This window comes from Aquimarina ulvae (assembly GCF_053613295.3).
This window is the reverse complement of record NZ_JBSIBP030000007.1, coordinates 115344-230686: the sequence shown is the minus strand read 5'-3', so window position 1 is coordinate 230686 and position 115343 is coordinate 115344. Positions and strand designations below refer to the sequence as shown.

The window sequence follows — 115343 nt, the reverse complement described above, 5'->3', positions numbered from 1 at the left end:
TGTAGATGAAATATCATTTATAACCACTTGGGAAACCACTAGTGCTAATGAATCTATTTTTATACCAACCGCATCAGAACAAGTATATAATTATAATGTTAATTGGGGAGATAACTCTGCCAGTACAGGACAAACCGGAAATGCTACACACACCTATGCACAACCAGGAGTCTATACCGTGAGTATTACTGGTGATTTTCCTAGCATCTATTTCAATGCTTCTTCAATAAGCGACAGTGCAACTATTGCAAATGCTAAAAAAATACAAAGTATTGAAAATTGGGGAAAACAATTCTGGACTTCGATGCGTAGAGCATTCTTTGGGTGTGAAAACTTAGTGGGTAATGCTAAAGATGTCCCTGACCTCTCTCAAGTTAGGGATATGAGTTTGATGTTTACCGCAGCTGCATCCTTCAATCAGCCTATAGGAGATTGGGATGTTTCTAATGTTACTAATATTGGGGGTATGTTTGCAAGAGCAACATCATTCAATCAACCTTTAGAAGATTGGGATGTTTCTAAAGTTACTGATATGAGTTTTATGTTTAGCGGAGCCCAAGCCTTTAATCAGGATATTGGTAGTTGGGATGTATCTAATGTTACGGATATGAACAATATGTTCAATTCCACACCTTTTAATCAAGATATTGGTAGCTGGAATGTTTCTAATGTAACGAATATGTTATCTATGTTTCTGGGTGCTAATTCTTTTAATCAAAATATTTCTAATTGGGATGTTGGTAATGTAACCAATATGCGACTCATGTTTAGTGGAGCACAATCATTTAATCAGCCTATAGGAGATTGGGATGTTTCTAGTGTTACAGATATGAGTGTTATGTTTCAAATGGGTTCTAGTTCTGCTTTCAATCAAGATATTGGTAATTGGGATGTAAGTAATGTTACTACTATGGAAAGAATGTTCCAAGGAGCGAGATCTTTTAATCAAGACCTTCCTAGCTGGGATGTTTCTAATGTAATAGATATGAGCTCAATGTTTAATAATGCTATATCTTTCAATGGAGATATTTCTAGCTGGGATGTGTCTAAAGTAACTAATATGCTTCTGACTTTTGGTGCAGCACAATCATTTAATCAAGATATAAGTGGCTGGAACGTCGCTAGTGTAACCAATATGGCTGGAATGCTCCAAGATACTACTTCTTTTAATCAAGATCTTTCTAGCTGGGAAACTGATAATGTAACTATATGTGAAAATTTTAATCTTCGTTCGGCTATAGTTCAAAGTAACCTTCCGACAAAAGGGTGCTTTTCAGGAAGATAAATACACAACTTAATTCCTAAACAACGTATATAATTAATATAAAACAGGATAGTAATCTTAGACTACTATCCTGTTTTTATGTTATTGACTGGATAAACATGAATTAGGTATAATTATATGAAAAAGAAGCGATAATTAGCTACGCAAATTAGACAATAAGGTTTGTGGTACGAATATAAATCCACTCCTTACGAATCTATATTGACCCCTTGAGAAGAGTCTGTATGACTATATATTTGAACTAAAATGGGAACCTATTTTATATGTTAGAAGTGAATAGTGCGTGATTAAATATTTACAAATGAATTCTAACGTACTGATCTAGAAAACATAGGTGTTTAAAAGTTAGCCTTATAATCAACATTAAATAATCAAAAAAAAATTCTGAGTCTCAAAGCTCTGAAAAATTATAAATAATCCATAACGTTAATGATGTTATACATCCAAAATTGATAAGAATGATACACTTTAAAACTTGCATAATAGGAATCGTAATTTTATTACAATCGAATGTTCTAACACGCCAAACATTTCTAATGAAAGAGGATGTAAAAACACAACAATTCGGTAGTGTAATATATTATAAAGATATCCATAACAATCTACTGGACGGTCATTATCAAATGGCAGATATTTTAGGTAAATACGCTGATTTACATTTCAAACAAGGCAAAAAACATGGAAAGAGCGTAAACTATGATAGTAAAGATCGAATTCTTAAAGAAGCTACGTACGAAGATGGAAAACCTGTAGGATTATACACCACATATTTTAACAATGGACAAATAAGTAAACAAGGAGAATTTATCGATGGAAAAACAGAAGGAAAATGGAAAAATTTTAATATTAAAGGGGAATTAATATCGGTTGAGTATTATAAAAACGGTAAAGCAGAAGGTACTTGGTGGAGAATAGTACGTCATCCATCTCAGCTAAAATCGGTAGTGACAGAAAATTATAAGAACGGTCAATTGTTTGGGAAAGCTGAAGAAAAAACAGAAGACGGTAAGTTGTTATGGGAAAGAGAATATCTCGATGTAATTAGCTACACCCATAAAAGTTATCATTCGACTGGAGAAGTTCATGAGATAAAACATAAAAAAAATGGGCGATTGGATGGTGAGCAATTAATCTATAATCAAAACGGTGTTTTGTTAGAAAACATAATTTTTAAAGAAGGTAAATTGCTTCAGGATAACAGCTATTATGAAAATGGAAATAAAAAGTATCTTAAAAATTACAACTACGGTAAAAAAGAGGGATTATTTCAAAATTATAATAAAATAGGACATAAAATTGAAGAAGGAACCTATAAAAATGATTTCAAAAATGGTGTCTGGAAAAAGTTTGATTCTAAAGACGGGCATTTGTTATCTGAGACTACGTTTCTTAATGGTATAAAGAATGGCGTTGTAAAATGGTATAATAACGCTAATACGACTTCAGTAATCGGTCAATACAAAAATGGAGAACGAGATGGTCTCTGGAAATACTACAACTTATCAAAGAAATTATCTAAAGAAATTCAATACGATTTAGGAAGAGAAGTTTTTGTAACAGAGAAAAATTAATGCTGATTATTGTTTACTTGTGCTGTATGGGATGAAATTACGATTATTAGAATTTTGTATATAGACTGGGTTGTATTTAATCTTTTTCACATTCCATATAAACAGTTATATGTCTATGTTTTTATGTTATTTTTAATATTGTAGCAACTTCTAATGCTGTATCAATATCATTGGCTAGCTCCTCTACAATCTTAATATCATCCAATTTACCTGAGGGAAATGTAAAAAGACCGTGAGGGTTTTGAACAGCTAAGTACATTTCTTTGTCTTGAAAAGATAATAGTATCGGTCTCTCGAATTTTTGCTTTAACAATAAAATACGTTCCATAAGTGCCATTGATAATATATATCTTGCTTCTACTTGATCTGTGCTATATATTAAAAATGAATCTGTGAATCTGGGATCTTCCAGTTGTATGCGTTGTTCTTCTTTGAAATTTTTTTCTAAAAAACGGTCAAATTTTGTACTATTGGATTTAGGCAATACGACCGTATGACCGCGTAGTGATTTTTTGAATTGTAACCAGCAAAACATACCTCTAAAGGTATATTGGGTGTTATCTGATGTTTTGCTTGTAAACATATTTTTAAATACATATTGATAGAGCATCAAAAGCGAGTTTAAAAAAGGTATTTGAATTAAAAGATTGGATAGTTTACGTCCCGAATTGTCTTCAATCAAACCAATATCTGTAACATTAACAGTAATTGTATCTGTCTTTTTTCTGATCATACCATAGTTATAAACAGGTGTATCAGTTTGTACTCCAACAAACAGCTTGCTCTTTACAATTTGGTTGATGGGTGCTGTTATATTTTGAATAAAATCTACTGTAGGAAATAATTGCTTGACCATTCGTGTAACGGTATTATTTTCCTTGATTTTTAGTGTTTGAAATGATTTCCAAGATATATAAATCACAGGATAGTATATTGCCATTATCCCAAAAATGATATATAATTTATTGTATGGATTGCTACCAAATGCTGAATTAGCATTAAGAAAAGGTATTTCCAAACTAGGAAAATAAGCAGCTATCCAATTAGGAAAAAAAAGAACAAAGTAAAGTGGTATAATACCCCACATAATTCTTTGAAGCAAGAGAGCACGCTTTCTTTTTTTGTAGACCGTATCTAGAGCTGTACGGGTAGTTTTATAGATTTGTTCAATACGGTTTTGTGATAACATATAGTATATTCTTTGTTCAAAATTGATTTAAGATTTTGATAAATAAGTAAGAACCTTATACCAATACATTACTAAATTAATATTGTACTGAGTAGTAAATCCGTTCTTATCTTAGGTGGTGAAATAACATTGTTTTCTAGCTAATTTCATCTGTAGCTTTTTTAAGGAGTACTATATTAGTAGCTCATAATAAAAGATCGAACGTTTATGGTTAACATCAATTCATTGCTTAAGTAAAAGGTGTAAAATTCTACTAATTCTGATTATTTAATAATTGGTTGATGTTCACTTCTTTTTGTTCTTCTTTAGGAATTTCTAGGAGCATTGCTGTTTTGTCTTTTCTCATGGACGCGACTAGGTTGGCCGGAAACATTTGTATCTTATCGTTATATGCGGTAACCCCTGCATTATATGCCCTTCGCGATGCTGATATTTGATCCTCGATGTCTGCAAGCTCAATTTGTATGTTCATAAATTGTCTATCAGCCTTTAAATCAGGATAATTTTCTACATTAAAATTGAGACCACTCATTACTTTGGTGAGTTCGTTTGAAGCTTCAATTTTTTCTTCAGGAGCTTTAGCGTTTTTAACAGCCGCACGCAGTTCAGTTACTTTGAGCAGAATTTCTTTTTCATGGGACAAATACTTATTGAGCATCGCAACAAGGTTAGGTATCAAATCAAAACGCTTCTTAAGATAAATTTCAATACTTCCATAAGCTTGATTCATTTGATTTCTTCTACCAATGATCTGATTATTGATAATAATGACGATAATGATAAGTAGTACTAATACTACAATACTAATTACAATGTTGATGTTCATTTTTTTATTTTAATTGAGTGTATTTATTATACGGTTTCTATAAAGTGATATTCTTCTATTACGAACCCTGATTGGTTTAGCTTTTCCCCTATAATCATGCCGTTTCGCACAATAAACCTGATGTTTTCTAAAATCGTATTTTGTGTCCTTTCCACATTTCTAAAACTGATTACCCAATGCTTATTTTTTATCCAGCTCCATTGAAATCCATCTATTAATTCTGAAGTAGTTGCACCACAACTATCAACTCTGTCCTCAATAACAATCACATGCCCAGGATAAAACTGAAGAATTATATAAATATCTTGTCCGGCACAGACTGCATCACCAGAAAATTCTTCACATATAGAACCAATTTTTGCTATAAAAGTTTTATTTATTATTTCTGGTTGTGCTATTGCAGATACACAGATATTAAAAAGAAGGATTATCGTTGTCAATTTCATTAATACTTATGTATAAAGAACAGGTTGTTATTTGATTGTTTATTATCAGGCTTTTAAAATATTATCATATATTCACTACAATTTTTTCCTCCTCCTTTTATTAGTCAAAACATTAAAGTTATACTCTTTCAAAATTTTCCCTTCAGCATTTAGTTTTCTACCTTTAAGTTCGTCATCGATAACAAAGAGTGCCATGTTTTTGATATTATTATGTTTCACCTTTTCTATATCTTCTAAAAGAATAGTCCAATGTTTATCTGTTACCCAACGCCAAGAAAAATCACCAATATGTTGAGCTATCAAGACTTCTCCGCAACTGTCTTCTTCTTTTGTAGTTACGGTTACTTCTTTTTCTTTGAATTGTAAAACAAGATAGGTCTGTGAACCAGCGCAACTGGACTTATATGGAGTTTCTACACACATCCAACTTATCTTAGTAGCGAATGTTTTATCTACTATTTCTGGTTGTGCATTTACATAAGTGCTTATGCTTAAAAAAAGTAGTAAAAATATTGTTTTCAACATATACAGACATTTCATATTTCAATATTACGCATATTGTAAAAAACATATTATAGTGAACCTATATTCGCAAGGAGTGAATAAATATGTGTTCAATTATGATACATTTTTTGAGAATCAATTCATTACTTATTGATAGAAGGCTAATACCGATTTTGTTTAACCTACTTTATGCATTTAGAACTTAGGGATGAAGGCGTAAAGCAAATTTATAGATAGTGAGTGCTATACTTTATTGCCAACAATTGAAAACGATGTTTATGATGTTTTTACGAGATATTTTATTTGCTATATTCTTATCAGTCTAAGTATTCGTTTCCATTACGATCTACCCAGCCTTTTTTACCATCTGGATATGTAAATCGAGCATAATATTCATCATAATCGCTCAAATATTTATATTTAGGAGTTAATCCTATGTTAGGATAACAGGTTAGTAAACCCTTTTTATGTAAAAGAAAATGGGTTCCATTTGTTGTAATATCATCATATTCTAATGGAATTATAAGTTTTTTATCTTCCATATCCCAAACGCCAAACTTATTTGATTTTTTTACAATAATATAACTGGGTTTTAAAGGAGCATAGAACCTACTATAATACCAGTAATCTTCTGCACTCATCTCTATAGTGCTATTATTTACAAACCTTACTTTTTTAAACCCTCTTGGTAGTTTTATGGGAGTGACAGTAATGTCTGATAAAAGATAGTGGCTTATTTTCCAGATGTATTCCTTTTCATCATAAATCTTTTTTAGGAATAATAACTCTTCATAGCCTTTCTCTTTAATAATTTGTTCTAGATGTGACTTAGAAAGTGCTTTTTTATCTTGATCTCGCTCATAAATATCGTCTTGTAAGAGATAAAGCTGATACTGTAAATCTACTGAACCATCAGTATCTTCCCAGATATTCTCGAAAGTTGGCATTTTATATCTTTCTAAACTGAATGATTCATACGTTGTTTTTAGAATTTTGTTCTTATGATTATAGTAGGTTATAATTCTGTTTGCGTTACTATCGTTACCCCACCTTGATCTCTGGTTAACAGGTTTATTGTATGTGTTGCCCAAAGTATCTATAAAATACATCTTGTTTTTTGAGTCGATAAGTTGATGGTAATTAGTCGAATATTGATAAAATGATTTTAAACTATCAACAAGTAGTTTTCCTTTTAAATTATAGATTGATGTTTTTCCTGAGTTAGAAACGGTTGCGATTTTTCCGTAAATTTTAAGGGAATCACAAATATGATCAATGATTATCTCATCCTTGAGCTTTAAGCCTATCTTCGAGTTTTTTATATCAAATCTAATATCATCGTTGCTGAAATTTAATTCTTCAACTTTATCATCATCAACTACAAAAGTTTCACTAGTATCTACGTTTTTAGAAATACGGTAATCATAAGCACTCGTGGTACCCCAGCGTACTTTATACTTTTGATGCTGTTTTTTTACTACTAAACCTTCGTAATAACTACTGCGTTCTCCTCTTTCACTAAAAAGAATAATTAAGGGAATACCTCGATATGTCATAAACTTGTATACACCCAGCGTATTGTCTCCCTTTGGACTCATTATCAAATAGTACTTTTCGTTTATAAAATAAATGTAGTCTTCCTCCCAGTATTCACGTGTGTTATTTTCATCTGGTTCTAAATCTTCTCCTATGATTTTTCCTATAAGTTCACTAGAGGTAAAATGTGGATCTATATTTTTAAAGTAATCACTACTATCGTTAATTTCTTCTTTTATTTCCTGATAAATAGAATCTTGACCCCTTAAAAGAAGAGATAAGCTAAACAATATAATAAAAGATACTATCGGTTTTTTCATTTTACTTATTTACGATCGCTTGTCTAGGGCGGCACTGGTTTATGTTGATCTGTTTTGATGACAGTTCACGATTAAAGATTATACGTATTCATAGGTGCTACTATTTAAGACTCAAAGCTACCCAAGGACTTTTTTCTTTGCTCAACAGATCTTCAGCGATACTCATTATCCCCTCGTTGTCAGAATCTATTCCTCCCCACATACCTCTACCAATGATGTAGCTTTTAGAAAAAGCACTCCAATTATCAAAGTTTTGAATCACTAGTTTATAAGCTTTGTCTGTATATTGCCAAACTTCGTTTTCCGAAATGTAACCGGCATCTAGACAAAGTCTGCTTAAAAATACTAACCGACCACAATCCCAACCTATATTATTATATTTCATTAATTCTTTATGATTGGTAACAACATTGTTGTCTACTAATTCTTTCCAGGTTTGCTGTAAGTGGATAAGTTGTTGATAGGCTTTTTGTACATCTTCTTCGTTGTCGCCCATATCATTGAGAATTATATTTTTCTGTTCATCCGTATCGTTTACCTCAAAGGCTTTCAAAACCGTATTAAAGTAATATCTGAATCCTTTTTCAGATAAATAATCGAGTTTATCCAGTGCTTGATTAGTATCGTTGATTCCCCACCATTGAGAAAGAATTTTTAGTGTTTTTGAACTTTCTAAGCCAGTGGTTATCGTGTTAACATATGCTCCTTGTTGTTGACTATAAATGGCACTTATTGCAATTTTTTTATATTGTTCTTCTGAAACATTGCTACGACTGTTAAGATGAATTTCACATGTAAACATTTTTACTGCGCTTCTTGCTTTTTTAAGAAATGGTATGATTTTCCAGAAAATGTAGAAAATAACCATTGTACCAAAGGCAAAATACATAAAATAGTTTTGAATAAATTTTTCCATTCTGTTTCAGTTTTTGATAGTTTCAACCTGATTATATAAACAGGTTTTCAATATTCAATAGTAGGTACATTGTAAACATTATACTACAGTCAATTTATATATGTAGTTTATTAATCAATATTCGTTAGTTTTCGTGGTTTTTTTGCTTTATAAGGACTTCTTGCTCTTTTCAACTCGTTCTTTTGTAGTAACTACAGTGAATCATAATGGTTTTTTACTTCTTTTAATATGGCATATATGGTCTTATCGTTCTTCTCTAGCATTCTTCTTTTCCAAAATGTTACATTCCAATATTTTCCGTGTGCATTTTGTGTTTCTGCTTTAAAATAGATGTCTTTAAAGTAGGTGTCTGCATCGGGTTGTTGATTTATATCTTCATATGCAGAAATAAAATCACTAACAGTATTATTAAATATTTGTTGATAAACATTCTTAGAAATACGCTCATAGAAATACGTTTTATACTCATTGAATGTTTGTTGTAATTTTTCTGGATCTCTATACCTGTTTAAAAAACTAAGTACTAGTTTAGATCTTAAACTGGCATTATTAGAGAATAAATATTTAGGAAATGCATAATCAGTACCTAGAAATCTATAATCTATTGCGGTAGCAATAACAGCCTCGATGAAATTAGATTCACCAAAGTCACTAATGATGGCATCTATTATATAGTCCTCACAATTATCCTGAAACTTATTCTTATCCAAATATTGTTTTACACATTTGTTTACTCTTATAAAATCAGGTTGATTTAAATCCAGTTCGTTGTAGTGACTTGAGTTTTGATAACTATAATGTTCCTCTTCTTCAAGAATTTCAATATAATTTTTAATAGAGGTTATCTGATTTTTTAAGCCTTGTTCTTGACCTGTTTTATGTTTTTTAGTACTGATTTCCCTATTAAAATCTGCATCTAGATCTAAACATATTACCTCATAATAAGTTGCATAAGCTACCAAGGTTATGCCTATCGAGAGTACAATAATTATAATTTTATTCATACTATTCACTATAATGTTCTTGTATTTCCTTTAAAACCTTGTATACGGTTTCATCATTATTTTCTCCAAACCTCCTGTCCCAAAAACCAAAAGGCCAAGAGATATAGTACGTTTCAGGAAATTTCTTTGAATGAAAATTAATAAACGTCGAATCCTGTTCATCGTATTTGGCATAAAAGGCTCTATAACCTAACTCTTTTGTGATTTTATCGTGTATGTCAATTAAATCGTCTACCACCGGTTTACAAAGTTCATCGTATTTTGATTTTGAAAAAAATGTATATATAAACGCCTTATTTTTAGTCCAAAAATTCTCTATGTTGTTCTTTGATCTAATTGTTGATTTTATCTTTCTTTGAATGTATGCCGTATTGCCTTCTTCTTCAATATATTTATAATGCGCTGGTGACATTTCTGTGCCATTGGTACTATAATTGCTTTTTTCGTAGGTAACGGGGATGATTGCAGTCGCTTGATAATGCGGTGAATTGTAATAATCTTTCTCCTCAATGTACCCGAATACGATATTAAATACCTTGTTCCAATATTGCTGACTGTATTCTTCGTTTTCAAATTGTGTTATGACCGTTTCTTTTAAAATATTCTGCATTGAAAAATCATCTTCATCAAAACTTTTTGCAGAGCTTAATAATGATGTTTCATAGCCCATGATGCCATTTCTGTTTTCTTTCCACTCGCTTAAAAGGGTAAGATCCTCAATAGAGAATCTAAGTTCTTCTAATTCATTTTTTAAACTATTAATGTAGGGTTCACTACCTTCTGTTTTAAACATGTTTTGAGGTGCTAAATATTCGTCATTTCTGCTTTCCAGACGTCTATATTTATCATATTGATATTTAAAAAACATTGCTGAAGCAATAACAAAAAGTACAGTCGAGAGAAGCATTGCTATAGAAAAAAATGTATGTTTTAAATATCCTTTTTTTTGAATGATCAGAATAAGAACAATAACAAAGCAATAGGTAGTCGATACTTTTATAACCATTTCTGTAAATGGAGATTCCCAAAATAACTGGTCTAATGTATTCATTCTAAAGTTGCTTTGTAACTTTTAGATTAAACAATGGAGTAAATAGATCTATAGGATTTTCGTTAATTACACGTATCAGATACTCTCCTTTTTTTAAGGTTTTACTATAGGATGTACATAATTTATGGTCTTTATTAATGTACTCATCAATAGTATAAAACTGATCATTTCGAAAAACGGAGAACTCTGGTTCATATCCTTCTATTTCCGGCTTTATTTCAATAAACAACTTCATCTTTTCTTCTAGAGTTATTAAAAAGAATATCGCTCCTCCAGAATACCCATATTCTTGTGTGGATTGAATAGCAAGCCCTTTGGAACCCACTTCATTTTTTTCAAATTTTGGTTCAAAGAAATGAATCATTCTTAAACTACCATTTTCCTGCTTTTTTTGATAACTATAAAAACCGCCACAAAATTGAAAGCGTATCAATGGGGATTTTTCTTTAAGATTTATATAATACCTCAAACTCATAGGGAAAGTGGTATTAAACCACTCTCCATTATGAGTTTGGTCAGTATAATCAGTATGGTCCAAGTAAATTTCTTTTCTCGTTATTTTAGCTGGATAAATTCCAGCAATAACATTCCAACGATCTTGGTCTTTACGCAACTCATCTCTAATTTGATTTTTGGAATAGCCTTGATATGTAAAAAAACTAGTGACAAAAGATCCATTTTTCCTGAAAACCAAATTCTCAATCCCCATACTCTTCTCAAAACCAAAATGTACAAAACTTCCCTTTTCCAATTTGTACAAAGGTTTAAAATCACCAAATTTATTAGAACAGCCTACACACTCTGTTGTATAAAAGTTTTCTAAAAAAGGTGCTGACTTTTTCCAAGTTTCTAATGTTGTAATTGTATTCGTTTTTAAAAAATCTTCAACAACATTATTACTTTTGGAGTTATTTATTATTTTTTTATTTTGATAGCTAATGCTATTCAAAGTTTTGAAAATCTCAGATTCTTTATTTGGTACTTTTAATGACTTACAAGATAAAAAAGTAACAATAAACATGAACAATAGCGTAGCTCTCTTCATTATGATATTATTTATAGAAAGTTAAAAAACGCCAGTCTGCTTGCCCCCATAATTTCCAATAGTTGGGTTGGTTTTTTAAAAATACTAAACTGACTAGAGCAATATGAAGGTCGTTGTTACTTACGAAATTAGAATCCAGACTTTTTACAGTGGGTCTGGATTCTTGGATTCTAATTCTATACTCTTCTTTACTTAATAATCTTTGATCATACCAGACAGTAGCGTCGAGATATTTATGCAATAATGTAATTTTAAGTTCTAAAACCATTTCTGATTTAAGAGGTTATAACTAAGTTTTAAGATTTATTTCTTTTAAGTAGAGATCCAATACCAACATCGATAGTCTGTTCTTCTATTGCGAAATTATCTTTTACGATATTTTTAACCTCTTCGTAAATTGGATCATCGCCACCATAAATAAGCCTTATTATAAATTGACCTATAAGACCAACCTCTTTGTATAAAAATCGTAACCAACCCGCTAACTCTGCAGAACTAAAACGGATACTCGTATATTGACCATTTTCGCTAGTTGGATCTTTTACTTTCTCTACAACCACGACGAACCTGTGATATGGATTCTTAATTACAGTGATTGCATCTTCTGCTTGACCATTCATCATTTGACCTGCAATAGTGCTAGCTTTTCTTGAAGATTTATAAGTGTATTTATCTTTTAATTTGTCTTGTATTAATTTTTCTACATCTTCTATTGATGGATTCTCAATTGCTTTATATACTGTTACTTTCATGTTTTATATAGTTTTAGTTATTCTGGGTTACTTATCAAATACGTCTAGACCTGCTGTGGCAACTAAATTGCCATCTTCGTTTGTTTTAAATTGAAACTGATACAAATAATTGTTATCGATTTTTTTTCCATAGAAGGTACGTTTCCTGGTTTTTTTGTCAGTATTAAGGGTAATGTAATGTGTTATTTTACCAGAGGTTTGATCTACTGACATTTCATAACGGTGTATGCGGTAGTTAGAAAACTCATCTGTTTCTTTTTCTATCAAAGCAACCGCTTGGTTGAAATAGGTGGATGACTCATCCATGTTAAAAGCACTTACTGCTTTTGTTTTTGGCTTATCTTTTAAGTCTTGTTTAGATTCTGGTTTATATAGTTGACCCGTTACATAGTCGTAAAACCATATCTGTTCTTTGTTGTTTTCTGGAAAAAAAATATAGAACTGCCCTACAATCTCTAAACTATTAGACCTATCATGAAAACTTAACCTTATTATTTGTTTATCCTTATCAAAAGTGTTTTCCAGTTTATTTTTAATGGCTTCTAGACCTTCGGGAGTTGTTAGTATTGGTGCATTACTATTGCCAGAACAATTTGTAAAAAGTGCTAGCAAAAACAGATAGCAGATGATAGTATAGTAGTTGTCTCTCATTTAGTTTCTAATTTTAAGGTTTTATCAGGGTTCATCGTAAATTTATACTGACCATAATTGGTTGTTCTCATTCGCCCACTACTTGTACTATTGATAAAGTAATTCAAATCAAAATCGGCGTATATATTTCCTTTTTTATCTGTTCTAAACACCCAATAGTCCAAATGATACTCTTGATCCTCTTTAAAAAGCTCAAGCGTCTTTAATATTTCCAGTGCCTCTTGATATTTTGTAGCAATTAGAGATACTGGAGCTTCTTTCATTTTAAAGGCTTTTTTATATTTGTATGAAAACTCGTGTTGTTTCGATGGGTCGCTAAATGTTTTACTCGAAATATCGAATGTGTCATTGAAATAGCTCCCTTTTAATTGATAGTCATAACGAATGTTTCTTATTTCGCTTGTTAACTCGTCTGCTGAAAAGGCAAGGCTGTAAATATCAGCATCTGTATCTAAGTTTTCTGCTATGATTGCTTCTAACTTTTTTACCCCATCTTCGTTAGTAAGAGTTAGCGAATCAAAAAAATTACAAGAGACACAAAACAGTGCGATGCATAAAAAGAATAAAATGTTTTTCATTCGTGTTTGATTTAAATAATTAAAAAAAATGTTAATAATCCATATCTATAAAAGACCCGTCCAAAGAGTAGCTGAAAGTAAATGAAGTACCTCCATTTTCTGGTTCTAGCTTTATGATATATTTTGCTTTTTCAAGAGCTCCGTTTTTCGGAAGTTTTATAAAAGCTAACTCCATATGCGGATTTTTCATATTCTTTTCTTCGATTAGCCTTTTTTTGGATGTTTCTATGAGTTCACCCAGCTTTTTAAGATTTATGTCATCGCTAAGCTGAAACATATAATCTGCTGCTTGTGTGCCCTGAGGTACCTCTAAAGTAATTTCGGTATTTTGTCTCCAGGAAGTATCGGAGCTGTATACAAATTGCCCCATCTTTAAAGATGCCGGGTTTTCAGTTACTGTAAGACTTATCATAATCCCATCATCCTTAGTATGTGAAATGTTCAAATCAGTATAGTAAGCATCATTACCAAATTTATCTTTAAGATCTTGTTCTATGGCCGAAAAGCCATCTATAGTTGTGGGATGACTGCTGGTTTCCCTTCCGCAAGAGGTTAGCCATAAAATTGTTAAGATGATTAATACTACATTTTTAATAGGTTTCATTATTTAAAACTTTTAACTATCTCATTTTAGAGATAATATTTATCCATTTCTGTTTTTTTAAAGGAGTAACAATGTCTTCGAACTATCACAAATTTTGTGTTACAGCAATCCAACCAATTATATCCCCAAAGGATTTACCTTAGCTGGAAGTTTGACTACTTTGCTTGGAAAAACTTTATATTATCTGTGTTTTTTCATGCTTTCGAGTGTAAAGGTAGACAGCTACTTAAAAATGTGAGATAGAGAACCTATTTCCGTACCTTATGAATATATAAGCGTATGGATTTAAAGAATATGCGTTAGGATATTTATTAGAAATGACATTGGTAAAATTATTAACGAAATAAAAACGTCCTTCCTCAATCCTTTCTTTAATGGTATGAAGGCAAAAATTCTCCCTTTTAAAAGGGAGATATGGAGGGATGGTGTAATATAAAACTCACTACAAAAAGCTAAAAGCCTTTGCACTGAAGATATAAACGGATATTGTATTATAAAACTTAATTATCTTTGGATTAAATGATTTTAGACTCCAGTTTTGTTCAAACTCTTTTTTATTAAACTTATTTGTTTTTTTAGGATATTCTAGGCCTCTTTTATGGCTAACATTCCCAGACTACAGTTCTATTTTATTTCTATAGATTCAGTACTCTTTTTCTAATATACACTTTGTATTCTAAGACAATTGATTTTATAAAATATCTTTTTTATATGGAATAGTCAAGGTTACAATTGTTCCTTGTTCATTATAAACTGTTCTATCCTCAATCTTCATATCGCCATTGCTCTTAAAATATTTTGATAATATCTTCAACCGTTCTGCAGTTATTGTTGTCGCCAACGATTTCTTAAAACCATTTCCAATATTTTTTTTAGCATTAATCCCTACGCCATTATCGGTTATAGTACAAATTAATGATTTATTGATAAACTTAATACAAATGTCGATTTTTCGATTATCAACTTTATCCTCAAAACCATGTTCTATTGAATTTTCTACAAAAGGCTGAATTAACATTGGTGGAATCTTACATTGTGATGCATCAATAGCACTGTCGACTATAACAGTATACTGAAATGCTAGACTCGCTTGTAAATTTTGAAGCTCTAAGTATTTGTTTACCCCAATCAACTCTTGTTCTAATGTCACCAACATGTCTCTAGAGTTTTCTAATGTAATACGTAACAACTTAGAAAATTTTGACAGATAAGATATCGATTTTTTATTCTCTTTATTCAATATCATACCTTGTAATACAGATAGGGCATTAAATATAAAATGCGGTGTCATCTGTGAGCGCAATAATTTTTGTTCAATAATATTATTTTTGGTTTTGGACTTAATATCTTTTAATTTTTGATAAAAGATGATAGCACCCAATACAATAGAAATAAGTAATACTCCGATAATAGCTAATAAGTAATTTTTTTGAGATTTTTCTAAATTTTGTGAAGTAGTGAGTACTGTTTTAGTAAGCTTTAGTTCTCTCATACTTGCCGAGTCTAAAACCTGCTTGTATTTATATTCATATTCAAGCGAGGTAATCTTTTCAATATTTTCTTTGTTAAAAAGACTATCATTTAAGAGTTTTAATATTTCATGGTTTACCAACGCTTTTTCATATTTCTTGGTAACTCTATAGATATTGTATAGTAATTCCGCAGCTTTTTTTTGTACTTCTAATAGTTCTGATGCTTCTGCAATATGTTTGCCCTTATTAGCATAAGAAATTGCTTTTTGATATTGTTTTTCTTGTAAAAAAGTTTCTGAAATTCCCAGGAGACTAGCAGACAAAACGTATTTATTGTCTATTTTTCGACTAATATCTTCAGCTTCTTCAAAATCTTTACGAGCATTTAAAGGCTTCTTCAATCGTAAATTAATTTTACCTATACTTTCAAGACACAGTGAGATACTTCTTAAATCGTTGGTTTCCCTACTTGTTTCTAAAGCATTTTGAAAATACCCCAATGCCTTGTTGTATTTTCTTTTACGTAAATAAATATCTCCAATATTATTATTGTTGCTCGCTACCAGTTTTTTACTCCCTATTTGTTTAGCAAAACTTAAGGATTTTTTATGGTATTCAAGAGCTTTACCGTCTTTTTTTAAAAATCTATAGACCTGCCCCAGACTATTGAATAAATTAGCCATGGACAAAGTGTCTGCCATTTTTTCCTCGTATACTAAAGATTTTTTAAGATTTTTAATCGCAAGTGGATAATTTCCCTGAGTCATATACACAGTGCCCAAATTATGATGTACATAAGAAATTCCATCCTCATCTTTTGTAACTTTGCTTTGTATTAAAGCTTCTTTGTAATTTGAAATAGCACTATCGTATCTACCTAATTCAGAGTACACATTTGCAGAATTTATTAAGCAAGTAATAAGGTTTCTTTTGTCGTCCAATTTTTTATAAATCTCAGTAGCTTTCTTATAATTATCTAATGCGTCATAATATTGGGCCAAATCATAATTAGTAATACCAAATGAAACGTAAATATCTGCCATTCCACTTTTATCTTGTATGGACTTATACTGTTCTAAGGCCTTTTCAAAAAAGTCTAAACTTTTTTTGTAATTTGACTTCCTGTTTTCCAGTATTCCTCTTATAAAAAAAACTTTCGCTTTTCCTTTCGCAAAATTCAAAGTGTTACTTAAACTCTCAGCTTCATCTAGGTAGTATCTGGTTTTTTCCACATCACGCTGAAAATTAGAGTACGCCAACTTATACAATAAAACAACCTTGGTAGTATCGTTTGCGTTATGTTGTTCTAACGCTGTTTTTAGGCTATCAATTTTAGGATTTTGTGAAAATAATGTTGTAGTAAACAGTACAAAAAATAGTAGTATTTTAATGGATAATGCCATAATATTATTATGTAATTTATCTAGGCAATGTAATAAGATAATCTTGGATAATATAAGTATAGACAAATGAATAATTTGTCATTAATATTACTTGTGTTTCACATATTTTCAATTAATTGAATTAGTGCGTGAAAGTAGAATAACTATTTTTGAAATTATAAGTAAGGTAGATGAAGTAAAATGGTCTTATTAGTTTAAAAACTAAGCAGGGTTTTAAAGATGGGTTTTTGGTAGATATTGATAGTTTTTTCAAATTTCAATTCTGTTAATTGCTTGATGTCAATTAGTTATCGAAACGCGCAAAAATTAAGATGATTTGTGTGAAGAAAAAGAGCGTGGAGACGCTCTTTTTTGTTTACTATATACATTCATAATTCTTTTTCAAGATTAAAATAATACTCCCCAATATTCCCAGACCTTATTAGTATATAAAACAAGAAAGGCAATAGAAACTACAAATTTTATAAAAGTACCTGCAAGAAAGCCGAGAAAAGATCCAAAAGCAGCCTTTAAAGCTTTGGAAGAATCATTATGATCTTTAATCAATTCTCCAATAAATGCTCCTGTAAAAGGACCAATAATAATCCCAAAAGGACCTAAAAATAATAGCCCCACTATTAATCCAATAGAACTGCCTATCATCCCATATTTAGTGCCTCCAAATCGTTTGGTACCCCACGCAGGGACTATATAATCTAATACCCATACCAATATAGAAATACCCAATGTAACCCCCAGAAAAGTACGGTTTTGCGGAGTAATACTCGTAAAATGAAGTATTAACAAACCAATCCAAGATGTAAAGGGACCCGGCAATATTGGAAGAAAACTTCCAATAACCCCAACAAGACATAAGATAAAACCAATAATTACTAACACTATATCCATAGTAACCAATTAGACTGTAAAGAGTATCTTTTGTTACGTAATCATCAACTATTATTAAAATTAGTTAAAATTCATATAACGTAAAATAAGCAAAGCCGTTATACATTTGTGACTACAAGTAAAACTTTAAAACCAACTAATCTACCTCAAAATTATGAGACCTTTCTTGATAGTCCTTCCTTTTCTATTCTTTGGATCTAATTTTTATGCACAATATCAACCTACTACACTCAAATGTAAAAACAAAGCCATAGAACGTGTTCGAAAACATTGTGTTTGCAAGGATATCGAACAGTTTGCTAAAGAAAACTATAACATAGTATCAGTTTCTTCATATGCGCAATCTGGCTTAAACCGCATTTATACCAGATTCAATATTTCTAAGGAGGGTCGAATCGAGAATCTACAGGTTAAGGGGTTCTCTCCAGAATTAGAAAAAGAAGCCATTAGAACATTGATGTCATTTCCAAATATTATTCCAGCTACTAACAGATCTGTACCAACCAAAGATTTTTATAACGTACTAATTCAGTTCGAGGTTAAAAATACTATTACGAATCTTTAAGAAATAATTAAACTTGTGCAAGGTATTTAGGTCATTCCCTGAATTGTTGTTATGACTATTTAGAATCTTCTAATAAGTACTTATTCGTTAAAACTTGATTTTTTTAACTAAAAACTTAGTTAAATTAAAAAAAAACATATATTTGCTATTCAACTAATATTTTAGTTGAATAAATATAATTATTAAAAAAATAATATTTGGGGTTGTCGATCGTAGTCTGTTTTACTCGTTTTAAGAACTAATAACACCCAGACTCTATTTTGTCTTAACAACTTTAATAATTTGTAAAATAAAAATATGTTTCATTACCTACTTCAAATCTTGATATTTCAGTTTCTTTTTCTACTGATTTATGACATCTTACATAAAAAGGATACATTTTTTAATTGGAATCGATTATATCTGCTAATAGTTCCATTTTTATCATTGATACTACCTTTCATAGAAATCGATCTTTTAAGTTCAAGTTCTGCAGAAATCTACGTATCGAATATCGAACGAACTATTATAACCTCTACACAGAACACAATCTTTAATGTGAATAAAATCGAGACCGCTTCGAGGACATCTTCGCAGCCTATCAATTGGTGGATAGCACTGTATCTTTTTGGAATAGTGATTGCCTCAATAAATCTTACTCTCAAGCTCCATAAACTCCATATCTTAAAAAACATTTCGAACATTACCAGAGCATTTGATAAAAGAATTATCATACTTCCTAATAGCGCCCACGCATTTTCATTTTGGAACACTATTTTTATAGGAGATTCCTTAACTGAAGAGCAAAAGAAAAACATTATTTCACACGAACTTGTTCATGTAGATCATAAACACACTATTGATCAATTAAGCATCGAGGTATTAAAAATGTTACTATGGTGGAATCCATTGATCTATATTTATCAAGCCAGAATTACTTTACTACATGAATACATTGCCGACTCGGTTACCATACACAAAGTCAATCAAAAAAGCTATATAGAACAGTTATTAAATGATGCTTTTCAAACAGAAAAAATAACGTTTATCAATCAATTTTTTAATCAATCATTAATCAAAAAACGAATACTTATGTTACAAAAGTCCCAATCAAAATCCATTGCCAAATTTAAATATCTACTGCTAATTCCGGTAATTACAGGTATCCTCACCTACACTTCGTGTAAAGATCCTGATACTAATGAAACCCTTACTATACAAGAGGATGAAAACAGTAATAAAAATGGAATTTTAGTAAGTAATCAACCAGCTTGCCTAAATCAAAACGCTAAATATAATCAAGAATTGGATAATTATTTAAAAATCACAAATGGTAAAAATTCTGATATTATTGCTAATCTAGTTGCTATCGAAACTAATGAGGTTATTCGCGCGGCCATTGTATATAAATCTCAAACATATTTTATAAGAAACATACCAGAAGGTATATATCGTATCGATGTTATTTATGGAGATCAATACACCGAAAAAGAAACTGACGGTTCTTGTAGCGGGTTCTTTGAAAAAGAGTCTCTAAGAGAAGTAGGAGAAGATATTTTAGACTTTAAAACTATAAATAGTGAGAAAGGCAAAGACGTACCATCTTATAGCTGGCAGGTAGACTTATTGCCAAAAAATGATAGTAATAATGAAACTTTTGATACAGCATCTCTAAAGTCCAATAATATTTCTACGGAAGAAGCTGAACCCCTTTGCGCAAACCGAGGAGATACTAAATACGATTACAAAATTGATAATTATTTGAAATTTACCAACGGAGAAAATGCTGATCTGATCGTTGATATAGTTTCTAATCAGACTTCTGAAGTGGTAAGAACAGTCTATTTACCCAAAAACACAGCATATTTTACACGAAATATCCCAGTTGGGATTTACCATTTAAAAATTGTTTACGGAGAAGGTTATGAGGAAAACTCAAAAGATGGAAAATGCGAGCTATCCTTCAGAAACAAATTAAAGGAAGAAAAAGGAGAAGATATTTTAGACTTTACCGTAATTAAAACACCAGAAGGCATTAATATACCCTCCTATTCCATTACGCTGGATATGCTGGAAGAGCATAAAGATTAATAGAGAAAAATAATTAAAACTAAGCGATATGCTACAATACATAGTGCAAACCGTATTATTTCAGCTAATATTCTTATTGGCGTATGATCTGTTTCATAAAAAAGATACTTTTTTTACCGTTAATAGAGTGTATCTTTTGGTTACCTCTTTTTTGTCGTTGACGCTACCATTTATACAAGTCGAGAGTATTCAGAAAACAATTCCCGATGATTATGTAATTGATTTGCCTACTGTTTTTATTGGTGGGAGCACCGCTCATAATCATATAATTAAAGCAGTAGAATCAGCTTCAACTCAAACCCCGGATATAAATTGGTGGGTAGTGATCTATACCATCGGTGTTTGTATTGCAGTAAGTATGTTTATAAAAAAAATACTTATTATCCGCTCTCTTAACAAAAATTCTATCAAAGATAAGATCAATAAATACCGGGTAAGGACACTAGTCAATAGTAAAGACGCCTTTACGTTCTGGAATACCATTTATATAGGTAACCGACTGTCTGAAAAAGAAAAGGAACAAATCTTAATTCATGAGATTGTACACCTAAAACAAAAACATACAGTAGACCTCATATGGTTTGAATTTATTAAAATTCTTTTCTGGTTTAACCCAATGATTTATATATATCACTCCAGAATCATTGCTCTACACGAATATATCTCTGATGCATCGGCCATTAAACTTCTGGGTAAACAACAATATTATGAGCAACTGCTCAACACCAATTTTGAAACTACAAACGTAAAATTTACCAATAATTTCTTCAATCATAAATTACTTAAAAAAAGAATTTTCATGCTTCAAAAAACGAAATCAAAAGCAAAGGCTAGGCTAAAATATTTAGCAATTGTACCATTACTGGCGGTGATGGTAACATTTACAGCCTTTTCTCAAAAAGCAATTTCTTTGGCTACTATTTCTAGCGAAAAAATAACTAATGAAATTAAGGAATTGACCAATTCAGTATCAACTGAAGAAACAGATAAAAAGATCAGCGAGAGAAAAGAACGTATAAATCATATTGCGTTGGATCAAAACAAAAGCCAACCAGAGATTTCTGAAACTGTAAACGAAAAACCCGACAATAAAGACACACAAAAACCTTTACAAACTATCAAAAGAGATTCTTTATCAAAGGTGGATCGCAAAATTGTAGATCAACTGCTTGACATCAAAAACGATATTATCAAAAATGGGAAAAGTTTTGCCAGTCGCGCCGTATTATACTCTGAAGATCCTGGATCAAAAGGAAATGGCGGATTCTATTTTGTTCAAAAAGACACCCCTTTTCATGAAAATTTTAAGAAAGTCGCTTTTAGCTTAGGAGAAGGAGAAATTTCCGAACCTTTTAGAACACCCTTTGGATGGCATATTCTTACTGTAGAAAAAATAAAAGCAGATGGAGTTGATACACGACATATCTTAATTATCAGAGAACAAAATATTCCTTTTGCTGCTGTTGAAAAAGTTCCTATGACTCAGGAATGTAAGGACCTTACAAATCAGGCATCAATAAAAAAATGTGTCTCACAAGAAATTAGCCAATTCGTAAATAGAAACTTTAATATTGAAATTGCAGAAAAAATGGGATTAACAGGAATAAATAGGATTTATGTAAGATTTAAAATCGATTCTGCCGGATATGTAACTGACATAAAATCTCGTGGGCCAGCTCCAGAATTAGAATTAGAAGCCAATAGGGTAATAAAATTACTTCCTAAAATGATTCCTGGAGAAGCTTCAGGAGAAAAAGTGAATGTTTTATACTCACTACCAATTGTTTTTAAAATAGCTCCTGAAACTAAAACAGGTCTGGAGAAGAAAAAAGCAAAGCTTACTGAAAAGTCAGTCTTGACCGAGTCTTTGTCTTTTATTGGCGGACATGATGTGAAAAATGGATATTATTTGATAACTAATATTTTCAAACGAAAAAATTATTTTGATAAAGGAATAGCAAAACTGAAAAAGCAAGGACTAGACCCTAAGTCTTTCAGGAATCCTAAAGATGAATATATTTATGTATATCTAGACAGGTATGAAACTTTAGAAGAAGCTAAAGCAATGCTTTTTTCTGATCTCGATGGTCGATACAAAGGAGATATGTATATCCTTAAAATCCAATAACATACAAAACGCTAAGACAAAATATAATCAAACAAATGAAACAACTTACCAAAGCAGAAGAAGAAGTAATGCAACTTTTATGGAAGTTAAACGAAGGAAACGTGGCTGCAATCATAGATAAAATGCCACAACCTAAACCTGCATACAATACCATCTCTACGATTATTAGAATTCTAGAAAATAAAGAATTTGTTTCTCATCGTAAAGAAGGTAAGGGATATATATATTTTCCACTCGTTAAAAAAGAAGAGTATAGCAATCAATCCTTAAATAAGTTGATGAATAATTACTTCAACGGATCTTTTAGAAATATGGTGTCTTTCTTTGTAAAGAAAAATGATATGAATATCGAAGATTTGGAAACGATACTGAAAGAAATCAATAAAGAAGATCATGATAATTCGTAAGCAACTAATTTCAGTTTTTCTAACAATTATCTTCGCTTTTTTAGAAGCTAGAGGTCAAACTCCTGATCTAAAAATTGCCGATAGTCTTTATATCCTAGAAAATTACTCTGAGGCTATTAAATTTTATCAAAAAACATATCCAAAGAACCAATATATTCTTTCACAAATCGCGAAAGCTCACAAAGCAAAAGGTACATATCTGGATGCTTTACATTATTATAAAAATGCTATTGATAAGGATACTACTGTAACCTCTATAAAGCTAGAATATGCTAAGTTATTAATGACTACAAATAAATTCACACAGGCCGATAGTGTCTATTCGGATTTAGTAGTAAAATATGCGAAAAATCCTAATTTTCAGTATCGCCTAGGATTAGCCAAAGAAAAACTGAAAGATTCTACTGCAATATCTTATTTTGAAGAAGCTTTCAGACTTGATAGTACCCATCAAAAAAGCTGTTTTAAAGTATCGATGCATTATCTTAGAAAAAGAAAATACAACAAAGTGTCTGATATTGCGAACAAGGGTCTCCTATCTTATTCTGAGAACCCTGAATTAATTAATGTTTTAGCTCAAAATTATCTTCTCAGAAAATACTATGCAGAAGCTATACCGTATTTCGAAAAACTAATTTCATTAAACTACAGAAATGAATTTATACACGCTTCTTTAGCCTGGTGCTATCAAAATAATTTTGATTATGCAAAAGCAATTGAGCAATATCAGGAAGCTCTACAATATAACGATAAAGTGCCGCTAAGGTATACTCGTTTAGCTGACACCTATGTTCGTATGGGTAAATATCAAGAAGCCCTGGAAAACTACAAATTAGCTCTAGAACTAAAAGATCTTCCCATTGATGTAGATATACTAAACATCGCTATGACCTACAGGCATCAGAAGAAATGGCAAAAAGCCATAGAACAAGCTACATTGGCATTAAAGGAAAATCCTGAGTCTGTCAGGGCACAATACCAATTAGCTGCCTTTGCAGATGCTTACTATAAAGATCCACAAACTAAATTGGGGTATTACAAGTTGTTTATAGAGAAATTTGGAAATGAATCTAATGATGCAAAGAATTATTTCAATTTTATTGTCAAAAAGAGAATCACCCAGCTCGAAGAAGAGATTGAAACTAATAAAAAAACCGCTGAGAAGAAATAATGTCTTTAGATGTATCAAAACTGTACTTTTCCAACTAGTATTATATCAACCTTCTAAATAAAAAACTTTAATTTTATACACTTAAAAATACATCACGTACTTTTAAAACTATTAAAATTAATTGATGATTAAAAAGAGTTGCTATATATACCTGCTAATTTTTACGTTTTTTTCTTGTGACAGTTTTATAGTCAAAAAAGAGAATCAAGAAAAGGTTTTAGAAGAAAAGTGGAATGAAATTGACAAAAATCAAGTTGATGAACCTCCACTATTTGAAGCCTGTGAACACATGTCCGAAGAAGAACAGAAAAGTTGTTTTCAAGAAACTATCAATAAACATATTAGCAAACATCTAGCGGATCATACAATTACTGTAAAAGAAGCAATAAATGACACTGTGTGGGTGCCCATCTTAATAACTAAAAACAGTGAGATCATACTAGAAGATTTCTCTGTGCCAGAAATGATACAGTCTCAAATTCCTGATTTTAGAGTACTAATACAAGAAAGTATTCAAAGCCTTCCACGGGTTGACGCAGCACACACCAGAGGAACTCCTACGTCCGCTAGGTACAAATTACCGGTAGTTATAAAAATTGATTAGTGCCATTGCTTCGTTTGAATTATGTAGCTTTGTAAAAATTCACAATTTTTTGGAAAATGAAAAAATAATATTGGGTATCGATCCCGGAACCACTATTATGGGGTTTGGATTGATTAAAGTAGTAAAGAAAAAGATGTTTTTTTTACAACTTAACGAATTGCAACTCAGCAAATATGACGATCATTATTTAAAATTAAAACTAATTTTTGAACGAACCGTTGAACTTATAGACACTTATCATCCTGACGAAATAGCTATTGAAGCCCCTTTTTTTGGCAAAAATGTACAATCTATGTTAAAACTGGGTCGTGCGCAAGGAGTAGCTATGGCCGCAGGATTGAGCAGAGAAGTGCCTATCACCGAATATTCTCCAAAAAAAATAAAAATGGCCATTACTGGTAATGGTAACGCCAGCAAAGAACAAGTAGCCAAAATGTTACAAAGCCTTTTACAACTTAAAACCTTACCTAAAAATCTAGATTCTACAGACGGATTGGCTGCCGCAGTTTGCCATTTTTACAATATGGGTCGATCGGATATTGTTGGTAAAAGCTATACCGGTTGGGCTGCTTTTGTAAAACAAAATGGAAAAAGAGTAAAAAAGTAATTACTAATTTCGACAAAGAAATTAGAATCGTAAAGTACAAATCTAAAATTTTATATTATCAGCGGCATCTACATACATATTCCATTTTGCAAACAAACCTGTCACTACTGCGACTTTCATTTCTCTACTTCTACCAAGAAGAAAGATCAGATGGTTTTTGCATTATGCAACGAAATCAAACTACGACGACCGGAAATTGATAATCATCAGGTTATTGAAACAATATACTTTGGTGGAGGAACCCCGAGTATCCTATCTGTTTCTGCATTAAAATTTATTATAGATACGATTTATGAAAACTATCTGGTTTCTGATCAGGTTGAAATCACCATCGAAGCCAATCCAGACGATCTAAACGAGGAGTATGTAAAGTCCTTAGCATCTACAGAAGTAAATCGCTTAAGTATTGGCATTCAGTCTTTTTTTGATGAAGACCTGAAACTAATGAACCGGGCTCATAATGCAAAAGAAGCTAGTGATTGTTTATCAATGGTCAGTCAGTATTTTGATAATTTTTCAATTGATTTGATCTATGGTATTCCAGGAATGTCTTCAGAACGCTGGAAAGAAAATCTAAAATTTGCGCTGGAGACTAAAGTTCCACACATTTCAAGTTATGCATTAACTGTAGAACCAAATACTGCATTGTCATCTTTTATTGAAAAAGGGGTGATTGCTCCTGTGGAAGATGAATTAGCTGAAGAACATTTCAATATCCTTGTAACTGCTATGGAACAAGAAGGTTTTGAATATTATGAGTTTTCTAATTTCGGAAAGCCAGGATATTTTAGCAAAAATAACACAGCCTATTGGCAAGGCAAACACTATCTGGGTATTGGTCCTTCTGCACATTCTTATAACGGAGCACAACGGAGTTGGAACGTCAATAATAATAGTAAATACATCAAAGCACTGCAAGAAAATAAACTCCCAAGAGAAATCGAATCGTTGACTTTAACAGATCAATATAATGAATATGTAATGACAGGATTGAGGACTATTTGGGGAATTTCATTACAAAAAATAGAAGATAATTTTGGCCTTACTTATAAAGAATACTTATTAAAGCAAGCCCAGAAACATCTCGATGAACACCTGTTATTTTTAGAAAAGGATACATTAGTAGTTACCAAAAAAGGAAAGTTTTTAAGCGATGGTATTGCAAGTGATCTTTTCTTGTTAAATTTAGGGTAACTAGTTCTTTTGACATACAGCTAGCTTAAAAAAATGATATGATTGCCACAATACACTATAAAAAGCACCCTTTCAAAATCAATTTATTAGAACCTTTGGATATATCCATACCATTGACAGCAAACGAAGAAAATGTGAATGCGTGGTATATTTCTCCTCCTAAAATAGAACCTGTTAAAGATGGCGATTGGACGGGTAAAGTTTCTGAAGGTGCTTCTACCAATTTTAATAACATTTACTTTAATCCACATGGACACGGAACACATACAGAATGTGTTGGACATATAACTAAAGAATTTTACAGCATAAATCACGTATTAAAACAGTTCTTTTTTACAGCAGCACTTATTTCAGTAACTCCAAAAAAACAAGGAGCAGATTTAGTTATAACAAAAAAAAAAATAGAAGAAGCGATACAACACAATCCCGAGGCCCTTATTGTTAGGACTCTTCCTAATAACAAAGAAAAGCTCAATAAACAATATTCTCATACCAATTGGCCATATCTATCAGAAAAAGCTGCGATTTTTATTAGAAAACAAGGAATCAAACACCTTTTGATTGATGTCCCATCAGTAGATAAGGAAAAGGATGATGGTAAATTACTAGCGCACAAAGCTTTTTGGAACCACCCAAAAGACACAAGGTTTGAAGCCACCATTACCGAAATGATCTTTGTAAAAAATAATATACAGGATGGGGATTACATATTGAATCTTCAAATTGCACCTTTTGAAAACGATGCGTCCCCCAGTAAACCAGTTTTGTACAAAATACTAAAACCATCATGAAAACTACCTTGCAATTAGAAGAATTCGCTATGTTTGGGTTGGGCATTTATTTGTTTAGTCTACTATCTTTTCCGTGGTGGTTATTTCTGGCTTTGTTTTTGGTGCCAGATATAGGGGTGTTAGGGTACCTTGCCAATCGTAAAATTGGTGCATTTACGTATAACTTATTTCATCATAAAGGTTTGGCCATTTTGATATACTTGTTTGGAGTATATCTATCAAATGAGCTTATACTGCTGCCCGCAATTATCTTATTTTCGCATGCTGCCTTTGATAGGGCTTTGGGGTATGGGCTAAAATTCGAAAAAGGGTTTAAATTTACACACCTCGGCGAGATAGGTAAAAAGAATTAATATGGAATTATTATTTGTTGGATTAATAGCTGGATCAATTATTGCATATCTAATCTTTAGCAGGTTTAATATTGCAAGGAGAAGAGCTGCAACCAGAACACAATCTACCGTTTTAATGGAAAAGATTAAAAGGGTTTGCAAACTTGTTACCGTAGAAGGTGACTTTGCTGAAATTTATCACTATGAAAGCGTTAGAGATAAGTTTCTAAAAGCTTTGATAGGTAAGAAAAAGGCGTTGATTCTTATCGATGCCAAAGCTCATGTTGGGTTTGATTTATCAAAAGTTAAACTAGAAAGTGATACTAAAAATAAACGTATTATTATTTCAAAATTTCCTGAACCAAAATTACTAACTATAGAAACTGACTTTAAGTTTTATGACATGAAAGAAGGATGGCTTAATCCTTTTACCTCTACAGATATCACTGATATCAGTAAAGAAGCTAAACAATTTATCAAAGATAAAATACCACAAAGTAGTCTTATAGACTCTGCAAAGCAAGAGGCGTTAACTGCCATTTCTCTTATGGAGACACTCGCAGAATCCATTGGCTGGACATTAGATTACTCTGCACTAGAACTAAACCATGATAATGACCAAAAGCGTCTCAACCAAAAACAATGAGTATTACTATCCCCACAGACAAAGCAAAATTAGATATTGACTTTATTTATCAATTCCTAACCAATACGTACTGGGCAAAAGGAAGAACTAAAAAAGAAGTAATAAAAAGTATCAAACATTGTATTAATTTTGGCGTTTATGTAAAGGATCAGCAAATCGGTTTTGCCAGAGTGCTTACAGATTATACCGTGTTTGATTATCTAATGGATGTCTTTATTATAGAAAAATACAGAGGAAAAAGATATTCCAAAAAATTAATCAAAACAATTTTAGAACACCCAGAATTGAAAGGAGTTCAGTGATGAATGTTAGGGACTGATGATGCTCACGGATTATACAAGCAGTTTGGTTTCGAAACCTTACCTGATCCGTCAAAGATAATAGGTAAGATGAATACATAATGATGTAGTATATGAATATCGAAGCTTTCAGGGATTATTGCCTGTCGAAAAAAGGAGTAACTGAAGAATTTCCGTTTGATGAAACCACCTTGGTTTTTAAAGTTATGGGTAAAATGTTTGCGTTAACAGGACTGAATAGGTTACCCTTTAGTGTAAACCTAAAATGTGATCCAGAAAAATCTATAGAGCTTAGAGAATTTCATCCAGAAATTGAGCCCGGATATCATATGAGTAAAAAACATTGGAATACTGTTAACTTTTCTGATAGTTTAACTACTGATATGTTACACGAATTGATTGATCATTCTTATAACTTGGTCGTAAATGGCTTAACCAAAAAAGCAAAACAAGAACTAGAAAATTTGTAACTAAAAAAATAGAAGGGAAAAAGATTCATATTTTTGAATTCTCCTTTCCAAAACACTTATGAACAACTCGCTAAAATTCTATACATCACAAATAGAAATATATCATCTATCCTTAAAAGCTGCAAAAAAACAACTAACCATCTCCAGTATGATTCGCTTTTTTGTTTTTTTAGCCATTGTTGCAGGGGTTTATTTTGGGTATCCGAATACACAAATTATTATTGGAAGCATCGTAATTGGTATCACAATCTTTATTTTTATGGTACAACGCCACAGTAATTTATCATACACGAAAAATAAGCTTCAGAAGTTAATTGATCTCAATCAGTTAGAACTTGATGTTTTTGAAGGAGATTACAGCAAACTATCTACAGGAAAAAAATATATAGACCCTTCTCACCCATTTAGTCATGATATTGATTTGTTTGGAGATAGATCCTTCTTTCAATACATCAATCGTACTGCAACCAACGCAGGAAAAAACAAATTAGCGGCTTTATTAAAAAGTAATGATATTATAGATATAGCACGCAAACAGGATGCAATCAAAAATCTATCTAAACTATTCAAGTGGCGACAGGAATTTAGTGCAATCGCATCTTTGGTCAAGGTATCAGTTTCGGTTCCGGTTATCCGCAAATGGTTACAATATTATACTCCTTTTGTGCCTAAAATAATGCGAATACTCCCTGCTATTGTTTCAGCAATTTCTCTGATTATGCTGACGTTATTATTTTTGGAAATTATTACGTTCCAAGTCTTTTTACTTTGGTTTTTTATCGGCTTGGGAATTACGGGATCTCAACTTAAAAAAATCAACATCTTATATAATGAAGCGAATAAAGTAAAGGATACTTTCGAACAATATTACAAGCTAGTAGAAAAAATTGAAAATAGCAGTTTTGAAGCTACTTTACTTCAAGAAAAACAACAAGAGGTGGTAAATGACAGCGAAAAAGCCTCTGTCATCTTAAAACAGTTTGCAAATATCCTCAACGCTTTTGATCAACGTAATAATATGATATTTGGCATTTTTGCAAATGGTTTGATCCTTTGGGATCTTATTCAATGCTATCGTATCGAAAAATGGATTGCCAATCATCAAAATAAAGTAGATCAATGGTTCGACGTTATTGCTTTTTTTGATTCTTTTAATTCATTAGGTAATTTTGCATTTAACAACCCTGATTATGTATATGCTGAGTTAACATCGTCTGGTGTTATTATAAAAGCAAGTGATTTAGGACATCCTATGCTCCATCCAGAAAAGCGAGTGGACAACGACATTACCATTGACAAAGAAGAGTTTTTTATTATTACAGGAGCCAATATGGCCGGTAAAAGTACATTTCTGAGAACTGTTGCATTGCAGATCGTGATGTCTAATATAGGACTACCTATCTGTGCAAGATCCTGCTCCTATAGACCAATTAAACTCATCACCAGTATGAGAACATCAGACTCACTAAGTGATGATGCTTCCTACTTCTTTTCAGAATTAACGCAGCTTAAAAAAATCGTTGATGCCCTTCAAAACGATGAGTACTTTATCATTCTTGACGAAATTCTAAAAGGAACAAATAGTAAAGATAAAGCAGCAGGATCTCGCAAGTTTGTTGAGAAATTGGTCAAGGCTAATGCCACAGGAATTATCGCTACTCATGATCTGAGTCTCTGTGAAATCGCCTCAGAATTAACTGAGGTGAAAAATAGATTTTTTGATGCACAGATTATAGATGATGAATTGTATTTTGATTATAAATTTAAAGATGGAGTTTGCCAAAATATGAATGCATCCTTCCTGTTAAACAAAATGGGAATCGTGTAATCTCTTTTTGTAATTAGAAGGAGTGCTTCCTTTTATTTCCTTAAATTTTCGATTAAAATTTGATAGGTTCTTAAATCCACTATTATACGATGCTTCGGATATAGTCATATCTGTTTCTTTAGATAATAATCTGCAAACATTTTCTATTCTAACCTCAATTAAAAATTGGAAAAACGTTTTGTTGGTACGTTGTTTGAAATAACGACAAAAAGCATTTGGTGTCATATTAGCTAAGTCTGCAACTTCTTTCAGCGAAAAATCTCGATTAAATTCATTCATCACAGCCTGAAATACAATTGCCATGCGTTTTCCTTCATTATCTGTATACGCCCTTTTAGAAATAAAGGAAGATATTGTTTCTATTTTAGCCGTTTTCAATAGTTTTAATATTTTGAGAAAAACAGTAAACCGATCTAATCTTTCCTTCTTCCTAACAATTTTAAGGAATAGCTTTTTCAATTTTTCCTTTTTTGAAAGCACTTTAATTCCGTACACCGAACTTTTAAAAAAACTTGAAAAACCCTCAAATTCAGGAAGTTCAAAAAAAACAGTACCAAATGATTCTTTTGTAAAAAAGAGAGAAATCATATAAGATGCTGTATCTGAAGCTGTACTTTGTAATACATGAGGAACATTACTTCCGAAAACCAAAATGTCATTTGGCTTATAATCAGTAATAGTATCACCTACAATTAAACTACCTTCTCCAGATATAATAATGGATATCTGTATTTCTTCATGCTGATGGAATTTATCATATAAGACAATTTCCTTATCTTCTTGAACGATTAGCGTATCCGTTGAAGATTTTGGTATTTTAAAGGGTAAAACTTTCATTCATAGCATTATATACTTCAATATTAATCATATTCTTAAAAAGAAGCACAGTAAGAGGTAATATAATATTATAATGTGGTAATTTATAAATATCCTTACATTTAAATTGACAATATATTTGAATCAAAGATTAAAAGAATGATTATAAATTGGAAAGGCGTGATGCCAGCCGTTACTACAAAATTTACAGATGGGGACATTTTAGACCTAAAAATGTTTGCCACCAATATTGAAGCACAGCTATACGCAGGAGTCCATGGTATTATATTAGGAGGCACTTTGGGAGAGGCCAGTACCTTAAATAATGAAGAAAAGAGTGTGCTTGTTAAAACTACTGTAAACTTGGTACAAGATAAAATTCCGGTCATTATCAATATTGCAGAACAAAGCACTAAAGGGGCGATTAAAGCTGTACATAAAGCGCAGGAAGATGGTGCTCACGGGTTAATGATGCTTCCACCTATGCGTTATAAAGCTGGAGATAGGGAAACAGTTACGTATTTTGAAGAAGTAGCAAAAAATACGGATTTACCTATAATGATTTATAACAACCCTGTTGATTATAAAATCGAAGTTACGTTGGATATGTTTGAAGAACTATGCAAACTGGATAATATTCAGGCAGTAAAAGAATCCACTCGGGATATCTCTAACGTTACCCGAATAAAAAATCGATTTGGGGATCGGTTAAAAATATTCTGTGGAGTAGATACGCTGGCATTAGAAAGTTTACTAATGGGAGCCGATGGATGGGTGGCGGGATTAGTATGTGCTTTTCCAGAAGAAACTGTTGCCATTTACGAATTGCACAAAGCAGGAAGAATTAAAGAAGCGATAGCTATCTATCGTTGGTTTCTGCCATTGCTGGAGTTGGACATCAACCCTAAATTAGTACAAAACATCAAGCTCGCAGAAGTCGCTACAGGAATAGGTACTGAAAATGTACGTGCTCCCAGGCTTCCATTGATAGGAGAAGAACGTAAAAAAGTCTTGAGAATTATTGAGGATGGACTAAAAACAAGACCTACACTACCTAATTACAAATCATTGGTTTATTAAATTATTTATACAACAACTCATTAATCAGTCATTATGATCACCACCGGCAAAAACTATATTGGAAATCAACTATCCTCAGAAGGAACCAATACTTATAAAACTTTTAATCCAAAACTAAATATTGAAAATAATACTAATTTTTATGAAGCTAACTCACAAGAAATAGAAAAGGCCATATTACTTGCTTCTGAAGCATTTTTATCGTTCAAAAAATTTTCTGGTGCTAAAAAAGCTGAGTTTCTTAACGCCATTGCAGACGAAATTTTGGGGTTAGATGAAATCCTTATCGAAATGTATACATCCGAAACGGGACTGCCAGAAGGTAGAGCAAAAGGAGAGCGTGGCAGAACGATTGGACAGTTAAGAATGTTTGCAGAATTGGTTGGAGAAGGCTCTTGGGTAGAAGCAACAATTGATACCGCTGAGTTAGAGAGAGCACCTATTCCTAAACAGGATATTCGCAAAATGATGGTTCCTTTAGGTCCGGTTGTGGTCTTTGGAGCTAGTAATTTTCCTCTAGCCTTCTCAACAGCTGGTGGTGATACAGCAGCTGCTTTAGCTGCCGGATGCCCTGTCATTGTAAAATCACACCCTATGCATTCGGGAACAGGAGAACTCATTGCATCTGCGATCATCAAAGCTGCAAAAAATACGGGGATGCCTAACGGTGTCTTCTCTAATCTTAACAGTTCGGGAATAGATGTCGGTGTACAATTAGTAAAACATCCAAAAGTAAAAGCAGTAGGATTTACCGGTAGTATAAAAGGTGGCAGAGCACTTTTTGATTTGGCATCCCAACGACCAGAACCTATTCCTGTCTTCGCAGAAATGGGAAGTGTTAATCCGGTAATACTTCTTCCAAAAGCAACAGCATCTAAGGGAAAAGATCTCGCTAAAACATATGCGCAATCTATCACGCTCGGCACTGGTCAATTTTGCACAAACCCAGGTCTTATTTTAGGAATCAAAGGTGATGCACTTGATAATTTTATTAACATTCTTTCTGATGAAATTACCAAAATTGAACCGTCTTGTATGTTACACCCTAATATCATTGGCAATTACGAAAAAAATAAAACCAATGCATTGCAGCAAAATGGATTAACAGTAACTGCCGATTATCAAGATGACGTAGCCATAAATCACGCCAGACAAACAATAACTAAAGTTGAAGGAAAAACTTTTTTGCAAAACACAATTTTGCATCAAGAGGTATTTGGGCCTTTTTCTATGGTGGTACAATGTGAAGATACTAATGAATTAGAAACCATTATTAATACCCTTGAAGGGCAACTAACAGGAACTATATTAGCAGAAAATGATGAAATTGCCAATCATACTTCGATAGTAGACGCCTTGCAAAATCGTGTTGGGAGGATGATCTATAACGGTGCGCCTACCGGTGTAGAAGTTTGCCCTGCGATGCTTCACGGAGGTCCTTATCCAGCCTCTACAGATAGTAGATTTACAGCAGTGGGTATTCATTCGATCAAGCGTTGGGTTCGACCATTCAGCTATCAAAGCTGGCCAAATGCATTGTTGCCAAATGCGCTTAAAAATGAAAATCCTTTGGGTATTTCCAGACTAATTAATGGAAATCAAACAACAGATAAGGCGTGACTCCTTTGTCTGTAATAGACAATACTATATATATCAAAAAAATCCAACGAATGAAACTGTTCAGAATTTTAGGAACCCTAACACTACTTTTGTTTTTGAGTTGTTCAAAAAATAAAAAAATCTCTTTTCCTGAACAGCTTCATACAGTTATTTCTGAAATACAAGAAAGAGAAAGATACGACCAAGAAAAGTTTCCTTTAGGATTATTTACGAAGGAATATTATCAAATTGAAGCTGATTTTGCCAGAAAAAAGATTGAAGAACTCCTTAAAATTGAAGAATCGCAACTTAATGAAACTGATCAAATATCGCTAGAATTACTTCTCTTCACCTTGCAGGATACGATTGATTTTTATGAATTCGAAAGGTTTCTTAATCCTCTTTTGTCTGATTCAGGTTTTCATAATAACCTTACGTACATAGCAAAACCACTAACCAATTATAAGCAGACAAAAGAATATCTCAAGAAACTTAATGCCATACCATTATTTGTTGATCAACACTTAGAAAACTTACGGGCAGGTTTACAAAAAGGCGTATCCCAACCTAAAATTATTTTTAAGGGATATGAATCCACATATGATATGCACATCATAGATTCAATTGAGCATAGTCATTTTTATATTCCTTTCAAAAATTTACCTAACACACTAACACAATTCCAAAAAGATTCTGTACTTATTGCTGCCAAACAAATTATAAAAAACAAGGTCGTCCCTGAATTTAGACGCATTAAAGTTTTTTTTGAGCAAGAGTATCTTCCAAAAACACGAACATCCATAGGTGTCTCGCAAACTCCTAATGGTAAGGAATACTATCAAAATCGAATAAATTTTTACACTACAAGCACCGCGTATACCGCCGATGACATCCATAAAATAGGTATTAAAGAAGTCTCCAGAATAAAAGCACAAATGGAGGCTATTATAAAAGACCTTAATTTCAAAGGAAGTTTTTCTGATTTCTTAGCCTTTTTGCGCACCGATGAACAATTTTATGCCAAAAGTCCTGAGCAATTGTTAATGATTGCCAGAGATATGGCAAAACGAGCAGACGAACAACTACCAAGGTTTTTCAAAACATTACCTCGAAAACCTTATGGGGTAGCCCCTGTTCCTGATGCGATTGCTCCAAAATATACTGGTGGCAGGTATGTAGGTACAGAAGCAAATAGCACAGAACCCGGTTATTATTGGGTAAACACATATGACCTAAAAAGCAGAACACTCTATACACTCCCTTCACTTACAGTACACGAAGCCGTTCCTGGTCACCATCTACAAGGCAGTTTAAATAATGAATTAGGAGACAGTATACCACAATTTAGAAAAAATTTATATCTCTCTGCCTATGGAGAAGGCTGGGGATTGTATTCCGAATTTCTTGCAAACGAAATGGGTATGTACACTACTCCTTACGAACATTTTGGAAAACTCACCTATGAAATGTGGCGGGCGTGCCGACTCGTAGTAGATACAGGAATCCATGCCAAAGGGTGGACACGAGAACAAGTTATACGTTTTATGACCTCCAATACAGCATTGTCATTACACGAGATAAATACAGAAACAGACAGATATATCTCTTGGCCTGGACAAGCTTTATCATACAAGATGGGAGAATTAAAGATTAGAGAACTCCGTAATAAAGCTCAAAAAGAATTGGGAAGTACGTTTGACATCCGAGAATTTCATGAAATTGTTTTGGGACAAGGAACCCTAACACTTTCAATATTAGAAAACAGGATCAATACCTACATTGAAAACACAAAAAATGTCCTACAATAGTTTCACTTGCATTGATGCTCATACCTGTGGAAATCCTGTAAGGGTTGTAACCACAGGACATCCAAACCTTAAAGGTAGTTCTATGAGTGAAAAAAGACAACACTTCTTAAAAGAATATGATTGGATACGAACAGGATTGATGTTTGAACCACGTGGTCATGATATGATGAGTGGTAGTTTTTTATTTCCTCCTCATCATCCAGAAAATGATATTGCTATCCTTTTTATTGAAACATCAGGTTGTTTACCAATGTGTGGTCATGGAACTATTGGAACCATAACAATAGCTATTGAAGAAGGCTTGATACAACCAAAAATACCCGGAAAAATACGAATGGAAGCTCCTGCAGGCTTAGTAGAAATAGACTATCAACAATCAGGAAAAAAAGTAGACTGGGTAAAACTGAAGAATGTTAAGTCCTTTTTGGCTAGTGAAGACCTAACTATAAGTTGTCCCGAACTTGGTGAAATTAGTTTTGATGTGGCTTACGGCGGTAATTATTATGCAATCATAGATCCTCAGAAAAACTTTAGTGGAATACAAGATTTCACCGCTTCTAAATTGATCCAATATTCACAGATCATACGCGATCGAATCAATAAAAAATATCCCGATTATTTTATCCACCCTGAAAATGAAACGATCAGAGATGTAAGCCATATTCTTTGGACGGGAGATCCTATCGATTTAAATTCTTCAGGAAGAAATGCAGTTTTTTATGGTAACAAAGCTATAGATCGTTCTCCTTGCGGCACCGGGACCTCAGCACGAATGGCACAATTATATGCTAAAGGAAAATTAAAAAAAGGTAAAGAATTTATCCATGAAAGTTTTATTGGTTCTAAATTTATAGGAAGAATAGAAGAAGAAACTGAGTTGGCTAATCAAAAAGCTATCATTCCCAGTATACAAGGATGGGCAAAAATATATGGATATAGCACAATCATTATAGATGATCAGGATGACCCTTATGCACACGGATTTCAGGTGATTTAGATAATGAAAGATTTAATGAAAATAAATATATTATACTAAGCTTGTCGAAGTACTTACAATTATGAGTAAGAATATAATAATCATAGGAGGAGGAATCATTGGGCTTTGCTCCGCATATTATTTGCATAAGGAAGGCCATAAAATAACGGTCATAGATCAATCGTCTATGGATTTTGGAGCTTCTTATGTAAACGCAGGATACCTAACACCTAGTCATATTATTCCATTGGCAGCACCAGGAGTTATGAAAAAAGGACTCAAATGGATGTTTGACCCTGGTAGCCCTTTTTTTATAAAACCACGCTTAAAATCAGATTTCTTACAATGGGTTTGGGCTTTTAAAAAATCGTGCTCTTCAGAAAATGTAGCTCGTAGTATTTCCTCCATCAAAGATATAAATCTATTAAGTAGAGAGTTATTTAACGAAATCAAACAAGAAGAAAATTTCAAGTTTCAATTAGAGCGAAAAGGACTATTGATGATTTGTCAAACAGAAAAAATGCTGGAGGAAGAAATCCGGGTTGCTGAAATTGCCAAAAATGAAGGGTTACCAGTTAGAGAACTTTCTTTAAAAGAACTACAAAAATTAGAACCTGATGTTCAGATTCAGGCAAAAGGTGCCATACATTATGAATGTGATGGTCATACCACACCACATATGTTCATGGAAGAAATGAAAATGTATCTCGAATCTTCAAGTGTTGTATTCATAAAGAATGAAAAAATTAAGGATATAAACATTGACAATGGGAGGATAGTTTCGGTATCCAGTGATACTAAAACATATATTGCAAACGAATTCGTATTAGCAGCAGGTTCCTGGTCTAATTTATTAAGTAAAAAACTAGGAATCAATATGTTACTGGAGGCTGGAAAAGGATACCGAATCAATTCTGAAAGAAATTTAGATATTACAATGCCCGCTATATTAGCAGAAGCAAAAGTAGCTATTACACCAATGCACGGATTTACCCGTTTTGCAGGGACTATGGAAATTGCAGGAATTGACCATAACATTAATAAAGTCCGAGTGGAAGCTATTGCTAATGCTGCTCATAAATACTATCCAGATATTGTTCTTACTGATGACGAAAAGAATAATGCTGCCTGTGGTTTACGACCTGTCTCCCCGGATGGCATGGCTTATATTGGCAAATCCAGCAAATGCAAAAACCTAACCATCGCTACTGGACACGCAATGATGGGTTGGAGTATGGGACCAGCGACAGGAAAATTAGTTTCTGAAATTATTTCAGATAAAAAACCATCGTTAAATTTAGAGGTATATCATCCAGATCGAAGATTTTAAAAAACTTTTTTAGTTAGACCTGATAGGTTTCCAAACCTGTCAGGTCTTTTTTTTATACATTATAAAACCCCAGTTTGTCGCTTATAAAAAGCTTCTTGTTGTTTCTGCATTAATTCTCTTGCAATTTTCTTTTTGTACTGATACAGTTCGTCTTCCTCTGCCATATCTCCATAAACTCTATCGTTAATAGTATGATCTGTTGCTAATAGAATTTTACGTTGATCTGCTTTCTGTGCTGTCCAGGTTTTTACTTCACCTTCTACGTCTTCGATTTTAAAATCATATTCTCCTTTTGGTGAAAGTAGCTTCGCAAAAATCGGAGAAGTTTCAATAGCTAAAAACAATAAAAAGATAAAAAAAGAAGGCAACCATGGTAATTCGTTTAGCGCATTTACCCGAGCCATTAATCCATCAAAGTTATCTATGATTGGTTGAGAGGCTTCCACCTGCTTATCATACGCTGATACCAATTCATTTTTTTGTAATTCTAAATTGGTAATTTTTTCTTCATTCGTTTTCTTAAGATCAACCAGTTCTATCAGCATTGCATCGTGTTTTTTTCTTTTCTCTTTATAAACAGGTCCTTTGCCCACTAGTTCTGTTCCTTTTCGACCTTCTGCTTCTGCAATATATGTTTCGTACAACTCATTCACTTCTCTTTCTTTGGTGCTAATTTCTTGTTTTAGTCCTACTATTTTGCCATCAATCCCCGCTATCATGGGGGTATACTGTGTAGCTATTTGTTCTTGATTGGCTAAGGTCAGATCATTTTTCTGTTCCAAAAGAACCTGATCTATTTCTTTTTCAAAAATCTTTAATTCTAAAGGTTTTGAAATAACAACTGCGATGATGACTGCCAAAATAATCCTAGGAGAAGCCTGTAAAAGTTCGTCCAGAAAATTATCTTTTTTCTTAATGGTGGAAACTATGAATCTATCTAGATTAAAAATTAGCAACCCCCATACTAATCCAAAGAAAACTGAGGTAAAATAGTTATCAAAAACAGTGTATAGTGCATAACTAGCTGATAGAAAAGCCATTAAAGAAGTAAAAAAAACAGTTGCACCAATGCCTACATACTTATTTTGTTCTCCGTGAGAACTACCTGCCAATATATTGGCATCTGCACCAGAGCACATAATAAAAATTTTTTTTAACATAATCTAAGGGTGTTTTTTGATTGATAATAGACTTATAACGCTGATTTCTAACTAAATGTTGCGCAAAAAACCCCACCGAAGTGAGGTTTTTTTATAAATCTTATGACTTGTAAAGAGAAATTTAAAACTAGTCCTTGATGATCACTTTGGATTTACCATTTTTAGTTGACGCATCTATGGAAAGGGTATTATTAGAATCTTCAACTAACTTAAGTGCTTCCCTAGCAGAAATTTGTTTCTCATTATAATAAAAATCAGCATCTTTTTGAGCCATATGCTCTATTATCTTTTCTGGTTTATGATCTTCAGCCATCTGCCTTACTCTATATTCGGCTTTTCTCGCATTCATTTCTGCTTTTCTAGCTTCCATTTCGGCTTTACGAGCCTCTTTTTCCGCTTTACGGTGCTGCATTTCAGCAGCTCTCATAGCTTTTCTAGACTGCAATTCGGATTTGATTGCTTCTTTCCTTGCTAACTCTTCTGCACTACGCATTTCTTTTTCGGCATTACGAGCTTTTATTTCAGCTGATTTCATTGCTTTTTCAGCTCGAATTCTAGCTTCCTGAGATGCTTCTAGTGCTATAACTCTTCCCTTTTCTGCGGCTTCTCTACTTATCCTTGCATTCTCGCGAGCAATTTCTCTATTTCTATGATCACCTCTAACTCGATTAGCGGTTTCCATTGCAATTACACGGGCTTTTTCAGCCACTTCTCTACGTTCTTCAGAACTTAGCATGGCATTGCCTGCAGTAATTTCCTGCTCCATTCTGGCTTCTTCTCTTTCAATTTCGGCCCGTTCTCTTTCTAGTTCATTGTAAACACGTTCTTTTAGATATGACTTTTCTTCTTCGGTCCAGTCTTCTTTCTCAGATAACAAAGTGTAACCATCTTTTGTCTTTATCTTTTTCGATTTTTTAGACTTCTCATTCTTGGATTTTTTCTCTTTAGGAGCAGGTGGTGGAGGTGGTGGAATATCACTTTTTTGACCTTTTTTCACCTTTGGAGCTTTAGATGGTGGCGGAGGTGGTGGAATATCATTTTTCTCCCCTTTATGTACCTTTTGCGATTCTGGAACTGGCGGTGGAGGTGGAATATCAGGAAATTCCTCAGCTCCTTTACGTTGATCAGAAGTCATGTTCTTATAAATATTTATCATACGATAAATCTCACTCTGTCGGACCCTAATTGGTTTATTGCCTTTGATTTTAGCACCTAAATCTTTTGCCCAAGTATTATATTCCTCAATCATTTCCTTAGTAACTCCGTCTTGTAAGGTATTCGGACTTTCATTTAAGGAATTGCTTTCTTCTTTATCTTTTAAAACTGTCACCGAAGGCTTTTGCCGAATGGTAGGGTTCTCTTCCTGGTTGGTTATTTCATCTAACGGAATTACTACTTCCTTAGCTACTATTTCATTATTAAAAAATAAAATACACAACAATACAATCGGGAGCAACCCCGTTAGTTTAAGCACGGTTCTTTTTTTAGAAAATTCTTTTGTCATCATCTGTAATCGTTTTTTGGTTAATGAATAATTAATAGGACTCGATAACACAGCTTGATTAGAGCTATCGGGATAATTAACGAGTAATTTAAAGTAGTTTTGTATTGAAAATTGCTGTTTCAATACATTGTGGTCCGCAAGAAACTCATGGTTTAGTTTTATAGATCTTTTCATTAAGATAAATAGAGGATTAAACCAAAAGATTACTTGTAAAACCTCTACAAACAGTATATCTAATGTATGTTTTTGGACTACGTGTGTTTTTTCATGAAGTAAAACTTCTTTAGGGATATTGTTATCCTGAAATTCTTTTCTAGGAACGAAAATATAACTCAGGAACGTATGTGGAACTATGGAGTTACATAACAACACATTAATATGTGAAGGCTCTTTGAGTCGTTCATTGTTTCTAATCTTTTTAGAAATATTTGTAATGTTCCGGATAAATCGAAAACCGAATACTAACATACCAATTGCGTATATACTCCACAAAACAATAGGTAAATATGCTACTGGTTCTTTGGCAATTACTGCTTCAGGTTCTATCAAAATGGGAGTTGTTGTTTCTGAAATGACTTTTGGCCCAGCAATAACCTCCACCTGATACGTAAGTGTAATGAGCGGTATAATAAATGCAAATACCAAACTGAAAAGTAGATAAAACCTCTTTATAAAATGCACGTTCTCCTTTTCTAAAAACAACTTATAAAATGCCCATAGCAGCATCAGACAGAGTGATGATTTTATTATATAGGTTATCATTTTTGTTTCTTTAAAAGTTCCTGATCTACGATCTTTTTAAGTTCTTCTAATTCTAAAGTAGACAAATTGGTTTCTGAAGTAAAAAACGATGCAAACTGTGATGCAGAATCATTAAAAAAATTTTTAATCAGTCCGTTTACGTGCTTTGAAAAATAATCTGTCTTTTTTACCAAAGGATAATACTCTCTCGATTTCCCATACAACGTATAATCTATAAATCCTTTATCCGTCATTCTTTTTAGTAATGTAGCTACTGTAGTAGTTGCTGGCTTGGGCTCAGGAAAGGCATCTAGTAAATCTTTCATGAAAGCTTTCTCTAGTTTCCAGAGGTATTTCATCAATTGTTCTTCGGCCTTGGATAATTGCATTACTCTACGTTTTTAGAATTAACTCTACAAATGTAGAATAAAAATTAACAATAACAAATTAATTTTCGAAAAAGTCATTAAAAAATGCCTTCCTTGTAGTAGGGGAGGCATTCTTTTGTCTTTAATCTAGAGCTGTAGAAGCTACTATAAAAAAGTTATTCTTTTAATTGAATCGTATCGATATAATCGGCCAACTCTTTAATATCGCTATAGTCTTTAAATTTGAGTCTATTCTTTTTTATAAATTCTTTAAGCTTATCTCTTTTATAATTGGGAAAATAGTCCAAAATATTTTTTTTATTAATATTTGCTACTTTCACTTGATTTGACATCCCCACCACGTAATAGGCTTCATCCCTAATCTTTCCTTGACGATCTTGCTCAAGAGAGGTTTTAGCTTTTTGAGGCATCACTAACCTTTTTCCGTATTTTACAAAGAATTTTTTATCATTTACAGCAGCTATTTCCTGAAGGTATCCTGTAACATTTCTTCCTTCATCGTTAGTATAATTCTGATAAGAGAAAGTCTTATTCCCTAACACAACTCGTAACTCAAATGCTTTTTTAAGAAAATCCTTTTTTTTTGCTGCTTTCGCATCCTTCATCTCAAATATATCGTTGAGGACATCATACCGTAAAAACAACATATTCTCTTTTCCTGTAATCCCATCCCGAACTACTCCTTTTTGAAACTCTTCCTCTAAATAAGGTGATCCTCTAAAATCTGATAATTCAATTTTTTCTCCATCTGGCTTTACGTAGGGTATTTGGGATTGTAAACTCTGATGTAAAAAGCTTACAAAAACAATAAAACATAAAATAATCTGATTGGTTTTTAAAAACATTTGGAATGGTATTTAGTTCTTCATATTCAAATCAAAATTTATACCAAACTATCTACAATTATTTGTTTTTACTCAACTCTGTAAAATACTTATAGAACAGAGGAATGGTCTCTATTCCTTTCAAATAATTCCAAACTCCAAAGTGCTCATTTGGCGAGTGGATTGCATCACTATCCAGCCCAAACCCCATAAGAATTGTTTTGCTCTTTAGTTCTTTTTCGAACAAAGAAACAATAGGAATACTTCCTCCACTTCGTTGTGGAACCGGTGTTTTACCAAAAGTATCCTGATAAGCCTTGCTCGCCGCTTGATAGCCTGTACTATCGATTGGCGTAACATATCCTTGTCCGCCGTGGTGTGGTGTTACTTTTACCGTTACCGCTTTTGGAGCAATCCCTTCAAAATGTTTCTTGAACAACGCAGTGATTTCTTTCCAATCTTGATTCGGCACTAAGCGCATAGAAATTTTTGCATACGCCTTACTTGCGATCACGGTTTTTGCCCCTTCTCCGGTGTAACCGCCCCAAATGCCATTGACATCCAATGTAGGACGTATAGAATTACGTTCATTGGTTGTATATCCTTCTTCTCCGTATACTGCATTAATATCCAGTGATTTCTTATACGCTTCCAATGAAAATGGAGCTTTTGCCATTTCTGCACGCTCTTCTTTAGAAAGTTCTTCTACTTTATCATAAAAACCAGGGATCATGATATGATTATTCTCATCGTGTAATGAGGCAATCATTTTGGTTAGAATGTTGATCGGGTTGGCTACTGCGCCTCCATATAGTCCACTATGTAAATCTCGATTAGGTCCTGTTACCTCGACCTCTACATAACTTAATCCTCTAAGTCCAGTAGTAATAGACGGAACATCTCTGGCGATCATTCCTGTGTCACTAATGAGGATCACATCATTTGATAATTTATCTTGGTTTTTTTCTACAAACCAACTTAGGCTATTACTCCCTACTTCTTCTTCTCCTTCGATCATAAACTTCACATTACATGGAAGTTGATCTGTTTTTGTCATCAACTCCATCGCTTTCACGTGCATATACATTTGCCCTTTATCATCACAAGCACCCCTGGCAAAAATTGCACCATCCGGGTGCAACTCTGTTTTTTTGATCACCGGTTCGAATGGTGGACTATCCCACAGATCAATTGGATCTGGTGGTTGTACATCATAATGACCATACACCAAAACTGTAGGGAGGTTCGGGTTTATGATCTTTTCTCCATATACGATGGGATATCCGGGAGTTTGGCATATTTCTACAACATCACAACCTGCATTTTCCAGACTTTTCTTTATTTCATCCGCTGTTTTAATCACATCTTTTTCATAGGCAGAGTCTGCACTGATAGATGGTATTTTAAGAAGATGAAGGAGCTCATTTATAAAACGATCTTTATGTTCCTGAACGTAAGATTTAGTATTTTGCATTGGATTGAGTTAATTTTGCCTAAAAGTAGTAAAAATGAAGTAATTTAATCCATAAACAAATAAGCTTAACATCTTATGGAAAATGCATTTCTAAAACTTCCTTTTATACTCTCTGAAAAGCGTCTTTTAGAAGATTTAGAAGTTTGTAAGTCCTATTCATTTACGTTACACTATAATGCTTCGAACTATACAGGCGAATGGAAATCTATTGCTCTTAGGTCACTTGATGGAGATCCTAATCAGATTTTTGCTCTCGCTTCAGGTTCAGAGGAGTTCCAAAACACTTCGTTATTAGACTCTTGCCGGTGCTTTAAAGAAATTATTGATTCTTTTCGATGTGAAAAAGAATCCATACGTCTCCTGAATCTTTCTCCAAACAGTAAAATAAAAGAGCATACAGATCATCATCTGGGATATGAAGATGGAACCTTCAGAATACATATTCCTTTGATGACAAATCCCGATGTGTGTTTTTATATCAATAGTACAAATGTCGAGATGCAGGTTGGGGAATGCTGGTATGGAAATTTTAACTTGCCACATACAGTAGAAAATAATGGCACTGAAGACCGTATTCATTTGGTTATGGATTGTATTCGTAACGAATGGTCCGATCAATTATTTAACAATGCTGGTTACAATTTTAAATTTGAACAACAGCCTATTACGTATGATCAAACCACTACACTTAGAATGATTGAGGAATTAGAACGAATGGATACAAAAGTTTCGAAAGAACTACTTCATACATTAAGATCAAAAACGTGAAACAGGAAAACCTTCTAAAAGAAGTTGTATTAGATAAAATCTTTCGGTTTGTAGCGTCCTTGTCAATTTCTATTGAGTTTTCTGAAAATAATTACGGAAACTTTTTTACCTGAGATAAAATTTAAAAAAGGGACGTTATTGGTTGATCAAAAAAGCCTAAACATCCGGGAGATATTCTACACGAAGCGGGATATATTAAAGTTTCTTTATCAGAAGAGCGAATGTTTTTAAATAATAAAGTTCTAGAAAAAATACATTAAAAGAGGGAGAAGAATTAGTAGCAATTCTGATTATGGGCCTTCTACCTGTGATTGTTTTTCATAAATATGAATAGAAAGAAGAAAATGACTGGATTCTAAAAAACTACAAAGATCAAAAATATATAGGATTACCTTTACTACAATGGACGGACTTATCTATACAGCTGCGGAAGTGTCAAGTTTTCCTAAAATAAAATAATGGCTTCGAACGTAAAATGCTTTTTTTGTAAAAAAATAATCTAAGTTCTTTGAGTTTTATACAGATTATGTATATTTGCACTCGCTTTTACAAATAGTCCTAAGTTTTGTAAAAGTTTTATGCGGGCGTGGTGGAATTGGTAGACACGCTAGACTTAGGATCTAGTGCCGCGAGGTGTGGGAGTTCGAGTCTCCCCGCCCGCACAGCAAAGGAAAGCCCAACTTGGAAGAGTTGGGTTTTTTGTTTGGGGTAACGCAAATATTTTTTGGATCAAGATTAATTGTTGTGTTTATGTAAATATTCTGGTTAATATAAATAAGAAGAATTCTACATTTTTAACCCTTTTAAAATCGCCAAAAAGGTGACCCAATCATGAATCACCTTTCTAGGTCGCTTATATGAGAATTTTATTTGTCTAACGCCAGCACAGGCTCTTCGATGTTTGTTTTAACTTCAAATTGATTGCTGGTATTTTTTTCTCCACCAGCTTTTAAAGCTTTTTCACCAGCAAAGAACATTTTATGATCATCTCCTAAGTCTGAACCTGCCATGCGTTGGTGTTTTACACAAGACACACCTTTTCGAATTTCCTGACGCTGAACAGAATCTACATATGCCAACATTCCCATATCTCCAAAATATCCTTCTACTAAATCATTCATATGTAAGGCGGTTGTATGATAAGTCGGTAAGGTGATCAGGTGGTGGAATACTCCAGCATCACGAGATGCTTCTGCCTGAAACATTCGAATCATTTCGTCTGCACGGTTTGACAATAAAGTACCATCATATTTAGCATCCATAAGTTCAGCACGGTCATAGCTCGAAGTGTCTTCACCTAATTCTACCATAAGATCAAATGCTTGTTGTCTGAAATTGACCGTCCAGTTAAAAGAAGGCGAATTGTTATACACTAATTTGGCATTTGGCACTTTTTCTTTAACCCGGTTTACCATATAGGCAATTTGCTTCACATTTGGAGTTGGTGTTTCGATCCACAATAAATCTGCACCATTTTCTAAACTGGTAGTACAATCCAATACCACACGATCTATATTGGAACCTTCTTTAAATTTATATAAACCATTTGGCAATCTTACCGGACGAACTAGTTTCCCATCGCGTTTGAATAATACGTCATTTTCATTAACCTCCTCTACTAGAACTTCTTCTGCTTCGACAAAGTCCATATATTGTGATGCCAAGTCTCCTTCTTCCATAGATACCGGTAGTTTTTGTGTCAAGCCGGCACCTTCAGAATCTGTGCGGGCAACAATGATACCTTCTTCTACACCCAATTCTAAGAACGCATAACGAAGTGCATTTAATTTAGCAATAAAGTCTTCGTGCGGAACGGTTACTTTGCCATCTTGGTGACCGCATTGCTTGGCGTCAGATACTTGATTTTCGATTTGAAGCGCACAAGCACCAGCTTCAATCATTTTTTTTGCTAAAAGGTACGTAGCTTCTTCATTACCAAAACCTGCATCAATATCAGCAATGATAGGTACTACGTGAGTTTCGAAATTATCAATCTCAGCCTGAACATCTTCTCCTGCATCCAAACGACGAAAAAGATCATTCAATTCTACTGCATCTGCCTGACGTAAGAAAGTGTATATTTCTTCAATTAATTTAGGTACTGAAGTTTTTTCGTGCATAGACTGATCGGGTAAAGGCCCTAACTCTGAGCGTAACGCTGCTACCATCCAACCAGAAAGGTATAAATATGTTTTGTCAGTGGTACCTTTGTGTTTTTTTACAGCTATCATTTTTTGTTGCGCAACAAAGCCGTGCCAGCAACCTAATGATTGTGTGTAATTCACACTATTAGCATCATACGCAGCCATATCTTTACGCATAATCGAAGCGGTATATCTAGCGATATCTAATCCAGTTTTAAATCTATTTTGTACAGCAATACGTGCTGCATTTTCAGGGTTAATAGTGGCCCAAGTATTTCCATGTTTTGCCTTTAGTTTGCGAACGATTTCCAGAGCCGAATTATAAGTAGTCATAATATAATATTTAAGATTTTATTTTAAGTTTAATGCCTTTGTTTTAAACAGTAGTTTTTTCAGAGCATTGTAATTACAGGTGTTGTAATCAATCGTATTATTAACAGCCCAATTTGTAACCAGAGTTTTAGTTTTTACTTGAGATTTCATCTTTTAGATTTTTCAATGTTTATTAATAATTCGAACTCCAATTTCTACTTTAAGTGTCTACCAGATTCTACTTTTGCAATATGTTTTACCAAGAGGTGTAGTACAATAATTACAAGACAATATTATAAAAAAGTTTTTGATAAAAAAAGCGAACGTTCGCTAAATTTAATAAAATTGTATAAAATGTAAGTTCGCAAAAGATGTTATTTTCATAAAGTAATTAGGGTAGGAGATCGAAAATTATGCTGATTTTTATCTGAAAATCAATGAATTGAGTTATTGTTGACGAGTGTTTTTTTTATTTTTCTACATCTTTTTTGATTTGATAATGGACAGCATAATTCATTGTAAAAAAAATAAGTTTGATCTGTTTTTATAGAAAATAGATGTGTTTTAGATTACATCATTCTATTAAGTAGATGAAATGTAATAAGAACTAAGAAGATATTTTTAGTTCAGATTTCTAAAAAACTTAGGCTTCTTTTTTGATGCTCCTAATCTTTTATATTTAGGTTTTTGTGTAAAATTTTCTAAAAATGCATCAAGGTGTACTGTTCTGGAAAAGTTAATGCGGTTAACCCGTGTAAGCGAAATCAAGTGATTCTGCCTTTTTTAACCATAATGATGGATAAAATTGAAGTGTTGAGTTTTTTGTATTTGAAATGAATTGAAAACCTTAGGTATTCATAGGTTTTTGGAGTTCTCTAACTATTTATATCATTTTTGTTGATAGGGTAGAAAATTCGCCCATTGCCAAGGAGTGTATTTGTCTGCGATTGCATACTCTAATAATTCCTTATAAACACTTTCACCATTATCAGAATTGCTCATTATTAGAATACCTTTACCAGATTCTGGAAAAAGAATTGAATAGTGCTGGAAACCATCCCCGTGGCCAGCTTTAGACACTGCCTTACCGTAAGGTGTTTCTAGATAAATCCATCCCAAACCACAGCTTAATTTAATATCATCATATTTGTTTGTTTTTGTTTTGGAACCAGGTCCAAAGTGGTTCATTGACTGAATTGTTATCTGAGGACTAAAAATCTCCTTGTACGAAGCTTTGCGTAAGAGTTTTTGGTTAAGTATGGCAGTTAAAAACTTTGTGTAATCTGATGCAGTGGTTTCTAGTGTACTGCCCGCTCTGGGTTCGTTGTCAGTATCTTTTTTATATAGTTGTCCATCTTTTTTGTGTCCAAAAGCAACGTCTTTTTCAAACCTGATTTTCCATTGATATGAAGAATTTGTCATTTTCAATGGCTTAAAAATAATATCTTGAGCAAGCTCTTCTAAACCTTTACCTGTTAGTTTTTCTAGAACGACTTGTAAGTATACAAAACCTTCACCGCTATAATGATACGCCGTGCCTGGTTCAAAATTCACCTTTAATTTTCTGTCTGATTCGAAAAATCGCCAATTTGCAAACCCCGTAGTATGTGCCAGGCACATACGTGCAGTTATTTTATGATAAAGACTATCAGTTTTTAGATCAGAATAGTTATCATGCCAACGGGTCAAAGGTTTATATTCATATATTTTTTTTGGAAGATATGATTCTAAAGGGGTGTCTAAATCAATAATGTTATCCTCAGCTAGCTTCATTACCAATATACTAAACACCGCTTTACTCAACGACGCTCCATAAATATTCGTAGAATCGGTTAGTTTACGTTTTTTTGAGAAATCCTTGTAGCCAAAAGTATTTTGATATACAGGGTATTTGTGATTGAAGATCGTAACAGCAAGTCCTTGTACCGGAGCATCTGTCATTAGCTGATGGATCTTGTCGGTTATAGAATCTTTGGCAATTACTGTTCCATCGATACGAGTAATTGTATTGGTCTTCTGGGCTGTACAGCTTTGTATCGCCATACATAAAAGTAGTAATAAGATAGCATTAACTGTAGTTTTTTTCTTGCTTTTTAAAAATGGTATGGACAATGGATAATAACATTTGTGGTCTTTTACTGCATAAATAATGTTAATGATTACAATTAAAACGCAAATAGGGATTACTGAAATGAAAATTAAAAATCCCCATTTTTGTATAGTCAATAATGCGATAAAAGAAAATGCATACAGTAACAATACACTAATATGAAAATTAATAATCTTAGCGCCGTGTCTATCATACAGAGCGTTATCTTCTCGTTTGTGAATCCACAAAAAAAGCGGAAAAAGCACGTTACAAAAGGGGATTATGAAACCTAATAAAGGAGTAGCATGTAAAAGTAATAACCATTTTTTTTGAATCGATTCTTCTTTTGGATTTTCTAAAACTAATAAATCATTGACCTCAATGCCTAATCCATCAGCAAGTAGTTTTACCGTTTGTAAATGTGGATTCACAGCACCTTTCTCAATACGCTTTATAGTTCTGACAGTTACATGAGTACTTTGGGACAATTGTTCTTGTGTGAAACCCTTTAGTTTTCGTTGATACACTAAATTTTTACCTACTGAATTTGATTCCATAACATTTTGTTTAATTACATTACAAATTTATAGCTATTCAGTCGTATTTAAGGTGACATTTAGGTGTCACCTGGATGTCATTTTCTATTTTTTCAATAATCTTAGAACAAAATCCATCTCATTATCCTTTTTTTCGATCCATTTATCTAAGGTTGGATAGATATTAAAATCCGGAATAGTACCTCTTCCAAAATTCTTGTTCAAATCCACTGCATTCGTATATTTTTGTAATGGTATGGTAATAGACATATTCCCTTCTATTGGAGTTTCAGGTATCATTCCGCTAGTATTTCCCTGAAATCCACCACCTGTTTCCTGTCCTATAACTTTAGCGATGTTATTTGCAGAAAGGATTGCCACAAAATCACTACAGGATGACATGCATAAACCATTAGTAAGTATATATACTTCTCCTTTATAGTTGTTTTTAAGGGGATTTTGAACCTCGTAGTAATCAAATTCATTAGTTTGCTTGGCTTTTTTCCAATGGTATGAGTCCCCCACTTTTATAGGTTTTTTGTAAAATAAGCGGTATACACCAGTTATTTGCTCTGCAGTTTTCTCCGTTACTTCTATTTTTTCCCAATATCTAAAGGGTTTGTTAAAAAAATGACGTGCCAAAAAAACAGCATTGCCATCGGTTCCTCCAGAGTTATATCTTACATCTATCACCAATTTCTTGATCCCCTGATTTTTAAGATCCTTGAAAACATTTTTAATATATTTTCTAAAATTCTGTCCATTTTGTTTTATCATGGTTTTAGCAAAGGAGCGAATTTTTAGAAATGCTATATCCTCTTCAATTTGAAATTGTAATTGCTTTTTATTGAAGCCTAGCTGAGATTGAAATGAGGGGAAAGCTTGCTTACCAACTCCATCAAGCTGATAAGTTTTAATTTCATCATTGATCTTAACGTGAAGTTTATAAGAAGTCTCACATTCAATAATACTTTGATACCAAAATGAAAACCGGTGATTGAGCAGAAGTATTTTCAATGTTTTGTTATAACCATCCGATGGGACAGCATTTAATAAGGTCTCTAATATTTCAGAAATTGATTTTCCGTTGATAGAGATAAGTTCACTTCTAATAGGTAACTCGTCATTTTCTGAGAGATTTTCTGTGATAAAAACTTTCTTAGTTTCATCAATGAATATATTTATAGGAAGTAGTTTGTACGTTTTATCTAAATAATTAGTATAGTTTTCGGACAAATTTATCGAGGTATGTAGACAACCAATCTTCGCAAATAAAGGTTTTAACTTTCTGTAATACTCCAAAGATGTTAATGAATCTGTTATGGTTTGGGTAGTATTTTTTATAATCCTATCAAAAACCCGTTTACTTGTATATCTATAAAAACCAGGATGGGCTTTTACTACTCCTGTCATAAGTTCTTTTGTCCAAACTTTTAAGCTGTCTGCAGAATATTTCTCAACAGGATCGAGTACTTGATCTTGAGCAGTACCATTAAAAACAGACCCTAGTTGTAAGATTAGGATTGAATACAATACTATATGATTCATACTTATATATTTGTAATTGATGTGAGATTATAAATAAATCACTAGATGGCTTATGGTGTGTTCAATACCATCTGTCTGACAAATAAAGATTCATCCCTGTCTGTTTTTGAACGCGTACCAACGGATCTCTTAATTCATAAGGCCTAACGTGTATCGTTTTTCTAAGCATATTTGTTTTTGTCAATGTTGATTTTGAAGGAGCATCCAAGACTCCATAAGTCGGTTTTGATCTATCATACTTGACGGTAAGATACCAATCATCGATTGTGGCAAATTCATATGGAGAAATTTGACCATTTTTTAGAGCATTCTCTAATTCAGGCTTTAGATGGATATAAAGAACATCTTTTTTATTGTAGGAAGTTGAAATGGAATTGTGGTGGCTTATGATTGTTGACGTCCAGTAATTATTTCCTATAAATCTTTCGCCTGGGTATCCATATGCCGAAATAATATCGGATAGTTCAGCCATTTGTTTCTCGCTATGAGGAGCAAATTTTTTCTCAGCATACCTTTTATGTGCTTTTGAGTTAAATCTGAATAATGCTTTGAACGCTTTCCATTGATCTTTTGAATACATTTTTTTTACACGATTCCGTATGTATTGATGTAGTGTGGATTCATATTTGTTTCGAAGACTATCGTAGTTTTTTTCAATCAACTTGAAATCATTTTCTTTTTGAAACGATTTCAAGTATGTATTCTTTTTTATAGATTTCATTTTCCATCCAGTAAGTATTCCTCGTTTTAAATACTCAAAACCTTTTAGTTTATTATCTAAATAAAACGCCAACTGTGAAGCAACCTGATACTCTCTTATAAATATAAATTGGTAGTGGTTGAAAAGCTTTTCATAAATTTGGAGTGCATCTTTATATTGTTCGGATGCTATAAGAGTTTCTGCTTCAATTACTTGTTTGTGATATATTGTATAATCTTGTTTGGTGTTTTTTAACGGTGTAATACTCGGTGCTTTTGGGGTAAATTGATTACTAATTTCAGAGGAGTCCTGAGGTTTTTTTACTGGATTGAATTTTTTATTCTGGGCATTAATATGAATTACAATGAATATATTTGTCAATATCAGGATTATCAGATTGTTGCTTTTCATAGAAATCAACGTTGCCATTTTGGCTAACTATTAAAAAGAGGATTCTTAGTATTATTTCTATAAAGACGTGGTTATTTATAAAATAGTTGCACTAAATCAGATTATTTAATCTTTTGAAATCGAACGTTTTGAATTCTGCCAGATGTCAAAAATAACTCCGAGATCAGCTTGTTTTCATTTGTTTTGAAAATGATTTTATAATTATAATCATTGATAATCATTTCTTTGGGTGATATCAGGATCGCATTCATTTTTCTTTTCCCACTTGCAACCTCATAGTTTACACCAGAAATATATTTAATAGAAAGTTTTACTTCTGTTTCTTTATTTAAAAAAGTTCCAAGTACCGATGCAAAGTCAACAGTACTGAAATCATTATTTTTTCTAGTAAGTGTAAAAGGCTTGGTTTGCGTATAGTAGGCAGTGACCTGCATTTCATCATTTTGGTTTTTTGTAAATTCTTGCTTGAAAGGAGCGTCATTCCATTGCTGAAAAATGTTATCCGCTTCTCTGATTAATTTGGTGTCGTTTCTTCCAGAACGCAGCAAATACAGATCTCCTTCTTTTTCTACAAATTGCCATATCGTATTATCTAATTGATAAACACCAATAATATCTTTTATTGTTATATATGCCCCTATTCTTTCAGGGATCAATTGAATGTCTTCTGAATTAGATTTTATATCTATTAGAATATCAGCACTGCGCAACGTCTGAGACATTGGATCGGTTTTGCCACTATTGGTTAAGGTTACTATCGTTACATTTTGTTCTATAAATCTGGTAGTGATCGCTTTCCAGGCACCTGTGGAGCCTTTGTGGTATTTGTAAGGGAGATCTTTATATTTTGCAAACGCTAAACCATAACCATATTTTTTATTGGAAGTGCCAGGAAGTAAGGATTGACTTTTTTCTAATAAAGCCTTCGAAAATCGTTTGTTTTGTTTGGTTTGAAGAATTTGTTCCCAGGTTAATTGATCTTGTAGTGTGGAGAAAATGTTACCGTCTCCATAAATATTCCAGATCCAATCATATCCAAACCAGGTGTCAAAGTTGAAATATGGCTTGGCAACGGGTTCTTTGATTGATTTGTAATTAGAGATGAATGAAGTGTTGGGCATTTGTAAATCTTTAAACATTTGATCGGTATACGTTATAAAAGAAGTTTTAGCAACTTTAGTAATAATCTCAGCTAATAATATGTAGTTAGAATTGCTATAAGAATAACTCGATCCAGGTTCAAAATTTAATGCTGTTTGTTTATGCAACAACGATATAGCATCTTCCATATTGTAAGTGTGTTTCCACCAGGTAATACCTTGTAAAGACCATAAATCATAAACATCCCTGATACCACTTGTATGGTTTAATAGATGAGCGATCTTGATTTTTGATTTTATTTTTGGAAATAATTTAGGGAAAAATATTCTGATGTCATTATCAAGACTTAATTTATCATCTTCAATTAAACTCAACACAGCTAAAGCAGTAAATTGTTTTCCATTAGAAGCAATATTGAATCGGGACTTTTCATCAATCATTATGCTGTCGTTTAGATCAGCATATCCTACATATTTTTCATAAAGTATCTTACCCTCTTTTACAACACCTACGGCAACTCCAGGAGCACCTTTGGGTACATCCCTGGTCGTAATAGAGTCAAGTTTTGTTTGTTGAAAGGTTGTCAATTGTTGGGTGTTTTGACAAAATGTTATATATGGAAACAGTAGTAGAGAAAAATAGTAAAACGATGATTTCATGACGTTAATTTTAAACAAAAATGCCTAATAGATGCTCGATAAGCGCTTCAAATCAAGATGTGAGACCTTGTTTTAAGGCAATTTCAAGAGAAACTCTTTCGGAGTGTATGAAGTGTGCTTCTTAAATGCTCTATTAAATGTAGCTTTAGAATTAAATCCACATTCGAGAGCGATGCCTAATAGTGTTTTGGTATTTTGCTCTCCTGATTTCATCTTTTCAATAACCGCTTCTATTCGATAATGATTTACGAAATCATTAAAATTCATTTGAAATCCCTGATTGATAAGGTTGGAAATTGCTTTTGGATGCGTATCCATTTCTAAAGCTACATCCGATAAGGTGAGTGTTGGGTTCTGATACAACTTGTTTAAAAGTATACGTTTTTCAAGCCTGGCTTTTATACCTTCAAGATTTTCCTTGGGAGGTTGTACGCGCGTTTGTTTTTTAGATGATTGTAGCGATGTTTCAGGCTTTGCCTTTTGTATCGGAACAGAAGATTTTACTGTATTCGAGTAACCGCTTAGCGCAATAAAATAAAAAAGGATAGCAAAACATACATAGTACCAAAACTTACTGCCAAATTCGCCCCATTCTGGATTCAAGACAAAATATAAAATCCTAAGTATGAGCAGTGCTAGAAAAGCAAGGAAAAAATGTTGAATCCATCTGAAAAGAACTGAATTTGCAAAACTGACCGTTTCGAACGCAGTTTTTTTGTATTTGGTGTAATAGCATAAACTAACAATCAAATAAAATACCATAGAAATCCATCCTGCAACTTGATACCACAAATCGAAGTCTTTATCTCTTCCATCTGCATAAAAGTAATACTCAGATAGCACTAATTTATCGGTGATAAAAATAATTAGGCTGTATAGTAAGTATAGAAATGCGGGTACAAAATGAATCCATTGATTTCTAGAAAACCTGAAAGATTGATTTAAAAGGCTTTGTGTATAAATATACAATACAGGTCCTATCAAGAATAGTTGTTGGAAAGGAATAAAAAAAAGAATCTCCCGATAGGTTTTTTGAGAATACCAATTGGCATAACCTAACATAAAGGGAGCGATATAAAGACAGCCTAAAAAAATAAACAGGCTTAACCAAGTGCTAGAAATACTGCTGTTTTTGATCCCTTTTTGTAAAAGTAATAATGAAAATACGATCCCTTGACAAAAGAAAATAAGCAATATGGAACTTTTGGGACCGAAATTAAATAGCATATGGAAGCCTAATTTTCTTTTAAAGTTTTTTAAATTTTTACATGAAATAGTAAAGGTATTAAAATTGAATAGTATTTGAATGTTATTGTAAAGTTGTCTTAGAACAAGTTTATAATATTTTGTTTTATAAAATAAAACGTAGAATTATTTTATTGAGATCCACCTTATTGTGAAATTTTAAGGCCTTTCAATGTAGAATAATCATACATTATTTAGGTGTTCTCTCTAACAAATAGTTGCTTCTTAGATTACTTTTAGGGTTATTGTCCTAAAGAACCCAAAACTTAATTCATAAAGAATCAACCAACGCTATTTCTTCTAGGGTAAGGAAACAATTTGCTAATACCGTTTTGAAAGGATCAAAAAAATAGCGCAAGTGTTTTTCAAGAATTTACCAGAATTAGAAGATATTTCTTATGGTTTTTATAAGCTGGTCGTGTAATTCCAACCTATGTAGAGTCAATTTACAAATTCAGTTGCTCATTCTTTGACATTGATGTACTAGAACGCTCGTATATACTTTTACTAAATGACATGCATAATTAGGTTGCAATTTTGTTATATTTAGCAGATGGATAATGGAATTGATATGGACGCTGGTGAAGATTTATTTTCAATACCCGAAGAAAAGAAATCGAGTAATCTTGTTAAACAAGCCAAATGTTTAACAGATGAGGAGTTGGTTGATAAAATAAAAGAATTGGATAACCCACTCTTTTTTGGAGTATTGTATGAAAGATACTATAAAAAAGTTTATTATAAATGCTTTAGTTTTGTAAAGAATGAAGATGAGGCAGAGGACCTCACTCAAGAAGTTTTTATAAAATTACATCATAAAATTAGTGGATTTCAGGGGCGTGCAAAATTTTCTACCTGGTTGTATGTTTTTACTTATAACTTTTGTGTCAATTATGTTTGCCGGGACAAAGAAAAAAACGTGTCGAGTCTTGCCAAGAGGATAGAAAATAATGAATATAAAATATCATCCGAGGAATCTGATTTGGATGAGAATTTTTTCGAAATCAAGATGTCCCAATTAGAAAAAGCTTTAGAGATGATAAGTCCAGAAGATAAGGCGATACTCATGCTAAAATATCACGATAACGTATCTGTAAAAGAATTACAAGTGTTATTTGGTATCAACGAAAGTGCCTTAAAAATGCGATTAAAAAGAGCTAGAATAAAGGCTGTCGAAGCGCATAATAAAATTTACTAAAGAAGCCATTTAGGTTATAGTAAAGTTATTTTATATTAAATTCCTGTAATATTAACAAAGGTAATGGACTATTAAAACTTATCTTATTTACCACATCTTCCTCTACCAACTTTTGGAAAAAATTGTGCTTGTGATGAATCAGAGCTATCAGATCACTTTCTGTATGTTTCGCAAAATCTTTTAATGCATTTGTCTCAGATGTTTCGACATCAATTTTACAGAAGATATAATCTAAGCCATCGAATAGTTTTTTAAGTGTTTCTTTATTCTCCTTTTGAGGAGCCGTTAAATACTCTTCCTGCATGATTCTTGCAATATTTATTTTGGCATTATTGGTTACTACAATATCGATCAAAGGAGTTAATTCCTCTCTTACAAAAGCTCGTTTGAAATTCGTAGAAAACGATACTAGCGAAGGTGATTTTGGAATAAAACTTTTTGGTACCACAATTATGGGGCAGTTTTCAATACCATTAATGACGTTGACTGCATTACTACCCAGAAACACTTCTTTACTGCCTTTTGCTCCTTTAGTTCCCATAACGATGTAATCAATTTTATTAGAAATAATAGCAGCGTTCATAGCCTTAACCAATGTGCCAATTTTAGAAATACCTTCAAAATAGTGGAGATCATTGTTGTTTTCTTTCTCAGCAATATGCACAAACTCTTTCAATCCCTGTTCTTCTTCACCAGACATTTCGTCAAGTATAGAAGTATGTTGCTCTGAGCTTAATAGATTTGAAGAACTACTAAGGTAAACGTGCAATAAATAAAACGTAGTGGTTTGACTAAAAAATAATGATTTAGCATAGTTTAATGCATTGTATGCGTCATCTGAAAAATCTATAGGGATTAAAATATGTTTCATTGCAGTCGTGTTTTGACTTTTATTAAATGTACAAAATTAAATACCATAAACACATAAATTAGATGTAAGATGTTGCATGTTGTGACGCCAAATGAATATGTAAATAACTCGTATGTAGTGATTTAAAAAAATTCAAAAAAAAATTCAAAAAAAGTTTTTAATACTACTTTTTTATTACATTTGATTTTATAAATGGGTCATTTAATTAAGACGCATTGCCTACAAAAATGAAAACTTATTTCAGATTCGGGTCTAGGAGGATTAGGAAGTCTGCTCCAAAAACTGCCTCAGGGATGGGGAACCGAATTCTCAGGCTGACTTCTAGAATTCATACAACATTTTTGCTCTTAGAGCCCAAAATGTTTATTCCTGCCACTATTTTTATTTTTCTTATCTGATTTTTTAGAATTATTTCCCTACAAATAGGCTTAAAAAACATTCTAAAATATTTATTTTTAAACAATGAAAACCAAATATATTGATCTGATCGATCAAACTTTTTATTTCCCGCAGGAAGAGTTTACTTTACAGCATAACGAACTGCATTTCCACGGTGTCGACTTAATGGCCTTGATAGCAAAGTATGGAGCTCCATTAAAATTCACGTATCTCCCAAAAATATCTGAGAATATTAATAGGGCGAAAGCGTGGTTTGATACTGCTATGAAAGCAACTAATTATGCAGGTAATTATCATTATTGTTATTGTACCAAAAGTTCTCATTTTAATCACGTATTGAATGAAGCTTTAAAAAATGATATACATATAGAGACCTCGTCGGCTTTTGATATAGATATTGTCGAAAATCTAAAAGCTCAGGGCAAAATTAGTAATGAAACGTATGTAATTAGTAATGGGTTTAAACGTGATAGGTATGTTAAAAATATTGCTCGATTAATTAACAATGGGCATCATAACTGCATCCCTATTATTGATAATTATGAAGAACTCAATTTATTATGTGACGAGATCGAGAAAGATTTTCAGGTAGGTATCAGGATCGCTTCAGAAGAAGAACCTAAGTTCGAATTCTACACCTCACGCTTAGGAATAGGATATAAAAATATCGTACCATTTTATAATGATCAAATAAAAGGAAATGCAAAGGTAAAACTTAAAATGCTTCATTTCTTTATCAATACAGGAATCAGAGATACTGCGTATTATTGGAATGAATTATTAAAATGCCTAAAAGTATATATCAATCTCAAAAAGATTTGCCCTAGTTTAGATAGTTTGAATATAGGAGGAGGTTTCCCTATTAAAAATTCTTTGGCATTTGACTACGATTATCAATATATGATTAGTGAAATTGTAAATCAAATTCAAAAAGCTTGTGAAGAAGCAAGAGTAGATGTCCCAAATATCTTTACCGAGTTTGGAAGTTTTACAGTAGGTGAAAGTGGTGGAGCTATCTATGAGGTGCTATATCAAAAGCAACAAAATGATCGCGAAAAATGGAATATGATCAATTCATCTTTCATAACCACTATGCCTGATACTTGGGCAATAAATAAACGTTTTGTAATGTTGGCAGTGAATCGATGGGATCAGGAATACGAACGCGTATTACTTGGCGGACTTACTTGCGATAGTGATGATTATTACAATTCAGAGCAGCATATGAATGCAATATACCTTCCTAAATATAAAAAAGAAAAGCCATTATATATTGGGTTTTTTAATACAGGTGCGTATCAGGAAACGATCGGTGGTTTTGGAGGGTTACAGCACTGCCTAATTCCTCAGCCTAAACACATTTTAATTGATCGTGATGAATATAATAACATAACCACTAAGGTTTTTGCACCACAACAGACATCGGAGCAGCTATTGTCAATTCTTGGATATCAAAATGATATACCCAAGAATCAATCTGAGTCGTTTGATAAAGAAACACTTTTACAATGAAAATAATCCATTTAATTTAAGTATCACATCAAAAATGAAAACTAACAAAACATATGCTGGTATTGACGAACAATACGCTAGCTATGAGAAATCCAAAGTAGTATTGATCCCCGTTCCTTATGATAAAACAAGTACTTGGGGAAAAGGAGCCGATAAAGGTCCAGAAGCGTTTCTACAAGCTTCTGAAAACATGGAGCTTTATGATATAGAAACTAATACAGAGGTTTATAAACAAGGTGTTTACCTCACGGATGAGGTGACCGAGAACAGTTCACCCGGTTCAATGGTGTCGGCTGTTCATCAGTTGGTAAAAACCAATATCAAACGTAATAAATTTGTTACGATGGTTGGAGGCGAACACTCTGTTTCTATTGGAGCCATACGGGCATTTAATGAGTGTTATGATGATTTAACGGTTTTGCAGATCGATGCGCACGCCGACTTGAGAAAAGAATATAACGGTTCACCATATAATCATGCGTGCGCTTTATACGAAGCGAACGAAAATACCAATTTGGTTCAGGTAGGCATACGAAGCATGGATGTTTCTGAAAAGTCTGTCATGAATGAAGATAATGTGTTCTTTGCACACGATATGGCGACCGATGATTATTGGATGGATAAAGTGATCGATATACTGGGAGACAAGGTTTATATCACTTTCGATCTGGACGCGCTGGATCCTTCTATTTTACCTAGTACAGGAACACCAGAACCAGGAGGATTGTTTTGGTATGAGACATTGGAGTTTCTGAAAAAAGTGTTTGAAGAAAAAAATGTGGTAGGATTTGATATTGTAGAATTATGTCCAAACCAAATTGACAAATCCTCTGATTTTCTTGTAGCTAAACTTTATTATAAAATGATCAGCTATAAGTTTTTAGAGAAAAATGAAAACGAAGAGAATGATAACCTTTACGCATTCCAAAAAGAACATAGTATTAATAAATTAAAATACGATCAGGATGAAGACTAAAGGAGCCATCTCTCAATTTATAGAAAAGTATTATCTTCATTTTAATGCAGCTACTGTGGTAGATGCTGCTAAATCCTACGAAGAACAAATTAATGCTGGTTCAAAAATGTTGGTGTCGCTGGCAGGAGCAATGAGTACGGCAGAATTAGGAAAGATATTTGCAGAAATGATTCGTAAAGATAAAGTTCATATCGTATCCTGTACAGGAGCAAATCTTGAAGAGGATATTATGAACCTGGTAGCTCACAGTCATTACCAAAGAGTTCCTGATTATAGGGATCTTACGCCACAGCAAGAATGGGAGTTGTTAGAAAAAGGTTTAAATCGGGTTACAGATACGTGTATACCTGAAGACGAAGCTTTTAGAAGACTGCAACAACATATTTTTAAAATCTGGAAAGATGCTGAAGAAAACGGCGAACGTTATTTTCCACATGAATTTATGTATAAAATGTTGTTATCTGGAGTATTAGAGCAGTATTACGAAATTGATATTAAAGATAGCTGGATGTATGCTGCTGCCGAAGCAAATTTACCAATGGTTGTTCCTGGATGGGAAGATAGTACGATGGGTAATATTTTTGCAAGTTATGTTATGAAAGGAGAATTGAAAGCCAGTACCATGAAATCAGGTATTGAGTATATGACATTTTTAGCAGATTGGTACACGGATAATTCTGAAAATGGAATAGGGTTTTTTCAAATCGGAGGTGGTATTGCAGGAGATTTTCCTATTTGTGTGGTGCCCATGTTATATCAGGATATGGAGCGAACAGATACACCTTTTTGGAACTATTTCTGCCAAATTAGTGATTCAACCACAAGTTATGGATCATACAGTGGTGCTGTACCGAATGAAAAAATTACCTGGGGGAAATTGGATATAAAAACTCCCAAATTTGTGATAGAATCTGATGCAACTATAGTAGCACCATTAATATTTGCTTATATATTAGACATGTAACGTTATGAAAGGATCAAGAAATAGTAATCTTAAAAAAGTAATTGTTGACTTCAAAAAGTTAAACGATGATATTCTGGATTTATTAGTAGCCAAATATCCTGATGGATATGATGAAGACGATATTATCGCCTTTAGAAATGCGCAAAATGAAATTGTAGAATGTGTAGAAGTAAAAACTGAAGACACCCTATATTTAGTGAAAGTCAGTAAACGTCTGGTAGCTGCTATGGAAGACTATGAAGAGGATAACGAGGATAGCGAGGATAGTTCCGATATGGAAATAAACGATGACATGGACGATTTGGATGATATGGAGTAGTTTAATAGGAGATGACATTTGATTCTATTATAGCTTACTATTCAAACACGAGTAAGTTTATTGGATATTCAGAAAGAAACTAGCAAGTAAGCTTGGGTACTATTCCGAATCATCATTATTACACTTTTGGATATGTTTATTCTAAAATTCATAATACTAAAAATTAAGTGACTTTTTCATAAAAACAGTGTCTTAATTAATAGGATTAACTGAATCAACAAGAAGCAATTTTAAATTTTAAATAAAACGAAAGATCTAAAAGTTTTAATAGTAATGATGATGTTATTATCAGGTAATTTCACTGTTTTTTCTCAGGAGGAAGGAGAGGAAGTGGAAGAAATTGAAGAGATCGAGGAAGTTGTAGAAGAGACTGTAACAGAAGGAACCGAAACATTTACAGGAGTTTTTGATGGATTTGAAAAAGATACTTATAGTTTCAACTACAAAAATGAGGATAACGAAGATGACTCGATATTTTTTAATGCAATCACTCCAGAGATTCTAAAAACGTATAATTTGAAGGATAAGAAGTTTATTGGAAGAAAGTTCGAAATAACTTTTGCATTTAGGTATGAAAATGAAGTTGATGAAGATGGCGATAAACAAGAGTTTGTTAAAAGAACTATCACGGGACTGAAACTTATCAACCAAATTTAAATAGCATTAGATCATTGATTTAAAGAGTGTTTTATAAACTCAGCCAAAAAAAATGCTTGCGCTTTTGCAGGCATTTTTTATTTTAACTCCTAAACGTAACTTCGTTTTTATAGCCATTTTTTTCTTTTAAAATAATATAATAATCCAAAGAAAATTAGAATCATTATTCCCCATAGTACAAAGTATCCATATTTAAATTTCAACTCAGGGATATATTCAAAGTTCATTCCATACATTCCTGCAAGAAATGTTAAAGGGATAAAGATGGAAGCGATAATGGTAAGTACCTTCATCACCTCATTCATTTTATTGCTTATGGTTGTCATATACATATCCATTAATCCCCAGATCATTTCTCGATAGATATCAATACTTTCTGAGACCTGGATAATATGATCGTATAAATCCCTTAGATAAAACTGTGTTTTATCAGTAATTAACGGGTGATCACTTTTTTCAATTCTATTTACTACCTCTCTTAAGGGGAAAACAGCTCTTCTGATTTTTAAAATTTCTCTTTTTTGGCCTTGTATATCATAGGTGATATCATCATTTGGTTTTTCTTCGAATAAATCATCTTCCAGCTCTTCAATTCTTTCGCCCATTGCCTCGATAAGATTAAAATAATTATCAACCACAGCATCCATTAATGCATATAATAAATAATCAGACCCCATAGATCGCACTCGGCCTTTTCCAGTTCGAATACGGTTTCTGATCTCATCAAAAACATCTCCGTCTGCTTCCTGAAAGGATATGACATAGTTACTGCCTAAGACAAAACTGATATGTTCGATAGCCAGTTCCTCTTCTTTATCAAAATAGAGCATTTTGAGAACCACAAAAAGATACCCTTCATACTCATCGATCTTTGGGCGTTGTTGTGTGTTTGCAATGTCCTCTAGAATAAGTGGATGTAGGTTGTAATGATCACCGATTTTTTCAATGGCTTCGGTATGATTAATTCCATTGACATTAATCCAAGTAACGGGTTCAGTTTCAGCATAAGAAAATGCTTCTTCTATTTCGTTCAGTTCTTTTTCTTCGAAAGAATCCTTATCATAATCAAAAACCTCTATGAACAAATTGCTAGACGATTTGTTTCCCGTATATACTACCGTTCCTGGAACTAAACCTGATTGCTTATTGGCGGGCGATAAAGTATTATTTGCCATATGAGTGTTTTGCGTACGTATAAGGTAATATAATTTAAAAGTCTTTACAAAATAATCATAATGCTAAAATAATCTTTGGAAATTGATTTTCATCTCTTTTTTTTAAGAACGATACTTTTATAACTTTTTTTCTTTTAATTATTTAATATTTCTCTGAAAATTTTAGTTTCAAAAAAAACTAAAAAACCACTGAATACTTGTATCAAGTGGTTGTGTATAAAATAATATGTATTTATTTATCGGTGCATACTGTCTAGGATCTCCATAACCTCGACTTTTTTACGAACAGATACTGGTACGTTTTCACCGTTTTTTAGCATAAGATAACCACCATCTGCTTTTATAAATGCGCTGATGCACTGTAAATTAATTAAGTGACTTTGATGAACCCGCAGGAATTGATAATTTTTCAGCATATCTGCAAAATACTTTAATGTTTTGGTTACAAAAACCTTTTGTCCATCTTGAAGATAAAAGATTGTGTTATTACTGTCCGATTCACAACGAACAATGTCATCTAAACTTACGATAATAATCTTATCTAAGGTGTGTAACGATATTTTGTCAGGCTTTTGTTCCGGAGCAGATAATGTGTCTTTAAGGATGTCTAAACGTTCTTTATTTGGCTGAATTTGTTGTTTTGCTTTACTAACAGCTTGTGCCAATTCTTCATTAGAATAGGGCTTTAGGACATAATCGATGGCTGCAAATTTAAAGGCTCTGATTGCATATTCATCACTAGCTGTTACAAAGATGATTTTTGATTTTAATTCAGGAAATATTTCTAATACATCAAATCCGGTTCCATCGCCCAGCATAATATCTAAGAATAGAATATCAGGTTGGCTAGTCCTAAGAGACTTTGCCGCTTCTACCACACTTCGCGCAGTATCTATAATTTTTATTTCGGGGTGATTCGTTTCCAGATCACTTTTTAAAAGTTGAAGCGCATCTGGCATGTCTTCTACAATAATTGCTGTTAGCATAGTGGTTATTAATAGTCGGTTAATAATGGTATTCTGAACGATATTTCGGTGCCGGCTACAGAGGTATCTTCTTCAAGAATTTCCTTTATTTGTAATGCATCTTTTCCTGAGATTGACTCTAGCCGTTCCCTGGTTACTGTCAGTGCCATGGATTGATGATCAGTTTTGGTTTTTGCCTTTTGAGATTGAAAAATACCCAATCCGTTATCTAATATCTTACAATGTAAGAATTCTTCATCAGTATCAAAAAATACTTTTAGTTTTCCATCTCTGTTTCCTTTCAGAATACCGTGTCTTATAGCATTTTCTACAAAAGGCTGAATGAGCATTGGTGGGATTAATACTTCTTCAGGATCAAATTCTGAGTCGATAGAGATTGAATATTCAAAAGGTTTGTTAGCCATCAATTTTTCGACTTCTATATAGTGCTTTAGTGTTTTCATTTCCTGATCAAGTGTAATATGATCCTTTCTGGAATTATAAAGGGTGTCTCTAAGAAGAGTCGCAAAGGTATTAATGGTACTGTTCATTTTTGTTGGGTTACTAGTACCCATTGCTTTTATCCCATTTAACACGTTAAAAATAAAATGTGGATTCATCTGCAGTCGCAATGCTTTCTGTTCTAAAGAGAGTAAGTGATTTTGAATTTGTAGTTTTTCCCGTTCTTCGGCATTTTTCAATTTAACTTTTCTAATGTATAAAAGCGTAATGATTGTTAGAATCAAAAGCAAAATCCCAAGCATAGTAAGTTGAAACCATATTTTCTTGTAAATCGGGCTGTCGATAAATATTTTGAAGGTAATAGGTTGACTTTCTTCCCATCTATAATTTCTGGATTGGGCAGAAAATGAATGTGCTCCATAAGCTAACCCCGCAAGGTTTTGCTTCATTTCTGAGGACCATGGACTCCACGCGGTATTGTTCAATTTATATCGATATTCTATATCATCAGGATGATCTAAATCGATAGTTTTATAGCTAAATGATAATTCAGTTTGCTCTGGAGTTAACTGTAATACATTGTTGTTCTTTGCCCATATATCTGGATTGATAGAATCCAGAGTTTGGTAGGCTATTTCAATATTTTCGAAATGTATTTCTGGTTTAACCATGGCTTTACCAATTTCTCCCGGCTCATATTTTGTAAGCCCATAGATAGCCCCAAACCATAGATTGCCCTCTCTGTCTTTGGTAATGGCATTAAGGCATGTTTCGATTCCTAAAAAACCATCATTTCTTCCAAAATGAAGAACATCCTTGATTTGATTGAGCAGGTTGATCTTTACTCGATCCACACCACGTTCTGTGCCAACCCATAGATTCTCCTCATCATCAAAAATCATTTGATAAATGTTGTTAGAGTATAAATTCTTTTCTCCGTTTAATTTTTTAAAAGAAAGGTCACCTTCTAAACTACTCCACCATATCCCTTGTCCAGCAGTTCCTAGAAATAGTTTATTGTCTTTAAAAACAAAAGAATTAATCGCAATCTTCTGATCCAGTACATTATTATGATGTGTGACTTTATTTTTTTTTATAAAACCAATACTTCCATTTTCTGTAGAATACCATATGTTGCCTTTTTCGTCGGGAGCCATATGTTTGATTTCCAGGTCTTTTATTCCTCGTTTCTTAGCAAATCTACGTACAGATCTTACTTTATGTTTTTTATAATCATACTTGAATCTTGTAATACCTGAAGAATAGGTAGCAGCCCAAATGGTATCATTGGATATATGGATAGATCGTACCCAATTTGATGATAGCCCTCGTTTTTTGTTAATGATAAAATTCTTAACTACTTTTTTAGTGAGTGTGTCTGTTTCTGACTTTTTAGAATTTTTATCAGTTACTATAATACTATCTTTAAATTTAATTTCTTTCAATAAAATACCTTTTCCTTCTGTTCCGGCCCAAATATTTCCTTTATTATCACTCGCTATAGCCTTGATTTTAATATCAGATAATCGTTTGTCTTTTGGTATTTGGTGTATCCCAGCGGTATCGATTTTTATAAGTCCTTCCTCTGAATTGGATGCCCATATTTCATCATTGAAAGTGTGAACTGCATATACTCTGTTACCTTTTAACCCGGTGTCTTGATTATAATGTGTGAAGTTGTTTTGAGAGTATTTATAAAACCCTCCGCCCGAAGTAGCAATCCATATATTGGATTGACGGTCAGAAATGCTTTTTCTAATATTAGAAACTGCCAGACCGTTTTTTTTATTTATTTTTTTCTTTAGTCGATAGCTATTTGCATCTATAACTGTAATTCCTGCATTATTCGTAGAAAACCACAAATCAGAATTAAGTATTGAAATACTATTAACGTTTAATGACTCTTGTATCCACTTATTACCGTAACTTTTGGCATTTGTGTTCAACACTAATATACCCTGATTAACTGCAGCAGCAAAAACTTTTGTTTTGTGATATAAGGCGGCAGTAAAATTATACGCACTATGTCTTACCATAATACTTGCGTCCTTTTCTATTTTACTTAGTTTCCAAAGCCCCTTATTGGTAGCTATCCAGAAAAGTCTGCCATCAAAAACAATATCGTTTACAATACTCGTATTGATTCTAGGGTCTAATTGTATTTTTTTTAATCCGGAAGAAGGGACATACACGTGAACCCCAATGTTGGTTGCTAGATAAGTTTTGTTATGGATCCTGAATATTTTGTTTATCTGCAGACCTTCGAAATTAATAAATTTCTTTTTTGTTTTGATGGAAAGCCCTCTCCTGGTTCCTATGAATAAGCTGTCATTCGAATAAAGTAATGCGTGGATGTAGTTAGATAAGAGTCCATCACCCTCGTTCCATGTTTTAAACTCATCTCCATTAAATCGACTTAAACCTCCTCCACGGGTTCCCAGCCACAAATAACCGATATCATCTTGTATAATATCATATACTTGAGATTGAGGAAGTCCGTCTTCCAGAGTATATGCTCTAAGGCCGTTATTTTGCGCAAAGAATGTATCAATAGAACCTACCCATATAAAAAAGGATATAAGTAGCACATAAGAAAAACGATTGGGGCTCATAAAACTATGGTTTGACAACAAAGATAATCAAACTGATTTTTTCGTTTCATAAACCTAATAAAATAAGGTAATAAAAGGTGTAGTTATTAAAACCGTATACAAGCAGGCAGTTTTTTGGGAAAAACAATTGGAAATAATTGGACGCGCCTGCCGTATACATTGGTTTTAAGCTGTTAATAGAAAATCTTAAAGCTTAACGCAATAGTGAAAAAAAACAGCACCAAACAGTATAACAAAATGATCGAGTAATAAATAGTATATCGCTCTTTACTTGGTATACTAATAGCTGGTGATTGCTGTATTTTTTGGAGTATTAACTTTGTTATCATTCCAGGTTATGCTTTGTTTTAGATTTACGTATTTATATTTAACTTCTGATATTTCCTTATGAAGTGTTTCAGTTTCTAATATATTCCCCTTAATACCATATTCCTGATTCGGAAACGTATATTGAGAATCTGTATCCGAATCTTCGCAATACACATTTGTCAGTTGCGGAAGTGGAATAATAGTGTCCTTGTCATCTGATACCATATAGTAGTAAGATTCTACTTGGGCACAACAAGCAAGATATTCTACTTCCATCTTAATCACCTCAGAGATCCCTTCCAGACCAGGGTTCTCTAAGGTGGTGATAAAGATGTCCTCAAAAAGTTCAATGTCGTTAAGAGTGAAAGTAGTTACGTTTTCTGAAATTCCCCCCAAACGAACCAGATTAACAATGCAAGTTGGTTGTTCTGACCCATTCTCTTTAATTTCAGTAACTGCTGCGTACTTTCCAGTATTTTGAAAACTTTGTGCTTTCATAAACTGAAATCCTAAAATTAGGATGAAAAAAACAATGATCTTTTTCATAACAGTGTATTTTGAGGTTAATTATTTTGTACGAATTTATGTACTTACTTCAGTTAAAATGTATAGGTTTTAGAATTCGTTGCCATCAATTTAGAATTCGTTACCCTTATAGGTTTTCAATACCATTTTAATTGCGATTAGATCTTACTCTTCATATTTTTACAATATGATTGATAATTTTGAAAACGAGTTTTTCGGCATTGGTATTCAGAATGGAAAAACACCCGAGAATCTTGGCGTTTTATGGAGAACAGCTCAGAATATGGGAGCGAGCTACATATTTACAATTGGTAACCGGTATGCTAAACAGGCTTGTGATACGCACAATGCTGTAAAATCTATGCCTTATTTTCACTATGACACTTTTCAGATTTTTTATAACCATCTACCAAAAGGAGCTATGCTTGTGGGTGTGGAGTTAACCAAAAAGGCTGTTCCGCTAGAAACTTTTAACCACCCCAAACGATGTGTATATTTGTTAGGAGCAGAAGATCACGGCTTGTCAAAAGCAGCCATAGAAAAATCGCATTTCTTGGTTAAGTTTACTTCAGAACTCAGCGTTAACGTAGCGGTTGCAGGTAGTATTGTAATGTATGATAGAGGAATAAAAAAACCGAGATTTATCAAGGCTCTTAAGTAATATTTTTTGGGCGTGCCCTTTGGTTTCACTTCAGGTCAGGCTATCCGCGCTACACGGTAGCTTGCTCCTATCCCTCACGCAAACAACGAATACTTTCAAAATATAGAATTCTTTTTTTAACTACATTTATAGAACTCAATATAGTGTTATGATAAAAACTATCGAAGCCGCAGTTGCAGAGTTCAGTTCTTGGATATGGGATTGGCCTTTACTTATTCTGTTAATCGGTGGAGGATTGTTTTTTCTGATATATTCTCGATTTACTCCTTTTTTATACTTCAGGCATGCGATCAATATCCTTAGAGGAAAATACGATTATGAAAATGCTCTGGGACAATTAAGTCATTTTCAGGCATTGTCTTCTGCAATCGCAGCTACGGTAGGGATGGGTAATATTAGTGGGGTAGCCATAGCATTGGTTATGGGTGGTCCAGGTGCTGTTTTCTGGATGTGGATCAGCGCATTAATCGGAATGGCTACTAAATTTTATACCTGTTCTCTCTCAGTAATGTATCGATCCAAGAGTAAAGAAGGAACTATACTTAGCGGTCCGATGTACGTAATAACAGAAGGACTAGGAAAAAAATGGAAACCACTAGCTGTTTTTTTTGCTTTAGCAGGTTTGGTTGGTACATTGCCTGCCTTTACAGCAAATCAGCTTACACAGACATTAATAGATGTGCTGGACTGGAATGATAGTACTAAACTATATATTGGTTTCGCCTTAGCCGCCATCGCATCTTTTGTAATTCTTGGAGGAATTAGAAGAATTGGATTAGTGGCGAGTAAACTAGTACCTTTTATGGTTGTTTTATATTTTATCACAGTATTTACCATTCTTATTTTACAAAGTGATAAAATCCCCGATATGTTTCTCCTGATTTTTTCTGACGCCTTTACTGGAGAGGCGGCTGCCGGAGGCGCTTTAGGGTATTTGATCAAAACAGGAGTAAAACGTGCAGCTTTTTCTAACGAGGCTGGTATAGGAACTGCGCCTATGATGCATGGAACGGCCAAGACTAATGAACCGATTAGAGAAGGTCTTGTCGCTATGATTGGCCCGGCAATAGATACATTGCTGATATGTACACTAACGGCATTGGCTATTTTGTCAACTGGGGTCTGGCAGGATTCTGATGATAATGGGATTTCACTGACCTTAGAAGCCTTTAATTCAGTTTTGCCTTATGGGTTAGGAGATGGTGTTGTGATAGTTATGGTACTTGTATTTGCTTTTTCTACCTTGTTTTCCTATTCTTATTACGGAGTTACTTGTTTGGGGTTTTTAACCAAACCAAAATACGGAAAGTACTACAACTACATTTATATCATATCAATAGTTATTGCAGCTGTGATAAAAATAGATGTTGCAATTAACTTAATTGATAGCGCATTTGCATTGATGGCAATACCTACGGTGATTTCAGGATTGTTACTGGCACCTAGGGTTAATAAAAAAGCAAAAATCTACTTTGATAAAGTTAATGCTCAGAAGAAATGAAAAAGTCTCAGTAATTTCTGTGATTTGTTAGTAGTCAAATAGGTATAATAACATGTCTATGAAGAAAAATCCTAAGTTAGATTTTTTATATATTTGGGCAACCTCAAGTAAAACAAAATGAATAGGATTTTTTACGGCTTTGCGCTATTGTTATTGGTAACTACTTCTTGTGAAGAGTTAAATCGCTTGACTGTTTTTGAAATTGATTACGAATCAGAATTTACTGTTTCATCGACCACAGTTATTGATGTACCCATTAGTATAGAAACACCTCCTGTACCAACAAATTCTGAATCAGAATTTGAAAATAACAATACCAGTAGCTCTTTAATAGAAAGTATTCAGTTAAAAAGACTGCGATTAATAATTGAAAACCCTACGGATGGAGATTTTAATTTTCTTGAAGAAGTACGTCTATTTATAGATGCAGAAGGATTAGAAGAAACAGAAATAGCGTTTGCAGAAAATTTAGAAAATCAAAATCTAACCATACTCGAGTTAGAAACAACGGGAGTAGAATTAAAAGACTTTCTAAAGAAAGACTCCTTTACTCTTAGGGCATCAACTACTACTGATGAAACCATTAATGAAGACCACGATATCAAAGTGGAATGCGTTTTTAGAGTAGATGCTAATATTTTAGGATTGTAGTAAAAGGGTTAAACACGGGAACCTGATGAAATCTTCTCGTGTTTTTTTTCTTAGAACTATACAAAGAAGCTAAATGACTTTACACGGTGCACAAATAGTTTGAGTGCTTTTATTTCTGAACTATAAATTCACTTCTTCTGTTTTCCTGATGTTCCTCTTCTGTACAAGGAACCCCATTTGCACACTTGTTAATCAGTCTTCGTTCACCATAAGCTTTTCCTCGAATTCTTCGCCAATTAATCCCTCCTTTACGGATGATATAGCCTACAGTAGCTCGCATACGCTTAACACTTAGTTTTTTGTTATACCAATAACTGGATCTGCTATCGGTATGGGATCTAACTTCTAATTTTAGATTTGGATGTTGTTTTAGTACAGCGATTACTTTCTGTAAATCAGCGACTGCATCTCTTCTGATGTCATCCGTGTCCAGATCAAAGAAGATCGTGTTTAATTGAAGCGGAGTAACAATATCGTCTCCAATAGTAATAGGTTCTGAAGTAGTAGATAGCAATTCTTCTTTCTTAAATTTGATCGAAAGATTATTAATAGTTTCATATGAGGACTCAGATCTGAAAATTATATCATTAGGATTAAACCCTTCCATAGCAACTCTGATAATATATTGTGTATCACAATCTACTTCAAATCTGTAAGTTCCATCGTAGTTCGATTTTATGTTGTTTACGATAGTACCCTCTGTGGTTAATAACAAAACGTCAATATTGGGTAAGGGTTCCTTGGTTTGGCTATCCGTAACAAAGCCTTCAAGATATTCTTTGCAAGTAGTTATTAATTCTTCAGTTTGTATAAAGCTATAAATATCATCATTTCCTTTCCCACCTTTTCTATTACTGGCAAAATAACCTGTCCCGTTCTCTTCTTCTATTACAAAAGAAAAATCATCTTTGGGACTATTGATCGGTTTACCTACATTGAATACTTCATACGAATTATCTTCTTTTGGGATGGCAACAAAAACATCCAACCCACCTAATCCTACGTGACCATCACTTGCAAAATATAATCGCCCACTATCACTTATGTAAGGAAAAGTTTCTCTTGCTTCTGTGTTAATAGTATCTCCCAGGTTTCTGGGTTTTCCATAGTTTCCGCCCGGAAGAATATCTACTACGAACAGGTCAGATTTCCCTCTGGTTTCCTTCATATCACTGGCAAAATATAATTGTTTTTCATCTGGACTCAATGCCGGATGAGAAATAGAGTAATTGTCACTGTTAAAAGGTAATTCTGTGATGTCGGACCACCGTTGATTTTTTAACGTCGCTTTATATAGCTTTAATAAAACAACTCCTTTTCTGCTTTTTCCAAGTTTATTATTGGTATAATTATTTCTGGTAAAATATACAGTGCTCCCATCTTTAGTAAAACTCGTAGAAGATTCATGAAATTTTGTATTGATCTTACCTTTTAGTTTTTTTGGCTCTTCTGTTGATATAGTATCTTCTCTAAGAGCAGAAGAGAATAAATCTAAAAATGGCATCTGATTCCATTCGTGGACTTTAGAACTTTTACTTCGTGAGGAAGCAAATACAATTTCGTTTTTATGATTAAAGCTTGGAGCATAATCAGAATATTCAGAATTTATGGGCAATGTAAATAGATCATATTTGCCAGATTGCATTTCTATGAAATCAAGATAATCACGTTTATTTATAAAAGATTGAGCCCGTTTGTCATTTCCGGTAACGGCATCAAAGCGTTCCATAATTGTATCTGCATCACGATACCGCTCAGCACTTTTTAAACTTTGAGCATATCTAAATAAATACTCAGCTTTTATCTTTTCAGGAAAAGTGGTGATTAATTTTTCATACCATAGGACCGATTTTTCTTGTTCACCGGTAAAATAGTAGGAGTCCGCTAATTTTCTATATAAGTCGTAAGACGCATATCCTTGATTGGCAACATTCAGATAAATATCGCGAGCATTGATATAAGCAAGTGCCTCAAAACTTTGATCGGCTTTACTCAATTGCTTGTTTCTGTCTTGCCCAAAGCCAATAAACGAAAACAAAAGCATTGCTATCACAAATACAGTTGTACACATATGGTGTCGTGTTTTCTGATATAGCAAAAAAGTGATAGAATAATTCTTCAAAATGATCCCAGTCTTTTAATAATAATTTTGTTGTTCTCGAGGGGTTTTGAAAACATACTGGAATTAAATTTACAAAAAATTAACATAATGATCGTTTTCAAAACTATGTATTTTAATACCTAAAGTCTCGTTTTAAATAATATTTATAGTTGAATTAATGCTTGTTAAGGTGAATAATCCGTTGAAAGATTGAACAAACATGAAGAATAATCAACTAACTTTGCAACAAAATCTTAACTATGGTACATAAAGCTGGTTTTGTAAATATTATTGGAAATCCTAATGTTGGAAAATCTACACTGATGAATGCTTTTGTTGGTGAGCGACTATCTATAATTACTTCTAAAGCACAAACCACAAGACACCGAATTTTAGGAATTGTGAATGGAGACGATTTTCAGGTAATTTTGTCTGATACTCCTGGGATTATCAAGCCTGCTTATGAATTGCAGGAATCAATGATGGGGTTTGTAAAGTCAGCTTTCGAAGATGCAGATGTGCTAATTTATATGGTAGAAATTGGCGAAAAAGAGCTCAAAGATGAGGCGTTTTTTAATAAAATTACAAATGCTAAGATACCTGTTTTTTTGTTGTTAAATAAAATAGATAAGTCAAATCAAGAGCAATTAGAAGAACAAATGCAATTCTGGGCAGGAAAAGTCCCAAATGCAGAATTATATCCAATTTCAGCTTTAGAAAACTTTAATATCAAAGAAGTTTTTGGCAGAATTGTAGAGTTATTACCAGATTCACCTGCTTTTTACCCTAAAGACCAATTAACAGATAAGCCAGAACGTTTTTTTGTAAATGAAGCAATTCGCGAAAAAATTCTAATGCATTACAAAAAGGAAATTCCTTATGCTGTAGAAGTGGAGACCGAAGAGTTTTTTGAGGATGAAAAAATTATAAGAATCAGATCTGTTATTATGGTGGAACGAGATTCTCAGAAAGGGATTATAATAGGCCATAAAGGTTCAGCACTAAAAAGAGTTGGTGTGGAGGCACGAAAAGAATTAGAAAAATTCTTCGGGAAACAGATTCACATAGAATTGTATGTAAAAGTAAATAAAAACTGGCGTAATAATGAGCGCCAATTAAAACGGTTCGGATACAATCGCTAATACTCTTGATAAAGTAGATCCCAATCCAATCCTAACACCTTGATTTTTAAGATTTTTGTGAGTTTTTACCACGATATGATTTGTGGTAAAACTGTTGTTTGAAGGTAAAATGTCGCATTTGAACGTTTTTGCATAGTTTTTTATGTGTTTTTGAAGTGAATCTTATAATTTAGCATTCCTAATCTATCTAAAACGCCCTAAAATATGATATAAACATTACGCTATCTTCACATATTTTTTTTAAGCAACAGCTTAATTTTACAATCAAATAACTTCAAAAAAGAAGATTACTTAATCATAGTATACAATAACTACGTGATTTTTATTTGCTGCGCTATTTGATAAATATCCAAAATAAATTAACCAGATTGGATTTTTAAATTCAAACGAAAAAAACAACTACACAATGTCAAAATTTACTAACAAGCTTAACTCGTTAAGCCAACAGATGAAAACGACCCCTAATATGTCGTCTTTGTTTGGTTTAACATTGATCGTCATTTTTATGATGACTTCGGGATTTAATTCCGTAATCGATAAAAGAATAGGGAATTTTTATTCAGCAAATTCAGTATGCGAAAATCCACTAGCAGGCGCATTAGGATATAATGTATTTGTTAGATACAATACGATACTTAAAGGAGGTGATACTGAAGGACCTATAGCACTGGGAGGTGATCTGACAATGGACGGAATTATCACCTTGGCATCTCAAAGTGCTGGAGCTAATTTTTTTAATGGAGATGATCAAGCTTCGTCGTTGGTAGTAAACGGAAAAGTAATCTATGTCTCTGGAGAAGGAGTACATCTGAATCGGGGATACGTTAAAGTTGGTGACATGAATGGTTCATCAGTTTTTGATGTAGATAATAATAATGCTGCTGTTAATACTCGGGTGACTTCTGGGACATATGATGTAAAACCTAGAGTTCAGGTACAAAGAAAACAGATGGAGAACTCAGTTAACAATAGTGATTTAATTGATTTTGAAGCTGCTTTTACATTGTTTGAAGCTCAATCCATTGCGTATAGTAGAATCGCGCCTAATGTTGTAATAAGTAACGATCATAAAATCGTACTTGCTCAAAATACTACGAATGTTCTAAACCTTACAGGAACAGCGTTACAAAATCTTCCGTATCTAACGTTTGAAAATGCTCCTAGTAAAAACACACCATTGATTATTAATATCGATGCATCCGGTGATTTCGAATGGAATGTCCTAAATATTACAGGGATTGGAGATCAACAGGGAGCATTTATTATTTGGAATTTTCATACTAGTTCCAATATCACACTAAAAGGAGGATCTACAATTATAGGAAGCGTATTTGCTCCAAAGTCGGATGTAACTAAAGATTCTTCAGGAAATATTAATGGACAGGTTATCGCCGCTAATTATTATCATATCCAGGGAGAATTACATCAACACGTTTTTGATGCTTGTACTGATAATGAAATAAATTGTCAATTAGCTGTGGAAGCCAGTGAAGATGTTGAATTTTGTGGAGCAAGAGAAGTAACACTTACTGCAACAGTCTCTGAAGCATCAGAATGCACAGGTTGTACAGGAGAATATGAGGTAGCAAACACCAATAATTGTAGGCGGAACCAAAACTATGTGATGTGGCTAACAGATGGAAATAATCCAAGATGGTTTTCTAATATTGACTTAGAATGGAATGAACTTTCTAATGGAACAGCCACCCTAACTGGTACTATTTTTGATCATACATTGACTCAGTTGAACTACGAAGTGAATGCAGTATATTCAGGAAGAACCACTAGTACACCGGTCAATAGTCCTAAAGAACATGAATGTAATAATGAGGAAGAATCTGGATGGATTTATTATACAGAGTTGACCGGTACTGTAACCAGTGCCGATGGATCATGGTCAATTGATTTGTCTCGAAGAGGGCCTGCTTTTCAGTTAGGAAACGGAGCTAATGTAACAGAGACAGAACAAGGGAAATATGGAGCTTGTGGATGGTTTAATACTACAGATGGTCAATATAACAGAGGAGATTTTAATTTTAACCTGGGCGACTGTGTTACTACTTCAACAACTGAAGTGAGTTATCTATGGTCTACGGGAGAAACGACTCCGTCAATTACAGTAAATCAAGAAGGAACCTATACAGTAACTGTTAAGGATTGTGGAGATTGTGAGGCATCGGACTCTGTAGAAGTAATAATAAATGATATACCACAAGTAGACGCTGGCGAAGATCAGGAGGTGTGTTTAGGTGATGAGGTTACTTTGAACGCAACAATAGATGGTAATCAAAGTTGTGAAAGTTGTATTGATTACGGTATCCATAATACTGATCATTGTAATGATAATCAAAACTATGTGTTATGGCTAAATGGAGGAAGATTCTTTTCTAATGTAGATTTAGAGTGGAATGAACTTGCTGATGGAACCGCCCTGTTAAAAGGTACTGTTTTCGATTATACAGTTACTCAATCTAATTATGAAGTTGATGTGGTGTTTACCGGAAAAACAACGACGATATTAACAAATAGTCCTAAACAACATATCTGCAATGATGAGGACACCTCAGCTTGGGAGTATTATACAGAGTTTACAGGTACAATAACAAGCGAAGATGGATCTTGGTCCACAAGTGTAACGAGAAGAGGGCCTGCATTCCAGGTGGGTAATGGAGCTAATGTAACTGAGTCAGAACAAGGAAAGTTTGGTGCTTGCGGTTGGTTTGATACCAATGATAGTGAATATACCGTAGGGGATTTTAACTTTAACTTTGGAGATTGTATTACTTCAGAGACCAATAATACTTCTTTCCTATGGTCAACTGGAGAAACTACAGAAAGTATTACCGTGTCACCAGAGGAAGATACTGTATATTCAGTAACGGTAACCAATTGTAATGGATGTACTGCAACCGATGAAGTTGCAGTATCAGTTAAATCTGCAGTTGTTGATGCTGGCGATGATCAAAATATATGTTTAGGAGAAGCAGTGACAATAATGGCTACGGGAGAAGGAGAATTTACTTGGTCTACAGGAGAAACTACAGAAACAATAACAGTATCACCAACAGAAAGGACTACTTATACCGTAACGGCTACAAATGGAAGTTGCGAAGCAACAGATGCAATTACGATTGTAATCAATGATCCAATAATAGTAGATGCAGGAGAAGATCAGGGAATCTGCTTAGGCGAAGAAGTAACGCTTAGCGCACAGGCTAGTGGAATTGAAAACTGTTCAGACTGTACAGAATATGAAGTTGCAGGCACAGATTATTGTGCAGGAAACCATGATTTTGTGATTTGGATGACCAATGCCGATAGAACCGATAAAAGATGGTACGCCAATGTTGATCTGATTTGGAAAGAAAATGGAGATGGAACTGCTTCGCTGACTGGTACGGTATTAGATTATACGGTAACGAATGACACATATGAGTTGGATATTACATATGCTGGTAGAACAACTGTAGCACCAACCAATAGTCCTAAAGAACACGAATGTAATAATGAAGATGAAACGGGATGGGTATATTATCCAGAAATGATAGGTACCATAACCAAAACTGATGGTTCAGAAGTAATTATGATTACCAGAAGAGGAGAAGCTTTTCAGGTAGGAAACGGAGCCAATGTTTTCGAAACTGAAGAAGGCAAAAATGGAGCCTCGGGATGGATTGATATCGTAGATGGTTATTTTGCCTATGGTGATATCAATATCAACTTCGGTGATTGTATCACTACAGGACAAGGAGAGGCAACTTATTTGTGGTCTACAGGAGAAACTACTCAAAGTATTACGGTGTCACCAGAACAAGATACAACTTACACCGTTGCAGTAACAAATTGTACAGACTGTGTTGGTGAGGATGAAGTAACAGTGATGGTAAATTCAGTATCTGCGGATGCGGGAGAAGATCAAACGATAGCAACAGGAGAAACAGCTACGCTTATTGCCACAGGTGCAGAAATGTATCTTTGGTCTACAGGAGATTCAACTGCAACCATCCAAGTTTCTCCTACAGAAACAACAACCTATACTGTTACCGCGTCTTCAAATGGTTGTTCAACTATTGATGAAGTGACTGTTTTTGTAGAAGGCTGTACCGTGACTGCTGATGCTGGAGAGGATCTAACGATTTGCAACATAATTGATTCTACACCAGATACTATTATATATAATGAAGTCACTAAAATGGCAGATGAAGTAATATTAACTGCTAACGGAGGAGGTACATATCTTTGGTCAACAGGAGAGACTACCCAATCGATAACAGTATCTCCAACAGAGACCACTATCTATTCAGTTATTGTTACTTTAGGTAATTGTAGTGATACAGATGAAGTTATAGTAAACGTAGTAGATATAGAAGCGTATGCAGGAGAAGATCAAATCATTTGTCCAATAGAAAGTTTTACAAAATCCAGTCGGCCTGTAGTTTTGACATCTTCGGTAGCAGATTCCTATATATGGTCAACCGGAGAGACAACACGAAGTATTATAGTATCTCCCGAGGAAACTACTACGTACGAAGTAACAATATTTATCAGTAACTGTAGCGATTCAGATAAGGTAATGGTTTTTGTAGAAGATGATGATTGTGAAGATGATGAAGAAAGTTTTACAGGAACTTCTGTAAAATTATATCCTACAGTATTAAAATCAGGAGATAAACTTACAATTGATGTGATGTCTAAAAAAGAACAAAATATAATAGTGTCCTTTTACAGTTTGACAGGATCTAGTATGATGCCTGTAATCAATAATAGTGTTAAAAATGGTGAAACATCATTAACTTTTGATGTAACAACATCGTTGACATCAGGAATGTATCTGGTTAAAATACATAAAAAAGAAGGTACAGAGTATAAAAAGTTTATTATAGAATAAAACTTTTTAGCTTAATAACATATCGAAAACGGTCTGAATTTTTAGGCCGTTCTTTTAGTATATAAAGTTTTAATAATCAGAATTTTTCTTCATAATTGCCTTTTATAATACATAAAGGATTTATCCATAACTTATTGTTTTAGTAACATTAAGGATATAATCATTATTCATTTTTGGTAGCTAATTCAAATCAAATTAATTAATAATGAAAATCTTTAAAAACGCTACTATTGCCCTGATTCTGGTAAGTATGTTTATCTCTTGTAATTCTGATGATGATACCGGAGTAAATCCTGTTAACACAACAGATTTAACTTTTAAAAAAATTGGAACTTTTAGTAATGGTACGGGAGATGAAGGGTTCGCAGAGATCTCTGCATTTGATCCGTCGACAAACAAATTATTTGTCGTTAATCCTAATGACGTAGAAATATCAGTTTGGGATTTGTCTGACCCGGCAGCTCCAATACCAGGTATCGATATAGCCGTAAATGGAATACCCAACAGTGTAGCGGTTTTGAACGGAATTGTTGCCGTAGCTTTAGAAAACGCATCCAATAAACAAGCTAACGGTACAATAGCAACCTTTAGCGCCGATACCCAAGTCTTACTTAACACATATAATGCAGGTCCTCTGCCAGATATGGTAACTTTTAGCCCAGATGGAAAATATATTGTTGCAGCCAATGAAGGGGAGCCAAGTGATGATTATACAGTAGATCCAGAAGGATCCGTTACCATTGTTGATGTTGCTTCTGGACAAACTTCAAATGCAGACTTTATAGCGTTTAATGACCAAGAGATCGGTAATGCTTTTAGGGTATTCGGACCGGGAGCTACACTAGCACAAGATGTGGAACCAGAATATGTGGCTATTTCTAATGATGCTAAAACAGCCTATGTATCACTACAGGAAAATAACGGATTAGCAGTGGTAGATCTGGATACTAAAATGATAACTGCTATAGTAGGTCTTGGAGTAAAAGATCATTCGCTTACGCAAAATCAAATAGATGCCAGTAATAGGGATGATATGACTGGTAATTTTAAAAACTGGCCTGTTTTTGGGTTGTATCACCCCGATGCAATTGAATTTGTGTCTATAAATGGTACAGACTATATTATCTCTGCAAACGAAGGAGATGCCAGAGATTATGATGGTTTTTCTGAAGAAGAAAGAGTAAAGGATTTAACTTTAGATCCGACAGCGTTTCCTGATGCAGCGACTTTGCAATTGGATGAAAATCTGGGGAGATTAAAAACAACAACGGCTAATGGCGATACTGATGGAGATGGCGATTATGATAAAATATATGTGTATGGAGGAAGATCTTTTACTATCTGGAGTACCTCAGGAAGTATAATTTATGATAGTGGTGATTTTATAGGAAAGAAAACTTTTGAGTTAGAACCGTTACTTTTTAATAATGATGAGGGAGAAGTAGATGGTAGATCTGATGACAAAGGAGCAGAACCGGAAGCTGTAGAAACCTTAAAGATTGGAGATAAAACCTTACTTTTTGTAGGATTGGAAAGAACAGGCGGTACTATGGTGTTTGATATCTCAAATCCAACGAATCCTATATTTCTGGATTGGATGATAGATGCTAATGATGTTGCTCCAGAAGGACTGATCGCTGTTAAAGCAGAAGATAGCCCAACAGGTAATCCTTTAGTAATAGCTACACACGAAGTGTCGAATACAGTAGCAATTTATGAGATTAGATAATCATCCATAAAAATTTTGATGTTTTACAGTAACCAAGATATATATAATAGTTTTTATCTTTGAAATAAGTAATTATTTCACTGACTGACTATCAATTATGAAAAAGTTCAATAGGTCGATGCGCTGACCGTTGAGCTTTTTCGTTTTTAGTGACCTCACTTTTGCATACTGTTTTTGACATTCCCGGAACTCTGGCTAGATAGTATCATGCTGCATTAAATTTTCCAGAGATATACGTGCGGGTGTTTAACCAATTATAATGAAGTATCGATGCAATAAAATTAAAAACAATGTGTAGCGATCATATCTTTAAAAAGATATTGCACCTGTATAATGGATTAGAAAGGGCTTTTTAACACATAATCGGGGTTCAATAGTTTAGGTAGAATAAAAAGACTAATTTTGCACAAATTTTAGAATTCAGGATAATGAGTAATATAGTGGCAATTGTTGGGAGACCTAATGTAGGAAAATCTACTTTTTTTAACAGACTGATCCAGAGAAGAGAAGCAATCGTAGATGCGGTTAGTGGAGTTACTCGTGATCGCCACTATGGCAAAAGTGATTGGAATGGCAAGGAATTCTCCTTAATAGATACTGGTGGTTATGTTGTAGGTAGTGATGATATTTTTGAAGCAGAAATCGATAAACAAGTAGAGCTTGCCATTGACGAAGCAGATGCTATTATTTTTATGGTCGATGTAGAATCTGGAGTTACTGGTATGGATGAAGAGGTGGCTAACTTACTGCGTAAAGTAAATAAGCCTGTTTTTCTGGCCATTAATAAAGTTGATAACGGTAAGAGAGAAGCAGATGCCGTAGAGTTTTATAGTCTGGGACTTGGAGAATATTATACCATAGCCAGTATTAATGGTAGTGGTACAGGAGAACTTTTGGATGCGCTGATAGAAGCTTTGCCAGAAGAGGAGGAAGAAGATGCATCAGAATTACCTCGTTTTGCGGTAGTAGGAAGACCGAACGCGGGAAAATCATCTTTTATCAATGCATTAATAGGAGAGGATCGATATATTGTTACCGATATTGCAGGCACAACCAGAGATGCTATTGATACAAAATACAATCGTTTTGGTTTTGAATTTAATTTGGTAGATACTGCAGGAATCAGACGAAAATCTAAAGTAAAAGAAGACTTAGAGTTTTACTCTGTGATGCGATCCGTTCGGGCAATAGAGCACAGTGATGTTTGTCTATTATTATTAGACGCCACACGTGGTTTTGATGCGCAGGTACAGAACATATTCTGGTTAGCAGAGCGCAACCGTAAAGGAGTTGTAATCCTTGTTAATAAATGGGATTTAATTGAAAATAAGGAGAGTAATACCTTAAAAGATTTTGAAAAACATATCCGCAAACAGATCGAACCATTTACCGATGTACCCATTGTGTTTATTTCGGCATTGACCAAACAACGTCTTTTTAAAGCTATAGAAACGGCTGTAGATGTTTACAAAAACCGCTCTAAAAAGATCAAAACCAGCGTAATGAATGATACGATGCTGCCTATTATAGAAAGAAATCCACCACCAGCTTATAAAGGAAAGTACGTAAAAATTAAATATTGTATGCAATTGCCTACACCACAGCCGCAGTTTGCGTTTTTCTGTAACCTGCCGCAGTATATAAGAGAACCCTATAAAAGATATTTAGAAAATCAACTACGAAAAGAATTTGATTTTCACGGAGTGCCAGTGGCTGTATATTTTAGGAAGAAGTAAAAGCCATCATAATGAGAAACTAGCTTATAATGCAAATATGGTTGATTCTTTAACAACTGATTGTAAAGAGTATATAGAATCTGTAAAACAAGAAATGTAAGGAGCAAAGGGTCCTAAAAAGCATGAGTTAATGGATGAACCTAATAATTTATTTTTTATTGAAGGTGGTTTGTCACGAAAAGAGAAACAGTTTGTTAAAAGAACCGATAAGCTTACAGAAAATCCCTTTTTTTGCAGAAACTCCAGAATTAAAAACCAAAATAAATAATACTTTAAGTACCCAACAAATATATTATAGAAACGGGAATGGGAAGAGTCGGTTAGAATATAGTTTCAAGGTTTTTCGATAATTGCCAGTAGTATTACAAGACTTTTACACAGATGCAATCAGATGTTTCTTCGATCGAATCAGATATTTATGAAAATTATTTGGGGTAACAGAAGTAATTGATAGCGCTTACATTTTGTGCAACTTAGTGACGAATTAAGTTGATTGATAGCATCACGTAGTCAGAGAAATTAATAGGACATGTAATATCTATGGTTTAATCTAATGGAGGGCAGAGCGTAGTCGAATTTCGATTTTTAATATTATATAATAAGTCTATAACTGCTCTTTAATCTTTAATAACTGTCCTCGGATGGATTCTAACTTTCTGATAATATCAAAACTATCCAACGCTTCTTGTTTTTGTTCTTTAAGATGAATTTTAGCACCTTCCAGCGTAAAACCCCGTTCTTTAACAAGGTGATATATTAATTCTAGATTTTTGATGTCTTCTGGGGTAAACTTCCTGTTTCCTTTAGCATTCTTTTTTGGTTTTAGGATATCAAATTCTTTTTCCCAAAAACGTATAAGAGAAGCATTTACATCAAATGCGTCAGCTACTTCACCAATACCATAATACATTTTTTTTGGTAAGTCAACATACATAGTTAATCCTCTTTTTTTTGGGTAAAACTTCCATCTTCTTCAAAAACTAAATTACTTTCAGGAAAATCTTCTTCCGTGAGTTTTTTAATTTCTTTCAGGGCTCTTTTTTTGTCATCTACGAACGGATACACCTCATCGATTTGCTTTGCAGAATGCAGTTTTCCTTTCATAAAGTTACCATCAGGATCTATTTCTATTTCTGCAATCGGCGCATATCCTTTGATTCCCGTTAGATTAAATCTGGAATACGTACAAAAATTACCTAAACTATACGCAATAAATTTATTGTTATATACCTCAAAAGCTCTGGATACATGAGGACCATGCCCTAAAATAATATCTGCACCCGAATCGATAAGCGTATGTGCAAAAAGGTATACATTTCCCCGATCCTCACCATAAAAACGTTCTGTTTTTCTGGGTACGTGTGTATGGTCAGCTCCTTCTGCACCTCCATGAAAAGATACTATTACGATATCTGCCTGTTTTTTTAGTTCTTGTACAATACTCTTTGCCTTGGTTAAGTTATGAATTTTTACGCAATCTTTATTTGGCGCAAAGGCACAAAATCCATAGGTAACACCATCTTTTTCAAAAATGGTAGATTCCTGAGCAAAAATCCCGGCATAAGCAATGCTATGTTTTTCCAGTGTTTTAGCAGTGTTTTTAATACCAACCGCTCCAAAATCCCCAATGTGGTTATTGGCAATACTCATCACGTCAAATCCGGTTTCTTCAAGATACTTGCCAAACGATTCTGGTGATCGAAACGAATAACACTTTGATGGATCAGAACATCGCTTAGCATTTTCGCCTTCGTCTGTAAGGGTGCCTTCTAAGTTACCAAAAAGGATATCCGCCTGTTGTAAAATGTCTTGAACAGCATCAAAAGGGCCTTTGTTTTCAGGAGGCATGTAGCTTTCATTAGGGAAATTAGTAGCCATCATGATATCTCCAACGGCCATCAATTTTATACTTTTCGGTACAGAGAGTTTTTCCATTGCCAGTTTGAAATTCTCAACAATGGTTGTCATAGAGTCAACTTCTTCTTTTGAAAATTTCTGAGCTTGAATCGTATAGCTACAACCAGCTAAAATTATAAAAAGAAGTATTTTACGCATAGGTGTTAGTCTAGAGTTTCATTAATTACAGAAGATGCTTTAAGCATTTCATTAAATTCTTCAGAAGTTAAACTTCCATAATAAAAATTACGTGGGTTGATACGATCTCCATCTTTAAATATTTCATAATGAAGATGAGGGGCAACAGATCTTCCTGTACTTCCTACGTATCCAATGACATCGCCACGTTTTACCTTCTGACCTTTCTTTACATTATATTTGCTCAAATGTGCATAAAGACTCACGTAGTTAAATCCGTGGTCGATACGCACGTGTTTTCCATAACCCGTAGAGTTTGCATCTGCCCGAGTTACAGTTCCGTTTCCTGAAGCATATATAGGAGTTCCTGTTGCTGCAGAGAAATCCATTCCATAATGAAATTTTCTTGCTTTAGTAAAAGGATCGCTTCTCCATCCATATCCCGAAGCCATACGTTTTAGATCGGTATTTTGTATCGGCTGGATTGCAGGGATAGTAGAAAGTAATTCTTCCTTTTGCTCTGCTAGCTCCTTGATATCATCCAAGGATTGAGATTGAACAACGATCTGTTTGGTAAGCTTGTCAATCTGTTTTTGGCTTTCTATAATCATTTCAGAATTATCATACCCTTCATATCCTTTATACCTATTGATTCCTCCAAAACCAGCTTCCCGGATCTCTTCAGGAATTGGAGGAGCACCAAAATACAGTCGATAGATATTATCGTCCCTTTCTGCGAGTTCTGCAAGAACAGCGTGATCTTTTTTTAATTGTTTATTCATAAGTTCGTATTGAAGCTTCATGTTCTCCAATTCTCTCTTATATGCCTTTTCTTTTGGTGTTTCTAATTGAGGTATATTTAGATAAATCAACAATAATAAAAAACCAGCTAAAAAAGCACCAAGTATACCCAAAATGGCAAAGCCAAATTTGCGTCCTTTCTTTTGCTCGATTCTACGATAAGATAGCGTGTCGCTATCGTAGTAATATTTAACCTTTGACATAATCTAAAATATACTATTTTTGCAGGATATTAGCCAAAAATAGGCTTGTTTATACTTTGAGGCGAGAACAAATATAATAAAATGTCTCAAAGTCCAGAAAAAACTGACAAATATCGATAGCATATCTTTATGTAGTTGTTGATAAATAATTGATTATTAAGAAAATATAAAAAAATGAAATCCCAAGACATCAGAAACCAATTTTTAGCGTTTTTTGAATCCAAAAAACACACGATAGTGCCTTCTGCACCGATGGTGATTAAGGACGATCCCACACTGATGTTTGTCAATGCCGGGATGGTTCCTTTTAAAGAATTCTTTTTAGGCAATACGATTTCTAAAAATAAAAGAATAACCGATTCTCAAAAATGTATACGAGTAAGTGGAAAACAAAATGATTTAGAAGAAGTTGGGCTAGATACCTATCACCATACCATGTTTGAGATGTTGGGGAACTGGAGTTTTGGTGACTACTTCAAAAAAGAAGCTATTGAATGGGCCTGGGAGCTACTTACTGAGGTTTTTGGTATGGATAAAGATATCTTATACGTTTCAATTTTTGAAGGAGCTAAAGATGAAAATCTGGAGATGGATCAGGAAGCATATGATTTATGGAAGAATATCGTTCCCGAAGATCGTATTATTATGGGAAACAAGAAAGATAATTTTTGGGAAATGGGTGATCAGGGACCGTGCGGACCTTGTTCAGAAATCCATGTCGACCTTAGATCGGATGAAGAAAAAGCAAAAATACCAGGACGTGATTTGGTGAATCAGGATGATCCATTAGTAGTAGAAATCTGGAATCTTGTCTTCATGCAATTTAATCGCAAAGCAGACGGCTCTCTAGAGAAATTACCCTCACAGCATGTAGATACGGGAATGGGGTTTGAGAGGCTCTGCATGGCGTTACAAGGTGTGAAATCTAATTATGATACAGATGTGTTTACCCCTTTAATCAGGGAAATAGAAACCATTACTAATACTACTTATGATAAAGATAGCGTGCCCACTGATAAAGATGGTAAGATTAGTGTTGCAATTCGTGTAATTGCAGATCACCTAAGAGCGGTGTCGTTTTCTATAGCAGACGGTCAATTACCAAGTAATACCGGAGCCGGATACGTAATTCGAAGAATTTTGAGAAGAGCCATCCGATATGGTTTTACATTTTTAGATACCAAAGAACCTTTTATCTATAAATTAGTGGATACCTTAAGTAACCAAATGGGAGCTGCTTTTCCAGAACTAAAATCTCAAAAAAATCTAATCGTCAATGTAATTAAAGAAGAAGAACACTCCTTTTTGAGAACATTGGATCAGGGATTGGTATTATTGGATAATGTGATTAAGAAAACAAACAGCAAAGTAGTTTCAGGAAAAAAAGTGTTCGAATTATACGATACATTTGGTTTCCCCGAAGATCTTACTGCTTTGATTTTATCAGAGCAAGGATATGAGTATGACATAAAAGTTTTTAAAGCAGAATTACAAAAACAAAAAGATCGTTCTCGAGCTGCTTCTGAGGTAAAAGCAGGAGACTGGGAGATTTTGATTCCGCATGCTCACGAGGCGTTCGTAGGATATGATTATAGGTCTGCTCAAGTAAATATCTCTCGCTATCGTAAGGTTAAGAGTAAAAAAGATGGGGAGTTGTATCAGTTGGTGTTAGATAAAACACCTTTTTACCCAGAAGGAGGTGGACAAGTCGGTGACAAAGGATATCTGGAAGCATCTAACGGCGATGTGTATTATATTTTAGATACTAAAAAAGAGAATAATTTGATTATTCATTTCACAAAGAGCTTACCAGAACATGTTCAAGAAACATTTACAGCAGTGGTAGATGATAAGGCACGTGCCACATCTGCAGCAAATCACTCGGCAACACATTTATTACATCAGGCATTGCGATCTGTTTTAGGAACTCATGTAGAGCAAAAAGGTTCTATGGTGCATAGTGCAAACTTACGATTCGATTTTTCTCATTTTTCGAAAGTATCTGCCGATGAATTGCAGCAAGTTGAAGATTTTGTAAATGCAAGGATTAGAGAAGCATTACCACTAGAAGAAAAGAGAGCTGTATCTTATGACCAAGCTATTGCCGAAGGAGCTATCGCTTTGTTTGGCGAAAAATATGGAGATGCTGTTAGAGCAATTCGTTTTGGAGAGTCTATGGAGCTATGTGGTGGAATCCATGTGCAAAATACTAGTGATATATGGCATTTCAAGATTACATCCGAAAGCGCGGTTGCTGCCGGAATCCGAAGGATAGAAGCAATTACGAGCGATGCTGCAAAAGATTATTTTACCAATCAATCTGAAGCATTTTCTGAGGTAAAAGCAATTCTGAAAAATCCAAAGGATCCCATAAAAGCTATTACAGTACTCCAAGAAGAGAACGCACATCTAAAAAAACAAATAGAGGTGTTACTAAGGGATAAAGCAAAGAACTTAAAACGCGATCTTACTTCAGAATTTGAAGAAATCAATGGTGTTCAATATTTGAGCAAGAAAGTAGACTTAGATGCTTCAGGAATCAAAGATTTATCTTTTGAGCTGGGAAGAGAAATAGAAAACGCTTTTATACTCTTTGGAGCTAATCATAATGGCAAAGCGTTGTTGTCTTGCTATATTTCTAAAAACCTGGTAGAAGAAAAAGGATTAAATGCCGGTCAGGTGGTTCGCGAACTCGGAAAATATATCCAAGGTGGAGGTGGTGGACAGCCATTTTTTGCTACAGCAGGAGGAAAGAACCCTGCCGGAATTGAAGAAGCATTGAAAAAAGTAAAACAATTTTTGTAATTTAAAATTAAAGTTTCTCGACGCTCTTTGCGAAGGAGTGCTTGGACCGCATGTCTATGAACCTACTAACCAAAATACCCTTAAAATCCCAGCATCCTAAAATAGATTATAATGCTGAGTTACTTTTGTTAGGATCTTGTTTTGCAGAAAATATAGGAGATAAGTTTGAATATTTTAAATTCAAAACTCTGGTGAATCCCTTTGGAATACTTTTTCACCCAAAAGCTATTGAAACTTTTCTTTGGATGGCTACTCAAAAGGAACAGTATACGGAAACTGATTTGTTTTATCATAATGCACAATGGCACTGTTTTGATGCACATTCTAAGGTAAGTCATCCAGATCAGAAGCATGTACTACAATCTCTAAATGAGGGATTGCATCAAGCATACAAAAAGATTCAATCTGCTACACATATATGTATTACGTTAGGTACGGGCTGGGTATATCGTTTGGAGGCATTGGATATGATTGTTGCTAATTGCCACAAAGTGCCGCAAAAAGAGTTTACGAAAGAATTGTTGTCTGTAGAAGAGATAAATCAATGTCTGCAAAATAGTGTTGGCTTACTTAAAAGCTTAAACCCTACTGTCAACATCATATTCACAGTATCTCCTGTTAGACATAGCAAAGACGGTTTTATAGAAAATAATGTAAGTAAATCACATCTTATTGCCGCTGTCCATCAAACAATTGAAGCTGAGACCAATTGCAATTATTTTCCATCTTATGAAATTATGATGGACGAGCTAAGAGATTATCGATTTTATGATACCGACATGATACATCCAAGCCCTGTTGCTATTGATTATATTTGGGAGCATTTCAAACAAATCTGGCTTTCAGAAAAAGCGTTGATGACTATGAATAAAGTTCGGGAAATACAAACTGCGATAGCTCATCGACCTTTTAACCCGAATAGTCAACAGCATCAACAATTTCTTCAGAAAATAGAATATAAAAAACAAGAAATCCAAAAGGAATATTCTTTTATTAAGTTTTAGGTGATTGTATTGATAAAACATTATTTTTTTCGGAAAGAGTATTTATTTAAAAACACTGGTTATAAGTTGTAAACTTCCTCCAATTATCCCTGCTCCAAATGAATCAGAACCTAGAGGATTTTCCCAGGATTGCTGCTCTAACGAATTATAAACTACTGGGTCAAAAAGAGATTTATGAGTAAACGCATTATTTGTTATTACCAAATATCGACGAACTCTCGAGATACCAAAAGATGGATAGCCAGAAATTCGAGAAGTTCCTAAAAACAACCTGTAATCATTGTTATTTGTATCAATTCTTATTAAACGATAATCTTTAGAAGCAATGACTGGAATAGAATCTATAATCAATGTTTTAGTCGTACTTTTATTAGTTAAAGACGGAGTCTGTAGCGATTGAGAATATCCTGAACTGATGTATATGAATAATACCGTATAAAATAAAACTTTGAAATTTCTCATAAGTTAAAATTAGTTTTTAATTAAGTTATTTCATTACCTCAAAAAAATGTTCTATAAATATATGTTTTTTAATGTTAACCTTTTGATTTTGAACAATACTAACAGATAGGATAGATACATAAGTATAAAAGTCTTTATTGTGAGGTTTTTTACGTGAGATCGGGTTATGGCTATATTGGTTATGCCCGATCTTTATCTAAATGCTTCTTCTCAATTCTTCTTCTCAATTCTTCTTCCAGCAAAATATATGATTACATTCTAATACGATTTATAACTAAAAAATTTGCATATGCATCGTTTCTTTTTCCTTTCTACTTCGTTTAAAAAACAAACCGTAACTATGGCTATGCTTGATTTTTTTGCCTTGTGTAAAGAAAAAATAATTCAACGAATTTATACGAATTTTTTAATCATAAATCGTATAACAGACTAGATATAGGTAAATACACTGAGAGCATACTAGATGAATATGTAAATATAGGGTCGCCAGATTAATTAGGGAAGCCATCAAGAGAGTTTGCTATTGTGAACGGTATTCCGTGAGTGTATAAGTAGATTTTCTTAGATAATGTTTATCATAACTTTAGACTTTTCCTGTGTAATCCATTGATTAATTGAAGTGTAAACAAATCAAAAGATATATAACTTAATTACAGTGTTACTTTTTTTACCCTATCTTTATACATATTAAAACCAATTTAACTGTATTGCCACTGCCTATCCAAAGCATGGCTAACACAAACACTCTTAAAAAACCATGAAGAAAAAACTAACACTTACCTTATGGGTCTGTATGATCCTTGGTATTTCACTATTTGCACAACAAACCCAAAAAGAACGAGCTATTGAATATCTAAACCTAAAGGGGGAGGTGATCTTTGATATTGTGATTGACAACCCCACTCAATTACCAATACTTACCCAAGAATTATCTATTGTTCATTATGATGAAACCACAGGAGTGGTGAAATTAATGGCTAATCAAATACAGTTTGATCAGTTTTTACAAAAAAATGTTCCTTTTACTACAACCGAAGAAGATAACATTATCGGCTATCGAACTATGACATCCGACCTATCCATAAAGGCGGCTACATTTCCGCTAAACGCATATCCCACATATGTAGATTATGTAAATATGATGAATGATTTTGCTGTGAACAATCCAACGATATGTAAACTAGAAAGTATTGGTACAACCACTGAAGGAGATAAGGAATTACTTTTTGTAAAATTATCTGACAATGTTGGTTCAAATGAACAAGAACCTCGTGTTATGTATACCTCTTCTATGCACGGAGATGAGATAGCGGGGTATCCTATGATGCTTAATCTAATTGATTTTCTACTAACAACCTATAAGGATATATCGCACCCAAGACATATAGAAATCAAACAACTGTTGGATAATAATGAAGTCTGGATCAATCCGTTAGCAAACCCCGACGGAACCTATAGAAATAGTGCGAGCAATTCATCAATAGCAAATGCTACCAGAGGAAATGCTAATAATGTAGATCTTAATCGTAATTATCCCGATCCAGATGATGGCGCAAATCCAGATGGAAATAATTATCAAGTCGAAACGCAACATTTTATGAATTTTGCAGCATCCAAACATTTTGTGTTATCTGCTAATTTTCATGGAGGTATCGAGCTAATCAATTATCCTTGGGATACCTATGCTGGAGCTCATCCGGATGAAGATTATTTTGTGTACATATCTGAAGAATACAGAGATTTTTGTCAACAAAATAGCCCAAGTGGATATTTTGATGCGTTGAATAATGGAATCACCAATGGATATGATTGGTACGAAGTGCAGGGAGGACGACAAGATTATCAGATATATTTTCATAAAGGAAGAGAAGTTACTGTAGAACTTTCTAATGCAAAAACTCCGGCGGCTAATCAATTAGTCAACTTCTGGAACTATAATCAAGATGCATTGATTGGTTTTTTAAAGCAAATTAACTACGGAATTCGCGGAGTTGTAACGGATGCTGTAACTAATCAGGCAATTGACGCTAAAGTAACAGTTGTAGGAAAAGAAAATTATGAAACCTGGACACCAACGGAGTTGCCAGAGGGTGATTATTATAGGCCTATAAAGGCAGGGACCTATACGCTACTTTATGAAGCAGCATGTTATGAGTCAAAAACAATCACCGGAGTCACCATTGCAGATGGTCAGGCACTACTACAAGATGTGCAACTCATACCAATTGGAGTAGAAGCACCTATGGGGTTGACAGCTTCTTCAGTACAGTCAACCACTGCTTCGTTGATTTGGTCCGGTAGCGAAGGTGCAACTTTTGATGTGAGGTATAGACAAATCGGTACTACAAATTGGGCAACAGTCGCTACTACGACAAATACTGCAAATCTTACGGGTTTAATAGCAGAAACCGCTTATGAAACTCAAGTAAGAAGTGTCTGTGCAGAAGCTACCACATCTCCCTATAGTGATTCTATATTTTTTACAACGACGGGAGTCCCTGCCTGTGCTGGTATTACTGCATTTCCTTATACTGAGGGTTTTGAGTCTAATTTGGGGACATGGACAAATGTTGATACCGATGATATAAATTGGAGTCGTGATAGTAATGGAACACCATCAAGCGGTACAGGACCCTCTTCTGGTCAAGAAGGGTCATTTTATCTATTTATTGAAGCTTCCGGCAATGGAAGTGGATATCCGGGAAAAGTTGCATTACTCAATAGCCCTTGCGTCGATCTGGAAAATCTAGACGGAGTAACTTTAGAATTCGGATATCATATGAATGGCACTAATATGGGGTCCTTAGAGGTGTTTGTGAGTACTGACGATGGATTAAATTACACTTCGCTATGGAGTAGAAACGAAAGTCAGGGAAATCAATGGAATCAGGCTTCTATAGATCTTTCGAGTTATGGGGGATCGGTTATTAAACTTCAGTTTAAAGGGACTACAGGAAACGGATTCCGTAGCGATATAGCTATCGATGATATAAAGATTCTTTCTACTACGCCAGACACTCAGGCTCCATCAATACCAACAAATCTAACTGCAACTAATATTACAGGAACTACCGTCGATTTATCTTGGAACGCCTCTACGGATGATATAGGAGTTTCAGAATATGAAATATATCAGGGAGCTGTACTGATAACCACTTCTGCATCAGTAAATACAACCATTAGTGGTTTGAACCCTAACTCAGAATATACATTACGTGTAGTCGCTAAAGACGCAGCAGGAAATAGCTCCTTGGCAAGTGATCCGGTAACTTTTACTACTACGGGTGTAGTCATAACCTATTGTAGCAGTCAAGGTAATAATATAAATGACGAATATATCGATTATGTTAGTGTTGGAGGCATTGATAACACATCTGCAGCTACCAATGGATACACTGATTACACAAACCAGACAGGTGTTATACCATATGGGCAGAATGCTATTGTATTGAGTCTTAACTATACTGGTACGGTGTATACAGAATATTGGAATGTATGGATTGACTTTGATCAAAACGGAACTTTTGATAGCGCAGAAAAAATAGTTTCAGAATCAACTCGAAGTGAAGCAAATCAATCGTATAATTTTACAGTACCATCTAGTGCATTGACAGGAACTACAAGAATGAGGGTGACTTTAAAATATAACGCTGTCGCAACACCTTGTGAAAATTTTACTTACGGTGAAGTTGAAGATTATACTATAAATATCGGCGGTACAACCAGTTCCAGAGCAAATACTGAGAGTAGTTTTAGTGCTAAAGAAAAATTTCAAATTTACCCTAACCCTGTAATAGATGGTGTCTTGTATATAAGTGGTGTTTCGAATCTAGAAACGTATATTACGATCTATAATTATGCCGGTCAAAAAGTAATCAATACAACACTAAAAAATACTACTGTAGACGTGAGTAATTTATCTGTTGGATTATATCTTTTACAAATAGGAAATGATACTGATAAAAGAATAAAAAGGTTTATAATACAATAAAACCTAACTTTTACAAATGATATTTAACCCGGATTATGCATTGGAACTTCGTAATGAAGCTTTGAAACCCAATAAATAGTGGCTTTTTCTTGATTTTAGCGTAGCACCGCGACGGTGAAATTCAAAAAAGAAGTGAAACATCAGTATTTGAATTGGCTCACAGATGTAATAAATTTTATAATGCATAATGCATAATGCATAATGCGGGTTTAATCTTTTAAAAAGCTGAATATTGTGGAAATAACCACTATATCCAGCTTTTGTTATTCCTTTGATAGTTATTAGAGTTGCAGGCAGAAACCTTTATGAGTCCTGATTGTTTTATTTCATTTGTGTAGCAAATACTTTTAATGTATTGTATTGTAAGTCATCGATTTTAAGCAATGGTTCAGCTTAGTTACCATAAAAACGTTGTTTTCTTTGCCTTAAACAATTAACAGACTTTGAGTAATAATTTCAATACCGCTATCAATCAAATGTTTTATTGCTGAATTCTTTTCCTTTGCTTCCTCAAGGTGTTTTAAAATAGAATTTGCAAAATCAGTATTTCTGTCATGGACAAGTTCATAGATCTCGATAGACAATAACCAATCTTCAGAATGATCTTTTTTGACAACAGCAAAAATTGCTTCAAGAGAAAATTTAGTATTTTCACCATTCCTCACGTTTTTAACAGCTTGATAAAGAGAATGTAGTTCTTTTTCTTTTGTAGAATATGTTCTTTTTGTGGTGATCATATCTGGATGATGAGAGATCATATTAAATGAATAATCATCTGCAGGCCCAGAGAATGCGGAAACAATTTCTTTTCCAACTGCCAGATCAAAAGTTCCCCATTCTGGTTTAAACAAGTATTCATCTTTATATTTGATTGTACACTCTTTAAACTGAATAAGAATAAGTTCTCCTTGGATATTGCGCATTCCGGTAATATTTATTCCTGCTACTGTTATTCCACTCTCAAACTCGAACTCTATATATTCTCCATCATAAAAGTTATAAGCTTTTAGGTCTCTAGGTGACATGTTTTCTATAGCAAGGTTAATACCTTTAAGTTTACCAAGTGGAGATCTGAATCCGTTGGGATGTACTTCAATTCCTTGACCAATCAATTCTTTCTCTCTAAACGAAAGTGCCGTAGAACCTTCAGTTTCAAAATAAATTACTTCATTATCCTCGTTCTTAATCATTCGGGTGAAAACCCCTGAAATTTGTAAGCCAGTACTTAATTCAATAGTACCCAAATTTTGAGATTCAATAAGTTTTGCAAGTCCGCGATGCCCTCCTTTTCGTAATGCCATGGTATCGGCAAATTCTTCTAATACCTGACATAAGTAGGCAAAATCAGGAGTTACGAATAATTGTGGTTGAGGTTTTGTGATATCAAAATCCTGAAATGCTGCATCAGGAGTATAAGGAAGCTTTTTTACATGATCGGTCATACACCACTCACTTTCTCCAATAGAAGAGAGTAATCCCGCACCATAAATTTTTGGGTTGTCAGCACTTCCAATAAGACCATATTCTACGGTCCACCAATGTAAGTTACGTATCAATGCCATTTCTGAAGGCTCTGACTTTTGGGATTGTAATTCAAGGACTCTCTTTTCTGCATTTTCCAGTAGTTCTGTAGAAGTTTCAGCAGATTCTTTCAAAATAGATAACGTACGAACGGCATCATACATATCATAGTCTTTTTTGGATGAAATGGCTTTGCATCCAATTTTTCCAAAACGTCGTAAATATTCTGCGTAATCCGGATTAGCAATAATTGGAGCATGTCCTGCCGCTTCGTGTATGATATCTGGGGCTGGTGTATATTCTATATTTTCTAATTGCCTGATATCTGAAGCAATAACCAAAACATTATATGCCTGAAATTCCATAAAAGCATTGGGAGGAATAAACCCATCTACCGCAACGGCAGCCCAACCAATTTCTTTTAGGATTCTGTTCATTCCGTACATACTAGGGATTTCGTTAATAGAAATACCCGTTTGCTCTAACCCTCTTAAATAAGATTTATGTGCCACTTTGCTTAAAGAAGCAATGTTTTTTCGCATCACATATCTCCAAACAGCTTGGTCTACTGGTGTATATTCATCATAATTTTGAGGTTTGATAAACTGTTTTAGATGAGGAGGTAATCTATCGAGTAATGGGTTAGACACTATCTGTTTAGGCATATGTAAAACGAATTTTAAGGAGTATTTTTGTTTCCGAAAGTACTCGTTTTACCATTAATATTGGAATTAATTAACTAATTTTGTTTAGATACATTAGGGTTTTGAAAGACTTAGTTGTTATTAAATTAAGAGAGGGTTCAGTTTCTTGAATGTTCTTATTACCCTATATGTAAGAAAGTTAATCTAATTTAATGAATCCATAAATATTATGAAAAAAAATATTCTAGGTATTGCTGCCTTGTTTTTTTGCGTACTTGCCTATAGTCAAGTCACAAATGAAGGAAAGCCTGTTAGTTGGGAAGAGAACTTCTCGGAAATTATGAAAAAAAATATCTCAGAAGTTCGCATGCCAGCATTTGATTTAGAGAAAATTAAAGCTGAAGATGCTATTAACGATAAAATTATTGATAAGCCTTACAGGTTTGGTCATGAGTTTAATGTAGATCTCAATATCAAAAAAGAGGGAACATTAGATGTACTGCCTAATGGAGATCATATATACAGAATAGGAGTTTATTCAAAAGGAGCAAAGACCCTAAACTTTGTCTTCAATAAGTACAATGTGCCTACAGGAGCTACTATCTATTTATATAATGACGATAAAACGGATTTATTAGGAGCGTATACGAATGTATTTAACCGCCCTAATGAAATGCTAGGAACCTGGATGGTAGCAGGAGAGAAAATATGGATAGAATACAGAGAACCTAAGGATGTTATTGGTCAGGGACAATTAAACTTAGGAAGAGTAATACATGGATATAGATCGATTACTGATGCCGAGGTACAGGAGAAAGCGTTAAATAGTTCAGGAGATTGTAACAGGGATGTTGATTGTCCTGTTGGAAATGATTTTGAATCACTAAAGAATATGCTTAAAAAATCGGTTGGCTTTATCATATTAAATGGATTTGTTTGTACAGGTACGTTAATAAATAATACAAATAATGATGGCGCTCCTTATTTTTTGACCGCTAATCATTGTGAGTCTGGAGATGAATCTACTTGGTCTTTCCGTTTTAATTGGATAAGTCCTAATCCTTCCTGTGCAACAATAGCTAATAGTACAGATGCAGCTGTAAACCAAACTACTAGTGGAGCAACCAGATTGGCAACAAATTCTGAATCTGATATGAAATTGTTAAGATTGGATGGTGGTCTAAATGTTAATTGGGATTTGGAATGGGCCGGTTGGGATAGATCTGGAACTGCTCCAACTTTTGTAGTTGGGATTCACCATCCTGCAGGTGATATTATGAAATTATGTAGGGAAGATGATGCTCCCACTAAGAGAGTAATTGGTTTTAACGGAAATTCTACTACAGAAATGTGGAATATTGCTGATTGGGATTTAGGAGTTACTGAAGGAGGTTCATCTGGTTCAGCTATTTTTGATCCACTGGGTAGAATAGTAGGGCAACTTGCAGGAGGGCAGGCAGCATGCTCTGGAACAAATGATAATAATCAATTCGATGTATATGGTAGATTTGATATATCTTGGGATTTTGGAACTACCGATAATACAAGGCTTTCCAATTGGTTGGATCCTATGAACACAGGTAGAGTTACCCTAAATTCATTATCGCAAGAAATAGTATTGAGTGTTGATGAAAACGAATTAAAAAATAATACAACGCTTTATCCTAATCCATCCAGTGGAGTGTTTAACATAGAGAATAATTCTGGTAGTAGATTGACTTATAATCTTTTCAATATAGCAGGGCAACGTATAGGTACAGGAGAAGTAAGTGATCAGAATTCGGTATTAGACATTTCTTCAAACGGTAGTGGCGTATATTTCATTTCCATTACAGATACATCAAACAATACAAAGATTACTAAGAAAATTGTAATCCATAAATAAAAGAGTTTTATCATCTTTCTAAAAGGTTTTGTGCGGTATTCACAAAACCTTTTTTTGTAAACTTTATTCAGATTCTTTAGCGACTATAATTTCTTTCTCAGCAGTATTATTGAAAGCTATAAAATCCCCTTTTAATGATTTACTTGTTTTTAATTCTGAAAGAGCTTTGAAAAAATTCTTTTCTAAATCTGCTATTTGTTCACAATATCTTTTTGATGCCATAGGAAAACCTAAAGAAAAAGATGTATCTTCTTTAGTGTAGCTACAAGAGTAGGTGTTGCATCCTGAAAAACCCGAAATTGTCTTGTTTTGAATGTTAAAATTCATAGTGATTTTGTGTTCAGAAACATCTTGACCATATAATGTGTTGACTATGTAGGTACCTTGAAGTTCCTCCGATTGTTTTTCTGATTCACCATTTTTGTTTACTGCATTTACAGTATTACAATTACTTAAGAATGTTAAGGAAAATAAAAGTAAGCCTACGTATTTCATAATGATTAGGATTTATATAAAACATCAAAGCGATGTAGATTGTTCATAATATAACAAATTTATTATATTTTAGTGTATAATCTCTTTTTCAAAGCATGAAGAAGAGTCAAGATTTATTATTAGTTGAAAAATAAAAAACCCAATTGCCGATGAGACAAGAAAGCAGAAAGCAAGAAATCGTAAATGCCGCAGCTATTCTCTTTAAAGAAAAAGGATATAGTGCCGTTACTATGAGAGATTTGGCAACAACCATGGGTATCAAAGCGGCTAGCTTATACAATCATATTCAGTCCAAACAGGAAATCTTATCCACCATCATTATTGAACTTGCTGAAGAATTCACTTCCGGAATGAACGAAATAGTAAATTCTGATCAAAATTCAATTCAGAAATTAGAACATATAATTAGCTTGCATATTGATGTGACGCTGCGTAATGCTGATGGATTAGCATCACTAAATAATGATTGGATGCATCTGGAAGAAGATAACCTTTTGTATTTCGAAAAGATGCGTCGTGATTATGAAGAAAACTTCAGAAATATTATAAAGAAAGGAGTAGACTCTAATCAGATTAAACCCAATAACATTGAGATCATGGTTTTTTCTACACTTTCTACCTTAAGAACGTTGTATTTGTGGTATCCAAAACAAAAAAATATTGATGCTAATATTTTAAAAAAGGATATGATCTCTGTCTTGCTGAAAGGAGTCGTTTAAAATTAACAATAAATTAGTTGTTTATCAAACTAACAATTGTTAGTTTTGTGGTACTATAACGATATAGTGAAGTGCCAAGATGAATGATTTCCATACCATAAAAATATCTGAAGTTCTTAAAGAAACAAAAGATTGTACAGCAATAACTTTTGATATCCCACAGGACCTCAAAGAAAAATTTCTGTACAAACAAGGGCAGTATGTTACATTGAAAACAATATTGAATGGCGAAGAGGTAAGACGCAGCTATTCATTATGTTCCAGCCCTATCGAAGATAAGTGGCAAGTTGCAGTAAAAAGGATCAATGGAGGACTTTTTTCTAATCATGCTTGTCAGGTATTAAAGGCTGGAGATGAATTGGATATTTTGCCACCTAACGGTAATTTTTTTACCGAAGTTGATACGGCCAAATCCAAGAATTACATCGTTTTTGCTGCCGGAAGCGGTATTACTCCTATTTTATCTATTATTAAAACCCACTTGGCATTAGAGCCAAATAGTACATTCAAGCTGTTTTACTTGAATCGTACCGTAAAATCAATTATGTTTAAGGAAGAGATAGAAGCTTTGAGAAATACCTATTTCGGAAGATTTGAAATATTTTATTTCTTAACCAAAGAACATCGGGATATTCCGCTCTTGAATGGAAGGTTTACCTCAGAAAAGTTACAAGAACTTACGGAGAAGATCATTGACGTTCCGAATATTGATGAGTGTTTTATTTGTGGACCCGAAGAGATGATTTTTCTGATAAGAGATGAATTGATAGCGGCAGGATTATCTAAAAATAAAATTCATTACGAGTTATTCTTCTCTGGAGGTACAGAAGAGGATAAGAAAAAAGCAGCAACTATAGTTGAACATAAGTTTCATGGAACTGAAGTGACAATTATTGATGGCGGTAAAGAGTTCCATTTTGGGATGGATGATGAATATGATAATATTCTGGATGGTGCACTGGCAGCTGGAGCGGATCTTCCTTTCGCTTGTAAGGGCGGTGTCTGTAGCACGTGTAAGTGTAAATTGGTTGAAGGAGCAGTAGAAATGAAAGTAAACTATGCACTGGAAGAAGATGAAGTGGTAAAAGGACTCGTGTTATCTTGTCAGGCAGTGCCAACTACAGAAAAAGTAGTTGTGGATTTTGATGTGTAGTTTAAAATAATAAAGTCCTTATTAGTTTTTTTCTTAATTAGAGAAAAGAAAATTTAAGGTGTAGTTGTTATGAGCGAAAAAGAAATTAAAAATTTAGAGGAAATCTTTGAGCAAAGGATTGCCGCAGATGAAAAAATTGAACCAAAAGATTGGATGCCCGAAAAGTATCGTAAGACACATATTAGGCAGATATCACAGCACGCCCATTCCGAAATAATAGGTATGTTGCCAGAAGGGAATTGGATATCCAGAGCGCCATCTTTGAGACGTAAAGTAGCCTTATTGGCTAAGGTTCAGGATGAAGCGGGACATGGATTGTATTTGTATAGTGCTTGTGAAACTTTAGGAATTTCCCGAGAAGAGTTATATGAACAACTACATACCGGAAAAGCTAAATATTCCAGTATTTTTAATTATCCAACGGTCACTTGGGCAGATATTGGAGCTATCGGTTGGTTGGTAGATGGCGCAGCAATTATTAACCAAGTTCCTCTTTGTAGCACTTCATATGGCCCTTATGCAAGAGCAATGATTCGTGTGTGTAAAGAAGAAAGCTTTCATCAGCGTCAGGGATATGAAATTATGATGACTTTGGCAAATGGAACGCCCGAGCAAAAAGAAATGGCTCAGGATGCTTTAAACAGATGGTGGTGGCCATCTTTAATGATGCTTGGACCAACCGATGCAGAATCTGTGCATACAGAGCAATCGATGAAATGGAAACTGAAGCGTAAAACAAATGATGAATTACGTCAACAATTTATAGATCAAACGGTTCCTCAAGCGGATCTAATTGGTCTTACTGTACCTGATCCTGATTTAAAATGGAATGAAGAAAGCAAACATTATGATTTTGGAGAAATCGATTGGGATGAATTTTGGCAAGTTGTCAAGGGTCACGGACCTTGTAATAAGGAAAGATTATCTGCAAGAGTAAATGCATGGGAAGAAGGAACATGGGTGCGCGATGCTGCCATGGCTTATGCAGAAAAGCAGGGAAATAAAAAAATAAAAGAAGCAATTTAAAAAAAACTTCGCTTTCTCTTTCTCCTTTTTGGGAGAAGGATTTTGTGAGGGCTTTTGATTATGAAAAAAAACTGGCCACTTTGGGAGGTCTTCGTTAGAAGTAAAAATGGATTAGAGCATCGTCATTTTGGAAGCTTGCATGCTGCAGATGAGTCTATGGCATTAGAAAATGCTAGAGACGTATATACGAGAAGAAGTGAAGGTGTAAGTATATGGGTTGTAGAATCAAAACATATTACCGCTTCAAATCCAGAAAATAATGGAGAATTGTTTGAACCGGCACACGATAAAGTCTACAGACATCCTACTTTTTACACATTACCGGATGAGGTAAAACATATGTGATAGGCGATAGCCTGATCATCCTGAGAGGTGTCATAGGGTTTTAGCTGTTTACATACTGCAAACTTTCAAAAAATGAAAAACGAAAATTTAATTCAATATATCTACGGGATCGCCGATAATTCATTAATACTGGGACAGCGTCTCTCTGAGTTATGTGGTCATGGACCGAATTTAGAAACTGATATTGCTTGTACTAATATAGCATTAGATTTGCTAGGACAAACTCGAAGCTACTATCAATATGTAGCTCAGTTATCTGCAGAAAAAGTAACAGAAGATGGTATTGCTTTTTTAAGAACTGAAAGACACTATAAGAATGTACTTCTGGTAGAACAACCGAATAATCACTTTGGAGATGTAATTACACGGCAGTTTTTTTATGATGTTTTCCATTTATTATTATTGAAAGAGTTGCAAAATAGCAGGGATTTAACACTTTCTGCAATAGCAAAAAAAGCAATAAAAGAAGCGAGTTATCATCAGCGTTTTTCTTCCGATTGGATAAAAAGACTGGGAGATGGAACAGAAATAAGTCACCAAAAAATTCAGGAATCCGTAAATGATCTTTGGAAATTTACAGATGAACTTTTTCAACTAACAGATGTTGATAAGAAAGCCATTGAATTAGGCATTGGAGTAGATGTTAGTCTCTTCAAAGAAGAATATTATCGAATTGTTAAAAAAGTTTTAGAAGAGGCTACCGTTACAATACCAGAACTTAAATGGTTTAGAAAAGGAGGGAAAGAAGGAATACATAGTGAACATATGGGGTACCTTCTTGCGGATTTACAATATATGCAGCGTACCTACCCTAATATGCAGTGGTAATAAAACTTGATGTCTCATTGATCCTGTGTTATTAAAGGTTCTGAAACATTTATCATAAATATAAAATGACAATTGAACTAAAGGAACATATAGACCCTAAGCTATATCCAATTCTTGAGAAAGTTAGTGATCCGGAAATTCCGGTATTGTCGATAATGGATATGGGTGTTGTACGATCAGCTCAAATCATTGATGCTATTGCGCATATTAAAATCACTCCGACCTATAGCGGGTGTCCTGCAATGGATGTAATTGCAGACGATATAGTCAATGTTTTTAAAGAAGAAAAGATAGCGGCTAAGGTCTCGTTAGTACTATCTCCAGCCTGGACTACAGATTGGATCACGCCAAGAGGTAGAAAAGCACTCGAAGCATATGGAATTGCTGCACCATTAGAAGAAGAAGCTGATAAAGATGCGTTGCTTGGTAATAAAAAGATCGTACAATGTCCCCAGTGTGCTTCTACTCATACTAAAATGATCAGCCAATTTGGATCTACAGCTTGTAAAGCGCTTTTTCAGTGTGAGGATTGTTTAGAACCATTTGATTATTTCAAATGTTTGAAATAGAATTTTTAAAATTATATATGCTTGTGAATTCGATAGAGTTAAAAATAGAAAACGGAATTGCCAAAATTACTTTAAATCGTCCTGAAACGTTTAATAGCTTCAATAGAGAAATGGCGTTAAAACTGCAGAACACTTTGGACTCTTGTGAAACGAATGACGAGGTTCGAACAATAATTCTAACAGGTAGTGGGAAGGCATTTTGTGCAGGTCAGGATCTTAGAGAAGTTACTTCTCCAGAATTAAATCCTGGTTTTAGAAAAATCCTAGAAGAACATTATAACCCGATAATAAAAAGAATCAGAAACATAGAAAAACCTATCATAGCAGCGGTTAATGGTGTAGCCGCAGGTGCCGGAGCAAATATTGCATTGGCCTGTGATATAGTGGTAGCTTCAGAAGAAGTTAGTTTTATTCAAGCGTTTAGTAAGATAGGATTGATTCCTGATAGTGCCGGAACTTTTTTTCTGCCAAGATTAATCGGTTTTCAAAAAGCTTCTGCCTTGATGATGCTGGGAGATAAAGTGACGGCAAAAGAAGCGGAGAATCTGGGAATGTTATATAAAGTATGTACTGTTGAAACTTTCGAAGAGGAAGTACTTCATCTAGCTTCCAAAATTGCTAAAATGCCAACAAAAGCCCTAGGGTTAACCAAAAGATTGTTAAACCAATCAATGGTCAATAACTTGGATCAACAGCTAGCAATGGAGTCTGATTTACAGATAGAGGCTGCAGAAAGCAATGATTATGCAGAAGGTGTAAACGCTTTTATGGAAAAAAGAAAGCCTGTATTTAAAGGTAAATAAAAATACGACGTACAAAGTGCTAATCTAGAATCGTCAATCGTAATTCTTAAATCAAAAATATGATCGTTGGAATAATAGGATCTGGAACAATGGGTAGCGGTATTGCACAAGTAGCAGCTACTGCTGGTTGTAAAGTAAAGGTATTTGATACCAAACAAGAAGCATTGGATAAAAGTCAAAGAGCGCTAGAAAAGATTCTTTTACGTTTGATTGAAAAAGGAAGAATTGACAAAGGTGAGAAGATCCGTATACAATCAAATATCACCTATGTGAATACATTAAGAGATTTAGGTGATACTAACCTTACTATTGAAGCAATTATAGAAGATTTAGCGATCAAGAAAAAAGTGTTTTCAGAATTGGAACGCTATGTTTCCGATAATAGTATAATTGCGTCAAATACGTCTTCTTTGTCCATAGCTTCCATAGCCTCATCATTGCAAAGACCAGAGCGGTGTATTGGAATTCATTTTTTCAACCCAGCTCCGTTAATGAAGTTAGTAGAGGTAATACCCGCTGTACAAACTTCTGAAGATGTAAAAAACCAGGTAACTACCATTATAAAACAATGGAAGAAAACAGTAGCAATCACAAAAGATACTCCTGGTTTTATTGTGAATCGTGTGGCAAGGCCTTTTTACGGAGAATCCCTTCGTATATATGAAGAAGGGGTAGCTGATGTAGTAACTATAGATACTAGTCTTAAGGAATTGGGAGGGTTTAGAATGGGGCCTTTTGAACTGATGGATTTTATTGGAAACGATGTTAATTATACAGTAACCGAAAGCGTATTTAAGGCTTTTTATTTTGATCCCAGATACAAACCTTCTTTTACTCAGAAGCGACTATCAGAGGCCGGTTACCTGGGAAGAAAATCAGGAAAAGGATATTACAACTATGATGAGCAAGGTAAGATTGTTTCGCATAATAGTGAGAACGCTGTCACTTCGAGTGGAGTCGAGAAGCTATCTAAGGAAGAGCTCTCTCAATACATCTTTAATCGTGTTTTAGTAATGCTAATCAATGAAGCAGCTGATGCCTTATTCTGGAATATCGCTTCAGCAGAGGATATAGATAATGCCATGACCAAAGGTGTTAATTATCCAAAAGGTTTACTCGCCTGGGCAGATAAAAAAGGAATTGATTGGTGTGTAAAAGAACTTGACAAATTATATAATGAATATAGAGAAGACAGGTATCGTTGCAGTCCATTGTTAAGAAGAATGGAGAGAGAAAACAGCCTGTTTTTTAATCCAATATCAATCGCAGATAATTAAGTAAGCATATGATTAATTCGCAAAAAATACCTCATAAAATGCTTAGTCTGGACCCTTTTAGTCAATGGTTGGGGATTGAGGTTTTAGAGGTAGCAAAAGGAAGATGTAAGGTAGGAATGACAATTCGAAAAGAAATGCTGAATAGTATGGGAAAAGCACATGGCGGAATTTCATATAGTTTGGCAGATACAGCCTTTGGATTTTCGGCAAATACTCACGGCAAATATGCTGTTTCTATAGAAACATCAATAAACCATATCGAAGCATTAGAAGAAGGTGATTATCTTACCGCAGAAGCAGTCACTGATATTATAAAAACAAAAATAGGATTTAATATCATAGAAGTAAAACGAGGAGAACAAATTGTAGCACTTTTTAAAGGAGTAGTATTCAGAACATCTAAAGACTGGCAGTAAAAAGCTACCGCTACCTCTTAAAAAATTACTTAACTAAGAGTTGAAAAATGAAAAGCATGAATAATCAAAACTTTATAATGAGATCATTTTTAATAACAATACTATTTTTATCAGTTATTTCTTGTGGAAAGGAAACCAAATCAAAAACGGAAACACTTGAGGGAATGGAGCCGATTATGTCTGAGACCAAAAAAGAAATAACTGGTAAGTCAGAAGAAACAATGGAAGATTTTTTTGGAGGTCAAATTGTGATGGATATAGACGAAACTGTATATGTTATTGATAACGGTACGAACCGAGCCAATGAAGATATGTCCGCAGGTATCATGAAAATGCTGGCGCCTCAATCCTATCAAGCCTTCAAGGAAAGAATGATGCAAGAACCTGAAGAGCAAAACGGGGTTACCTCTTTAGGTATTGAAGAAGTGGATTTAGGAGGGAAGACGATATTAGTTAAAAGGTCTAAAACAGTAGATGAGGTAGGGGATGAAATGATTATGACAATGTACGCTTTTGGCGCTGGAGAGAATAATACAATTATGATTTCTTCGTACTATATGAAAGCCGAAGAATCCAAATATTTACCACTAGTTGAAAAATCTGTGTTATCCGCAAAGTTGAAAAATTAATAATGAGGGTGTTCGAGCGGTTTATAAGTTGCAATCCCACGCTTCCTGAAAAGTTAGGTTGTGGGATTACCATAGCTATTCCTAACGCAAACAAATAAGGTTAGTAGTAGAAATAAAGAATAACATATTCAAAAACTCACATACTAGAGACTAAAAATGAAAGAAGCGTATATAATAGACGGAGTTCGAACTCCAATCGGAAGCTACAAAGGAACATTGTCCACCATAAGAACCGATGATTTAGGCGCTTTGGTAATAAAAGAATTGGTAAACAAAAATCCCGATATTCCCAAAGAAGACTACGATGATGTGATTATGGGTTGTGCAAATCAAGCAGGAGAGGACAATAGAAATGTTGCTAGGATGTGTTCTTTGTTAGCAGGACTTCCTTTTACAGTCCCTGGAGAAACAGTAAACCGTTTGTGCAGCTCTGGACTCTCTGCAATTATTCACGCAAACAGAGCTATAAAATCAGGTGATGGAGATCTCTTTATTTCAGGAGGAGTAGAAAATATGACACGCGGTCCGTATGTAATTGCAAAACCATCCTCTGCTTTTGGCAATGATGCTAAAATGTATGATTCCAGTTTCGGATGGCGATTTGTAAATCAAAAAATGCACGAGCTCTACGGAACCGATGGAATGGGAAATACTGCAGAGAATTTAGTAGAAAAATATAACATATCCAGAGAAGATCAGGATACTTTTGCCTACAAGAGTCAAATGAAAGCTTCCAGAGCGCAAGAATCTGGAAGATTGGCAAAAGAAATAACTACAGTAGAAATCCCTCAGCGAAAAAAAAGCCCTATTCCATTTTCTAAAGACGAATTTATAAAACCTGCTACCAGTAAAGAGGTGTTGGCAAAATTGCGTCCTGCTTTCAAAAAAGACGGAAGTGTGACTGCAGGAAATTCATCAGGACTAAATGACGGTGCTGCGGCAACAATAATTGCTTCAGAGGATGCTGTTAAAAAGTATAACCTAAAACCCTTGGCTCGGATTGTTAGCTCTGCAGTAGTGGGTGTAGAACCCAGGATTATGGGTATTGGTCCGGTTCAGGCTTCGAATAAAGCATTAGAAAAAGCTGGAATCACTTTGGACGATATTGATGTGATTGAATTAAACGAAGCCTTCGCTTCTCAAGCATTAGCCTGTATCAGAGCTTGGGGACTAAAAGACGACGATCCACGTGTCAATCCTAATGGTGGATCAATCGCAATAGGGCACCCTCTGGGAGTAACTGGAACAAGAATAGCATATTCAGCAGCGTTAGAATTACAGGAACAAAACAAACGATATGCATTAATCACTATGTGCGTGGGAGTTGGACAAGGATATGCATGTGTGATAGAGAATGTAAACATCTAAATTGAGATGTTAGTTTTCTCATTCCAGAATAGGCACGAATTCAATATAAGAGCTATCGAAGTTATTTTAAGAAAAGTCTGATAAGGATCATAGAAAGCGTAAACAATGAAAATACTACAAAGTTATATAACCGGAAAATGGGCTGAAGGTTCAGGAGATGGATTGGTAATGCACGATGCAGTTACTGGAGAAGCAATAGGTGTATCCACTACAGAAGGACTGGATATTCCTCAAGTTTTACAATATGGTAGAACCAAAGGAGGTGAAGTGCTGAGAAAAATGACTTTTCAGGAGCGTGGAAATATGCTAAAGTCTTTGGCATTGTATCTTACAAAAAGAAAAGAACAATTTTATGAACTTAGTTATAGAACAGGAGCAACAAGAGTAGATAGTTGGATTGATATAGAAGGAGGTTTTGGTAACCTTTTTGCAAACGCATCATTACGTAAATTATTTCCGAATCAATCCTATCACGTAGAAGGAGATCCTATTGACTTATCAAGAGGAGGACGATTTATGGCACACCATATTTTGGTACCTAAAAGAGGTGTTGCAGTTCATATCAATGCTTTTAATTTCCCAATATGGGGTATGCTAGAAAAATGCGCCGTGAACTGGATGGCTGGAATGCCAGCAGTGGTTTTACCAGCACCGCAAACAGCATATCTTACTGAAGCTGTTGCAAGAGTTATCATAGATTCAGGTATATTACCAGAAGGAGCGTTACAACTATTGAGCGGGATGACTAAAAATATTCTGGATACGGTAGCATCACAAGATGTAGTAACATTTACGGGGTCTGCGCACACCGGAAGAATACTAAAAGCACATCCAAAATTAATAGAAGAATCTGTACCGTTTACAATGGAAGCAGATTCGTTAAATGCGTGTGTCCTTGGTGAAGATGCGATACCGGGAACACCAGAGTTTGATTTGTTCGTAAAAGAAGTTCGAAAAGAAATGACTGTAAAAACAGGTCAGAAATGTACAGCCATTCGTAGAATTATAGTACCATCAAAACTGGTTGAAGATGTTCAAATTGCGCTAGCAAAGCAATTAGACAGAGTGACTATAGGAGATCCAAGGCTGAAAGAAGTGAGAATGGGAGCTTTGGCAAGTAAATTACAAGTAGAAAATTTTAAAAAGAACGTTTCTGAAATTGCTAAAACCGCTCAAATTGTCTATGGTAATCTGGACAGAATAGAAACGGTTGGTACGGATGCTCAAAAAGGAGCTTTTGTAAGCCCAATTCTGATGCGACAAGATAATCCGTTCCACCATACAGATGTTCATGAAATTGAAGCTTTTGGACCGGTTTCGACCATTATGCCTTACCATACTCTTGATGATGCTATTACCTTATCTCAAATGGGTAAAGGATCTTTAGTATCTTCTATATTTACCTTTGATGATCAAATTGCTAAAGAATATGTTGTCGGAGCAGCATCGCATCACGGGCGTATTTTAGTAGGAAATAGAGAAAATGCAAAGCAAAGCACGGGTCATGGATCCCCACTACCTATGCTTACACACGGAGGTCCTGGTAGAGCTGGTGGTGGAGAAGAAATGGGAGGAATGCGTGGAATTAAACATTACATGCAGCGTTGTGCAATACAAGGAACACCGACTACGCTAACAGAAGTAACCGGAATATATCAGGCACATTCAGAATATAAGGAGTCTGGTAAGCACCCATTTGCTTATCATTGGGAAGATATCCAACCAGGGATGTCCCTTAAAACGCATAAAAGAACTGTAACAGATACCGATATCATCAATTTTGGTAATCTTACTTGGGACCATTTTTACGCACATACCGATATCACCTCACTAGAAGGAAGTATTTTTGAGAAACGAACAGCACATGGATATTTTATTCTTGCTGCGGCTGCGGGGCTCTTCGTGTACCCTAATAAAGGGCCAGTAGCAGCTAACTATGGATTAGAAGAATGTCGATTCTTACGCCCAATTTATCATAATGACACAGTGTATGTAAGATTAACTTGCAAACAAAAAATCGATAGAGATCATCGTGGTAAAGAATTGCCGAGCGGAATTGTAAAATGGTTTGTAGAGGTATATGACCAAGAAGACGAATTAACGGCAATTGCTACGATTTTAACGATGGTACAAAAAAAATCACCGTTTATACAAGTAGATCGATCAAATATTGAAGGATATTTAACCAAGCTAACCGAAGATGCTAAACCTAAGTGGGGAATTATGACGGCGCAGCATATGTTAGAGCATATAGAGAAAACCATAAGGATGGGTGCTGGGGAAATACAAGATTTTGAAATCGCTACACCAGAAAAGTATTTGGAAAAAGTGCAAGAAATGGTGTATAATCATAAACCTATGCCTAAAGGGCACAAACACCCTTTAATGAAAGAAGGAGTAGTAGAGGATTTAATTCACGAGGACTTGTCCACAGCCAAAATAAAACTGTTAGAAGCCATGGATGAATTAGAAATATATTTCAAAGAAAACCCTGAAGCACTAACGAAGAATGCGGTATTTGGAGAGATGAATAAGTTTGAATGGGATCTTTTGAACCTAAAGCATTTGAATCACCATTTTGAGCAATTTGGACTGTTTAAATTGAAATGAAACAAATAAATGTCATGCTACACCTGTCAAAGTACTGATCTAATAATAGTATAAATACAAATTAAGTTGACACAACCATACGTAAATATAACAACAGAAAACGGAGTAGGAACTATAGAGTTTTTTCATCCAGCGCATAATTCTTTACCTGGTGATATTTTAGCAAAATTAGCCCAAACTATCACAGATGCCGGTAGTAATGATGCAATTAAGGTGATTGTTCTAAAAAGTGGAGGAGACAGAACTTTTTGTGCAGGAGCCAGTTTTAAGGAATTGATCAATATTAATGATTCAGAAACTGGTAAGGTTTTTTTCTCTGGATTTGCCAATGTGATCAATGCAATGCGCACATGTCCTAAATTTATTATTGGACGTGTACAAGGTAAAACCGTTGGAGGAGGAGTAGGAGTAGCATCTGCTACAGATTATTGCATGGCCACTAAATTTGCTTCTATCAAGCTAAGTGAACTAAATATAGGAATAGGGCCTTTTGTGGTAGGACCCGCAGTAGAACGAAAAATAGGACTTTCTGCGATGTCACAGATTGCTATTGATGCAAATTCATTTTATAAAGCTGAATGGGCAAAAGATAAAGGATTATTTACTAAAGTTTTTGAAGATACAGAAACGTTGGATGCTGCTGTAAAAATTTTTGCAGAACATTTGTGTACATATAATCCTGAAGCCATGAGAGATATGAAGAAGGCTTTTTGGGAAGGAACAGAGCATTGGGATACACTATTAGCAGACAGAGCAATAATAAGTGGTAGACTAGTGCTAAGCGAGTTCACTAAAGAAACATTGAAACGATTTAAGTAATTTATGATGTATGATTTTAGATCTACAATTTTCATGGAGGTAACAAAATCGTACTTTAAAAATCTAAAATTAACATGATATACACATTCAAGGGATACACGCCAGTAGTTCACGAAAGTAGTTTCGTTCATCCATTGGCTGCGGTAACTGGTAATGTTATTATTGGAAAAAATTGCTATATCGGTCCTGGAGCAGCTGTACGAGGAGATTGGGGTGAAATTGTTATAGAAAATGGAGTAAATGTACAAGAAAACTGTACAGTACATATGTTTCCTGGTAAGTCTATGTTGCTTAAAGAAAGTGCCCATGTAGGTCACGGTGCAGTGATTCACGGAGCCAGTTTAGGACGTAATTGTTTGATAGGAATGAATACGGTAATTATGGATGATGCAGAAATTGGAGATGAATGTATCGTAGGTGCGATGTCGTTTATAAAGGCAAATGCTATTTTCCCTAAAAGAAGCTTGATTGTAGGGAATCCAGCACAAATAATCAAAGAAGTAAGCGATGAGATGATTCGCTGGAAAACCAAAGGAACAATGTTATATCAGCAATTACCCATGGATTGTTTGGAAACGTTACAAGAGGTTGAACCCTTAAGAGAAGTTCCAAAAGATAGACCAACGCAAGAAGCGTTTTATAAAACATTAGAAGAATTTAAAAATAAATAAAGAGCAATTGTCATCCCAGACTTGATCTGAGATCCATAACGAAAGAGTTAGATTTATATATTCCAGCACTTTTATGCTAAGCCAGATTGAAGAATCAGAATGACAAATAAGCTATAGAAAATATAATAAGAATAAACTAACAAACATTAGTTAATCCACATGTCAAGAGTAGAATTAAAAATGCCCAAAATGGGCGAAAGTATATCCGAAGCTACCATTCTTAACTGGTTAAAGAATGTAGGTGATCCTGTAGAAGAGGATGAAACCATTCTTGAGGTAGCTACAGACAAAGTAGATTCTGAAGTGCCTTCTCCATGTAATGGAACTATAGCAGAATTACTTTTTCAATCTAATGATGTTGTTGAGGTTGGTAAAGTAATTGCTATTATTACCGTCAATGAGAATCAGAATGTTGTAAATAAAGATTTGAAGAGAGGAACAAACGAAGCTATACGTACTAAAGATCAGGCAGTAGCCAAGTCGTCAGTTCAAATTGATTCAAAAACAAGGATTACATCTGATTTTAAAATTAAGCATACAGGTGACAATGATGGGTTTCTTTCTCCTTTAGTGATCAGTATTGCCCAGAAAGAAAACTTGACAATAGAAGAGGTAGAAAATATTACTGGTACTGGTGATGGAGGAAGAATTAGAAAGAGCGATGTAATGCTATACCTTAAAGACAGAAAGTATCCGTTGCCTAGCAGACCACAACCTGTTACACCGAAACCATCCTATAATCCACCTACCATTTCTTACGCAGAAGAAAAAGATCGTATCGTAGAAATGGATCGTATGAGAACCATGATTGCAGATCATATGGTATATTCTAAACACACATCGCCTCATGTAACAAGTTACATCGAGGTGGATGTCACTAACTTGGTGAATTGGCGAAATAAAGTTAAGCTGAAATTCTTAGAAAAATATGGAGAGAAATTAACATTTACTCCAATTTTTGTAGAGGCAGTGGCAAAGGCAATTCAAGAATACCCGATGATTAATGTTTCTGTGGACGGCAAGAAAATTATAGTTCATAAAGATATCAATATTGGTATGGCAACGGCATTACCTAGTGGTAATTTGATTGTTCCTGTGGTAAGAAATGCTAATGAAAAGAACTTGTTAGGTTTGGCGGCAAAAGTAAATCATCTGGCAACTAATGCAAGAAACAATGCACTAACACCAGGTGAAATAGGGGGTAGTACGTTCACGATTTCTAATGTAGGAACTTTTGGTAGTCTGATGGGTACTCCTATTATCAATCAACCAGAAGTAGCAATTTTGGCATTGGGTATTATTAAGAAGCGCCCCGAAGTTATTACTACCGATAATGGAGATGAAATTGCAATTAGAAGCATGATGTATTTGTCCTTGTCTTTTGATCATCGGGTAGTAGATGGGTTTTTAGGTGGTTCATTCTTACGTAAGGTAGGTGACGAACTAGAAGCTTATGATATAAGTAGAGAGATATAATTAATATAAATGCGCAAGGGATAATAGTGGTATCCTTTTCTGTCTCTTGGAGCGGAGTCGAGAAGTAAGACAGAAAAGATATAACGAATAGCCCAATCCCGAGAGGTACGATTCGGGATGCGCCCAAAATAAAAAAAATGGAACAACAAATCAAAATTACAAGAACCTCAAATTCAAAACTAAAGGATATTGATTTTGATACTATTCCTTTAGGAACGACTTTTACGGACCACATGTTTATCTGCGAATTTAAAAATGGAATCTGGAACGACCCCAGGATTGAACCAATGAGCCTAATACCAACACATCCTGCAGCGATGGCACTTCATTATGGACAAGCTATTTTTGAGGGAATGAAAGCAACCGTTGGAAAGGACAATACACCGTTGCTTTTTAGGCCAGAGGAAAACGCAAAACGTTTTAACCATAGTGCAGCAAGATTAGGAATGCCTTCGGTTCCTGTTGATCTATTTTTAGAAGCGATCAAACAAATTGTTGCAGTAGAGCACAACTGGATTCCTCCACAAGACGGAAGTGCATTATACCTGCGACCGTTTATGTATGCTGATGAACCATTTATCGGTATGCGTGCAGCTACCAGCTATAAATTTATTGTAATCTGCTCTCCTGCCGGTCCATTTTTTACTAAAAAAATTAGGCTATACGCAGAAACTGAATATATCAGAGCAGCAGATGGTGGTACCGGAGAAGCAAAAGCAGCAGGTAATTATGCAGCAGCCATTCTGCCTACAGAAAAAGCCAAGGCCAAAGGATATGATCAGGTTTTATGGTTAGACGCTCACGAACATAAATATATTCAGGAGGTGGGTACTATGAATATATTTTTTAAAATAGATGGTCATTTCATAACCCCAAAAACGGATGGGTCTATCTTAAAAGGAATCACTAGGGATAGTGTGATTACCTTGCTAAAGGACAAAGGATACAAAGTGGTAGAAAGACCGATCACTATTGACGAGATTATCCGGTATTCTGAGGAAGGAACATTAGAAGAGGCTTTTGGAACAGGCACTGCGGTAGCTATTGCAATGATCGAAGCCATTGGTTA

General features: G+C 34.0%; 95 protein-coding genes and 1 tRNA gene (2 of these 96 cut by a window edge). 56 read left to right on the top strand and 40 right to left on the bottom strand.

Annotation, left to right across the window (positions count from 1 at the left end; genetic code table 11):
* Together ACWGOQ_RS16450 and ACWGOQ_RS16445 are read left to right on the top strand one after the other, a co-directional pair.
* Positions 1 to 1285: the 3' portion of a BspA family leucine-rich repeat surface protein gene (locus ACWGOQ_RS16450; protein ID WP_452059237.1), read on the top strand. 680 nt of this gene lie to the left of the window's left edge; 1285 of the gene's 1965 nt are visible here — the last part of the coding sequence; its start codon lies beyond the left edge, outside the window; the stop codon is at positions 1283 to 1285.
* Positions 1286 to 1821: 536 nt separating this feature from the next.
* Complete coding sequence (locus ACWGOQ_RS16445) at positions 1822 to 2856, top strand: toxin-antitoxin system YwqK family antitoxin (RefSeq protein ID WP_452059236.1); 1035 nt, start codon at positions 1822 to 1824, stop codon at positions 2854 to 2856.
* A gap of 121 nt (positions 2857 to 2977) precedes the next feature.
* On the opposite strand, the gene ACWGOQ_RS16440 is transcribed toward ACWGOQ_RS16445, so the two are convergent.
* The 16 genes from ACWGOQ_RS16440 to ACWGOQ_RS16365 form a co-directional block, all read right to left on the bottom strand.
* A complete protein-coding gene (locus tag ACWGOQ_RS16440) occupies positions 2978 to 4045 on the bottom strand; it encodes a DUF3137 domain-containing protein (protein ID WP_452059235.1) in 1068 nt (355 codons plus the stop codon).
* A gap of 253 nt (positions 4046 to 4298) precedes the next feature.
* Positions 4299 to 4871: a LemA family protein gene (locus tag ACWGOQ_RS16435; protein WP_452059234.1), complete on the bottom strand. Its 573-nt coding sequence runs from the start codon at positions 4869 to 4871 to the stop codon at positions 4299 to 4301.
* A gap of 26 nt (positions 4872 to 4897) precedes the next feature.
* Positions 4898 to 5317 (bottom strand): hypothetical protein, encoded by a 420-nt coding sequence (locus ACWGOQ_RS16430; protein ID WP_452059233.1) that lies wholly within the window; start codon positions 5315 to 5317, stop codon positions 4898 to 4900.
* Between the two features lie 75 nt (positions 5318 to 5392).
* Positions 5393 to 5842 (bottom strand): hypothetical protein, encoded by a 450-nt coding sequence (locus tag ACWGOQ_RS16425; RefSeq protein WP_452059232.1) that lies wholly within the window; start codon positions 5840 to 5842, stop codon positions 5393 to 5395.
* A gap of 296 nt (positions 5843 to 6138) precedes the next feature.
* The gene (locus tag ACWGOQ_RS16420) at positions 6139 to 7677 is read right to left on the bottom strand and encodes a hypothetical protein (protein ID WP_452059231.1); all 1539 of its coding nucleotides are present in this window, start codon (positions 7675 to 7677) and stop codon (positions 6139 to 6141) included.
* Between the two features lie 100 nt (positions 7678 to 7777).
* Entirely contained in the window at positions 7778 to 8593 is an 816-nt protein-coding gene (locus ACWGOQ_RS16415; protein ID WP_452059230.1) for a DUF1266 domain-containing protein, read from the bottom strand.
* Positions 8594 to 8784: 191 nt separating this feature from the next.
* Positions 8785 to 9597, bottom strand: coding sequence for a hypothetical protein (locus ACWGOQ_RS16410; protein ID WP_452059229.1), 813 nt, complete (start codon positions 9595 to 9597; stop codon positions 8785 to 8787).
* Between the two features lies 1 nt (position 9598).
* Entirely contained in the window at positions 9599 to 10648 is a 1050-nt protein-coding gene (locus ACWGOQ_RS16405; RefSeq protein WP_452059228.1) for a hypothetical protein, read from the bottom strand.
* Between the two features lies 1 nt (position 10649).
* The gene (locus ACWGOQ_RS16400; RefSeq protein ID WP_452059227.1) at positions 10650 to 11693 is read right to left on the bottom strand and encodes a hypothetical protein; all 1044 of its coding nucleotides are present in this window, start codon (positions 11691 to 11693) and stop codon (positions 10650 to 10652) included.
* A 7-nt stretch (positions 11694 to 11700) separates the two neighbouring features.
* Positions 11701 to 11961: a hypothetical protein gene (locus ACWGOQ_RS16395; RefSeq protein WP_458202830.1), complete on the bottom strand. Its 261-nt coding sequence runs from the start codon at positions 11959 to 11961 to the stop codon at positions 11701 to 11703.
* 28 nt (positions 11962 to 11989) lie between these two features.
* Positions 11990 to 12445: a hypothetical protein gene (locus ACWGOQ_RS16390; RefSeq protein WP_452059225.1), complete on the bottom strand. Its 456-nt coding sequence runs from the start codon at positions 12443 to 12445 to the stop codon at positions 11990 to 11992.
* Positions 12446 to 12472: 27 nt separating this feature from the next.
* Entirely contained in the window at positions 12473 to 13096 is a 624-nt protein-coding gene (locus ACWGOQ_RS16385; protein WP_452059224.1) for a hypothetical protein, read from the bottom strand.
* Positions 13093 to 13674, bottom strand: a complete 582-nt coding sequence (locus tag ACWGOQ_RS16380; protein ID WP_452059223.1) for a hypothetical protein — start codon at positions 13672 to 13674, stop codon at positions 13093 to 13095. The genes ACWGOQ_RS16385 and ACWGOQ_RS16380 overlap by 4 nt, the downstream gene beginning before the upstream one ends.
* A 31-nt stretch (positions 13675 to 13705) precedes the next feature.
* On the bottom strand, positions 13706 to 14278 hold the full coding sequence (locus tag ACWGOQ_RS16375; RefSeq protein ID WP_452059222.1) for a hypothetical protein: 573 nt from the start codon (positions 14276 to 14278) through the stop codon (positions 13706 to 13708).
* Between the two features lie 691 nt (positions 14279 to 14969).
* The gene (locus tag ACWGOQ_RS16370; RefSeq protein ID WP_452059221.1) at positions 14970 to 17153 is read right to left on the bottom strand and encodes a tetratricopeptide repeat protein; all 2184 of its coding nucleotides are present in this window, start codon (positions 17151 to 17153) and stop codon (positions 14970 to 14972) included.
* Positions 17154 to 17540: 387 nt separating this feature from the next.
* Positions 17541 to 18041 carry a DUF456 domain-containing protein gene (locus ACWGOQ_RS16365; protein WP_452059220.1) on the bottom strand — a complete coding sequence of 167 codons (501 nt, stop codon included), beginning with the start codon at positions 18039 to 18041 and terminating at the stop codon, positions 17541 to 17543.
* A gap of 154 nt (positions 18042 to 18195) precedes the next feature.
* Between ACWGOQ_RS16365 and ACWGOQ_RS16360 the strand changes: the two genes are divergently transcribed.
* From ACWGOQ_RS16360 to ACWGOQ_RS16295, 14 genes are all read left to right on the top strand, one after another.
* Positions 18196 to 18606, top strand: coding sequence for a hypothetical protein (locus tag ACWGOQ_RS16360; protein WP_452059219.1), 411 nt, complete (start codon positions 18196 to 18198; stop codon positions 18604 to 18606).
* A 297-nt stretch (positions 18607 to 18903) separates the two neighbouring features.
* Positions 18904 to 20676 carry a M56 family metallopeptidase gene (locus ACWGOQ_RS16355; RefSeq protein ID WP_452059218.1) on the top strand — a complete coding sequence of 591 codons (1773 nt, stop codon included), beginning with the start codon at positions 18904 to 18906 and terminating at the stop codon, positions 20674 to 20676.
* Between the two features lie 28 nt (positions 20677 to 20704).
* A complete protein-coding gene (locus ACWGOQ_RS16350; RefSeq protein WP_452059217.1) occupies positions 20705 to 22804 on the top strand; it encodes a peptidylprolyl isomerase in 2100 nt (699 codons plus the stop codon).
* 35 nt (positions 22805 to 22839) lie between these two features.
* Entirely contained in the window at positions 22840 to 23211 is a 372-nt protein-coding gene (locus ACWGOQ_RS16345) for a BlaI/MecI/CopY family transcriptional regulator (protein ID WP_452059216.1), read from the top strand.
* Positions 23198 to 24382 carry a tetratricopeptide repeat protein gene (locus ACWGOQ_RS16340; RefSeq protein ID WP_452059215.1) on the top strand — a complete coding sequence of 395 codons (1185 nt, stop codon included), beginning with the start codon at positions 23198 to 23200 and terminating at the stop codon, positions 24380 to 24382. The genes ACWGOQ_RS16345 and ACWGOQ_RS16340 overlap by 14 nt, the downstream gene beginning before the upstream one ends.
* A gap of 124 nt (positions 24383 to 24506) precedes the next feature.
* Positions 24507 to 24986, top strand: coding sequence for a hypothetical protein (locus tag ACWGOQ_RS16335; protein ID WP_452059214.1), 480 nt, complete (start codon positions 24507 to 24509; stop codon positions 24984 to 24986).
* 49 nt (positions 24987 to 25035) lie between these two features.
* Positions 25036 to 25593, top strand: coding sequence for a crossover junction endodeoxyribonuclease RuvC (ruvC, locus tag ACWGOQ_RS16330; protein ID WP_452059213.1), 558 nt, complete (start codon positions 25036 to 25038; stop codon positions 25591 to 25593).
* 57 nt (positions 25594 to 25650) lie between these two features.
* Positions 25651 to 26787 (top strand): radical SAM family heme chaperone HemW, encoded by a 1137-nt coding sequence (gene hemW / locus ACWGOQ_RS16325; protein WP_452059248.1) that lies wholly within the window; start codon positions 25651 to 25653, stop codon positions 26785 to 26787.
* Between the two features lie 38 nt (positions 26788 to 26825).
* Positions 26826 to 27578: a cyclase family protein gene (locus tag ACWGOQ_RS16320; protein WP_452059212.1), complete on the top strand. Its 753-nt coding sequence runs from the start codon at positions 26826 to 26828 to the stop codon at positions 27576 to 27578.
* Positions 27575 to 27931 (top strand): DUF4260 domain-containing protein, encoded by a 357-nt coding sequence (locus tag ACWGOQ_RS16315; RefSeq protein ID WP_452059211.1) that lies wholly within the window; start codon positions 27575 to 27577, stop codon positions 27929 to 27931. The genes ACWGOQ_RS16320 and ACWGOQ_RS16315 overlap by 4 nt, the downstream gene beginning before the upstream one ends.
* 1 nt (position 27932) lies before the next feature.
* Positions 27933 to 28556 (top strand): DUF4230 domain-containing protein, encoded by a 624-nt coding sequence (locus ACWGOQ_RS16310; protein ID WP_452059210.1) that lies wholly within the window; start codon positions 27933 to 27935, stop codon positions 28554 to 28556.
* Complete coding sequence (locus tag ACWGOQ_RS16305) at positions 28553 to 28858, top strand: GNAT family N-acetyltransferase (protein ID WP_452059209.1); 306 nt, start codon at positions 28553 to 28555, stop codon at positions 28856 to 28858. Before ACWGOQ_RS16310 ends, ACWGOQ_RS16305 begins: the two co-directional genes overlap by 4 nt.
* A gap of 110 nt (positions 28859 to 28968) precedes the next feature.
* Positions 28969 to 29325 (top strand): MmcQ/YjbR family DNA-binding protein, encoded by a 357-nt coding sequence (locus tag ACWGOQ_RS16300; RefSeq protein WP_452059208.1) that lies wholly within the window; start codon positions 28969 to 28971, stop codon positions 29323 to 29325.
* Positions 29326 to 29383: 58 nt separating this feature from the next.
* Positions 29384 to 31153, top strand: a complete 1770-nt coding sequence (locus ACWGOQ_RS16295; protein WP_452059207.1) for a MutS-related protein — start codon at positions 29384 to 29386, stop codon at positions 31151 to 31153.
* On the opposite strand, the gene ACWGOQ_RS16290 is transcribed toward ACWGOQ_RS16295, so the two are convergent.
* Positions 31130 to 31990: an AraC family transcriptional regulator gene (locus ACWGOQ_RS16290; RefSeq protein ID WP_452059206.1), complete on the bottom strand. Its 861-nt coding sequence runs from the start codon at positions 31988 to 31990 to the stop codon at positions 31130 to 31132. The two genes, ACWGOQ_RS16295 and ACWGOQ_RS16290, sit on opposite strands and share 24 nt — an antisense overlap.
* Before the next feature lie 138 nt (positions 31991 to 32128).
* Between ACWGOQ_RS16290 and ACWGOQ_RS16285 the strand changes: the two genes are divergently transcribed.
* The 5 genes from ACWGOQ_RS16285 to ACWGOQ_RS16265 all read left to right on the top strand — a co-directional run bounded on the left by ACWGOQ_RS16285 (position 32129) and on the right by ACWGOQ_RS16265 (position 38762).
* Positions 32129 to 33049, top strand: coding sequence for a dihydrodipicolinate synthase family protein (locus ACWGOQ_RS16285; RefSeq protein WP_452059205.1), 921 nt, complete (start codon positions 32129 to 32131; stop codon positions 33047 to 33049).
* A gap of 36 nt (positions 33050 to 33085) precedes the next feature.
* Positions 33086 to 34669, top strand: coding sequence for an aldehyde dehydrogenase (NADP(+)) (locus tag ACWGOQ_RS16280; RefSeq protein WP_452059247.1), 1584 nt, complete (start codon positions 33086 to 33088; stop codon positions 34667 to 34669).
* 50 nt (positions 34670 to 34719) lie between these two features.
* Positions 34720 to 36456 (top strand): DUF885 domain-containing protein, encoded by a 1737-nt coding sequence (locus ACWGOQ_RS16275; protein WP_452059204.1) that lies wholly within the window; start codon positions 34720 to 34722, stop codon positions 36454 to 36456.
* Entirely contained in the window at positions 36443 to 37453 is a 1011-nt protein-coding gene (locus ACWGOQ_RS16270; protein ID WP_452059203.1) for a 4-hydroxyproline epimerase, read from the top strand. Before ACWGOQ_RS16275 ends, ACWGOQ_RS16270 begins: the two co-directional genes overlap by 14 nt.
* A gap of 61 nt (positions 37454 to 37514) precedes the next feature.
* On the top strand, positions 37515 to 38762 hold the full coding sequence (locus ACWGOQ_RS16265; RefSeq protein ID WP_452059202.1) for an NAD(P)/FAD-dependent oxidoreductase: 1248 nt from the start codon (positions 37515 to 37517) through the stop codon (positions 38760 to 38762).
* A 59-nt stretch (positions 38763 to 38821) separates the two neighbouring features.
* Here the strand turns inward: ACWGOQ_RS16265 and ACWGOQ_RS16260 are convergent, their stop codons facing one another.
* The 5 genes from ACWGOQ_RS16260 to ACWGOQ_RS16240 form a co-directional block, all read right to left on the bottom strand.
* A complete protein-coding gene (locus ACWGOQ_RS16260) occupies positions 38822 to 39922 on the bottom strand; it encodes a DUF4407 domain-containing protein (RefSeq protein ID WP_452059201.1) in 1101 nt (366 codons plus the stop codon).
* A 127-nt stretch (positions 39923 to 40049) separates the two neighbouring features.
* Positions 40050 to 42188, bottom strand: a complete 2139-nt coding sequence (locus tag ACWGOQ_RS16255; RefSeq protein WP_452059200.1) for a M56 family metallopeptidase — start codon at positions 42186 to 42188, stop codon at positions 40050 to 40052.
* Positions 42185 to 42556, bottom strand: a complete 372-nt coding sequence (locus ACWGOQ_RS16250) for a BlaI/MecI/CopY family transcriptional regulator (protein WP_452059199.1) — start codon at positions 42554 to 42556, stop codon at positions 42185 to 42187. Before ACWGOQ_RS16250 ends, ACWGOQ_RS16255 begins: the two co-directional genes overlap by 4 nt.
* A 155-nt stretch (positions 42557 to 42711) precedes the next feature.
* Positions 42712 to 43401 carry a hypothetical protein gene (locus ACWGOQ_RS16245; RefSeq protein ID WP_452059198.1) on the bottom strand — a complete coding sequence of 230 codons (690 nt, stop codon included), beginning with the start codon at positions 43399 to 43401 and terminating at the stop codon, positions 42712 to 42714.
* A 58-nt stretch (positions 43402 to 43459) separates the two neighbouring features.
* A complete protein-coding gene (locus ACWGOQ_RS16240; protein ID WP_452059197.1) occupies positions 43460 to 44854 on the bottom strand; it encodes a dipeptidase in 1395 nt (464 codons plus the stop codon).
* Positions 44855 to 44929: 75 nt separating this feature from the next.
* Here ACWGOQ_RS16240 and ACWGOQ_RS16235 point away from each other — a divergent pair, with 75 nt between their 5' ends.
* Positions 44930 to 45622, top strand: coding sequence for an aspartyl/asparaginyl beta-hydroxylase domain-containing protein (locus tag ACWGOQ_RS16235; RefSeq protein WP_452059196.1), 693 nt, complete (start codon positions 44930 to 44932; stop codon positions 45620 to 45622).
* 580 nt (positions 45623 to 46202) lie between these two features.
* Positions 46203 to 46284 (top strand) — tRNA-Leu (locus ACWGOQ_RS16230).
* 204 nt (positions 46285 to 46488) lie between these two features.
* Here the strand turns inward: ACWGOQ_RS16230 and ACWGOQ_RS16225 are convergent.
* The 6 genes from ACWGOQ_RS16225 to ACWGOQ_RS16200 all read right to left on the bottom strand — a co-directional run bounded on the left by ACWGOQ_RS16225 (position 46489) and on the right by ACWGOQ_RS16200 (position 56349).
* Positions 46489 to 48099 (bottom strand): isocitrate lyase, encoded by a 1611-nt coding sequence (locus tag ACWGOQ_RS16225; RefSeq protein ID WP_452059195.1) that lies wholly within the window; start codon positions 48097 to 48099, stop codon positions 46489 to 46491.
* An 867-nt stretch (positions 48100 to 48966) separates the two neighbouring features.
* Positions 48967 to 50724 (bottom strand): serine hydrolase, encoded by a 1758-nt coding sequence (locus ACWGOQ_RS16220; protein ID WP_452059194.1) that lies wholly within the window; start codon positions 50722 to 50724, stop codon positions 48967 to 48969.
* An 84-nt stretch (positions 50725 to 50808) separates the two neighbouring features.
* Complete coding sequence (locus ACWGOQ_RS16215; protein WP_452059193.1) at positions 50809 to 52251, bottom strand: S41 family peptidase; 1443 nt, start codon at positions 52249 to 52251, stop codon at positions 50809 to 50811.
* Positions 52252 to 52312: 61 nt separating this feature from the next.
* Complete coding sequence (locus ACWGOQ_RS16210; RefSeq protein ID WP_452059192.1) at positions 52313 to 53380, bottom strand: hypothetical protein; 1068 nt, start codon at positions 53378 to 53380, stop codon at positions 52313 to 52315.
* An 83-nt stretch (positions 53381 to 53463) separates the two neighbouring features.
* Positions 53464 to 55050, bottom strand: coding sequence for a serine hydrolase domain-containing protein (locus tag ACWGOQ_RS16205; RefSeq protein ID WP_452059191.1), 1587 nt, complete (start codon positions 55048 to 55050; stop codon positions 53464 to 53466).
* A gap of 144 nt (positions 55051 to 55194) precedes the next feature.
* Entirely contained in the window at positions 55195 to 56349 is a 1155-nt protein-coding gene (locus tag ACWGOQ_RS16200; RefSeq protein WP_452059190.1) for a helix-turn-helix domain-containing protein, read from the bottom strand.
* Between the two features lie 571 nt (positions 56350 to 56920).
* Between ACWGOQ_RS16200 and ACWGOQ_RS16195 the strand changes: the two genes are divergently transcribed.
* Positions 56921 to 57565, top strand: a complete 645-nt coding sequence (locus ACWGOQ_RS16195) for an RNA polymerase sigma factor (RefSeq protein WP_452059189.1) — start codon at positions 56921 to 56923, stop codon at positions 57563 to 57565.
* Between the two features lie 25 nt (positions 57566 to 57590).
* Here the strand turns inward: ACWGOQ_RS16195 and ACWGOQ_RS16190 are convergent, their stop codons facing one another.
* On the bottom strand, positions 57591 to 58436 hold the full coding sequence (locus ACWGOQ_RS16190; RefSeq protein WP_452059188.1) for a universal stress protein: 846 nt from the start codon (positions 58434 to 58436) through the stop codon (positions 57591 to 57593).
* Positions 58437 to 58898: 462 nt separating this feature from the next.
* Between ACWGOQ_RS16190 and ACWGOQ_RS16185 the strand changes: the two genes are divergently transcribed.
* The 5 genes from ACWGOQ_RS16185 to ACWGOQ_RS16165 all read left to right on the top strand — a co-directional run bounded on the left by ACWGOQ_RS16185 (position 58899) and on the right by ACWGOQ_RS16165 (position 63263).
* Entirely contained in the window at positions 58899 to 60347 is a 1449-nt protein-coding gene (locus ACWGOQ_RS16185) for an arginine decarboxylase (protein ID WP_452059187.1), read from the top strand.
* Between the two features lie 34 nt (positions 60348 to 60381).
* The gene (gene speB, locus ACWGOQ_RS16180; protein WP_452059186.1) at positions 60382 to 61323 is read left to right on the top strand and encodes an agmatinase; all 942 of its coding nucleotides are present in this window, start codon (positions 60382 to 60384) and stop codon (positions 61321 to 61323) included.
* Complete coding sequence (locus tag ACWGOQ_RS16175; protein WP_452059185.1) at positions 61313 to 62287, top strand: deoxyhypusine synthase family protein; 975 nt, start codon at positions 61313 to 61315, stop codon at positions 62285 to 62287. The genes speB and ACWGOQ_RS16175 overlap by 11 nt, the downstream gene beginning before the upstream one ends.
* 4 nt (positions 62288 to 62291) lie before the next feature.
* Positions 62292 to 62606, top strand: coding sequence for a hypothetical protein (locus ACWGOQ_RS16170; protein ID WP_452059184.1), 315 nt, complete (start codon positions 62292 to 62294; stop codon positions 62604 to 62606).
* 273 nt (positions 62607 to 62879) lie between these two features.
* Positions 62880 to 63263 carry a hypothetical protein gene (locus tag ACWGOQ_RS16165; RefSeq protein WP_452059183.1) on the top strand — a complete coding sequence of 128 codons (384 nt, stop codon included), beginning with the start codon at positions 62880 to 62882 and terminating at the stop codon, positions 63261 to 63263.
* Positions 63264 to 63370: 107 nt separating this feature from the next.
* Here the strand turns inward: ACWGOQ_RS16165 and corA are convergent, their stop codons facing one another.
* The 4 genes from corA to ACWGOQ_RS16145 all read right to left on the bottom strand — a co-directional run bounded on the left by corA (position 63371) and on the right by ACWGOQ_RS16145 (position 69332).
* On the bottom strand, positions 63371 to 64438 hold the full coding sequence (gene corA, locus ACWGOQ_RS16160) for a magnesium/cobalt transporter CorA (RefSeq protein WP_452059182.1): 1068 nt from the start codon (positions 64436 to 64438) through the stop codon (positions 63371 to 63373).
* A 236-nt stretch (positions 64439 to 64674) separates the two neighbouring features.
* Positions 64675 to 65424, bottom strand: coding sequence for a LytR/AlgR family response regulator transcription factor (locus ACWGOQ_RS16155; RefSeq protein ID WP_452059181.1), 750 nt, complete (start codon positions 65422 to 65424; stop codon positions 64675 to 64677).
* Between the two features lie 8 nt (positions 65425 to 65432).
* A complete protein-coding gene (locus ACWGOQ_RS16150; protein WP_452059180.1) occupies positions 65433 to 68477 on the bottom strand; it encodes a ligand-binding sensor domain-containing protein in 3045 nt (1014 codons plus the stop codon).
* A gap of 279 nt (positions 68478 to 68756) precedes the next feature.
* Complete coding sequence (locus tag ACWGOQ_RS16145; protein ID WP_452059179.1) at positions 68757 to 69332, bottom strand: hypothetical protein; 576 nt, start codon at positions 69330 to 69332, stop codon at positions 68757 to 68759.
* A gap of 166 nt (positions 69333 to 69498) precedes the next feature.
* Here ACWGOQ_RS16145 and ACWGOQ_RS16140 point away from each other — a divergent pair, with 166 nt between their 5' ends.
* The 3 genes from ACWGOQ_RS16140 to ACWGOQ_RS16130 all read left to right on the top strand — a co-directional run bounded on the left by ACWGOQ_RS16140 (position 69499) and on the right by ACWGOQ_RS16130 (position 72124).
* Positions 69499 to 69972, top strand: coding sequence for an RNA methyltransferase (locus ACWGOQ_RS16140; protein WP_452059178.1), 474 nt, complete (start codon positions 69499 to 69501; stop codon positions 69970 to 69972).
* 148 nt (positions 69973 to 70120) lie between these two features.
* Entirely contained in the window at positions 70121 to 71473 is a 1353-nt protein-coding gene (locus ACWGOQ_RS16135; RefSeq protein ID WP_452059177.1) for an alanine/glycine:cation symporter family protein, read from the top strand.
* Positions 71474 to 71590: 117 nt separating this feature from the next.
* Entirely contained in the window at positions 71591 to 72124 is a 534-nt protein-coding gene (locus ACWGOQ_RS16130; RefSeq protein ID WP_452059176.1) for a hypothetical protein, read from the top strand.
* Between the two features lie 109 nt (positions 72125 to 72233).
* Here the strand turns inward: ACWGOQ_RS16130 and ACWGOQ_RS16125 are convergent, their stop codons facing one another.
* The gene (locus ACWGOQ_RS16125) at positions 72234 to 74195 is read right to left on the bottom strand and encodes an OmpA family protein (RefSeq protein WP_452059175.1); all 1962 of its coding nucleotides are present in this window, start codon (positions 74193 to 74195) and stop codon (positions 72234 to 72236) included.
* 290 nt (positions 74196 to 74485) lie between these two features.
* Here ACWGOQ_RS16125 and era point away from each other — a divergent pair, with 290 nt between their 5' ends.
* The 4 genes from era to der all read left to right on the top strand — a co-directional run bounded on the left by era (position 74486) and on the right by der (position 83720).
* Complete coding sequence (era, locus tag ACWGOQ_RS16120; RefSeq protein WP_452059174.1) at positions 74486 to 75367, top strand: GTPase Era; 882 nt, start codon at positions 74486 to 74488, stop codon at positions 75365 to 75367.
* A gap of 406 nt (positions 75368 to 75773) precedes the next feature.
* Entirely contained in the window at positions 75774 to 80255 is a 4482-nt protein-coding gene (locus ACWGOQ_RS16115; protein WP_452059173.1) for a collagen-binding domain-containing protein, read from the top strand.
* 205 nt (positions 80256 to 80460) lie between these two features.
* Complete coding sequence (locus ACWGOQ_RS16110; RefSeq protein ID WP_452059172.1) at positions 80461 to 81984, top strand: choice-of-anchor I family protein; 1524 nt, start codon at positions 80461 to 80463, stop codon at positions 81982 to 81984.
* 428 nt (positions 81985 to 82412) lie between these two features.
* Positions 82413 to 83720, top strand: coding sequence for a ribosome biogenesis GTPase Der (gene der / locus ACWGOQ_RS16105; RefSeq protein WP_452059171.1), 1308 nt, complete (start codon positions 82413 to 82415; stop codon positions 83718 to 83720).
* Positions 83721 to 84324: 604 nt separating this feature from the next.
* On the opposite strand, the gene ACWGOQ_RS16100 is transcribed toward der, so the two are convergent.
* Genes ACWGOQ_RS16100 through ACWGOQ_RS16090 form a run of 3 tightly spaced genes read right to left on the bottom strand, consistent with a single transcriptional unit; the run spans position 84325 to position 86758 of the window.
* Positions 84325 to 84654 carry a MerR family transcriptional regulator gene (locus tag ACWGOQ_RS16100; RefSeq protein WP_027395257.1) on the bottom strand — a complete coding sequence of 110 codons (330 nt, stop codon included), beginning with the start codon at positions 84652 to 84654 and terminating at the stop codon, positions 84325 to 84327.
* Positions 84655 to 84656: 2 nt separating this feature from the next.
* On the bottom strand, positions 84657 to 85775 hold the full coding sequence (locus ACWGOQ_RS16095) for a CapA family protein (protein ID WP_452059170.1): 1119 nt from the start codon (positions 85773 to 85775) through the stop codon (positions 84657 to 84659).
* 5 nt (positions 85776 to 85780) lie between these two features.
* A complete protein-coding gene (locus ACWGOQ_RS16090) occupies positions 85781 to 86758 on the bottom strand; it encodes a M23 family metallopeptidase (protein ID WP_452059169.1) in 978 nt (325 codons plus the stop codon).
* Between the two features lie 174 nt (positions 86759 to 86932).
* On the opposite strand from ACWGOQ_RS16090, the gene alaS reads away from it, so the two are divergent.
* Positions 86933 to 89563 (top strand): alanine--tRNA ligase, encoded by a 2631-nt coding sequence (gene alaS, locus ACWGOQ_RS16085; RefSeq protein WP_452059168.1) that lies wholly within the window; start codon positions 86933 to 86935, stop codon positions 89561 to 89563.
* A gap of 56 nt (positions 89564 to 89619) precedes the next feature.
* Positions 89620 to 90567, top strand: a complete 948-nt coding sequence (locus ACWGOQ_RS16080; RefSeq protein WP_452059167.1) for a GSCFA domain-containing protein — start codon at positions 89620 to 89622, stop codon at positions 90565 to 90567.
* 42 nt (positions 90568 to 90609) lie between these two features.
* On the opposite strand, the gene ACWGOQ_RS16075 is transcribed toward ACWGOQ_RS16080, so the two are convergent.
* Complete coding sequence (locus ACWGOQ_RS16075; protein WP_452059166.1) at positions 90610 to 91029, bottom strand: hypothetical protein; 420 nt, start codon at positions 91027 to 91029, stop codon at positions 90610 to 90612.
* A gap of 757 nt (positions 91030 to 91786) precedes the next feature.
* Between ACWGOQ_RS16075 and ACWGOQ_RS16070 the strand changes: the two genes are divergently transcribed.
* Positions 91787 to 95020 (top strand): M14 family zinc carboxypeptidase, encoded by a 3234-nt coding sequence (locus ACWGOQ_RS16070; RefSeq protein ID WP_452059165.1) that lies wholly within the window; start codon positions 91787 to 91789, stop codon positions 95018 to 95020.
* A gap of 425 nt (positions 95021 to 95445) precedes the next feature.
* On the opposite strand, the gene ACWGOQ_RS16065 is transcribed toward ACWGOQ_RS16070, so the two are convergent.
* On the bottom strand, positions 95446 to 97206 hold the full coding sequence (locus ACWGOQ_RS16065) for an aromatic amino acid hydroxylase (protein WP_452059164.1): 1761 nt from the start codon (positions 97204 to 97206) through the stop codon (positions 95446 to 95448).
* Between the two features lie 208 nt (positions 97207 to 97414).
* On the opposite strand from ACWGOQ_RS16065, the gene ACWGOQ_RS16060 reads away from it, so the two are divergent.
* A complete protein-coding gene (locus ACWGOQ_RS16060) occupies positions 97415 to 99070 on the top strand; it encodes a T9SS type A sorting domain-containing protein (RefSeq protein WP_452059163.1) in 1656 nt (551 codons plus the stop codon).
* 63 nt (positions 99071 to 99133) lie between these two features.
* Here ACWGOQ_RS16060 and ACWGOQ_RS16055 read toward each other — a convergent pair whose 3' ends face one another.
* Positions 99134 to 99565 (bottom strand): META domain-containing protein, encoded by a 432-nt coding sequence (locus ACWGOQ_RS16055; protein ID WP_452059162.1) that lies wholly within the window; start codon positions 99563 to 99565, stop codon positions 99134 to 99136.
* A 149-nt stretch (positions 99566 to 99714) separates the two neighbouring features.
* Here ACWGOQ_RS16055 and ACWGOQ_RS16050 point away from each other — a divergent pair, with 149 nt between their 5' ends.
* The 16 genes from ACWGOQ_RS16050 to ACWGOQ_RS15975 form a co-directional block, all read left to right on the top strand.
* On the top strand, positions 99715 to 100284 hold the full coding sequence (locus ACWGOQ_RS16050) for a TetR/AcrR family transcriptional regulator (protein ID WP_452059161.1): 570 nt from the start codon (positions 99715 to 99717) through the stop codon (positions 100282 to 100284).
* A 79-nt stretch (positions 100285 to 100363) separates the two neighbouring features.
* Complete coding sequence (locus tag ACWGOQ_RS16045) at positions 100364 to 101437, top strand: 2Fe-2S iron-sulfur cluster-binding protein (RefSeq protein WP_452059160.1); 1074 nt, start codon at positions 100364 to 100366, stop codon at positions 101435 to 101437.
* 69 nt (positions 101438 to 101506) lie between these two features.
* Positions 101507 to 102463 (top strand): 1,2-phenylacetyl-CoA epoxidase subunit PaaA, encoded by a 957-nt coding sequence (gene paaA, locus ACWGOQ_RS16040; protein ID WP_452059159.1) that lies wholly within the window; start codon positions 101507 to 101509, stop codon positions 102461 to 102463.
* A 60-nt stretch (positions 102464 to 102523) separates the two neighbouring features.
* Positions 102524 to 102808 (top strand): 1,2-phenylacetyl-CoA epoxidase subunit PaaB, encoded by a 285-nt coding sequence (paaB, locus tag ACWGOQ_RS16035; RefSeq protein ID WP_452059158.1) that lies wholly within the window; start codon positions 102524 to 102526, stop codon positions 102806 to 102808.
* Between the two features lie 72 nt (positions 102809 to 102880).
* Positions 102881 to 103636: a 1,2-phenylacetyl-CoA epoxidase subunit PaaC gene (gene paaC / locus ACWGOQ_RS16030; RefSeq protein WP_452059157.1), complete on the top strand. Its 756-nt coding sequence runs from the start codon at positions 102881 to 102883 to the stop codon at positions 103634 to 103636.
* 65 nt (positions 103637 to 103701) lie between these two features.
* Positions 103702 to 104205: a 1,2-phenylacetyl-CoA epoxidase subunit PaaD gene (paaD, locus tag ACWGOQ_RS16025; RefSeq protein ID WP_452059156.1), complete on the top strand. Its 504-nt coding sequence runs from the start codon at positions 103702 to 103704 to the stop codon at positions 104203 to 104205.
* Between the two features lie 17 nt (positions 104206 to 104222).
* A complete protein-coding gene (locus ACWGOQ_RS16020; RefSeq protein WP_452059155.1) occupies positions 104223 to 105008 on the top strand; it encodes an enoyl-CoA hydratase-related protein in 786 nt (261 codons plus the stop codon).
* A 59-nt stretch (positions 105009 to 105067) separates the two neighbouring features.
* Positions 105068 to 106285: a 3-hydroxyacyl-CoA dehydrogenase NAD-binding domain-containing protein gene (locus ACWGOQ_RS16015; RefSeq protein WP_452059154.1), complete on the top strand. Its 1218-nt coding sequence runs from the start codon at positions 105068 to 105070 to the stop codon at positions 106283 to 106285.
* 8 nt (positions 106286 to 106293) lie between these two features.
* The gene (locus ACWGOQ_RS16010; protein WP_452059153.1) at positions 106294 to 106701 is read left to right on the top strand and encodes a PaaI family thioesterase; all 408 of its coding nucleotides are present in this window, start codon (positions 106294 to 106296) and stop codon (positions 106699 to 106701) included.
* A 77-nt stretch (positions 106702 to 106778) separates the two neighbouring features.
* Positions 106779 to 107330: a hypothetical protein gene (locus tag ACWGOQ_RS16005; RefSeq protein ID WP_452059152.1), complete on the top strand. Its 552-nt coding sequence runs from the start codon at positions 106779 to 106781 to the stop codon at positions 107328 to 107330.
* A 156-nt stretch (positions 107331 to 107486) separates the two neighbouring features.
* Positions 107487 to 108698, top strand: a complete 1212-nt coding sequence (gene pcaF, locus ACWGOQ_RS16000; protein ID WP_452059151.1) for a 3-oxoadipyl-CoA thiolase — start codon at positions 107487 to 107489, stop codon at positions 108696 to 108698.
* 105 nt (positions 108699 to 108803) lie between these two features.
* Positions 108804 to 111308, top strand: a complete 2505-nt coding sequence (gene paaZ, locus ACWGOQ_RS15995; RefSeq protein ID WP_452059150.1) for a phenylacetic acid degradation bifunctional protein PaaZ — start codon at positions 108804 to 108806, stop codon at positions 111306 to 111308.
* Positions 111309 to 111374: 66 nt separating this feature from the next.
* Positions 111375 to 112127, top strand: a complete 753-nt coding sequence (locus tag ACWGOQ_RS15990; protein WP_452059149.1) for an enoyl-CoA hydratase/isomerase family protein — start codon at positions 111375 to 111377, stop codon at positions 112125 to 112127.
* Between the two features lie 74 nt (positions 112128 to 112201).
* The gene (locus ACWGOQ_RS15985) at positions 112202 to 112798 is read left to right on the top strand and encodes an acyltransferase (protein WP_452059148.1); all 597 of its coding nucleotides are present in this window, start codon (positions 112202 to 112204) and stop codon (positions 112796 to 112798) included.
* 159 nt (positions 112799 to 112957) lie between these two features.
* The gene (locus ACWGOQ_RS15980) at positions 112958 to 114274 is read left to right on the top strand and encodes a dihydrolipoamide acetyltransferase family protein (protein WP_452059147.1); all 1317 of its coding nucleotides are present in this window, start codon (positions 112958 to 112960) and stop codon (positions 114272 to 114274) included.
* Positions 114275 to 114411: 137 nt separating this feature from the next.
* Positions 114412 to 115343, top strand: partial view of a branched-chain amino acid aminotransferase gene (locus ACWGOQ_RS15975; RefSeq protein ID WP_452059146.1) — the 5' portion only. It continues 142 nt past the right edge of the window; only the first 932 of its 1074 coding nucleotides appear in the window; the start codon lies at positions 114412 to 114414; its stop codon lies off the right edge, out of view.

Coding starts and splice junctions, on each gene's coding strand:
- ACWGOQ_RS16010 (WP_452059153.1), top strand. CDS start 106,294: ATGATTAATTCGCAAAAAATACCTCATAAAATGCTTAGTCTGGACCCT.
- ACWGOQ_RS16175 (WP_452059185.1), top strand. CDS start 61,313: ATGAAGACTAAAGGAGCCATCTCTCAATTTATAGAAAAGTATTATCTT.
- ACWGOQ_RS16080 (WP_452059167.1), top strand. CDS start 89,620: ATGAACCTACTAACCAAAATACCCTTAAAATCCCAGCATCCTAAAATA.
- ACWGOQ_RS16260 (WP_452059201.1), bottom strand. CDS start 39,922: ATGTTAAAAAAAATTTTTATTATGTGCTCTGGTGCAGATGCCAATATA.
- ACWGOQ_RS16165 (WP_452059183.1), top strand. CDS start 62,880: ATGATGATGTTATTATCAGGTAATTTCACTGTTTTTTCTCAGGAGGAA.
- ACWGOQ_RS16155 (WP_452059181.1), bottom strand. CDS start 65,424: ATGCTAACAGCAATTATTGTAGAAGACATGCCAGATGCGCTTCAACTT.
- ACWGOQ_RS16285 (WP_452059205.1), top strand. CDS start 32,129: ATGATTATAAATTGGAAAGGCGTGATGCCAGCCGTTACTACAAAATTT.
- corA (WP_452059182.1), bottom strand. CDS start 64,438: ATGGCAAATAATACTTTATCGCCCGCCAATAAGCAATCAGGTTTAGTT.
- ACWGOQ_RS16440 (WP_452059235.1), bottom strand. CDS start 4,045: ATGTTATCACAAAACCGTATTGAACAAATCTATAAAACTACCCGTACA.
- ACWGOQ_RS16065 (WP_452059164.1), bottom strand. CDS start 97,206: ATGCCTAAACAGATAGTGTCTAACCCATTACTCGATAGATTACCTCCT.
- ACWGOQ_RS16290 (WP_452059206.1), bottom strand. CDS start 31,990: ATGAAAGTTTTACCCTTTAAAATACCAAAATCTTCAACGGATACGCTA.
- paaD (WP_452059156.1), top strand. CDS start 103,702: ATGACAATTGAACTAAAGGAACATATAGACCCTAAGCTATATCCAATT.
- ACWGOQ_RS16430 (WP_452059233.1), bottom strand. CDS start 5,317: ATGAAATTGACAACGATAATCCTTCTTTTTAATATCTGTGTATCTGCA.
- ACWGOQ_RS16185 (WP_452059187.1), top strand. CDS start 58,899: ATGAAAACCAAATATATTGATCTGATCGATCAAACTTTTTATTTCCCG.
- pcaF (WP_452059151.1), top strand. CDS start 107,487: ATGAAAGAAGCGTATATAATAGACGGAGTTCGAACTCCAATCGGAAGC.
- ACWGOQ_RS15985 (WP_452059148.1), top strand. CDS start 112,202: ATGATATACACATTCAAGGGATACACGCCAGTAGTTCACGAAAGTAGT.
- ACWGOQ_RS16350 (WP_452059217.1), top strand. CDS start 20,705: ATGCTACAATACATAGTGCAAACCGTATTATTTCAGCTAATATTCTTA.
- ACWGOQ_RS16075 (WP_452059166.1), bottom strand. CDS start 91,029: ATGAGAAATTTCAAAGTTTTATTTTATACGGTATTATTCATATACATC.
- ACWGOQ_RS16265 (WP_452059202.1), top strand. CDS start 37,515: ATGAGTAAGAATATAATAATCATAGGAGGAGGAATCATTGGGCTTTGC.
- ACWGOQ_RS16300 (WP_452059208.1), top strand. CDS start 28,969: ATGAATATCGAAGCTTTCAGGGATTATTGCCTGTCGAAAAAAGGAGTA.
- ACWGOQ_RS16395 (WP_458202830.1), bottom strand. CDS start 11,961: ATGGTTTTAGAACTTAAAATTACATTATTGCATAAATATCTCGACGCT.
- ACWGOQ_RS16400 (WP_452059227.1), bottom strand. CDS start 11,693: ATGAAGAGAGCTACGCTATTGTTCATGTTTATTGTTACTTTTTTATCT.
- ACWGOQ_RS16425 (WP_452059232.1), bottom strand. CDS start 5,842: ATGTTGAAAACAATATTTTTACTACTTTTTTTAAGCATAAGCACTTAT.
- speB (WP_452059186.1), top strand. CDS start 60,382: ATGAAAACTAACAAAACATATGCTGGTATTGACGAACAATACGCTAGC.
- alaS (WP_452059168.1), top strand. CDS start 86,933: ATGAAATCCCAAGACATCAGAAACCAATTTTTAGCGTTTTTTGAATCC.
- der (WP_452059171.1), top strand. CDS start 82,413: ATGAGTAATATAGTGGCAATTGTTGGGAGACCTAATGTAGGAAAATCT.
- ACWGOQ_RS16070 (WP_452059165.1), top strand. CDS start 91,787: ATGAAGAAAAAACTAACACTTACCTTATGGGTCTGTATGATCCTTGGT.
- paaB (WP_452059158.1), top strand. CDS start 102,524: ATGAAAAAAAACTGGCCACTTTGGGAGGTCTTCGTTAGAAGTAAAAAT.
- ACWGOQ_RS16370 (WP_452059221.1), bottom strand. CDS start 17,153: ATGGCATTATCCATTAAAATACTACTATTTTTTGTACTGTTTACTACA.
- ACWGOQ_RS16055 (WP_452059162.1), bottom strand. CDS start 99,565: ATGAAATACGTAGGCTTACTTTTATTTTCCTTAACATTCTTAAGTAAT.
- ACWGOQ_RS16050 (WP_452059161.1), top strand. CDS start 99,715: ATGAGACAAGAAAGCAGAAAGCAAGAAATCGTAAATGCCGCAGCTATT.
- ACWGOQ_RS16385 (WP_452059224.1), bottom strand. CDS start 13,096: ATGAGAGACAACTACTATACTATCATCTGCTATCTGTTTTTGCTAGCA.
- ACWGOQ_RS16360 (WP_452059219.1), top strand. CDS start 18,196: ATGAGACCTTTCTTGATAGTCCTTCCTTTTCTATTCTTTGGATCTAAT.
- ACWGOQ_RS16210 (WP_452059192.1), bottom strand. CDS start 53,380: ATGGCAACGTTGATTTCTATGAAAAGCAACAATCTGATAATCCTGATA.
- ACWGOQ_RS16100 (WP_027395257.1), bottom strand. CDS start 84,654: ATGTATGTTGACTTACCAAAAAAAATGTATTATGGTATTGGTGAAGTA.
- ACWGOQ_RS16390 (WP_452059225.1), bottom strand. CDS start 12,445: ATGAAAGTAACAGTATATAAAGCAATTGAGAATCCATCAATAGAAGAT.
- ACWGOQ_RS16060 (WP_452059163.1), top strand. CDS start 97,415: ATGAAAAAAAATATTCTAGGTATTGCTGCCTTGTTTTTTTGCGTACTT.
- ACWGOQ_RS16235 (WP_452059196.1), top strand. CDS start 44,930: ATGGAAAATGCATTTCTAAAACTTCCTTTTATACTCTCTGAAAAGCGT.
- ACWGOQ_RS16365 (WP_452059220.1), bottom strand. CDS start 18,041: ATGGATATAGTGTTAGTAATTATTGGTTTTATCTTATGTCTTGTTGGG.
- ACWGOQ_RS16335 (WP_452059214.1), top strand. CDS start 24,507: ATGATTAAAAAGAGTTGCTATATATACCTGCTAATTTTTACGTTTTTT.
- ACWGOQ_RS16090 (WP_452059169.1), bottom strand. CDS start 86,758: ATGTCAAAGGTTAAATATTACTACGATAGCGACACGCTATCTTATCGT.
- ACWGOQ_RS16410 (WP_452059229.1), bottom strand. CDS start 9,597: ATGAATAAAATTATAATTATTGTACTCTCGATAGGCATAACCTTGGTA.
- ACWGOQ_RS16240 (WP_452059197.1), bottom strand. CDS start 44,854: ATGCAAAATACTAAATCTTACGTTCAGGAACATAAAGATCGTTTTATA.
- ACWGOQ_RS16250 (WP_452059199.1), bottom strand. CDS start 42,556: ATGCAATTATCCAAGGCCGAAGAACAATTGATGAAATACCTCTGGAAA.
- ACWGOQ_RS16200 (WP_452059190.1), bottom strand. CDS start 56,349: ATGCTATTTAATTTCGGTCCCAAAAGTTCCATATTGCTTATTTTCTTT.
- ACWGOQ_RS16135 (WP_452059177.1), top strand. CDS start 70,121: ATGATAAAAACTATCGAAGCCGCAGTTGCAGAGTTCAGTTCTTGGATA.
- ACWGOQ_RS16340 (WP_452059215.1), top strand. CDS start 23,198: ATGATAATTCGTAAGCAACTAATTTCAGTTTTTCTAACAATTATCTTC.
- ACWGOQ_RS16415 (WP_452059230.1), bottom strand. CDS start 8,593: ATGGAAAAATTTATTCAAAACTATTTTATGTATTTTGCCTTTGGTACA.
- ACWGOQ_RS16295 (WP_452059207.1), top strand. CDS start 29,384: ATGAACAACTCGCTAAAATTCTATACATCACAAATAGAAATATATCAT.
- ACWGOQ_RS16255 (WP_452059200.1), bottom strand. CDS start 42,188: ATGATAACCTATATAATAAAATCATCACTCTGTCTGATGCTGCTATGG.
- paaZ (WP_452059150.1), top strand. CDS start 108,804: ATGAAAATACTACAAAGTTATATAACCGGAAAATGGGCTGAAGGTTCA.
- ACWGOQ_RS16405 (WP_452059228.1), bottom strand. CDS start 10,648: ATGAATACATTAGACCAGTTATTTTGGGAATCTCCATTTACAGAAATG.
- ACWGOQ_RS16225 (WP_452059195.1), bottom strand. CDS start 48,099: ATGACTACTTATAATTCGGCTCTGGAAATCGTTCGCAAACTAAAGGCA.
- ACWGOQ_RS16110 (WP_452059172.1), top strand. CDS start 80,461: ATGAAAATCTTTAAAAACGCTACTATTGCCCTGATTCTGGTAAGTATG.
- ACWGOQ_RS16045 (WP_452059160.1), top strand. CDS start 100,364: ATGAATGATTTCCATACCATAAAAATATCTGAAGTTCTTAAAGAAACA.
- ACWGOQ_RS16095 (WP_452059170.1), bottom strand. CDS start 85,775: ATGCGTAAAATACTTCTTTTTATAATTTTAGCTGGTTGTAGCTATACG.
- ACWGOQ_RS16195 (WP_452059189.1), top strand. CDS start 56,921: ATGGATAATGGAATTGATATGGACGCTGGTGAAGATTTATTTTCAATA.
- ACWGOQ_RS16145 (WP_452059179.1), bottom strand. CDS start 69,332: ATGAAAAAGATCATTGTTTTTTTCATCCTAATTTTAGGATTTCAGTTT.
- ACWGOQ_RS16005 (WP_452059152.1), top strand. CDS start 106,779: ATGAGATCATTTTTAATAACAATACTATTTTTATCAGTTATTTCTTGT.
- ACWGOQ_RS16270 (WP_452059203.1), top strand. CDS start 36,443: ATGTCCTACAATAGTTTCACTTGCATTGATGCTCATACCTGTGGAAAT.
- ACWGOQ_RS16215 (WP_452059193.1), bottom strand. CDS start 52,251: ATGAATCATATAGTATTGTATTCAATCCTAATCTTACAACTAGGGTCT.
- ACWGOQ_RS16130 (WP_452059176.1), top strand. CDS start 71,591: ATGAATAGGATTTTTTACGGCTTTGCGCTATTGTTATTGGTAACTACT.
- ACWGOQ_RS16445 (WP_452059236.1), top strand. CDS start 1,822: ATGAAAGAGGATGTAAAAACACAACAATTCGGTAGTGTAATATATTAT.
- ACWGOQ_RS16220 (WP_452059194.1), bottom strand. CDS start 50,724: ATGGAATCAAATTCAGTAGGTAAAAATTTAGTGTATCAACGAAAACTA.
- ACWGOQ_RS16345 (WP_452059216.1), top strand. CDS start 22,840: ATGAAACAACTTACCAAAGCAGAAGAAGAAGTAATGCAACTTTTATGG.
- ACWGOQ_RS16190 (WP_452059188.1), bottom strand. CDS start 58,436: ATGAAACATATTTTAATCCCTATAGATTTTTCAGATGACGCATACAAT.
- ACWGOQ_RS16020 (WP_452059155.1), top strand. CDS start 104,223: ATGCTTGTGAATTCGATAGAGTTAAAAATAGAAAACGGAATTGCCAAA.
- era (WP_452059174.1), top strand. CDS start 74,486: ATGGTACATAAAGCTGGTTTTGTAAATATTATTGGAAATCCTAATGTT.
- ACWGOQ_RS16015 (WP_452059154.1), top strand. CDS start 105,068: ATGATCGTTGGAATAATAGGATCTGGAACAATGGGTAGCGGTATTGCA.
- ACWGOQ_RS16420 (WP_452059231.1), bottom strand. CDS start 7,677: ATGAAAAAACCGATAGTATCTTTTATTATATTGTTTAGCTTATCTCTT.
- ACWGOQ_RS16140 (WP_452059178.1), top strand. CDS start 69,499: ATGATTGATAATTTTGAAAACGAGTTTTTCGGCATTGGTATTCAGAAT.
- ACWGOQ_RS16170 (WP_452059184.1), top strand. CDS start 62,292: ATGAAAGGATCAAGAAATAGTAATCTTAAAAAAGTAATTGTTGACTTC.
- ACWGOQ_RS16115 (WP_452059173.1), top strand. CDS start 75,774: ATGTCAAAATTTACTAACAAGCTTAACTCGTTAAGCCAACAGATGAAA.
- ACWGOQ_RS16435 (WP_452059234.1), bottom strand. CDS start 4,871: ATGAACATCAACATTGTAATTAGTATTGTAGTATTAGTACTACTTATC.
- ACWGOQ_RS16310 (WP_452059210.1), top strand. CDS start 27,933: ATGGAATTATTATTTGTTGGATTAATAGCTGGATCAATTATTGCATAT.
- ACWGOQ_RS15980 (WP_452059147.1), top strand. CDS start 112,958: ATGTCAAGAGTAGAATTAAAAATGCCCAAAATGGGCGAAAGTATATCC.
- ACWGOQ_RS16355 (WP_452059218.1), top strand. CDS start 18,904: ATGTTTCATTACCTACTTCAAATCTTGATATTTCAGTTTCTTTTTCTA.
- ACWGOQ_RS16150 (WP_452059180.1), bottom strand. CDS start 68,477: ATGAGCCCCAATCGTTTTTCTTATGTGCTACTTATATCCTTTTTTATA.
- paaC (WP_452059157.1), top strand. CDS start 102,881: ATGAAAAACGAAAATTTAATTCAATATATCTACGGGATCGCCGATAAT.
- ACWGOQ_RS16245 (WP_452059198.1), bottom strand. CDS start 43,401: ATGTTTTTAAAAACCAATCAGATTATTTTATGTTTTATTGTTTTTGTA.
- ACWGOQ_RS16305 (WP_452059209.1), top strand. CDS start 28,553: ATGAGTATTACTATCCCCACAGACAAAGCAAAATTAGATATTGACTTT.
- ACWGOQ_RS16125 (WP_452059175.1), bottom strand. CDS start 74,195: ATGTGTACAACTGTATTTGTGATAGCAATGCTTTTGTTTTCGTTTATT.
- ACWGOQ_RS16380 (WP_452059223.1), bottom strand. CDS start 13,674: ATGAAAAACATTTTATTCTTTTTATGCATCGCACTGTTTTGTGTCTCT.
- ACWGOQ_RS16315 (WP_452059211.1), top strand. CDS start 27,575: ATGAAAACTACCTTGCAATTAGAAGAATTCGCTATGTTTGGGTTGGGC.
- ACWGOQ_RS16275 (WP_452059204.1), top strand. CDS start 34,720: ATGAAACTGTTCAGAATTTTAGGAACCCTAACACTACTTTTGTTTTTG.
- ACWGOQ_RS16375 (WP_452059222.1), bottom strand. CDS start 14,278: ATGAAACCTATTAAAAATGTAGTATTAATCATCTTAACAATTTTATGG.
- paaA (WP_452059159.1), top strand. CDS start 101,507: ATGAGCGAAAAAGAAATTAAAAATTTAGAGGAAATCTTTGAGCAAAGG.
- ACWGOQ_RS16320 (WP_452059212.1), top strand. CDS start 26,826: ATGATTGCCACAATACACTATAAAAAGCACCCTTTCAAAATCAATTTA.